Here is a 112066-nt window from a genome sequence, read left to right as displayed (position 1 = left end):
AAACAGCGCGGCCAGTCCGTCCGCCGGCGGGTCCAGGAACACTGACAGCGGCGGCAGTGCCTCCCCGGCCACCCGCGCGACGTGCCGTGCCTGCTGCCAAGCGCGTAACCGCCCGAAGGTGACAACCGCCTCGGCGATCAAACCGCCTGCGGCACCACACGCCGCAGCCTCGAGCCAGGTCATCATCATGTCCCGCCCTCCCCCGCTCCGGCGCACCGCCCACTGCTGAACGCCCATGCCCAGCAAAGGACTTCATCATGCACACAGGAACCCGATCCTGTTCGGCCAACGACCGAACACACCCTCAGGCCGGGGCCACGCGGAAGGGGAGCGCGAAATGGCGGAACATCGACCGGCAGGGCTCCCGAGAACCGGATCACCCGAGGAACATCCCAGCGGTGACCTCGGAGATCCGGGTGGGCACGGCGTGACGGGACAAGACCACTGCACCCGCCCGCCCGCCACTGCCGCGCACGAGACCCCTACACGACCGACCCCCACCTACTCACACCGACCACCGACCAGTCCACCAACCGGTCCACCAACGGCGCGAGCCCCGGCTGTGAGGCCCGAACGTCCGCGCCGTTGTCCGCCCTGGTCGACTCCCCCAGGAATTCGGTCATCGAACCTCGGCGGGTCCAAAACTCCCGGTCCCGGTTCCGGGCGACGCCCCCGGCCGCCCTGCCGTGCGACACCTCCCAGTGGTACGTGTCACCGGAAGAGGACCCGCCCGCGCCGGCGGTGGTCCGGGCGGGTGGGCGCCGGACCAGGGGCGGGTCAGCTGACGGTAACCTCGCCGAGGAGCAGGTAGTAGTCGCCGAACTGATCGGGGCTCAGCCGGGTGGCGACGATCCGGACGTACCGGGCCGTGGCCGGGGTGAAGGTGAAGGTCTGGCCGGCGGCGCCCGGGCGGGGCCGACCGGTCCGGGACGCGACGGTGGTCCAGGCGGCGTTGTCGGCGGAGACCTGCACGGTGAAATCGACCGGGAAACCCAGCCCGGTGTTCGCGCCGTCGGTGCGGGGAACGAGTTGCACCTGACTGATCACGTCGGCGCTCTGCAGGTCGACGGCGAGCCACTCGTTGGCCGTGGCGGTCGGGGACTTGGCGCTGGTCCAGCCCATCGAGTAGCCGAGCGCTGAGTTCAGTACGCCGTCGGTGGCGGCGGCGCGCCGCCAGCCGGCGGACTCCAGGCTGCTGGAGGACCGGACCGGACGATTGACGGCGAGGTTGCCGCCGACGGTCTCGATCTCGGCCAGTTGCATGTGGTGGTTGCCGTGCGGGTCGATGCGCAGCTTGGTGCCGATCACCCTGACGTAGCGGACGTCCACGGCCGGGAAGGCGAAGGACTGCGCGGAGACGGCGGACCTGAGGCAGTCCTTGCGGCCGGCGACGCTGGTCCAGGCGTCGTCGTCGGCGGAGACCTGCACGGTGAAATCGACCGGGAAACCGAGCCCGGTGTTCGCGCCGTCGGCCCACGCACAGCTGCGCACCCAGCCCGACTTCTCCGCCTTGACGAGCTCGACGGCGACCGCGCTGAGAACCCCCCGATCAGGGCCTCCTCGGCACCGACCCCGGGATCGTAACGCCACGGGTCCGTACTGATCACGAGCACCATTGGTGTCGCCGTCGGGTGCCTGCGGGGCGAACCCGTCCTCCACCAGGCGCAGCACCGTGATCTTGTCGCTACCCCACCCTCCCGAAATGCCGACAGTCACCAGGTCGAGCGCCTCATCCAGCACGGCCCGCAGCGCTACGGACCGACACCCGGAACTCCACCGACCGTTGATTCCGGCACCGCTGATGTCGGGTCCGACCCGAAGGCGACGACCACCATCGTGCCCGTGGGCCAGAGGCCGGGCTGCGGCAGGCCCCTGGCGCAAGGAACAGATCGGGACCGACCGCAGGGCCGCGGCCACGCTGTCGTCCGGCGCGGCAACGGATCTGGTGTCGAATCCGCCCGCAAGCCCGGCCTGGGCGCCGCACGGTGCGGTTCGAACCGGCCGGTGCAACGCGGTGCCGGCCTCCACCGCAGGCCGTACAAGCCACACCGGACCTGCCCCGAAGTCCCGACACACGTCGACGTCCGGCCGAGGCGGGTCGGATGCGCCGGTGCGAGTCGGTGAAGATCGGGCTGCGAGGGCCTGCCGGCACCGGGCCACAGCCCGTGCCGGTGCCGGGGCGCCCCGGCCGGGCGGCGCGTGGAAGCAGCCCCTGCTCGGGCGGCGGCGGGCTGTGGCCGCGCCGCCCTGGCGAGGAAGGGTGCACCACCGAAAGCCGCCCGATCAGATGTCCGAAGCGGAATCCTGCCTACGGAGCTGCTCATTGATACGCAGGGCCTCTTCGAGCTGATCCTCGAGAATGATGATGCGGCAAGCCGCCTCGATAGGCGTGCCCTGATCGACAAGGTCACGGGCACGCATCGCGATCCGCAACTGATAGCGAGAGAAACGACGGTGACCACCCCCAGAACGCAGAGGGGTGATGACGCCCTGCTCGCCCAGGGCGCGCAGGAAGCCGGCCGTGGTGCCGGTCATCTCGGCGGCGCGGCCCATGGTGTAGGCGGGGTAGTCGTCATCGTCGAAGGAGTTGACTGTGTCGGGGATGTGGGGCCGGTTGGTTGCCGTTGTCACTGCACCTCTTCCTGCTACCTGGTTCGAGAACGCGTCGAGGGGCCCCGGCGCCGTTACGGCTCCGGGGCCCCGAAGGGGTACCACACCATCCACCGGCCCTGGGCCGGTGTTCTCTACTTCCGCACCCGCCCCGTCGAGGGGGCGTGCGGGATCGCGTATGCGTGACCGGAAACCACCGTCCTTCGTACTCTCAGGGGTCTGCGGTGTCCGCCCGGACGAGCACTGCTGCCTCACCGGCCGGGCGATCCTGATGGCGCTCGTGCCCTCCGTTTCCTCTGCGTGATTCCTGCGAACTACTGATTCCAACTGACTGGGTACTGCCGACTCAACACGCGCGCCCGCAGTCCGGCGCCTTTGCTGAGATCCCGCGTACTGCGACTGCTGCGACTGCCGTACTGCGGCTTCGCTTCACTTCCGACTTCACTGCGGTACTGCCGGTGGCGGCCCCTGATCACCGCGGGCCACCCGGCCCGGCCGCCAGCCCCGTCGCCGCACTGCACCAATCCTGGCGTGGCTTCGAAGCTCCGCGACCGTGCCGACCTGCAAACTTCCGGCACTACCGGTACCGCTCCCGCCAGTTCGTGTCTGGCGGTTCCGTCGACTTCTTCCTCACGAGAGAGACACTAACCCCGCCCCGCGACGATGTCTACCTCGGCCGGCATAGATTTTTCCGTGTCCCGCGAAGAGATAATCTTCGGGGCCGAGCCGACGAGGACAACACCGCCCCGCCACCCGCGCCACCCGCCAGCCGACCAGCAGAAGGGGCCAGCACCCCGTGCCAACGATCCGAACGCCCGAGCCCCACCCCCAGGCATCACTGCTCACCGCCCTCGCCGAAGCCGTCCGCGACCGCGACGAACGGGCCCTGCGCCGACTGCTCGCCCGCCTCGCCGAACAGATCACCCTCACCGACCTGCCGAACCTGCGCAGCGCACTCGAAACCCGCCGCCGCAACAACCGCCCGGAGCCGGACGCCCGACACACCGGCAACCCCTGACACCCACCCCTCCCACAAGACCCGCACAACGACCCGGCGCCGATCAACCCCACCCCGGCACCGCACCTGCACCAAAGCGGCAGAGCGGGAGCCGGTAGACCGGCATGCCAGGGCCCGGTACCACAGCACCGCAAGAAGCGGCCTGCCGCCGAAGCCGGGACGACTCCCCCGACAGCTAGGCCGTGTATCGAAAGTAGATCTTGGGCTGGGGGTGATCTCGGTTCATGGGTCGGGGAGATCTCACGGACGAGCAGTGGGCGGTGGTGGAGCCGTTGTTGCCGAAGGGCGCCAGGGCGGGGTGACCGCCGGTCTGGGCTCGGCGGCAGCTGATCGACGGCATACGGTTCCGTGTCCGGACCGGTGTTCCGTGGCGGGACGTCCCCGCCGAGTACGGACCATGGAGTCGGGTGTACGACCTGTTCCGCCGGTGGCAGCGGAACGGCACCCGGCAACGGATCCTCACCCGGCTCCAGTCCATGGCGGACGCGAAGGGTGCGATCACGTGGGACCTGAGCGTCGGCTCCACGGTCTGCCGCGCGCATCAGCATGCGGCCGGAGCCCGTAGCCACGGCGAGTTGCAGAAGGAACCGCCGGGCGGAATCCTCACCGAGCCCGGTGACCATGGGCTGGGGAGGTCACGCGGCGGGTTCACCACAAGCTCCACCTGGCGGTCGAGCAGGGCCAGAAGCCCATGTCGATCGTGGTGACCGCCGGGCAGCGCGGGGACTCGCCGCAGTTCGAAGCCATACTGGAGAGGGTCCGCGTGCCCCGCCTCGGACCGGGCCAGCCGCGTGGCCGTCCCGATCGCGTGCGGGCGGACCGGGCCTACGCCTCCTGCAAGAACCGCGCCTACCTCCGCCGCCGAGGGATCCGCTGCACCATCCCCGGCAAGGCCGACCAGGCACGCAACCGGCGGAAGCTCGGCTCTCGCGGTGGCCGACCACCGAGGTTCGACAGGACCGACTACCGCGAACGTCACGCGGTCGAGTGCGGGATCAACCGCCTCGAGAGGAACCGCGCCGTCGCCACGCGATACGACAAACTCGCGGTCCGCTACGAGGCGACCGTCCTCGTCGCGGCAATCAACGAGTGGCTGTGACCCCTGGCCCTCACGCGGTGGGATCCACGTTCCACGTCTCCGGTAGATCGCTGCCGCAGAAGACACAGACGAAGTCGTCCTCGCGCACGATGTTGTGCTCCTGGCAGTTGGGGCACCGGCGGAACACCACCTGATGGGTGAAGCCGGAGGGCCGCACAAGTTCTGCGTCGTCCAGAGCATGAGCAACTGCCGACCAGGAGATCACGTCCGGGCAGTATCCGGTGGACTGGTTGCTGACCTCGCCCACGGTCCACCGGTCTGCCTCGCGCGTGAAGCTGATCTCGCCGGCACTCAGAACCATGCCTCCGCCGGCGCAGGCCACGTGCTCGCTTCGCCGCGGCGCCAGCCGGAGCACACCGTCCGTGCCGACCACGAAGGTGAACGGTTCGGTCAGCTCCGCTGCCGATCGCTCGGCGATCCAACCGTTGAAGTCAGCCGCCGAGCTGATCGGGCATCCGCCGCTGCCAGGCCGGACCGCAGCCTTCAGCTCAACCGGTCCGACGTATCGGTAACTCCGCCCCCGCGCACTCACATCAGCCCACCTAAAGCAATTCCGACACACGCCCTAGACCCACCCGGGAGGCGCAGCGTCCAGGAGGTGGACACCGTGGCGCGCTCCACCCCACCGGCCGGCCGACCGGGACGGCGGCCGCGAGCCGGGATGGCGAGCAGCACGGCCGCAGACGTGGCCCCGACCGCGGCGGACAGCTCCTGCGCGCGCTCCACGGCGCCGACGCCCTCGAACACCGCGCACCTCCCGGCGGTACCAGCCGCGCCCCGGCCGCGCCCCGGCCAAGGACACCTCGACGGCGCGGGTGAGGCTCAGCTCCCCTTCTGGGAAGCAGCGGCCTCGGGCTCCAGGTCGGCCAGGGACAGGCGGTGAACCGGCTCGCCCGCCAGGACGGTCCGCCGGGTGACGGTGTGGTCGGCGCCGACGTGCAGCAGTTCCCCCGACTCCATCAGCCTCCAGTGCGGATCGTCGTCCATCCGCTCGCTGGCGATCACCGTCGCCCGGGTGCGGGCGAGGTCGCCGGAGTGGACGTGCATGCGTCCGGCGGTGCCCGCGTGGTCCAGGTGCCGGTCGCCGTGGTGGCCGCCGGGCCGGCGCTCGAGGACGTACAGCTCGTGGGTGTCCGGGTAGCGCAGCGCCCACAGCTCGTCGGCGGTGGTGAGAACGATGTTGAGGGCGTAGACGGGCAGGTTCTCGGCCACCCAGCGGGCCGCCGCCTCGATGCCGGCCGCGACGTCACCGCCACGGGCGGCACTCTCCCGGGTGATCAGGGCGAAGAACCGTTCGGAGTCGGTGTCCCCCTTCACCAGCGACCGGGCCGGCCCGAGACGGACGTCGAGCCGATCGAGGCCCCCGATCACCCCATTGTGTGCGAACAGCCGCCCGTCCTGCTCGAACGGATGGGTGTTGACGCCCTCCAGCCCTCCGGTGGAGGCGAACCGGATGTGCGCCAGGAACGTCATCGACTCCACCACCGCGGCATCCTCGGCGAACGCCCGGTCCCGGAACGCCGCCACGGGAGCCTTGTGCACCTGCGGCGCCCCCTCGGCGGTGAAGTAGCCCAACCCCGTACCGTCCGGCTCACGACGGCTCTGCGCACTAAGATTGTCCGGCGCCTCCAGGAGCCAGAACGTCGCGCGGCTGCGCCTGGGAGCACTGCTCATCCCGAACAGACGACACATGGAAGTCCCACCTCTCCGCCACCACGACCGGACGCCCCCGGGCAGTCCGGCCCGCAACACCCGAGCCGATCCCGACCCACGTCCAGGCCGATCGGGCCCTCCGCCCGTGCCGTGCGCACGAGCGGTCGCACCGCTCCTGCCCCGACCACGCACCCGCATGCCCGGGCACCGGCCATCCGTCCCCGGTCCCCAGGCACCGGGGAAGACACCCTCGCCACCTGTCACCCCCGGCGGACGGCACCTCCCCGCCGACGTCAACCACCCACTCCCCCGGCCTCGATCAGCGAGGAGGAGACCCCACCGGCCCTACACCGTGAAGGGACACGGTCACAGCCGGCCGAACCCGCCGGCAGATGCCGAAACCCACCTACAGCCCACCGGCACAGGCCCGCACCGGCGAAACCGGACCACACCCGGCACCCACCGCCACAGCCTCGACAACAACCTACCGCCCGACCACCCCGGGAACCTGCCCCCGCACGACCCGCACGACCCGCACGACCCGCTCAACCGGCTCGCGGCTCTTGACGACGGCTCCTGCCGGCATGCGCGAGGCACGGCCACCGGGGCAGGAAGAACCTCACCGACGGGCCGGGGCGGAGAACGCCGGGCCGCCCGGCGGCGACCTCCCGGGCGGAGGCGTTCAGCAGAACCAGCCGTCCTGCACCCAGCCGTGCCGGTTGATGTCGCCGTAGGCGAAGCCGTACACCCAGCCGCTCTGGACGCGTTCGACCGTGAACGTCTGACCGGTGTACAGGGTGCCCGTCCAGGCGCCGCCCGGTGCGGTACGGACGTACAGATCCTGGGCACAGACGGTCTCGCGGTGCCCGACGGTGCCGTTGGCCGCCGCGGCGGTGCCGACGGTCGCCGTCACCGCCGTCACGAGGACGCAGGCGCTCGCGGCGACGCGCAGGAGGGTGCGGGATGCGGTCACGAGGGGGTCTCCTTCGTCGAGTACGGGCCGGCGGGATGGCCGGGGGGATGATCGGGTGCGCGGGGGGCGTCACCGGCGTCACCGGCGTCACCAGGAGTCGTACCCGCCCAGGCACTCGTTGCGGACGTAGCCCCAGTCGCCCTTGCCGAAGTCGAACGTCGCCGCCCAGCCGTTGTAGACCGGGTGCACACCCCTGGTGTGGCCGACCTTGTTGCCGTAGCCGAGCACCCGCACCAGCCCCACCGGCCCCGACGCGCTGTCGTAGTTGGCGTAGAAACTCGCGCTCTGGCAGACGATGACGGCGTGTTCGGGCGGCACCACCGCCTCGCCGCTACCGGCCGGCACGACGACGGCCGCCACGGCGGCCACCCCCGTCAGCGCGCGTACGACGGACATCCGCATGATCGGCTCCTCTGATCGGCAGAACTGCCTGGCGGGACGGGCGACGTGCTACGGCGGTACGAACGCAGGGCGGCACACGGACCGGACGTGCCGGTGCGCGGATACGGGAGACCAGGATGACGTGTCCAGACCAGAAAAGGGAAGGGGCACTCCCGGAAGACCCGCCGCACGGCCCCCGCCGCCGACCCGACACGCGCGAGACCACCGCGGTCCGCCCAGAACACCCGCGACACCCCGAACGGCCAAAGCGCTTTATTCCGCGGGCAGTTGGAAACCGAGCCACGCGGCCCCGAGGTCCCAGGAAGCCGGGACCACCCGGTCCTCGGTCGGCAGTCCGATCACCGCGCCCAGCCACTCCGGCATCTCCTCGATGCCCACGCCCACTACCGTCACCCCCGGCACCAGCCGACCCGTAGGTCTCGATGATCTTCTTGAAGTCCTCCGGGAGAATGGTTCCCAGGAGGTCTTCCACCGGCCCCCAGTCGGTCACTGCGGGCCGGCCCGGGCGCCTCGGGTCGATCGCCTCGAACGCTTAGTCGATGCACTCGCCCATGGTCTTACCCCTGCTGGAAGGTGCATTTTTTGGGCTTCGCCGGCGGCCTTGAGGTCGAGGGCGGCCTGGGCTTCGCGGGTCCGGTCGGTCTCGGCACGGTAGGGCTCGCACTCCTCCTCGCCGTCCCAGCTCCCCTGAAGTTCGGTGTCGTAGGTCGCATCGTCCGGACGCCGGCCGCAGGTCGGGCAGTAGTGGCGCTGCATGTCCTGCTCGTGCTCGGCGGCCTGGCCGCCCGGGTGCGGCCAGGCCGGATCGACGGGGAGCGCCCCAGCGCGCGCCCAGAGTCACATCGTGTGCACCTCGACCGAAAAGCCACGGGCGAGGACACCGTTGAGGTGCTCCGCGTGGGCGCCGAGCCACTGCTCGGCAGGGCCGATGGGGGAGCTGATCCCGAGAAGCACATAGTCCCCGGAATCGTCGGTGCTCTGCCCGCAGACGCAGCACAGCAAGCGTTGGATCATGGTCTGTGCGGGACTCGTCTCATTGGACATGGGCGGCAGGTTAACGGGCCCGGGCCGTACGGCGTGAGGATTTACCGCCCCTCACTGGAGTGGCAACCAGGGTGGACAGGCAAGTCTGCAGAGGCCGTCCGGCTGGGACGGCTTCTGGCTGACGCTGCCGTCCCGGCCGGAGCGGCGGCGAGCAGTTCCCCCGGTGCGGCGCGCGGCATCAGCTGCTCCCGCGCCCGCGGGGGTAAGCCGTACCGGAGGCCCGCAGCCGTACCGACGGCAGCGGGCCCCGGAGCGCCACGGGATCAAGGGATCAAGCGATCAGCCGCAGTGGGAGTCGAAGCCGCCGCTGACGTTCTCCCCGATCCCGCCCTCCCAGTCGATGCAGGAGTTGGGTGCGTAGAGGTACACCGGGCCGGCGTACGTCGTGTAGTAGTCCTCGTCCAGGGCCGCCCACTTGGAGGCACCGGCCTTCTTCAGCCCGGCGAGCATCTGCAGGGCGGGGCCCGGGTTGTTGCGGATCGTCACCACGCAGTTCTTGCCGGTGGAGCTGCTGTAGGTCAGCCAGACCGTGCCGCCGGAGTTGAGGTCCCGGTGGTCGATGGTGCTGTAGCCCGATCCACAGACCCCGTTGTACGAGGCCGCCTGGGCGGTCGCCGGTACGGCTGTCGCGATGCCGCCGGCCACCAGGGCCAGCACTCCGGCCCGGGCGACGGTTCGCTTGCTTCGCTGGTGCATGCGGTGCTGCGCTCCACTCTCGTGCGGCCGCCGGGCGGCTGCCCGGACGGGAGTTCGAGAGCGTAGGCGACGGCGGTAGCGGCCGCGTATCGCCCACCGGGCGAAGGCGGGCCACCGGAACAGCCGGTCCCCGCCGGCGGCCGCCCGGTGGGTGCCGCTGTGGCGGTTGACCCAGTCGCGCCGCCGATCCCGCCGAGTCCGCCGGCCACCGCACGGCCGAGCAGCTCCCGCTGCTGCGCGAGGCGCCGGTGCCGGTGCTCACCGCGGCGGTGGAACTGCTCGCCCTGCTGGCCGACAGCGAGGACCCGGTGACCCGGAAGGCGGCGGTGGCGACGGCGGCCCGGCTGCGCGCGGCCGTCGAACAGGGCGGCCCCGACTCGGACGGCGGGTCCTCGCATCGAACAGGGCTGAGATCAAAGGTCGCCGACGAGCCGGGCCGAGGCGGTGAGGAGGAAAAGCCGTCCGGCCTCGGCCGCGGGCCGGAAGTCGAAGACGCTGGCGAAAGGGCCGGTCACCAGCAGCAGGGTACGGCGGTCGCGCAGGCGGCGGCGCCAATGCCGGTCCGCGCCGATCTCACCGTCGAACCAGGCACTCCCCCCAGGCCGGTCAGGCCCAGCAGCACCGAGCAGGCGGTTGCCAGCGAGCGCGAGGAGGCGTAGGAGGCGGGCGAGGACATGCGTACTCCGTCTTCGTACAAGGAGGAAGAGAGCCGCACTCTACCGTCCGCCCACGACCGATATTCACGCAAAATCCCAGCTCAGAGCCACTTTGACCACGTACGAGAGAGAAGATCCCCGCGCCCCACGCCCCCGGCCGGCAGGACGCGCCCGGGCAGGGCTGGGCTGGGCTGGGCTGCGACACCCTGGACGTGGTCCTGGTGGCGGGGTCGGGCGGGGGCGTTGGGCAACGGGCCTGTCAGGTCGGTCAGGTTCCGCAGCACCACCCGCTACCGCTGGCCGGGGGTGGCGGGGCGCTCGGCGAAAGTGAAGCGCAGGAAGCAGTCGTATGACTGAAGCGCCGTGCGTGAGCGGGACGGCACAGTGGGGTGATCGGACGAACAGACAGGCCGGGTCCACAGCATGGGAGTTGCCACCTTGAACACACTGTCGGGCAAACTGGTGAAGACGGCGGGCGTCCTGGGTCTCGCCGTGGCCGCGCTGGCCACCGTGTCGGCCTCCCCAGCCGGGGCGAGCGCCTCGGCCACGGCCAGCTGCACCAAGTACTACAGATTCGACAACGTCCAGGTCCAGGTCGACAACTGCTCCGACGGCTGGGTCTGGATCTACACCGGCGACGGTACCTACTACACGGCCACCGTCGAGATCTCGGTGGGCTTCGGGGGCGGGGAGACGAAGAAGCTGACGGCCGACCGGGGCAAGGCCACGGCGCAGAAGTTCATCCAGGTCGGGAGCATCAAGATCTGCGGCACCAAGTGGCTCGGCATTCCCTACGCCAGTCCGTGGTGGACCTACTGCACCGCCGACATCTCCGTCTGACCCGCCGGTCGTGAGCGCGCAGGCAGCTTGTTGACGGCGTCAGGTCTGTGCCGCCCCTTGATGGGGGGCGGCACAGACCTGACTGCCCGGTCCACACTCGCTCCCGGCGGCTGACCCCGCTTCACGCCGCATGGCCCACCCGCAGTACGGCCCGGCAGGATGCTCTTGGACCACCAGACCACTGCCACCCGGCACCCGGCACCCGGCACCCGGCACCCGGCACCCGGCACCCGAGTAGAGCACCAATTCGGGCACGGCGACGTCCAGATTGAGGAGTCATCCGCGCATCCTGGACGTTTCGTCGCACCCCACGGCCGGCTGCCTACAGCCCGGCTGCGACCGCCGATCCGGTCCGCACTTTCCCTGCCGCCACGGAACCGGCCGCCTTGACGCACCGACCGGAAGAACCCGGCTTTCTTTCAACTCCTCTTGATGGCGATCCAGTTCGCGCTGTACGCGTGGTGGTGCGACGCGGCGGTCAGCGGGCGAGGGTGATGGTAAGTGGCTTGGCCGCGTTGGGCCCGGGCACGCCTTGTGGTGACTGAGAGTACTGACTTCGGACGCCTGTGCGGCGACCCCCGGCGTCGTGCCACTGGGTATGAGGTGTATGCGGGTCCTCTACGACCCAGTTGAACCGGGAATTCGAAATGGAATTTATACAGAATTAACCAGGCCGCAGAAACCGCAGAAAAAATTCCCGCGAGGGCGCGATTTACTATTCTGTGAACTTTTCCGAATCCTTGGTGTCGGCGGCATTCAGCGCGGCACTGCCGTGTCCGGACGGTTACCCGGCCGGACACGGCAGTGATCGGCGGGGGGTGCTCAGCAGGCGCCGTGGAGCTTGACAGTGCCGACCCAGAGGCTGCCGTCATTGTTGATGCTGACGGACGTACCGGCCGCGCCCTGAGTGCCGGAGGCCCACACCGTCATTGCCCGGGGCACCGTGCTGAGCGGTCTCGCCGCTGACCTGCCGAGGGTGGGCGAGCCCCTTGAGCAGGCCCCGGGCATCAGCGCGGCACCGGGCCGCAGGGTGCAGCGGGCCCACTGCTCCGTTCCGGACGACGCCGGGGACGAAGACCAACGCGCAAGGGATGTGGTGGCCGCGGAGCAGATGGGCGCAAGATGCGCTGATCGCCGCTCCCCCGCGCCGACGGGCCGTCGCTCTCGGCGTCGAACCGGACAAGGGGTTCACCGGCTTGAGCCGGATGCCGGTCGGCATCGAGGAGCGGTAGACGTCGCTGGTCGTTCCAACGCCATACCGGATGACAACGGCTCGCGGTCCGGCCGGTGCCCGCCCTCCGGCGGCGGTCGGGGCGGTCGGGGCGGTCGGCGAGACCATCCGGTCCGTGGTCGCGCCCGCCGCCGTCTTGCCTGGGGTCAGCGTTCCCGCGCGTTCGAGCACGGGCCCGGCTCTGGGGCGTCTTCGGCTGCGGGCCGCCGGCGTGTTCCTCGCCTGCGGACGGCGGGTGTCTCCCCGGTGGTCGGCCTCATCTCCCGGCCGGCCGGAAGCCGCCCTGGCCCGCGGCAGGTCGTGCGCCCTACGCCGGTGCCGCGCGGCGGCGGGCACTGGGCACGGACCATCGGTCCGGCCGAAACCCGCCCCGGTGAGAACTCGCGACGGGAGAATGCCCGCGTGCGCCTCGCCACCGAACTCGCCCGCCCCGCCTCGTCCGCTCCGCCTCGTCCGCTCCGCCTCGTCCGTCAGCCGCGGTCGAGGAGCGCGAGCTGCCCGGCGCCGCCGAGCCGTACGCGGGACGGGCGGGGAGGCAGAAGACCCGAGTACGGCCGCGTGCCGACGGCCCCACCGCCCGGTTCCTGGCGGGCCGCACCGCCGACCACCGCCTCCACGCCAGCGAAGCGCGGCCCACGGGCCGCCGTCGCGTCCCCGTTCCGCGCACCGCAGCCGCCCACCCGCCCGTACAGGGGAGGAACCCCGCACCATGAGCATCGTCGTCGCCGGCGCCAACGGCCGGCTCGGCCGCCTGACCGTCGCCGAACTCCTGCGCACCGTACCCGCCCGCGAGATCACCGCCGTGGTCCGCACCCCCGGCAAGGCGGCCGACCTCGCCGGGCGGGGCGTCACTGTCGTACCCGGCGACTACAACGACCCCGCCTCCTTCGACGGTCTCCTCCGGGCCGGTGACAAGGTACTGCTGATCTCCGGCAACGAGTTCCACCGCGACATCGTCGCCCAGCACCAGGTCGTCATCGACGCCGCCGCCCGGGCCGACGTCGCCCTGCTCGCCTACACCAGCCTGCTGGGCACCATCAGCGGCCCCGTCTCCGTCAACCACCGCAGGACCGAGGCCGCACTGCGCGCCCGCGACCTGCCCCACACCCTGCTGCGCAATGGCCTCTACCACGAGATGGCCACCGACGCCCTGGCCCCCGCCCTGCGCACCGGCACGATCGTCCGCGCCGCCGGACAGGGCCGCGTCGCCTCCGCCTCGCGCGCCGACTACGCCGCCGCGGCCGCCGCCGTCCTGACCGGCACCGGCCACGAGGGCGCCGGCTACGAACTCGGCGGCGACACCGCGTGGAGCTTCGCCGAACTCGCCGAAGAAATCTCCCGGCAGTCCGGCACCAGCGTCGTCTACCAGCCGGTGACCGCCGGCCACTACGAGAAACTCCTCACCGACACGGGCCTGCCCCAGCCGATCGCCCACGCCGTCGCCGCCCTCGACCTGAACGTCGCCGACGGCGAATGCGCCACCCGCACCGGCGACCTCTCCCGGCTCACCGGCCGCCCCACCACCCCCCTCGCCCACGCCATCGCCACCGCCCTGCACCCCTGACCCAGACACCTCAGCGGAAGAGCCTCGCAGCGGACGGCCGCACCTTCCCCGGCCGCCTCCCCCGGCCCGACCCGTACCCTCCGGGCGTGATGAGACGTGAACGACCTAGAGCAGGCCGCGCTCGCCCGCGGGCTCGCGGAACTCACCGATCGGTGACCGGCCCGGACGCGAACCGTCCGCGGTGCCCGGTCAGGCACTGCGGGAACGGAGTCGGGACCGGATCGAGCCGGACCGGCACGAGGGGCGCGTCGGCGATGTCCGGGAGGATCGGGCCGTCGAGCGGATGGCCTTCACCCGTGGGTGGGCGCCCCCTCCCCGCGGCCGCAGGGTCCGCCGGGGCTGGTCCGCGGGCGGTCGACGCAGGTGGTCGACGCGGGCGGCCGGACGCCGGGAGTCCTCCGGCGGGGGCGGGCCTGGGGCGCGGTCGGGGTGCGGGCGTCCGGGGTGGGGGGCAGAGTCGGGGGCGATGCCGGGCGGCTGTCGAATCGTCCGGTGCGATGGTGAGGAGCTCAACGTGTTCGCTGGTCCGTCCTTCCGGCCTTCCACCCTGCCGCCCTGGCCCGTCCGGGTGCCTCGGCAGCAGGGCCCCCACCCGTCCGACCGGGCCGGCAGTCCGTGAGCACCACCGTGCACGGCCGCGCCCCGGACGGGTCCGCCGGGGAGGTCTGCGCCACGGCGGGCCACCGCCGGACGATCGCCGAGGCGTTCACCCGGATGGCGGCCGACGGGGAGCTGGACCTTCCGCTGCCGGGTTCCGGGCGGACCGCGGAGCGTTGGGCGGCGCTGACCCGGTGGGCGCAGCGGGACCTGTCCCTGGCCCGGCTCGGCGAGGGCCATGCGGATGCCGTCGCGATCCTCGCCGAACTCGGGGCCCGGAGTTCGGACTTCGCGCTGGACGGCGGAGCGGGGCCGCGCTGGGGGGTGTGGGCGGCCGAGCCGCCGGGGTACCGCCTGGAGGCGCGCCGCGGTTCGGACGGCTGGCGGCTGTCCGGGGTGAAGCCGTCCTGCTCGGGCGCCCGGGTGTGCACCCACGCGCTGGTGACCGCCCGCGACGGGGAGCGGCGGCGGCTGTTCGCCGTCGAGGTGGCGCAGCCGGGCCTCGTCCCGCTGCCGGACAGCTGGCCCGGGCCGGGCATGGCGGGCAGCGACACCCTGGACGTGGTCCTGGAGGACGTCCGGGCCGTCCCCCTCGGTGAGCCGGGCGCGTACCTGGAGCGCCCCGGTTTCCACCACGGCGGGATCGGCGTCGCCGCCTGCTGGCACGGCGGGGCCCGCGCGGTCGCCCGCACGCTGCTGGAGGCCGCGCGCACGTGGGACCTGGGCCCGCACGCGCTGGCCCATCTCGGTGCCGTCGACGCGCACCTCGCCACCGTCGACGCCCTGCTGGAGGGCGCGGCCGCCGCCGTCGACGCCGACCCCCTCGACGCGGCCGGCACCGCGCGCCGCCGCACGATGCGGGTGCGGGCCGCCGTCGAGCACGCCGCCGGGGACGTGCTGGCCAGGGTCGGCCGGTCGCTGGGCGCCGCCCCGCTGGGCCACGACGCCGTGCACGCGCGGGCCGTCGCCGACCTGACCGTCTACCTGCGCCAGCACCATGCGGAGCGCGATCTGGCCGGCCTCGGCGCGGCGGCCCGCGACGCCCGTCCGGAATGGGAGGACGGATGACGGGCCGTCCGGTTCCGACGGCGGCTCCCGGCCCCGGACGGCGGGCCGCGGCCGACCCGATCCAGGCGCCCGGGACGCCGGAGCAGGACTGGCGGGCGTGGGCGCCGCTGCACCGCCTCCCCGCCGTCGACCCGCTCGCCTGCCTGCCCGCCCGCCCGGACGGCCCGCCCGTCGTCCTGGTCGTGGCGGCGCACCCCGACGACGAGGTCCTCGGCTTCGGCGGCACGATCGCCGTCCTCGCCGCGGCCGGTGTCCGGGTGCGCCTGGTGTCCGTCACCGACGGCGAGGCGTCCCATCCGCACAGCACCGCCGCCGCGGCCCGCGACCTGGCAGCCCTGCGTGCCCGGGAACTGCGCCGGGCGACACGCGAGTTGGGGGCGGACGTGCCGGCGGTGCGGCTGGGGCTGCCCGACAGCGGCGTGGCCCGCCACGAGCCGGCGCTGGCCGCCGAGCTGACCGGGCTGCTCGCGGACTGCGACCTGTGCGTGGCGCCGTTCAGCGCGGACCTGCACCCGGACCACGAAGCCGCCGGGCGCGCGGCGCTGGCGGCCGGGGCCGCGCGGGGGGTGCCGGTGTGGGAGTACCCGGTGTGGGCGTGGCACTGGGCGGTGCCGGGCGATCCGCGGCTGCCCTGGAGCCGGGCGGCGCGCATCGCACTGCCCCCGGCCGCCCGGGCCCGCAAGCACGCGGCACTGCGGTGCTTCCGCAGCCAGATCGAGCCGCTCGGCAACGGACCGGGCGACGCGGCGATCCTGCCTCCGGACGAACTCGCCCACTTCCGGCGCGACTTCGAGGTGCTCTGGCGATGACCACACCCCCGCGCCCCGCCGGAGGGCGCCCGACCGGCGCCGCCACCCCGGCCGCCTACTTCGCGGGCATGTACGCCGACCGGGACGACCCCTGGCGGCTGGCCGAGCGCTGGTACGAGCGGCGGAAGTACGCCCTCACCCTCGCGGCGCTCCCCGAGCCGCGCTACCGCAGCGCGTTCGAGCCGGGCTGCTCGGTCGGCGTCCTGTCCGCGCTGCTGGCCGAACGCTGCGACGCCCTGCTCGCGTGCGACCGGGAGGAGCGCGCCGTGGCCCGGGCCCGCCTCGCGCGGGCGCCGCACGTGCGGGTGGAGCACCGCCAACTGCCGGACGACTGGCCCGACGGTGCCTTCGACCTCGTCGTCCTGTCCGAGCTGCTGTACTACTTCACCGCCGACGACGCCGCGGACGTCCTGGAGCGGGCCGTGCACGCGTTGGAGCCGGGCGGCACGCTCCTGCTGGTCCACTGGCGCCGCCCCGTCCCGGACCACGCCCGCAGCGCCGAGGCCGTCCACGGCCAGGCCCGCGCCCACCCGGCCCTGGTGCGGATCGCCGCACACGCCGAACCGGACTTCCTGCTGGACGTCTTCGTCCGCCCGGACCGGCCCGGCACCCCGGCCGCCGACCTGTCCGTCGCCGCCGCCGAGGGCCTGACGTGATCCGCGCGGTGGCCGTCGTCGTCCCCGCCCGCGACGAGGAAGAACTGCTCGGCAGCTGCCTGGCCGCACTCCACCGGGCGCTGCGCCACCCCCGGGTACGGGCGCTGCCGCACCGAGTGGTCGTGGTGGCGGACGCCTGCACGGACGCCACCGCGGACGTCGCCCGCCGGCACGGCGCGCAGGTGCTGGAGCTGACGGCCGGCAACGTCGGGGCGGCCCGCGCGGCGGGCAGCGAACGGGCCGTGGACCTCGCCCTCACCACCGGGCCCGCCCTCACCACCGGGCCCGCCCTCGCCACCGGGCCCGCCCTCGCCCCGGCCGGAGTGTGGCTGGCCCACACCGACGCGGACTCCCGGGTCCCGCCCGAATGGCTCGCCCGCCAGCTCGACCACGCGGCTCTCGGATGGCACGCGGTCGTCGGCACCGTCCGCGTCACGGACTGGACCGGCCACCGGCAGGCCACCGCCGGGGCCTTCCGGCGGCACTACCGGCACCCGGCGGGCGCCGGAGGCCACCGCCACGTCCACGGGGCCAACCTCGCCGTCCGGGCCGACGCCTACCGCGCGGTCGGCGGTTTCCCCCCGCTGGCCGTCGGCGAGGACCGCGCCCTGGTCGCGGCCCTGGAGGCCGCCGGCCACCGCGTCAAACGGACCCCCGACACCCCCGTCACCACCTCCGCCCGGCGCGACCCCCGCGCCCCGGCGGCTTCGGCGACTTCCTGCGCGACCTGGACTCCCTCACCCGCTGACGCACCCCGCCCGGACCGGGCGTCCGCGTGCTCGCGCTGGTGCAGACCGGTGGTGTCGCGGGCCCGTCCGTGTCGCCGCCACCGGCTGCGGGAATCGCTGGGAGAACCGTTCTCACCCCCCACCACCTGGGAGTACCGCATGGCTGGCGACGATTTCGTCATCGACGTGACCCGCATCCGGGACGAAGCCCGGCAGAAGATGTCCGACGGCGCCCTGACGGCCACCTACGGTCTGGACGCCGAGAAGGTGATCGCCGTCCTGAACGACGTGGTCGCCACCGAGGTGGTGTGCTGGCTGCGCTACACCCGGCACGCGATCTCGGCCACCGGCATCGATCGCGCGCAGGTCGCGGCCGAGTTCACCGAACACGCCGCCGAGGAGATGCAGCACGCGCTGCGCGCCGCCGAACGGATCTCCCAGCTCGGCGGCGAGCCCGACTTCGACCCCGCCACCCTCGTCCAGCGCGCCCACACCGACTACACCACTCCCGGCGAGACGGACCTCAAGAAGATGCTGGAGGACAACCTGCTCGCCGAGCGCATCGTCATCTCCACCTACCAGGAGATCGCCCGCTGGCTCGGCGAGCACGACCCCACCACCCGCCGGCTGATCGAATCCATCCTCGAGGAGGAGGAAGAGCACGCCGACGACCTCACCGACCTCCTCGCCGCCTGACCGCACCCCGGGCCCCGCACGGCGGGCGCAAGCCGTGCGGGGCCCGGAGCCCCCGTCCCCGCCCCGCGCGGGGACGGGGGCTCCGGGACGGCCGGGTCGGCCGGGCCGTCGTGGGCGGTGACCGGTCGGCCCCGCCCGTGCCCGCGCGCGGGCACGGCGGAGAATGGGGCCTGCCCGCAGACCGGCTGCCCGATTGGACGCACCCGCCATGGCCTCCCTCCTGCTCTCCCGCCGCGACCTGGACTTCCTGCTGCACGACTGGCTGGACGTCACCGCCCTGACCGCGCGCGAGCGCTACGCCGAGCACGACCGGGACACGATCGACGCGGTGCTCGACCTCAGCGCGCGGATCGCGGCCGAGCACTTCGCCCCGCACAACAAGAAGAACGACGCCCAGGAACCGACCTTCGACGGCGAGCGGGTGCACATCATCCCGGAGGTCGGGCGGGCGCTGCGGGTCTTCGCCGAGTCCGGTCTGGTCGGTGCGGCGATGGACCACGCGGTGGGCGGGCAGCAGCTGCCGCAGGTGGTCGCCCACGCCTGCACGGCCTGGTTCCAGGCGGCCAACGTCGGCACCGCGGCCTACCCGTTCCTGACGGTGGCCAACGCCAACCTGCTGCTGGCCCACGGCAGCGCGGAGCAGGTCGACACCTACGTGCGGCCCATGGTCGAGGGCCGCTTCTTCGGCACCATGTGCCTCTCCGAACCGCAGGCGGGCTCCTCGCTGACCGACATCACCACCCGGGCGGTGCCGCAGCCCGACGGCACGTACCGGATCACCGGCGCCAAGATGTGGATCTCCGGCGGCGACCACGACCTGAGCGAGAACATCGTCCACCTGGTGCTCGCCAAGATCCCCGGCGGCCCGGCGGGGGTGAAGGGCATCTCGCTCTTCGTCGTCCCCAAGTACCTGGTGGCGCCGGACGGTTCGCCGGGCGAGCGCAACGACGTGGTCCTGGCGGGTCTCAACCACAAGATGGGCTACCGAGGCACGGCCAACACGCTCCTCAACTTCGGCGAGGGACGGTACGCCCCGGCGGGTGCGCCGGGCGCGGTCGGCTTCCTGGTCGGCGAGCCGCACCACGGGCTGGCGTACATGTTCCACATGATGAACGAGGCCCGGATCGGCGTCGGCCTGGGCGCCGCCGCGCTCGGCTACACCGGCTACCTGCACGCCCTCGACTACGCCCGCACCCGCACCCAGGGGCGTCCGCCCGGCGCCAAGGACCCCGCCGCCCCGCAGGTGCCGATCATCGAGCACGCCGACGTCAGGCGGATGCTGCTGGCCCAGAAGAGCTACGTCGAGGGCGGCCTCGCGCTGAGCCTGTACTGCAGCCGCCTGCTGGACGAGGAGCGCACCGCCGGGCAGCAGGCCGAACGGGACCGGGCCCGGCTGCTGCTCGACGTGCTGACCCCGATCGCCAAGAGCTGGCCCTCGCAGTGGTGCCTGGCCGCCAACGACCTCGCCATCCAGGTCCACGGCGGCTACGGGTACACCCGCGAGTACGACGTCGAGCAGTTCTACCGCGACAACCGGCTCAACCCCATCCACGAGGGCACCCACGGCATCCAGGCCCTCGACCTGCTCGGCCGCAAGGTCGTCATGGGCGGCGGAGCGGGCCTGCGGCTGCTGCTGGAGACCATCGGTGCCACCGTCCGCCGCGCCGCAGACACCGGCGGCGAAGCCGCCGTCCTGGCCGCCGGGCTGGCCGCCGCCGCCACCCGGGTCGAGCACACCACCGCCGCCCTGTGGGCGGGCGGCGACCCGGACACCGCGCTGGCCAACGCCTCCCTCTACCTGGAGGCGGTCGGACACGTGGTGCTCGCCTGGATCTGGCTGGAGCAGTTCCTCGCCCTCCCCGACGGCGGGGACGCCTTCCACCAGGGCAAGCGGCAGGCCGCCCGCTACTTCTTCCGCGTCGAACTCCCCCGCACCGGGCCGCAGTTCGACCTGCTGACCGGCTTGGACCGGACCGCGGCCGACACCCGCCCCGACTGGTTCTGAGCGCCAGGGCCGTGCGCGGCGCTCAGAAGGCGTAGCGGACCCGCAGCCAGGGGGCGCGGGCGCCGATCAGCTCGCGCAGCGTTTCGAGGGCGGCGGCCTTGACGCCGGTGCGGTAGCGCACGTTCCAGCTGCCGTTCTCGGAGCGCTTCGGCTGCTGGAGGTCCGGGCGCCACAGGACGTCCTCCGCGCGGGGGTGCCAGCCGAGGTTGACCTCGTGCAGGTCCTGGTTGTGGGTGAGCATGATGATCTCCGCGGCGGCCTGGTCCTTGACCCGCTGCGGGAGCGTGTCGTCCATGGCCCGCAGCAGTTCGCCCCAGTCCCGTTCCCAGCCCGGGCGGATGACTACCGGGGAGAGGTTGAAGTGCACTTCGTAGCCGGCGTCGAGGAAGTCGGCGGCGGCCGCGAGGCGTTCGGGGACCGGGCTGGTGCGGATGTCGAGGTGTCGGGAGTCGTCGGGCGGCATGACGGAGAAGCGGATGCGGGTGCGGCCCTGCGGGTCGAGCCGCAGCAGGTCGGGGTTGACGAACTTGGTGGCGAAGGACGCCTTGGCGGTGGGCAGGCGGCGGAAGGCCCGGACCAGGTCGGCGGTGCCGTCGCCGATCAGGTCGTCGACCGAGCAGTCGCCGTTCTCCCCGATGTCGTAGACCCAGGCGTGCTCGTCGCACTGGTTGGGCTCGCGCTTGGGGCTGGTGGCCGCGACGTGCCGTTGCAGGGCGGCCAGGACGCGCTCGGTGTTGGTGAAGACGGTGATCGGGTTGGCGAAGCCCTTGCGGCGCGGGACGTAGCAGTAGGCGCAGGCCATGGCGCAGCCGTTGGAGAGGCCGGGGGCGATCCAGTCGGCCGACCGCCCGTTGGGGCGGATGCCGAAGGACTTGCGCTCGCCGAGGACCAGCGTCCCGCGCTTGGTGCGCACCCAGCGCTCCACGTTGCCCGCGTTGCCGTGCAGGTCGGGGATGCGCCAGTGGGAGTCGGTCTCGACGATCCGGGCGCCGGGGAAGCGGGCGATGATCTGCCGGCCCCGCCAGGACCGCGCGGCGGCGGGTTCGGCGTGGATCTCGGTGATGTCGAGCAGCCTGCGCGCCTGCTCCCCGTCGCGGAACGGCCGTTCGGGGGATTCGCCGTCGGGGGATTGGCCGGGCGGCGCGGCGGCGATGAGCTCGTCCAGGTCGAACAGGCCCTCGGCCCCGTCTCCCGGCCCTCCGGGACGCTGTCGCATGTCACCAGTGTACGGAGAGGAGGGCCGGGGCCGCGGGACGGGACGCCGGCGGGGTGTCAGCCGCGCGGCAGGACCATGGACTGCACCTCGGGCAGGTGGCGCCAGTCGGCGGAGACCAGGGTGGCGTGGGCGCCGGCGAGTTGGACCACGCGGGCGCGGGCCTGGTCCGCGGTCGGGTCGGTGGCGCTGATCGCGGGGGCGACGTTCTGCGCGTCGGTCATGCTGAGCAGGTAGTGGCGGGTGTCGTACCAGGAGGTGTCGACGCCGTTCAGGTAGGCGGCGGCGTCGCCGTCGAAGACCACGAACCAGGGGCGGATGTTCGTCTCCGGGTACCCGGTGCGCGGGTCGCCGGCGGCGGCGCCGTGGACGACGGGGAAGACCCGGGCGTCGCCGATCCGGCCGGCCGCGGCCAGGTCGCGCAGGTGGCGGGCGTACTCGGTGTCGGTGTGCAGGGTGTCGAAGGGGTTGCCCTCCTCCACGGTGCCGGGGATGACGTAGACCAGCGCGCGGCCGGCCAGGCTCGACCGGCCGGGCCAGTTGCCGGCCCTGGCGGCGTCGTCCAGGGTCGGGTAGCTCCCCCCGCCGGGCTTGGCCAGCAGGTCGGCGGGGCGGAAGGCGGCGCTGCCCAGGTGGGCGGCGATCAGCGCGTCGAGCTGGCTGGGGCCCATGCCGCTGTTGGCCGCGAAGCCGCCCTTGAGTTCCAGTTTGACCGTGATCGGGCCTGCGGTGGGGTGCGCGGCCAGCCAGACCCGGACGTCGTCCAGGCAGCTCTCCAGGTTCTTGTTGGTGCCGCCGGTGTACAGCTGCGCCGGGGAGGAGGCGTTGACGCAGTTGTTGGCGTTGCCCAGCGGGTTGGAGTGGCTGACCTTCCACTCCTTGGTGACGGTGTCGGTCCAGGCGTCCAGCTCGATCATCGAGGTGCCGGTGTCCAGCGCCTGGGCCAGGAATCCGAAGGCGGCCGGGTCGTAGGTGTTGTGGATGCCCACGGAGCTGGTGGAGGCGAACGGCAGTTCGGCGGGAGTGGCGGCGCCGGCGGCGGCGCCGAGCTGGGTGGTGGCCGTGAGGGCCGCGGTGAGTGCGGCTGCGGCGGCGGTGCGGCGGAGGTTCATTCGGTCCCCTGGTCAGTCGGGCGGGCGGCGCGGACGGTCGGGCGTTCGGCGGGCCGGCGGTCAGCCAGCAGCCTGGGCCCCCCGAATGACTTTCTCGTGACATGACAACGAACTGCCACGGAAGCTGACGCGGCGTCAAGCCCCTGCGCTGAAAAGGGGCGGATGCGTCCTCGGAACGCGGGTATCGGAGTCGGTGAAACCGCACGTCGGGAACAGAGGAGAGCACCGTGGCCAGAGGGATCTGGGATTACGAGAGCGCCGAGGGGTACGCCTCGGGCGACGATCTGACGGGGTACCGGGTGGAGGCCGCGGACGGCCGGATCGGCAAGGTCGACAAGCACAGCGAGGACGTCGGCCACGCCTATCTCGTGGTGGACACCGGGCCGTGGATCTTCGGGCGCACGGTGCTCGTCCCCGCGGGCACCGTCAACCGGGTCGACCACGACGACAGGTCGGTGTGGCTGGACCGGACCATGGAGGAGATCCGGAACTCGCCCGAGTTCGATCCCGACACCCACGCCGACGGCTCCGACTACCACCAGGCCCTCGGCGCCTACTACCTGGGAACCGTCTGAGCCCCGCGCCGCCCCGTCCGACCGGACGGGGCGGCCGTCCCGGAACCGGGACGGAACCACCCGACCGAAGGGAGCAGGAACCCGCCGTGGACGAGCGAGAAGCCCGGCGCACCGGGGCCGAGGACCTGTTGGCGGGTCTGAGCGTGGACCACCAGCGGCCGGAGCAGCCGGTGCTGCTGGACGCGGCCGGCGCGCCCCTGCAGACCTGGCAGGAGAACCACCCCTACGACCGCAAGATGGGCCGCGGCGAGTACGAGCGGACCAAACGCATCCTGCAGATCGAACTGCTGAAGCTCCAGCGCTGGGTGAAGGCCACCGGGACGCGGCTGGTCGTCGTCTGCGAGGGCCGGGACGCGGCGGGCAAGGGCGGCGCGATCCGGCGCTTCACCGAGCGCCTCAACCCGCGCGGCGCCCGGATCGTCGCCCTCGACAAGCCGACCGACCGGGAGGCCGGGCAGTGGTACTTCCAGCGGTACGTCGCCCAGTTGCCGACCGCGGGTGAGATCGTCTTCTTCGACCGCTCCTGGTACAACCGGGCCGGGGTCGAGCGGGTGATGGGGTTCTGCTCGCCGGAGGAGTACGAGCGGTTCCTGCGGCAGTGCCCCGCCTTCGAGGACATGCTGGTGGCCGACGGGATCGTGCTGGTGAAGTTCTGGTTCTCGGTCTCGCGTTCCGAGCAGCGCACCCGCTTCGCGATACGCCGGATCGACCCGGTGCGCCAGTGGAAGCTCTCCCCCACCGACCTGGCCTCCCTGGACCTGTGGGACGCCTACACGAGCGCCAAGGTCGGCATGTTCCGGGCCACCGACACCCGCTCCGCGCCCTGGACGGTCGTCAAGGGCAACGACAAGCGGCGGGCCCGGGTGGAGGCGATCCGCAGCCTGCTGGACCGGATCGACTACGAGAGCAAGGACCGCGACGCGGTGGGGCGGCCCGACCCGCTGATCGTGGGGGCCGCGGACACGCTGCTGGAGGCCGGCGAGGAGGACACCGCCCTGTCGCCCACGCCGTTGGCCGGGCCGCGCCACCAGCCGGGCCGCCACCCCGCTCCGGGCCGCCACCCGGGGCGGGGCTGAGCCCCGCGCCCCGCCCCGCGGTCAGTCCCGGGCCGCGCCGCGGTCAGTCCCGGGCCGCGCCGGCACCGGTCTGCGCGCCCGGGCCGGCGGACTCCGACGGCCCGTGCGAGTCGTCGTGGCGGCCCAGGCGCTCGGCCGCGCGGGTGATGTTGCGGGCCATCCCGCCGAAGACGAAGGCGTGGAAGGGGGACACGCTCCACCAGTAGGCCTGGCCGGCGAGGCCGCGCGGGTGGAAGAGCGCGCGCTGGAGGTAGACCGTACGCCCCTGCCGGTCCCGGCCGACGCGCAGCTCCAGCCAGGCGAGCCCCGGCAGCAGCATCTCGGCGCGCAGCCGCAGGAGTTCCCCGCGGTCGACGGCCTCCACGCGCCAGAAGTCCACGGCGTCGCCGAGCCGCAGCCGGGTGGCGTCGCGCCGGCCCCGGCGCAGCCCCACGCCCCCCACCAGGCGGTCCAGCCAGCCGCGGACGGCCCAGCCGAGCCCGAAGGAGTACCAGCCGTTCTCGCCGCCGATGCCCTCGATGACCTGCCACAGCTCCTCGGGACGCGCCTCGGTCCGCCGGGCCCGGCGGTCGATGTACAGGCTGCCGCCCGCCCAGTCGGGGTCGGTGGGCAGCGGGTCGCTGGGCGCGTCGGGCAGGGCCGCGGACGACCAGCGGGTGGCGACCTGCGCCTCCTTGACCTGTTGCAGGGCCAGGCTCAGCGCCTCGTCGAAGTCCAGCGGGGACGTCGCGGTGTCGGGGATGTGGTCGGCGATGTCGTGCTCGGTGCAGACCACCTCGTGGCGCAGCGACTCCGCCAGCGGCCGGGCGATGCTGCGCGGGACGGGCGTCACGAGGCCGATCCAGTGGCTGGACAGCCCCGGTGACAGCATCGGCACGGAGACGATGAGGCGGTGCGGCAGTTCCGCCACCCGGGCGTAGCGCTGCATCATCGCGCGGTAGTCCATCACCTCGGGCCCGCCGATGTCGAAGGTGCGGGAGACGGAGGCCGGCAGTGTCGCGCTGCCCACCAGGTAGCGCAGGACGTCCGCGACCGCGATCGGCTGGATGCGGGTGCGCACCCAGCGCGGCGTCACCATGACCGGGAGGCGCTCGACGAGGTAGCGGAGCATCTCGAAGGACGCCGATCCGGAACCGATGACCGTCGCCGCCCGCAGCACCGCCGTGGGCACGCCCGAGTCGAGGAGGATGCGCCCGACCTCGGCCCGGGAGCGCAGGTGCGGCGACAGGTCGCTCTCGGGCACGTCCCTGGGGGTGAGCCCGCCGAGGTAGACCAGCCGGTCCAGCCGGGCGGCGCGGGCCGCGTCCGCGAAGGTGCGGGCGGCGCGGCGGTCGGTCTCCTCGAAGTCGTCGCCCCCGCGCATGGCGTGCACCAGGTAGTAGGCGACGCTCACGCCGTCCAGGGCGCGGGCCACGGAGTCCGCGTCCAGGACGTCGCCGCGCACCACCTCCACCTCGTCGATCCAGGGGAAGTCGCGCAGCTTGTCCGGCGTGCGGACCAGGCAGCGCACCCGGTACCCGGCCGACAGCAGCTCCGGGACGAGGCGGCCGCCGATGTACCCGCTGGCGCCGGTGACCAGGCAGAGCCCGGCGGGCGCGCCGTCCTCGGCCGGCCCGGACGGGGAGGGGGCGGCGGCCTCTTCGGAGGGGTGTCCGTTGCTGTCGTGGGTCATGAGTCGCCTTCGCGGGTGGGAGCGTGCCGTGGGAACCGGCCCGGGGAGCGGCCGGCTGGGATTCCTCCTCTGCTACCCGCTGCGGGGGCGGGCAAGACGGTGCCCGGCGTGTACCGCCCCGATTGGCCGAGGCCCGGACGGGGCGGGGGCGCTGCGGGGTCCGGGCGGCGGTGTCCGGGCGGCGGCCCGCGGGCGCTACCCGGAGGGGGGCGGCTGCGACTCCCGGTAGGAGTTCCAGTCCGCGTGCCCGCCGGCGCCGAGCACTTCGCCCGCGGTGGCGAGCTCGCCGTCCGCCGCGGCCCGCAGCTCGCGGCGGGCGGTCCGGGCCACCAGGGCGGGGAAGACCGGGCGCAGCGGCTGGCACCAGCGCAGCCATGGCGGGGCGTAGATCTGCGGGGCGCGCTCGGTGATGCCCCGGGTGAGCCACCGGGCGACCTGCTGCGGGGAGTGGACGCGGCGGGCGGGCCGTGGCTGGTTGCGGCGCAGCGCCGCCAGGACCGGGTTGTCGTCGATGCCGTCGAGCATCTCGGTCCCGGTCCAGTGGAGGTAGGCGACGCCGACCTGGACGCCGTCGGGTTCGACCTCGCCGCGCAGGGCGAGCGCGAACGACTCGGCTCCCGCCTTGGACGCGCAGTAGGCGCTCATCATCGGGGCCGCACCGAAGGCCGCCGTCGAGGCGATCTGGAGGAAGTAGCCCCGGGTGGAGGTGAGTTGAGGCAGGAAGGCGCGGGCGGTGTTGGCGGACCCGATGAGGTTGACGTCGATGACCCGCTGCCAGAGTTCGGCGCTGGTGCGGCCGAACGACCCGCTCACGGCGATGCCGGCGTTGGCCACCACCACGCTGGCCGGTCCCAGCTCGGCCTCGACCCGGCGGGCGGCCCCGGCCAGGGCCGCCCGGTCGGTGACGTCGCACTCGACGCAGAGGGTCGGTCCGGGAAGGGCCGCGGCGGTCTCCCGGAGGGTCGCCTCCTCCCGCCCGGCGAGGGCCACCCGCATGCCGGCCGCGGACAGGCTCCGCGCGAGGTGCTCCCCGACGCCGCGGGCGGCCCCCGTGACGACGGCCACCCGCCCGCGCAGCGGAGACGCCCCGCCGCGGAGCCCGTCTCCGTCGGACGCAGTGCGCATCGCTCCTCCTCGCTCGCGGTCGGGGCACCGGACGGCCTCCGCGTGCCCCGCCCCACCCTCGGTCCGGCCGCCGGCCGCCGCAACCGCACCGCCGCCGGCGGGCGCGGCGGCACGGGGGCGGGTACGCGGGCGGCCCGGGAGCGCGATCCCTAGAGCGGGACGGTGACGCTCACCCGCTTGCCGCCCCCGGGCAGGGGGAGGACGTCCCCGGTCGCGGCGAGGAGCTGGACCAGTGCCCAGCCGCGCCCGCTCAGGCGGTAGGGGTCCCGCAGGGCGGTCGGGTCGGTTCGCGGGCGGCTGCCGACGGCGTCCTCGACGTCGATCCGCACGCACGTGCCGCCGCCCGGGCGGCCGTCGGTCCCCCCGGCGGCGGCGCCCACCGGCGCGGTCTCGACGCCGACGGCGAAGCCCACCACGCCCCCCGCGTGGCGCACGGCGTTGGTGACGAGTTCGGAGGCCACCAGCAGCGCGTTCCGCCGCCCGGCCGGGGAGACGGCTCCCTCGGCGCACAGCACGTCCGACACCACCCGCCGCGCCTGCGCCGGCGTGCGCACCGGCGTCCCGGTGCACGTCGCCGACCGGTCCCCGTCCGTGCCGACGGCCCCACCCGCGCCACGGGCGGCGTGCGGGGAACGCCGGAGACCGGGCAGGGCGTCCCCGGCGGTCGTGGGGGGAAGGTGGACGGTGAAGCGGCGGTGCGGCATGGCGTGGCCTCTGTTCGATCGGCTCTCGGCATCGGCGGTGGACCGTGCACACGGAACTTTCACCGGTCCTTGTGCCCCCGTTCCCCCTCGCCATCCCCGCTCCCGGTTCCCACGCGTTCCCGTGGGCCCTCCCCCGCCCCGCTAGGCGCGTGCGCCCTCTTCCCCGGTCGGCCCGGTGGCGGTGAGGACGAGGACCGCCTGGTCGTCGTCGATGTCCTGGCCCCCCGTGTGGGCGCGCAGGGCCTCGATGACGGTGTCGATGACGCGCCGGGCGGTGGGCGGGCCCGCCACGGAGGCCACCGCGGCGGTGAGGCGGTGGTCGCCGAACAGGTCGCCGCCCGGGGCGCGGGCTTCGGTGATGCCGTCGGTGTGGAGCAGCAGGCTCTCGCCGGGGCGCAGTCGCAGGCGGCGGGCGGTGACGTCGGTGCGGGCAGTGACGCCGAGCAGGAGGCCGGGCGCGTCGACGGTGCGGACGGTTCCGCCGGGGGTGAGGTGCAGGGGCGGGGGGTGGCCGGCCCGGACGATTTCGACGTCCAACCCGTCCGGGGTGGGGGTGAGTTGGCCGTAGACGAGGGTGACGAAGCCGGTGCCGTGGCCGGCGGGGCGGTTGGTCAGGGCGCGGTTGACGGCGGTGACCACGTCCTCGGGGCCGGGGAGCAGCGGCGCGACGGCGCGGGCGGTGTTGCGCACGAGCGCGGTGGTGGTGGCCGCGCGGGCGCCGCGTCCGCAGACGTCGCCGAGCAGGAAGGCCCAGCGGCCGTCCTCCAGCGGGAAGACGTCGTAGAAGTCGCCGCCGACGTCGAGTCCTTCGCCGGCGGGGTGGTAGTAGGTCGCGACGTCGGTGCCGGGCACCTCGGGCAGCTCGGGCAGCAGCAGGCCGGCCTGGAGGTCGCGGGCCAGGGCGTGGCGGTGGGTGTACTGGAGCGCGTTGCGGGCGGCGGAGGCGGCGCGGCGGGCGAGTTCCTCGGCGAGGGCGACGGTGTGGCCGTCGAAGGCGTGCGTGCCGGTGGACAGCAGCGTCACGGCGCCGAAGGCGCGCCCGCGGTCGAGCAGCGGGATGCACAGGTAGCCGGTGACGCCGAGGTCGTGCCAGGGGCCGGGGCCGGTGGGGGCGCGGCGGGCGACCTCGCTGGTCGCGCCGGCCAGGACCCGGGCGACGGCGTCGTCGGCGGCGCCGTGGACCGGGACGTGGGAGGCGAGCAGGTCGCGCTCGTGCCGGGTGGGGGCGGTCGCGGCGATCCGGCGGAGCCGGCCGTTCTTCACCACGTCGACCGCGCACAGCGGGGCCAGCTTCGGCGTGCAGGCGGCGGCCAGCCGCCGCAGTGCCTGGGTGGCGTCCAGGTCGGCGGTCAGGGAGGTGCCGGCCTCCAGGAGGAAGGCGAGGTCGTCGCGGGCGGCCTTCTCGCGGGCCTCGGCGGCGCGGCGGGCCTGTTCGGCCCGGTGGCGCTCGATGGCCAGGGCGGCGGTGCCCGCGAAGATCTGGGCGAGGGCCAGGTCGACCTCCTGGGGGGCGCGCGGGGTGCGGTGGTACATCGCGAAGGTGCCCAGCAGCGAACCGTTGCGGGCCAGGACGGGGGTGGACCAGCAGGCGGCCAGGCGTGCCTTGCTGGCCAGGTCGCGGAAGTCGTCCCAGAACGGGTCGGTGGCGATGTCGGTGACGATCACGCTGCTGCGGCGGTGGGCGGCGGTGCCGCAGGAGCCGACGCCCTCACCGGTGGCGATCCCGTCGATGGCCTGGTTGTAGAAGTCCGGCAGGCTGGGTGCCGCGCCGTGGCGCAGGTGCCGTCCGTCCGGGTCGGCGAGCAGCACCGACACCAGCACCTCCTCCGGCGCGAGGTTCTCGATCGCGCGGGCCATCCCCTCCAGCACCTCCGTCAGCGGTGCCTGGCGGGCGATCTGCTCCAGCAGCGCCCGGTGCTCCGCGGTCAGCCGCTGGGCCTGCTTGGCCTGGGTGGTCTCCACCCCGATCAGGCGCACGCCCACCGTGTTGCCCCCCGCGTCCAGCCGGGGCTCGTAGGTGAAGTCGAAGAACGCCTCCCGGGCCTGCGCGCCCCGGCCGAGGACGACCCTCGCGTCGCGCCCGGTGTGCGCCTCGCCGGTGCGGTAGACCTGGTCCAGCAGCGCGATGAACCCCTGCTCGGCCAGTTCGGGTACCAACTGTCCGATCGGCACGCCGGTGCGGGCCCGCTCCCCGCCGCCGATGGCCGCGAAGAAGGCCTCGTTGGCCGCCTGCACCATGTGCGCGGGCCCGGCCAGCGAGGCGAACACCGCCGTCGACTGCCCGAACAGCGCCCGCAGGTCCCGTTCCGCCTCGGCGGGGGCGTCGGCGCGCCCGCCCGCCGTGCGGACGGGTTCGGGGGCCCGGCGTCCCGGCACGCGCTTCACGGCGTCCGCCTCTCCTCGACCGGCGCCGCCGCACCTCCGCCGGCGGCCACGGCGTCACGTCCGTGCGCGTCCGCGCCGAGGGCCTGCTCGACGCCGTCGTGCAGGGCGAAGAGCCGGTCCAGGCCCGTCATCGCGAACAGGCGGGCCACCGGGTCCGGGACCGCGGCCAGCCGCAGCACCCGCTCCTGCGCCGTCAGCCGCTGGAAGAGCTCCACCAGGGCCCCGATGCCGGAGGAGTCGCAGAATTCCAGTCGTGCGCAGTCGGCCACCACCGGGCCCGCTCCGCGCCCCCGGGCCAGTTCCCGGCCGGCGGCCTCGTGCAGCTGCACCGCGCTGTCGAAGTCCAGCTCCCCGCACAGGGACAGCACCGTGCCCCGTTCCTCCCGCGTGACCTGGACCGAGAACACCCTCAGCCTCCTCCGTTCGGAGTCCGTAAGCGACGACCCGCCCATCCTACGGACCCGCCCGCCCCGCGGTTCCCGGCGGCCCGGGGGCGGCGGGAACCGCGGGGCGGGCGGGGTCAGCCGTGCGCGGTGTCGATGACGCAGAAGCGGTTGCCGTCCGGGTCGGCGAGCACGACGAAGTCCGGGTCCGGCGGGTAGCTGTCCCAGTCGACCCGCTCGGCGCCCAGCGCCACCAGTCGTTCCACCTCGGCGGCCTGTCCGGCGGCGTCGTCCGCGTAGAGGTCGAGGTGGACCCGCGGGTGTTCCTGGACCGGGCTGGCGCTGCGGTCCAGGGCCAGTTGCACCCCGCCCTCGTGCGGGGGCAGCAGCACCGCCCAGTCCTCGTCGAACTCCCCGCGCGGGACGTACCCGAGCGCCGCCGTCCAGAACGCCACCGCCCGCGGCACGTCCGCCACGCCCAGTACCACCGAACCCATCGTCAACATCCTTCCAGTGTGCCGGACTCCGGGGCCGGAGCGGGCGCGGGGCCCGGCGGACCGGAGCGGGCGCGAGGTCCCGTGCGCCGACGGCGCGGGGCCCCGCGGCGCGGGCGGCGCCCCGTCCTGCGGGGTTGCGGATGCAGGAGTCCGTTCGTGCTCGTAGTGTCGAAAGAGGGGGCGCCACCCGACCGGATGGTGAAATCCAGACGAGGAGGCACATCTGATGCTTACTCAGTTCCGGACCGAAACGGCCCCGACGTCACGCAGCGCGACGTCGACCGAGGCCGCCGCGTTGGCGAGCCTGATGGTGGAGGACGAGGCCGTCGTGTCCGACGCGCCCACGTACTCGCCCGAGGCGCTGGGAGGCGGACTCCTGGTGCTGGGGCTGCTGCTGTCGCCGAAGCCCCCGAAGGAGAAGCCGACCCGGTAGTCGGGGAGGTCTGATGCACTGGGCCGGTCCGCCTGCACGGGCCGGCCCGGTGCGCACCCGCTACGCAACGTACCCGCCGCGGACCAGGAGGGACTTCGCAGATGCCGTTCGCCGAGACACCACTGCGCGACGAGTACGCCGCCGCCGTCGAACAGCTGGCGCGCCGGACGCTCGACGCCCTCCGGGACGGCGCTCCCGTGGCCGCGCTCCCGGAGCCGCCGGACCTGGAGGCGACCGGCTTCGAGGCGACCGCCTCCCGCCCGCTGCTGGCCGCCGTCCGGGTCCTCGGGGCCGACCTGTTCGCCCCGCAGCTGCTGGCCGGGGCCGAGCCCGACGGTCCCACCGCCGCGCTGCTGGCCCGGGCCCGGCGGACGTTCCCGGCCCCGGCCGCCCCGTCGCCGGAGGCGGCCCGGGTGGTCGAGTGGCAGGACTGGGCCGTCGGCCGGTTCCTCGCCCGCACCCCGTACGGGGAGGCCGCACCGGTGCCGCCCGCGCTGCCCGGACCGGAGGAGGTCGGCTGGCAGGTCTGGTCGGTGCGGATGTCCCAGCTGTCCGGGCTGGCGCTGCCCGGGCTCGACGGCCCGGTGCACGCGGGTGCCCGCGCGCACGCCCTGGACCTCGCCCGCGGCACCGTCCGCTCCCTGCTGCGCCACGACCTCGCCACCGCCGCCCGGCTCGTCCGCTGGCTCGCCTGGACCGGCGCCGAGGGCCTGCCGCCGCGCCTGGAGGTCGAACCCGTCCTGGACCGGATTCGGCTGGCCGGCGACGGCAGCGCCCGCACCGGGCTGGGCCTCGCCGTCGCCCGCCGCCTGCTCGACGGCTCCGCCGACGGGAGGCGGGCGGCATGACCGACACCCGCGTCCTCGCCACCGCGCAGCGGCTCGGCTCCCGCGCGCTGTCCTGGCTGCACTCCGCGCACCGGGACGGCCTCGGGCGGATTCCGGACAGCACCCTGATCGACTTCGCCGATCCCGACAACGCCTACAAACCGCTCGGCGAGGTCGCCCTCGCCGCCTCCCTCGTCCTGCGCGACGGCGTCAGCGCGCCCGCCGACGCCCGCGCCGCACGCGACCTGCTCGACGGCTGCTGGGCGCAGTTGCGCGAGGGCGACCTGCTGTACGAGCGCCAGCTGCACCACTTCACCATGACCGACCCGCTGGAGACCTACGGCCACTTCGCCCGGGCCGGCTACCGGCACCCGGCGCTGGAGGAGCTGCTCGACTCGCTCAGCCGGCTGCGGGCCGCGCACGCCGAGGAGATCCGGGCCAACCGGCGCCTGGGCGTCGCCAACGCCCGGCGGGTCGTCGGGCTCGGCCACCGGCCGGACTGGGAGGCGCTCGCCCTGGGCACCTGGCTCGGCGCCAGGCCGGAGCCCTGGGCCGTGAACTGGATGACCGGGTACGACATCACCCACACCGTCTTCCACCTCACCGACTGGGGCGCCCGCCCGGAGGGCCTCCCCCGGCCGATGCACGACTACGTCCGGGACTGGCTCCCCGTCTGGCTCGACGTCTGGGTGGAGGTCGGGCAGTGGGACCTCGTCGCGGAGCTGCTGGTGGTCGACGCCTGCATCGGCGAGCCGGCCACCGGGCGGCAGGGCTGGGACGCGCTGGCCGCCGCCCAGCACGAGGACGGGCTGCTGCCCCGCGACACCGACCCGGTGGACGAGGACCGCGAGCGGGCGTTCCTGGACCACCAGCACACCGCCGTCGTCGCGGTGGTGGCCGGCGACGTCACGCTGGCCCGGGCGCTGCGGGCGACGGCGGCCGTGTGAGCGGGGTGGACGCCGCGGTCGCGGCGGCGGTGCGGGCGGCCGTGTCGTCGTCCGCGACCGCCGTCACGGTGGCCGTGGTGCGCGGCGATCGGGAGGAGGTGCGGTGCGCCGGGCGGACCGGGCGGGGGCGGGCGGGCCCGTGCACCCCGGACACCGTCTTCGAACTCGGCTCCGTCAGCAAGACGTTCACCGCGCTGCTGCTCGCCGCGATGGCCGCGCGCGGGGAGCTCGCCCTGCACGAGGCGGTGGACCGCCTGCTGCCCGCCCACTGGCCCGCGGTGGCCGTCCGCTCCCGCGAGCCGGTCCGGCTGCTGCACCTGGCCACCCACACGGCGGGCCTGCCCCGGCTGCCCCCGGGGCTGCTCGCGGCGGCCCTGCCCGCGTGGAACAGCAATCCGTACGCGTCCTTCGGCGAGGAGGAGCTGCGGGCGGCGCTGGCCAGGACCACCGTGCGCGTCAGTCCGGGCCGTCGGTACCGGTACTCCAACTACGGGGTCGGGCTGCTCGGCCGGGCGATGGCGGAGCGCGCCGGGCTGCCGTACGGCGAACTGCTCGCCGAACGGGTCCTGTCGCCGCTGGGTCTCGGCGCCACGACGTGCGCCCCGGACGCGGCCGGACGCGCGGTCGGGTACCGGCGCGGACGCGCGCTGCCGCCCTGGCGGATTCCGGGCCTGCCGGGGCGGGCGCGGTGCGGGCGAGCGGCGCCGACCTGCTGCGCTACCTGCGGGCCCACCTCGACTCCCGCTCCGCCGCGCTGGCGCCCGCCCTGGCGGACGTCCAGCGGCCGCGGCTGCGGCTGTCGGCCTCCGGCGACGAGCTGTGCCTGGTGTGGAACCGCCGCCGCTCCGGCGGGCGGGACCTGTACTTCCACTCCGGCGGCACCCGGGGGTTCACGGCCTTCGTCGGCTTCTGCCCGCAGGGGCGGGCCGCGGTGGCGGCGCTGGCCAACGCCGGGCCCACCCTGAACGGGCGGTTCGTCCAGGCGGGCTACGAGGTGCTGCGGGCCGCCTCGTAGCCCGCCCGGGCGGTGCCCGGCGGGATCGGCCGGCCCGGGCGGCTTCGCGCGGGCCGGGACGTGCATGCGGTGCGGGCGGCCGGTCGGGCGGCGCACCGGCGGGGAACCGCCCGTGACCCGGCCCTCACCGGCGGTCCGGTGCGGTGAAGCGGTGGGGTCCCAGGACGGCGAGCAGGCGGAGCTTCTCCTCGCTCTCGCTGCGGGGTGCGGCGGTGAGCACGAGCAGCACCTGGGACTGGTCCTCGGTGAACAGGGCCTGGCAGTCGACCTCGATCGGTCCGACTTCGGGGTGGACGAGCGTCTTGTGGTCCTCGAAGCGCCGGGCGACCTCGTGGCGCGCCCACAGGTCGGCGAACTCCTCGCTGGCCCGGCTCAGGGCCCGGACCAGCTCGCCCGCGGTGGATCGCGGGCCGCGGACGCCGTAGGCGGCGCGCAGGCTCGCGACCTGGGCGCGGCTCTGCCGGTCCCGGTCCGGCTCGGGGTAGAGCAGCCGGGCGGAGGGGTCGGTGAACCAGCGGTAGATCGCGCTGCGGGCCGGGCCGGTCAGGTGCGAGGCGTCGCCGAACAGGGCCGCGGCCAGGCCGTTCTGCACCAGTGTCTCGCCCAGGTCGCTGAGGACCAGCGCCGGTGTGTCGGCGAGGCGGTCGAGCACCCGCAGCAGCGCGGGGGCGACGTGGGGCGAGGCCGACCGGGCGGCCGGGGCGTTGTGCCCGGCGATCCGGTACAGGTAGTCGCGTTCGTCCCCGGTCAGCCGCAGGGCGCGGGCGAGCGCGGACAGGATGTGCGCGCTGGGCTGGGGGGCGCGCCGCTGCTCCAGCCTGGTGTAGTAGTCGGTCGACATCACGGCGAGCGAGGCGACCTCCTCCCGGCGCAGGCCGGGGGCCCGGCGACGGGCGCCCAGGGGCAGGCCGACGTCCTCCGGGCGCAGTGCCTCGCGGCGGCGGCGCAGGAAGTCGGCGAGTGCGGCACGGTCCATGGGTCCGATTGTCGTCCCGTCGCCGCCGCTCAGCCAGGGACCGGCGGTCCCCGATGAGGCGTCCCTGCCACCGGCCCCGGCGGCGGACGATAGTCGGAGGCATGAACATCTCCGGAAACACCGTCTTCATCCCCGGCTCCACCAGCGGCATCGGGCTGTCGCTCGCACTGGCGCTGCGCGACCGGGGCAACACCGTCGTCGTGGGCGGCCGGCGCGCCGAGCTGCTGGAGCGCATCGCGGCCGAGCACCCCGGCATCGACACCGTGCTGGTGGACGCCGCCGACCCGGCGAGCATCGACGCGGCGGCGAAGGAGGTCCTCGCCCGCCACCCCGACCTGAACGTCCTGGTGCCGATGGCCGGGGTGATGAGCGCCGAGAACTGGCACAGCCCCGCGTCGTTCCTGGCCACCGCCGAGGCCACGGTCACCACGAACCTGCTCGGCACGATCCGGCTGATCGCGGCGTTCGTCGAACACCTCCAGCGGCAGCCGGACGCCACGATCATGACCGTCTCGTCCGGTCTGGCGTTCGCTCCGCTGAAGGCCACCCCGACGTACAACGCGACGAAGGCCGCCGTCCACATGCTCAGCGAGTCCGTCCGGCTGCAGCTCGCCGACACCTCCGTCAAGGTCGTGGAGCTGGTGCCCCCGGCCGTCCGCACCGCCCTCATGCCCGGGCACGAGGACAACGAGGCGGCCATGCCGCTGGCGGAGTTCACCGCGGAGGTGATCGGACTGATCGAGGCCCGGCCCGACGCGAAGGAGATCCAGGTGGAGCGCGTGAAGTTCCTGCGCTACGGGGAGGCCCGCGGCGACTACGACCGGGTCGTCGCCGCGCTCAACCCCGCCGGGGACCGGGCCGACGGAGGGGACCGGGGGGAGTAGCCCCGGCGGCCGGGGCGGTGCCGGACCGCGGAAGGGGCCGCTCGCGGGGTGAATCGTCCGCCGGGAACGACTGGGCGGCCGAATCCGGGGATAGACGAAGAGAGCCTCCTGCGCCGTCGGCGCGCGGCGCCCGCGCGGCGCCCCGCGCGGGTGTGCGCAGCGTTATCCGACGGGAAAGCGAGCTCGATGTCCTCCGTATCGCTGTCGGCATCCACGGGGAGCGCGGCCGCCCCGTCCGAGCGGGGCGGTCGCTCCGGTGCGGTCCGTCCGCTGGGCGGGCGGGGGCGCTCCCCCGGTGGGCCGGGGCTGCCGGTCGCGGCCCGGGCCTCGCCGGTGGTGCGGGGCGTGGACGGTGACGTGTCGGCCGCGGTCGGCCGGGTGCTCGACGAGTGGCTGGCGGGCCGGGTGGCGCGGGCGGGCGCCGTCGACGGGACGTTCGCGGCCGACCTCGCCCACCGGGTGGCGGACTTCACCGGGCGCGGGGGCAAGCGGGTGCGGGCGCGGCTGCTGTGGTGGGCGGTGCGCGCGTGCGGGGGGCCGGACGTGCCGGTCGGGGCCGCGCTGGCCACGGGGGCCGCGCTGGAGCTGCTGCAGACGTGCGCGCTCGTCCAGGACGACGTGATGGACGGTTCGGCGACGCGCCGCGGCCGTCGGGCCCTGCACGTGGACGTGGCCGCCCAGTACGCGCCGGGGGTGGGCGAGCGGGGGCCGCGGACCTCGGTGCGGCCGCGGGCGTCCTGGCCGGGGACCTGGCGCTGGTCTGGGCCGACGACCTGGCCGCCGCCGCGCGGTCGGAGCTGCGGGAGCCCCAACGGCAGCAGGTGCGGGAGGTCTGGTCGGACCTGCGGATGGAGATGGTGGCCGGCCAGTACCTCGACGTGCACGGCCAGGTGACCGGGTCGCGTGCGCCGGCCCGGGCGATCCGGGTCGCGGAGCTCAAGAGCGCGATGTACTCGGTGGAGCGGCCGGTCCACCTGGGGGCCGTGCTGGCCGGGGCCCGGCCGGAGCAGGTGGAGGCGCTGCGCCGCGCGGGCCGCTGCGCGGGCGTCGCCTTCCAGTTCAAGGACGACCTGGACGGGGTCTTCGGGGACCCGGCGCGGACCGGCAAGCCCTGCGGCGACGACGTCCGGGCCGGCAAGCCCACCTACCTGTTCGCGGTGGCGCGGGCCCGGGCGGTCGCCCGGCGCGACCGCGCCTCCTCGGAGGTGCTGGGCCGGTACCTGGGCGACCCGGAACTGGACGAGGCCGCGTTGGACCGGGTCCGGGAGGCGCTGGTGGCCACCGGGGCGCGGGCCGCCGTCCAGTCCCGCATCGAGCGGCTCTCCGCGCGCAGCACGGAGTACCTGGAGCGGGCCCGTCCGCTGGCTCCCGGTGCCGAGCGGCTGGCCGCCCTGCTGCGGGCGACCGCCGGGCTGCCGCCCGTCGGCGCGGGCGGCGCGGGGGGTGCGCGGTGAGCCGGGCCGTGCCGTCGGCCGATCACGTCGTCGTGGTCGGGGCGGGCCTGGCCGGGCTGTCCGCCGCCTGCCACCTGGTCGGCGCGGGGCGGCGGGTGACCGTCGTCGAACGGGACGGGGAGCCCGGTGGGCGGGCCGGGCGAATCCGGCGCGGCGGGTACCTGTTCGACACCGGGCCGACCGTGCTGACCATGCCCGAGCTCGCCGACGAGGCGTTCGCGGCGGTGGGCACCTCGCTGCGCGCGCACGTCGACCTGCTGCCGCTGCACCCCGCCTACCGGGCCCGGTTCGCGGACGGCAGCGCGCTGGACGTGCACACCGACGCGCAGGCGATGGAGGCCGAGGTGGCGCGGTTCGCCGGCGCGCGGGAGGCGGCGGGCTACCGGGAGCTGCGCCACTGGCTCACCCGGCTCTACCGGGCGCAGATGCGGCGCTTCATCGACACCAACTTCGACTCGCCGTGGCAGCTGCTCAATCCCGACCTGGCGCGGCTGGCCGCCCTGGGCGGGTTCGGCCGGCTCGCCCCGCGGATCGGGCGCCACCTGCGCGACGAGCGGCTGCAACGGGTCTTCTCGTTCCAGTCCCTGTACGCGGGGGTGGCGCCGGCCCGGGCGCTGGCCGCCTACGCGGTGATCGCCTACATGGACACCGTGGCCGGGGTGTGGTTCCCGCGCGGGGGCATGCACGCGCTGCCCCGGGCGATGGCCGACGCCGCCGCCGCGGCGGGCGCCGAGTTCCGGTACGGGAGCACCGTCACCGGCCTGGAACGCCGGGGCGGCCGGGTCACGGCCGTGGTCACGGACCGCGGGCGGATCGCCTGCGACGCGGTCGTGCTGACCCCCGACCTGCCGGTGGCGTACCGGCTGCTGGGGCGGGCTCCGCGGCGGGCGCTGCCGCTGCGGTTCTCGCCCTCGGCGGTCGTGCTGCACCTGGGCACCGACCGGACCTGGCCCGAGCTGGCCCACCACACCCTGTCCTTCGGCCACGCCTGGGAGCGGACCTTCGACGAACTGACCCGCACCGGCAGCCTGATGACGGACCCTTCGCTGCTGATCACCCGGCCGACCGGCACCGATCCGTCGCTGGCCCCGGCCGGCCGGCACACCCACTACGTGCTGGCGCCGGTGCCCAACACCGCCGTCGGCCCGGGTGCCGCGGCCTGGGGCGACCTCGCGCCGGGCTACCGCCGGCACCTGCTCGACACCCTGGAGCGGCGCGGGCTGACCGGGCTCGGCGCGTCCGTCGAGGAGGAGTGCCTGGTGACCCCGGCCGACTGGACCGCCCGGGGGCACGCGGCGGGCACCCCGTTCTCGGCGGCCCACACCTTCGCGCAGACCGGCCCGTTCCGGCCGCGCAACCTGGTGCGTGGCCTGGAGAACGTGGTGCTCGCCGGTTGCGGCACCACGCCCGGGGTCGGCGTGCCGACCGTCCTGATCAGCGGGAAGCTCGCCGCCGCCCGGATCACCGGCCCGGCCCGCCCCGGCCCGGCCCGCCGCCGCCCGCCATCGGCGTCCGCCGCGCCGCCCGGCCCGGACGCGGCGTCGGTCCCGTCCTCGACCCCGTCCTCGACCTCGACCCCGACGGCAGGAGCACCGCATGACGGCCCGTGAACTGGACGCGGCGGGGATCACGGCCCCGCCCTGCGGGCGGCGTACACCGCCTGCCGCGAGCTCAACGCCCGGCACGGCCGCACCTACTTCCTGGCCACCCGGCTGCTGCCGCCCGAGCGCCGGTGCGCGGTCCACGCGCTGTACGGCTTCGCCCGCTGGGCGGACGACATCGTCGACGGGCTGGACCGGCGCGAGACGCCCGCGGAGCGCGACCGGCTGCTGGGCGCGCTGGAGCGGGACCTGGCCGGGGGCCTGCGGCGCGGCGACGCGGCGGAGCCGGTGGTGCGGGCGGTCGCCGACACCGCCGGGCGGTACGGGATCGACCCGGCGCTGTTCACGGACTTCATGGCCTCGATGCGCGCCGACCTCACCGTCACGGACTACCCCACCTACCGGGACCTGTACGGCTACATGCACGGCTCGGCGGCGGTGATCGGCCTGCAGATGCTGCCCGTCCTCGGCACGGTGACGGGCCGCGCCGAGGCCGAGCCGCACGCGGCGGCGCTGGGGGTGGCGTTCCAGCTGACCAACTTCCTGCGCGACGTGGGCGAGGACCTGGACCGCGGCCGGGTGTACCTGCCGGCCGACCTGCTGGCGGCCCACGGGGTGGACCGGCCGCTGCTGGAGTGGAGCCGCCGCACCGGCCGGGACGACGCCCGCATCCGGGCCGCGCTGACGGCCGGCGCCGCGCTCGCCCGCGGGGTCTACCGGGACGCCGAGCCGGGCATCGCGATGCTGGAGCCCCGGGTGCGGCCCTGCATCCGGACGGCCTTCCTGCTCTACGGCGGCATCCTGGACGCGATCGCCGAGGACGGCTACGCCGTGCTGCACCGGCGTTCGGTGGTGCCGCTGCGCCGGCGGGCGGCCGTCGCCGCGTCGGGGCTGACCCGCATCCTGGCCGCCAGGGTGCGGGCTCCGGGGCGCTCCGGCCCGCCGCCGGGCCCGGCGCGCCGCCGTCCGGCGGTCCGGGGGCGGGCCCGGTGAGCGGTCCGTCCGCTGGACTCCCCCGCTGCGGCTGCGCCGGGGCCCGGGCTGGGCGCGGCAGGAGCCGTCGTGGCGGGCGGCGCGGCCCGCGCTGATCGCCGCCGCGCTCGAACGGGCGGCGGCCCGGCCCGCCGGGAACTGGTTCGTCGTCGGCCGCGCCGGGGTCGCCGGCGGCGGTCGGCCGTGCGGGCGGCTGGTCGGCGGCGCGGAGGTGGTGCTGTGGCGGGACGCGGCGGGGGCGCTGCGGGCCGGGGCGGGGAGCTGCCCGCACCTGGGCGCGCCGCTGAAGGACAGCCGGGTGGTGTGCGGCACGCTGGTGTGCCACTGGCACGGCCTGGCCCTGAACGGCGGTCCGGTGGCGGGCTGGGAGCCCTACCCGGTGCACGAGGACGGGGTGCTGGCGTGGGTGCGGCTGGACGCCGTGGGCGGCGGGGAGCCCACCGAGCGGCCGGTGGCGGTGGCGCGGCCGGAGGCGCGGGGGGCGGTCACGGCGGTGTACACGGGGCTGGGCCGGTGCGAGCCCGCGGACGTGGTGGCCAACCGCCTGGACCCGTGGCACGGCTCCTGGTTCCACCCCTACTCGTTCGTGGACCTCGCGGTGGTGGAGACGCCGGAGGGCGCCGGGGAGGACCGGTTCGTGGTCGACGTGTCCTTCCGGGTGGCCGGGCGGCTGGTGGTGCCGGTGCGGGCGGTCTTCACCGCGCCCGGGCCGCGCACCGTCGTCATGCGGATCGTCGAGGGCGAGGGGGAGGGTTCGGTGGTGGAGACCCACGCCACCCCGCTGACCGGCCCCTCCTCCCCCGCGCCGCGCACCGCGGTGGTGGAGGCCGTCATCGCCGCCTCGGGGCGGCGCGGCTTCGCCGCGGCCCGGGCGCTCGCCCCGGCGCTGCGGCCGCTGATGCGCCGGGCCGCGGCCCGGCTGTGGCGGGACGACCTGGCCTACGCGGAGCGCCGCTGGGCGCTGCGCAGCACCGGCCGCTTCCCCGGCTGACGGGGGGCGGCCGACCCGGGCGGCCCGCCCGCCCGGGGATCAGCGGGCCGCCCGGCGGGCCACGGCGCGCAGCAGGCGGGAGCGGCCGGCCCGGGGCACCGTCCACAGGGTCTGGCCGGCCACGCCCCAGCGGGCGAGCAGGGCGTTGGCGGCCTGGAAGCCGGTGGTGGCGGCGCGTTCCATCAGGGCGACGGGCAGGTCGGTGCGGACCAGGTCGCCGGCCAGGACGACGGCGGGGTGCGGGGTGGTGACGCCGGGGCGGCGCGGCCATCCGCCGACCGGGAACACCGGGCAGTCCCGGCGCCATTCGTGGCGGACGTCCACCGTGCGGGCGTCCCGGGTCTCCGGGTAGACCTCGTGCAGCCGGGCCGCCATCCGTTCCTGCACCTCCTTGGGTTCTGCGTCCTCGGGCACGGCGTAGGCGTGCAGCTCGACGACCGATCCGCCGGTGCGGGCGGACCAGCGGGCCGCCTCGCCCTCCCAGTGGTTCAGCACGCTGACGTTGTCCAGTCCGTCGTAGCCGCTGGTGCCGAGGAAGCCGGGCCGGTCGGCGGCGACCGGGCGGTCCAGCCAGAGCCGGGAGACCAGGAAGGGCGGCGCGGTGCGCAGCGCTGCGACGTCGGCGCGCCAGGCCGGGTCGCCCAGCTGCTCGGAGGCCGCGACGAGGCGGCGCAGGCCGGCGGCGTCCAGGGCGAGGACCACGGCCTGGTGGCGTTCGGCCCCCGGTCCGCGGAGAGCACCTCGAGGTCGCCGCCGGGCAGCGGCCGGACGCCCTCGACGGCGGACCCGGTGCGCAGGTCGACGCCGTGGGCGCCCAGGTAGGCGGCCAGCGGCTCCCACAGGGCCTGCGGGTAGGGCTCGGTGGGGACGTCGAACAGCAGCCCTTCGGAGGAGCCGAGGAAGTAGATGTGGAACATCAGCAGCAATTCGGCGGCGGACAGCTCGCGCGGGTCGGTGAAGAAGCTGCGGGAGAACACCTCGAAGGCCAGGTGGTGGGCGGCTTCGGGGAAGTTGATCCGCCGCAGGAAGTCGTGCGCGCTGGTGGTGTCGTGGCGCTCGAAGACCTCCGGGACGCGGACGTCCAGCAGCGGCAGGGCCGCCCGGGCGTCCAGGGCGGCGAGGTCGCGCAGGCCGAAGGTGGGGCTGCGGGCGACGAAGCCGGCGGCGCTGAGCGGCGGGGTGCGCGGCACCCGGGCGAAGCTGTCGGTCGTTCCGGAGCGGTGGCGCAGCGGGTAGTCGGGCAGGCCGGTCAGCCGGGTGAGGCCGGGGTCGGTGCGCCGCAGCAGACCGCGCAGGTTGTAGTACTGGCGGAAGAAGGCGTGGAAGCCGCGGCTCATGGTGGCGGTCGAGCCGTCGGCGAGCCGGGTGGTCCAGCCGGCGACCCGGCCGCCCAGCACGGGCTCCCGTTCGTGCAGGACCACCTCGATGCCGCGTTCGGCGAGCGCGGTCGCGGCGGCCAGGCCGGCGATCCCGCCGCCCACGACGGCCACCCGGGGCGGCCGGGACCCGGGGAAGCGGGCGTGGCCCGGGGCGGCCCGCACCACCTCGGCCCGACGGTCCCGGCCGCGCCGGGCGGCGGGCGGGCGGTGCGCGGCGGGCTGGTCGTACCGGTCGCGGTGGTGCGGGTGCTGGTCGTGCGGGTCGTGGGGGTCGTGCTGGTGCGCTGTCAACGGTCGTCCTCACGGGGGTCCGGGGCGGGTTCGGGGCGGGCGCCGGGCGGAGTCCGGCGCGGCAGCAGGGGCAGTTCGGCGGCCGACCGCAGCATGGGGCCGACGGGGCAGCGCAGGCCGATGCGCAGCTCCTCGACGGGCGTGCTGCCGCCGTCCAGGAAGCGCAGCACCTGCTCGGCGGGGGTGCGGCGGAACAGGTCGGTGAAGAACCGGGGCCCGTCGACGCGGCCGGTGTCCAGGGCGCGCAGCAGGACGGCGTCCATGGCCAGGGCCCGACGTCCGTGGGGCGCGGGTGCCGGCGCGGGGCGGCCCGGTGCCGTCGACCGGCCGAGGGCGGCGGCGATGGCGCGGCTCTGCCGCTGGACGGCGGCGAAGGCGTACCCCGTGGCGGGGCGGGTGGCGCCGCCGGCCGTACCGATCCGCACGTGCGCGGGGCCGACCCGGCGGGGGAAGCGGCCGTCGGTCATCGGGATGACGCCCTGCTCGACCTCCTCGACCGTGAACTCGTCCAGGCCCAGCACCTGCCGGGCGTAGCCGTGCAGGGCGCGCTCGTACCCGGGGACGGTCAGCGGGTGCCGGGAGAACTCGGTGTACTCCACCAGGGCGCGGTCGGGGGCCAGCGGCAGCACGTAGCCGAAGCCGAGGCCGTGGGCGGGCTGCGGGACGCGGAAGTCCATCAGGTGGGCCGTGCCGGGGTCGAAGCTCGGGCGGGCGGTGCGCACGAACCAGCCGCGGAAGTGCTGGAGCAGGGTGGTGCGGGCCGGGGGGAGCCGGGTGGGCGGCCTGGAGTCGAAGACGTGTCCGGCGTCGAGGGTGAGCGGCCGGCCCGCCGCGTCCTCGGCACGCACCCGGGCGCCGGGGCGCCCGTCCGGCCGGGCCCGCACCTGGTGCACCGTGGCCCGCAGGACCCTGGCCCGGGGGTGGGCGGCGAGGCGGGCGTGCACCAGTTCCTCGAAGGCGGTGGAGCGCAGCATCCGGTAGCGCAGCGGGGCGGGCGCCGCCTCGACGGTGCTCCCGTCCGGGCCGGTGATCCGCAGCCGGGACCACTGGGCGAGGACGGCCTCGTCGTACTCCCCCGGGCCGTCGTCCCAGAAGCACCAGGTCCGCGGCGCCGGGCGCAGCGGGCCCTCCGGTGCCTCGATGACGGTCACGTCGAACCGCGGGCCGCCGGGGCGGCCCTCCAGGTCCTGTCTGACCAGCCAGTGGGCCAGGCTGAGTCCGGCGGCTCCGCCGCCGATGACGACCAGCCGGAGCGGCTCGGCCTCCGCGGCTCTTCTCAACTCGCCCCTGCCTTCCGGGTCTGGGCGGGACCGCGGGCCGTCCGCGCGGTACCGGACGGTCCCGCGCGGTGGGCGGCCCGGGGGCCGCCGGGCGGGCACCGCCGCGCGGCGGCCTGCGGGTACCGGCCGCCTCCGCCGCCGGCCGGCGCGTCGCGGGAAGGCCGTGCCCCACTTTGGCACCTGCGCCGGGAGTCGACCGCGTCATCCGCCGGTACACGCCGACGGGTCGGCCGTCCGGCGGACCCGTCGGCGGCCGGGCGGGCCTCGGCGCGGTGCCCCGCTCCCCGGTGGCGGCCGGCGGTCACGGTCGGCGGTCGCGGCGGGCCGCGCGGCGGGCGGTGCGGTGGACGGCCCCCTGGACGGCTTCCTTGGGGACGGCCTTGCCGAGCGAGCGCAGGGCCAGCAGCAGGACGCCGAGGTCGTCGAACAGGATCGGGTCGGGCAGCAGGTCCACCGGGGAGATCAGGTAGACGATCGCTCCCCAGAACAGCACCTTCTTCGACATCGGGATGCCGGTGTCGGCCAACAGCCGCTTGGTGCGCACCAGTTTGACCACCAGCACGACCGCCGCGACCACCGTCGCCGCCACCAGCGCCGCGCCGGCGACCCACACCAGCGTGCTCGTCCCCTCGTCCATCCGTCCACCTCTTCCAGCGTTCCTGCCCGTCCGGTCGGAACACGTCTGCCCCGCTTCGGGCCGAGCGTTCCTCCCCGCCGGGCACGCGTTGGGGAGACGTCAGGAGGTTGACGGGACGTCAGGAGATTGACGGGACGTCAGGACGGAGTCAGGCCGCGGCCAGGTCGGCGCGGCCGAACAGCAGGGCGTAGCCGCGGGGCAGGTGGGCGAGGAGGCGGTCGGTGAGGGGGGCGTCGGTGAGGGTGGTGAGGGCGGCCAGGACGGAGGAGGCGTCCCAGCGGGCGGTGGTGAGGCTGGTGCCCAGGGTGTGGGCGAGCGTTTCGACGAAGGCGGGGGCGGCGACGGGGCGGGGCAGCGGGATCTGGGCGGTGAGGACGGCGCGGGCCCGCTCGGGCAGGACCGCGGCGAGGTCGCGGCGTTCGTCTCCGGTGAGCTGGGAGCCCAGGACGGACAGGACGGCGTCGAGGACGCGTTCGGCTTCCTCGTCGCTGGAGTAGCGGCCGAAGTCGCGGACCTGCTGGAGGAGGTGGCGGTAACGGGTCATGGCCGTGGGACCTTCCGGGGGTTGGCCGCCGACGGCGGCGGCGGTCGGGGCGGAGGGGCGGTCGGGGTGGGGCGGGTCGGGGTGGGGCGTGGTCGGGGCGAGGGAGTCGTCAGGGTCGTTCGCCTGCGGTCGGGCGGCCGAACAACAGGTCGTAGCCGGGCGGCAGTTGGAGCAGGATGCGCCCGGTGAGGTCCTCGCCGGCGGCGTCGGCCACCGTGGACAGGACGGCGCCGACGTCCCACAGGGCCGTGGCCTCGGTGGCGCCCTCGATCCAGGCGGCGGTCGCGCGGACGAAGCGGTCCGGGCCGAGCGGCTCGGCGGCGGGCAGCGGGTTGAGCAGAATCAGGGCCATCGTCTCCGGCAGGCGGGCGGCCAGTTCGGCGCGGACGTCGCCGACCAGGTGGGCGCCCAGCAGGGCCAGGACGACCCGGGCCGCGCGCTCCGCCTCCTGCGGGGTGCCGTACTCGCCGCGCTCCCGGACCTTGTCCAGGAACGCCTCCCATCGAAGAGTCATCGCGGTTCTCCCTCCGTCCCGAGGGCCGACGCGCCCGGTGCCCGGCCGGTCTCGACTGCCGGGTACCGGGGCGGGCCCGTGAGTGTGAGCAGGCGGGCGGCGCGGCGCCGGGACCCGCCCACGGGCAGGCGGGCGACGCGCCGGTCGTTCACGGCGTTGCCCCGCTCCCCCAGCCGGCCGGCCCGCCACCGGGCGGCCGGGGGTCGGAGGGCGTTCCGGCCGCCCCTTCGATCGCGGGGGGAGCGGGACCGGGGGCGGCTCGGAACGGCTTCGGGGAACGGTCTCCGGGAACGGCTTCCGGGAACGGGTCAGGCCCGGATCTGCTTGCGGTCGCCGGTGTGGCCGATGGCGATCTTGCGGGGCTTGGCCCGCTCGGCGACCGGGATCTTCAGGGTCAGTACGCCGGCGTCGTAGTCGGCGCTGATCCCGGCGGGGTCGAGGGTGTCGGAGAGCATGACCTGCCGGGAGAACACGCCGAGCGGGCGCTCGGACAGCTCCCACTTCACGCCCTCGCCCTCCTGGTGCGGGCGGCGCTCGGCCTTGACGGTCACCATGTTCCGCTCGACGTCGATGTCGATCGCCTGCGGGTCCACCCCCGGCAGGTCGAAGCAGATCACGTACTCGTCGCCGGTGCGGTACGCGTCCATCGGCATCGGGGTCGGCCGGGACCAGGTGCCGGCCGTGTTGACGAACTGCTGGGTCAGTCGGTCCAGCTCGCGGAACGGGTCAGTGCGCAGCAGCATCGCGAAACACCTCCATGGATCGAATGGGTTGCCAGTGCGCTTCACCTGACACCTTTGTAGCGCGTCATCCATCCGATGACAAGTCGCCATGTCGCCGATAGGGTGACTGCATGAGTGAGAAGCCCCGCAGCGCCGCCCCGGACGGCCCCCGGCCGCCGGAGCCCGCCTCGTTCCTGGCCACCGCGGCGGCACTGGCCGCCATCGACGACGCCGTCCGCACCGCCCACGACCCCGCGCCCCGGCCCCCCACCACCCCTGACGCGCGGCAAGGGCCTGAACAGGCCCTGGCCGCGCTGCTGCTGCTGCGCGAACTGCGCACCGAACTCGCCGGCTGGGAGGCCGGCCTGGTGGAGACCGCCCGGGAAGCCGGCGCCACCTGGGCCGACCTCGCCCACCCGATGGGCGTGGCCAGCCGCCAGGCCGCCGAGAACCGCTACCTGCGCCTCAAACCCGCCACCGGCCGCGGCGGCGGGACGCGGAGCGCGACCGGCGCCGAACGCGTCAAGGCCGTCCGCGACCGCCGCGCCGCCGACCGTACGGTCACCGCCTGGGCCCGCGACCACGCCGCCGAACTGCGCGTCCTCGCCGCCCAACTCACCGCCGCCCCCTCCCCCGCGACGCCCAACCGGCCCAAGCCGCCCTCACCACCGCCCTCGGCACCACCGACCCCGCCGACCTCCTCCCACCCCTCACCGCCATCCGCCCCCACCTCGACACCGGCCAGCACGACCTCGCCACCCGCCTCGACACGCTCATCCACCACACCACCCGCCTCCGCGACAGCAGCGACCGCCGCCGCGCCTGACCGCGTCGCCGGGGAGGGCGGGCGGCGATCACCCGAGCCACCGGACCCAGTACAGCCGACGGGAGGGAGAACCTCGTGTCCGGTCAACTCGGTGACCTGCTGCGCGGGTTGTGGAAGCCGACCGAGCTCCCAGGAGGAGTTGGCGCGCCGGCCGGGGGTGAGCGAGCGTGCCGTCCGCCGCCTGGAGACCGGCACGGCCACCGACCAACGGCTGGCGACGTTCAACACCCCGACGGGCGGTCGGCTTCGTTCACGCGGAGCAGCGATGCGGTGTGTGACCTCAAGGAGTTCAACGACGCGGAAGTGCAGAGCCGAGCCCGGAGCCGACAGGTCGCCGAAGCAGGCCGCACGAGCCCGTGTCCCGTCGAAGGTGACGGTGGACCAGCGGTTCAACGGACCTGGCGAAGTGACGGCGCCGAGTGGCGCAGGATCTCGAACCCAGTGGTCGTCCCGGCCTGCGGCCACCGGTCGAACCGACGCGGCAGCTGCTCGCTGTCGACGAAGCCGACCGGGAGGCCGTCGAGTTCCACGAGGACTCCGCCCGCGATGTCACCACGTGGCATGAGAGGGGCCCGGACCTTGCCCGGGACGTGCCTCCCGATCGGGAAGCGATGGATGAGCCCGTCACGCCACTGCCGCTCGTACGTCCGCCTTCTCTCCGCAGTGCTCCCGTGGGTCTGCGCGCAGTGCTCCCGTGGGTCTGCGCGCCGGCCCGGGCAGAGGTGGCGACAGGGACCCGGGGGCGGGAACCGGAATCCGTGGTGCCGAACGACGGCCGCAACCACGGCTACTGGGCCCTGGCCGACCACGTCCGCGAAGGACCTCCTCAGCGTGCTGCGGGGAGGCGTCCGGCTTGATTCCTGAAGTCTGGTTCTGTCGCCCCGTCAGAGCACGAAGGGCGGGGCCGAGGTGGTGGCGGGGACAGCCAGGACGGTGCAGAGGGCGAGCCGGATCGGGAGCTCAGACCTGGTGATTGGGCGGGCGGCGGAGTGCCGGCGGGGCGGGCGCGTCCGGGTCCGGCTCGAGGAACGGGGAGCGGTCGACGGACAGGGGGCGCGGGTGTTGGCCTGCCGGGAGGGCCTGGTCGGCCGCGGGTTCGGAGAAGGCCAGCCCCAGGGGGCGGCGGTCGGGACTCATGGGCACAGTCTGCCCTACCGCCGGCGGACAGCCCGCGTCCGGCCGATCCGTTCGCGCGGTGGCGGGCGTGGAAGGGGCGGTGGGTGGCGGTTGTTCTGCCGATCTTGATGGCCGCGAGTTCGACGGCCGGCCCCTCTGTCGGGTGCTCTGCTGGTTCCGCTGAGCTCGACGGCGGTACTTTCCGGCCGTCGTCGGCGCCGGCGCCCCGGGCAGGCCGAGCGCCCGGGGCAGCGATAGGGTCGGGCGCCACGACCGCGCCGCACGGCTAGGGCGCTGCCCCCGTGCGAGGAGGGCTGCTGGACGGTGGTCCGGCTGGTGGTCACCGGGCCGGAGCGGGGCCGAATGCGGCATGACGATCGCATCGGCGGCACGGACCTTCAGCCGGTGCGCGGCACCGACGGCTCTCCCCTGGACTTCGCCGGCTGGTACCTCGGCTGGCTCGCGGACGTCGAGGCTGCCTGCGAACAGGCCCGGCGGCCGGCCCCGGGGTGCGGCGGGTCAGCTGATGGTGAAGCAGCCCGAGATGTCGGCGACCGCGTCGAGTCGGCCGATGTGGCTGCCGCAGAGCGCGCCGTGGCGGCACCGGCGGCGTCCAGGACGGGGTGCTCAGGCGCCGGTGGCCGCGTCGGCGGCGGAGTCGTCGCGGGAGGTCCAGGCCGGGGCGGCGCCGACCAGGGAGTCGAGGCGTTCCAGGCGTTGGGTGGTGGCGGCGTCGGTGGGGGTCATGACGACGATCCGGGCGTCCCGGGCCCGGTCCAGCCACAGGCTCTGGAACTGGACGTCGAGGGTGCCGACGCGCGGGGACTGGTAGCGGCGCAGCTGGGTGCGGTCGCCCACGACCTCGTACGACTCCCAGTGCCGCACGAAGTCCGGCGACTCCTGGCGCAGCCGGGTGATCAGGGCGTTCCAGCGGGGGTCGTCGCGGTGCTCGGGCTGGCGGGTGCGGAGCTTCGCGGTGATCTCGCGCAGGACGGTGTCCTCGTCGACCAGGCTGTTGCGCCAGCTCGGTTCGGTGAACATCAGCCAGGCGCAGTTGCGTTCCTCGACCGGGTACGCGTCCAGGTCGGCGAACAGGTAGCGGTAGGTGCGGTTGGCCGCGACCAGGTCGTAGCAGTCGGTCTGCACGGCGGCCGGGTACGGCAGCAGTTTGGCCAGCAGGGCGGTGTGCTCGGGGCGCAGGTCGATCGGCGGCCCCGGCTGGGCGGCCGTGCCGCGGCCCGCGAGCGCCATCAGGTGCCGGTGTTCGGCGGCATCCAGGCGCAGGACGCGCGCGACCGCGTCCAGGACCTGGTCGGAGGCGTTCTTGGCCCGGCCCTGTTCGAGCCAGGTGTACCAGGTGACCCCGACGCCGGCGAGCTGCGCGACCTCCTCGCGCCGCAGGCCGGGCGTGCGGCGGCGGCCGGCCGCGGGCAGGCCCACGTCGCCGGGGGTGAGGCGGGCGCGGCGGGCGCGCAGGAAGGCGCCGAGGGCGCTGCGGTCGGGCGTCGAGGTGGTCACCGCACCAGTGTCGCGGCTCGCGGCGGGCAGATCCAGGTGGTGCTGGTACCCGTATGACCAGGCTCCTGGTACCAGGATCGGGCGGGGCGCAGGGTCGTGGTCATGACCGCACAGACCGTTCCCCTCACCCGTCCCGTGGTGCCGCGTCCGGCGCGCGCCCTCACCGGCGGCGGCCTCGCCGTCCTGCTGCTCGCCTACCTGCCCGTGAACATGACGTTCGGGTCGGTCAACCTGCTCGAACCCGCGATCACCGCGGACCTCGGGGTGAGCGTGTCGGGCGGGCAGCTGGTGCTGTCCGCGTACACCACCGCGTTCGCCGCGACCCTCGTCGTCGCGGGGCGCCTGGGCGACCGGTTCGGGCGGCGGCGGCTGCTCGCGGCCGGGGTCGGCGCGTTCGGCGCGGCCTCGGTGCTGGCCGCGCTCGCGCCGAACCTGGCCGTCCTGGTGGTGCTGCGCGCCGTGCTGGGCGCCGCCGCCGGGCTCTTCACCCCGCAGGTGCTGTCCACCATCCAGTCCACGGCGCCCGGGCGGCTGCGGGCGCTGGGCGTCACGCTGTTCGCCGCCGTCAGCGGCATCGCCACCGTCACCGGCCAACTCCTGGCGGGCGCGGTGGCGCAGGCGGCCGGCGAGCACTGGGGCTGGCGGCTGGTCCAGGTGCTCACCGGGGCGCTGGGCGCGGCGGCGCTGCTCGCCCTGCGCACCGTGCCCGAGTCGCGCTCGACCGCTCCGCTGGCGCTCGACCTGCGCGGGGCCACGCTGCTCGGCACCGGCCTGCTCCTCGTCGTGGTGCCGCTGACCCTCGGCACCTCCGCGGGCGGCCCGGCCCCGGTGTCCGCGATGCTGGCCGCGGGCGCCGCGGTGCTCGCCGTCTTCGCCCGCTCGCAGCGCGCCGCCGAACGCCGCGGCGAACTGCCCGTCGTGCCGCCGAGCGTGCTGCGCACCCCGGCCGTGCGCCGGGGCCTGGTCATGACGCTGCTGTTCTTCACCGGTTACGGGGCCTTCCTGTACGAGTTCTCGGCGCTCGCCCAGAGCGCGTTCGGCGTGGACGCCTGGGGCACCGTCCTGCTGCTGCTCGGCTTCGGCGCGGCATTCGTCGTCACCGCCCTCGTCCTGCCGGCCGTGGAACGCCGCACCGGGCGCTGGACGATGACCGGCGCGGCCGTCGGGCAGGCGGCCGTGCTGCTGGGCCTCGCCCTCACCGTGGACGGCACCCGCGGCGGGGCCCCGGCGGCCCTGCAACCGCTGCTGGTCCTGCTCGGCGTCACCCAGGCCCTGATGTACGGTCCGGTCCTGCGCACGGTCCTGTCGCGCACCCCCACCTGGGCGGCGGGCGTCGCCGGCGGACTCTTCACCACGCTGCAGCAACTCGGCCTCGGCCTGGGCGTGGCCCTCCTGGGCGGGCTCTTCCACGCCGTGGCCACCGCGACGGCGGGCGGCGGCGGTGCGAGCGGAGGTGCGAGCGACGGTGCCGATGGCGGGCTGTCCCGCGGCTTCGCCGTCACCGTGGCCGTGCAGGCCGTGCTGGCCCTGGCGTTCGCCTTCCTGGCCGCCCGGATCGCCCGGGCCGGGGAGGGGGACGGGGCGGAGGCGGACGCGGGCGCGGGTGAGGGTGAGGGTGAGGCGGACGGTGTGGTCGGTTCCTGACGGGGGGTCTCCCCCGCCCGGGAAGGAGCCGTCGCCGACCGGGGTGGTCGGCCGGGCCGGTGGAACCGTTCCGCGGCTGCCACCGGGCCCGGACCCGAGGCGACCGGGCCAGCCGCCTCGAACGTGGCTGCGGAGACCGCGTCGACCGACCGGGACGGCGGGCAAGCGGCGCAACAGCCCTGGCGGCGGACGGGACAGACCTGAGCGGTAACCGGCCCCCGCGCGGTAGGGCCCGGGTCTCGGTCCGCACCGACCGTCGCCCGGGCAGGAGTTCCACCACGGCGGCCCGCTGGCACGGCGGGGTGCGCGCTGCGCCCGGGGCCGGGCCTGGGGCCGGGCCCGGCGGCCGACCACTACCGCGCCCGGTCTCGTGTCGTTGCGGCGGGGACGTGGACGTCGCGCCGGGGCGGTTCCACGCCGAGGCCCGATCTCCCGCGCCCTGGACAGAGCCGGTCGGCGGACGGGTGGGCGGGTGCGCGGCTTGGTGCCGTCCGGGTCAGCGCCTACCGTGGAGGGCATGGACGCGGAGCGCGGCGGGGTGTCGTCGGGCGGGGTGCAGGAGCGGCTCGGGCTGCGGGAGCGGTTGGGGGCGGCGCTGTTCGCGAGGGTGGCCGGGCCGGACGGGCCGGCGGTGCGGCAGCGCATCCACGGGACTCCGGGGGCGCGCTGGTTCGCTCCGGACCGGCCGATCCGGACGGTGCACGGTGACGCCTCGATGTTCGTCGGCGGGTTGGCCGCGCTGCTGGTCCAGTCGCTGCACCCGTCGGCCATGGCGGCGGTCGCCGCGCACTCCGGCTACCGCAGCGACCCGTGGGGGCGGCTCCAGCGCACCAGCACCTTCCTGGCCGTCACCACCTTCGGCACCGCGGACGACGCCCGGGCCGCGGTGGACCGGGTCCGCGCCGTGCACGCCCGCGTCCGTGGCACCACGGCCGCCGGGCTCCCCTACCGCGCCGACGACCCGCACCTGCTGGCCTGGGTGCACGCGGCGGAGACCGACAGTTTCCTGCGGGCCCACCAGGTGTACGGGGCACGGCCGTTGGACGCCGCGGGCTGTGACGCCTACGTGGCGGACACGGCCGAGGTGGCCGCCGCCCTCGGGGTGCAGGACCCGCCCCGCGACCTCGCGGCCCTCGCCGCCGTCCTGCGCTCCTACCGGCCGGAGCTGGCCAGGACGGCCGAGGCCCGGGCCGCCGCCCGCTTCCTGCTGTTCCGCCCGCCGCTCCCCCTGCCCGTGCGTCCCGCCTACGGCGCGCTGGCCGCGGCCGCCACGGGCCTGCCCGCCCCGGAACACCGCGCCCTGCTGGGCCTGCCGTCCGATCCCCTCAGCGCCGCGGCGGTCCGGCCGCTCGGTCTGGCCGTGGTGCGGGCGATCCGCTGGGCGATGCCCGTGCCCCGCGAACAGGTCTGAGGCGGCGCGGCGGCGCAGCGGTTCCGGCCCGGGTTTTGCGCTCGGGCGCCGTCGGGTGGACCGTGGAGGTGGAAGCACGTCGACGCACCAGACCACTCGGGAAATCGGGAGGACGCCATGTCCGTCAGCAACTCTGTTCCCGCCCCGGTGCAGTTGCCGGGCCACTCCGCACCGACCGAGACGCCCGAGGGCGAAGGCTCCACGACGCACGGCATCTCCACCCCGAGCCGGTGGAACTGCACACGGCCTGGCCCGGCTGGATACCCCTCCTGATCATCGTGGTGATGGTCGTCTGCTGCATCGGCTTCGCCGTCGGGCGGATCTTCGCGTGGTGAACGTGGTGAGCGCGATGAGCGTGGCGAGGCGGCGGCTCCGGCCGCCGCGGCCGTAGGGGTCGATGAACCGGTTGCGCGGGGGCGCTGTCCGCCCTCCGGCTCGAACCTTGCTCCACCTATCGATTTTCGATAGATTTCCATCGCATCTCGATGGAAGGATGGGGCATGGGAGAGCTGGTGGTGCGCGCGCTGCGCGCCGTGCTCGCGGTGGTGTTCGCCGGCAGCGTGCTGGTGCAGGCGCTGATGCTGTGGGTGCTGGTCAGTGGGAGCGACCCGGAGGACGGGTCGCTCCCGCTGACTTCGCTGCGCGTGGTCACGATCCTGGGGATCGGGGCGGCCCAGGCCGCCATGGTCTGCGTGTGGCGGCTGGTCACGATGGTGCGGCGCGGGACGGTGTTCTCCCCCGCCGCCTTCCGGTACGTGGACGGCATCATCGGGGCGATCGTCGCGGCGGCCGTCGTGTGGTTCGCGGTCGCGGCCCTGAACGCGCCCGGCCAGCGGGACGACCCCGGCGTCACCCTCATCATGGGCGGGATCGGCGTGGCGGTCCTGGGAGTCGCGCTCATCGTGTTCGTGCTGCGCACGCTGCTCGCCCAGGCGGTCGCCCGCGACGTCGAAGCGGCCAGGATGCAGGCCGAGTTGGACGAGGTGATCTGATGCCGATCGCGGTCGACATCGACGTGATGCTGGCCCGGCGGAAGATGTCCGTCGGCGAACTCGCGGACCGCGTGGGAATCACGCCCGCCAACCTGGCGGTGCTCAAGAACGGCCGCGCCAAGGCGGTGCGCTTCGCGACGCTCGCCGCGCTCTGCGAGGTGCTGGAGTGCCAGCCGGGCGACCTGCTGCGCTGGGAGGCCGGGGCGGAAGTCGAGACCGGGGCCGGGGCCGAGGTCGTGGTGGGCGACTGAGTCGGAGCCGAAGCGTCCGGCGGACGGCTCCGCCGGGCGCGGAACCGGCCCGCCGTCACCGGTGCGGGTGGCTGTCGGGGGTGGCGTGCTGCCGCGTCGGCAGCCAGGCGCGGTAGCGGCGCAGGGCCCGGCGCTGCTGGAGTTGCTCGGTCAGCAGGGCGAGGGCCGGGTGGAAGCCGGGGCGCGGGCGGCTGCCACGGGCGAGGCGGCGCAGTTGGCGGCGGACCTGGGCCATGGCGGCGGCGGAGGCGAGGGGCTTGTCCTTCCAGGTGACCGGCCGCATCCGCTGGTCGGCTTCGCGGCCGTGGCGCCAGCGGTCCGGGAGGTCGGGGGTGACGGCGAGGGCGGTGCCCATGCCGACGAGTGCGACGCCGCCGGCGAGGACCTGTTCGACGGTGGCGCGGCGGGTGATGCCGCCGGTGAGCATCAGCGGGAGGGGGCTGGTGGTGACCAGGTCCTCGGCCAGTTCCAGGAAGTAGGCTTCGCGGGCCGGGTGCGGGTGTCGGTGGCGCGGCCGGTCATGGCGGGGCTCTCGTAGCTGCCGCCGGAGAGTTCGACCAGGTCGACGCCGAGCGGCGCCAGCCAGGCGATCACCTGGCGGGCGTCGTCGGCGTCGAATCCGCCGCGCTGGAAGTCCGCGGAGTTGATCTTCACGGCGACGGTGAAGGCGGGCGGGACGGCCGCGCGGACGGCGCGGACGGTGTCCAGCAGCATCCTGGCCCGGTTCTCCAGGGGGCCGCCCCAGGCGTCGGTGCGCCTGTTGACGAGCGGGGAGAGGAACTGCGACAGCAGGTAGCCGTGCGCGGCGTGGATCTCCACCCCGTCGAAGCCGGCCTGTTCGGCGCGGGCGGCCGTGCGGGCGAAGCGCTGCACGGTGGCCGCGATCTGCTCGGGGTCATGGCGGTGGGGCGGCCGAAGCGGCCGCTGTGCCGACCGAGGTCGACGCCGAGGTCGGAGGGGCCCCAGACGACGCCGGGCATGTCGGAGGCGACCTGGCGGCCGGGGTGGTTGATCTGCATCCAGACTGCGGCGCCGCCGGACTTGGCGGCCTCCGCCCACGCGGAGCCGGTCCTCCAGGAGCCAGGGGGCCTTGCGTCCGAAGCTGTTCGGCTCCTCCTCGACGTCGGACAGCGCGGTGAGCCGGTAGTCGGCGGAGGGCCGGCCGCCGTCATCGGTCCGGGGCGGGCCCGGGCGGCCGGTCCGGGCCGGTGGGTGGCACGGGCGTCAGTGCCAGTAGCTGGGGGTGTTTCCGCCCGGCTGGTTCCAGGCCCACACGACGAAGGCGGTGAGGGCGGCGGCGAGGAGGAGGACGAGGAGGAGGCAGCCCAGGGCGCCTCGGCGGTTGGGGCGGTTGCGGCGGTTGCGACGGTCGATGTCGTTCACGGGGCCCCGGGTGTCGGATTCGACGTGCAGTCGAGCGTGCCCGCCGACGAGGGCCAGGGGCAAGGGGCGCGGAGGGTGCGGCCGCCCCGACCGGCCCCGTCGACGGCCCCGGCCCCGTCGCCGGTGGTGGTGCGGATCAGGCGCGGCGGGTCGGCGGGCGGAAGCCGGCGGGCGGGGTGAGGCCGAACTCGGTGTGCAGGAGGTCCCGGAGGTCGCCGGGGTTCTCGATCTCCCGGACGGAGCGGGTTCCGTCGGGTGCGGTGCGGACGAAGGTGGTTCCGTCGAGCAGGAGGTGGTGGCCGGTGGCGAGGGTGCGCTGGACGTAGAGCCGGTGGAAGGGTGAGCGCGGGTAGGTGGCGGTGAACCAGTTGCCGAGCACGAGGTCGGCGACGGGTACCCGGTCCATGGTGAAGGCGGTCTGGTCCTGCCAGCCGCCGCTGCCGCGGACCTGCACCACCCAGATCGGGGCCGGGCCGTCGGCCTCCTCCAGGACCAGGCGGTGCCGGCGGCCGGCGGTCTCGTGCTCCTGTCCGGGGACCATCGGCAGCGGTTCCAGCAGTGCGCCGGTGTTGCCGTACCCGACGTCCGCGAGGTACCGGCCGGGGACGCCGGGTATCTCGACGGCCAGCACCATGTGGGTGCGGGGGCGCTCCTCCCACGGGCGGGCCCCGGCCCGGACCCGGCCGGTGAGGCGGCGGACGGCGAAGCCCAGCCGTTCGAGGACGGCGGCGAACAGGCTGTTGTGCTCGAAGCAGTAGCCGCCGCGGGCGGATTCGACCAGCTTGGCCTGGAGGTCGCGGAGGTCCAGCGACGGCACCTCGCCGATCACGACGTCCAGGTTCTCGAACGGGATGCCGAGGACGTGGGCGCGGTGGAGGGAGCGGAGGGTGGCGAGGGTGGGGGCCCGATCGCCGTCCCACGCGATGCGGGTGAAGTACTTGTCGAGATCGACGGTCATCGGGGCGCCTTTCGGGCGGAACGTTTCGGTGGGTCGCCGCGGGCGGGCCCGGGTGCGAAGGTACCGCTCGACGGGGCGGCACCACCGGACATGGCCAAGGTTCTTGACGCACCGAAACGTTCCGGCACCCCGGATCGGACCCGTCCGGCCGGGACGGAGCAGGAGCGGGGCGACAGGCCGTCAGGCACTCAGGCCGTCAGGCACTCAGGCCGTCTCGGGCGGCAGGTCGACGGGGTGGGGCTCGGCGAAGTCGGCCGAGCGGCTCACCTTCTCCCAGGCGCTCGCCTCGGCCAGTTGGCGGCGGGAGTGGTCGAGCGCCATCTCCACGGCGTTGACGCCGAGGAGCAGGTGGCCCGGGACCCGGCCGCGGTGGACGGTGCGCACGATGATCCCGGCCGCCCGCCGCGGGTCGCCCGCGGCGCCGGAAGTGCTCTGGCGCACCCGGCGGTTCATCGCGCCCACGGTCTCCTCGTACGCCTCCGGGACGGGGTGGACGGTCATCGACGAGCCGGCCCAGTCGGTGGCGAAGCCGCTCGGTTCGACGACCATGAAGCGGATGCCGAACGGGGCGGTCTCCGCCGCCAGCGCCCGGGTGAAGCCGTCGACGGCGAACTTGGCCGCCTGGTAGGAGGCGATGCCCGGGGAGCCGCCGACTCGCCCGCCGATCGAGGAGAACTGGACGACGGTGCCCGCCCGCTGCCGTCGCAGGGCGGGCAGCGCGGCCTTGGTGACGTGGTAGACGCCCCAGAAGTTGGTCTCGAACTGGGCGCGGAAGTCGTCGTCGTCCGCGCTCTCCACCGGCGAGACGTTGGCGTACCCCGCGTTGTTGACCAGGACGTCGATGCGGCCGAAGCGGGCGAGTGCGGCGTCGACGGCCGTGCGGGCCGCGTCGGGGCTGGTGACGTCCAGCGGCAGGGCGAGGACCCGGTCGCCGTAGGGGGCCAGCTCCTCGGCGAGGGCTTCGGGGCGGCGGGCGGTGGCGACGACGAGGTCGCCCGCGTCGAGGGCGGCGACGGCCAGGGCGCGGCCGAGCCCGCGGGACGAGCCGGTGATGAACCAGACCTGCCGGGTGCTGTGCGCGTGTTCGCTCATGCAATTAGTACAACACCGTTCTCCTAATAAAGCAACACCGTTCTCTTAACTCCTCCTATGATGGGGCCATGAGTCAGCCAGCCTTCCGACGGGCCCGCAGCGCCGAGGCCAAGCAGGTGCGCGAGACGGCGATCCTGGACGCGGCCCGGACGCTCGGCCGGGAACGCGGCATCCGGGACGTCAGCCTCACCGACATCGCCGCCGAGGTCGGCATGCACAAGTCGGCGCTGCTGCGCTACTTCGAGACGAGGGAGCAGATCTTCCTCGAACTCACCGCCGAGGGCTGGCGGGAGTGGTCCGCGACGCTCCGCGCCGAGCTGGCGGCGCGGACGGCCGCCTCCCCGCGGACGTCGGCGCGCTCCTCGCCTCGACGCTGGCGGACCGCCCGGTGTTCTGCGACCTGCTCGCGCAGGCGCCGCTCAACCTGGAGCGCAACGTGTCGCTGGAGGCGGTGCGCGCGTTCAAGCTCCTCACCCTGCAGGAAGTCGCCCTGATCGGCGAGGAGTTGGCGCGCCTGCTGGGCCTGTCCGAGCAGCAGGTGCTCGACCTGGTCGCCACCGCCACCGGGATGGCCGGCGCCCTGTGGCAGATCGCCAGCCCCGGTCCGCTCCTGCGCGAGCTCTACACCTCCGACCCCCGCCTCGCCCACGCGGTCGTCGAGGTCGAGCCCCGCCTGCGCCGCGTCCTCACCGCCTTCCTGATCGGGACCGGGACGGCCGTCGCCGACTGAGCCGGCCGGGCGCCCGGTCCGGCGCTTGTGCGCGGGGAACCGGGGCAGACGGCGGGCGTGACGAGGGGCGACGAACACGACGACGGGCGCGGCACGGCCGCGGACACGGACCCGGGTGCCGAGGGCAACAAGGGCAACAAGGGCAACGAGCGCGGCGGGCAGGGGGACGGCGAGACCAGGGGCACGGTGCTGATCGCGCTGGTGGCCAACCTGGTGATCGCGCTGGCCAAGGTGGCCGGCGGGCTGATCGCGAGTTCGCCCGCGCTGCTGTCGGAGGCCGCGCACTCGGTGGCGGACAGCCTCAACGAGGTGTTCCTGCTGGCCTCGCTGAGCCGCAGCCGCCGGCGTGCGGACGCGCGGCACCCGTTCGGGTACGGCAAGGAGCGCTTCTTCTGGTCGATGCTGGCGGCCGTCGGGATCTTCGTCACCGGCGGCTGCTTCTCCTTCTACCAGGGCCTGCACACCCTGCTGAACCCGGAGGCCGAGGAGACCGGCGGCTACCTGATCGTCTACGTGGTGCTGGCGGTGTCGCTGCTCGCGGAGGGCGCCTCGCTGGTCAGGGCGACGGTGCAGGTCCGCGGGCAGGCCAAGCAGGCCGGGCGCGGCGTGGTGGCGCAGTTGCGGCGGGGCGACGACCCGACCGTGCGGACGGTGTTCGCGGAGGACGCGGCGGCGGTGCTCGGCGTGCTGCTGGCCCTGGCGGGCGCGGGGCTGCACCAGTGGACCGGGCAGCCGGCGTGGGAGGCAGGCGCGGCGCTGTCCATCGCGGTGCTGCTGATGTACGTCGCCTACCGGCTCGGACGCGACGCCAAGGACCGGCTGGTCGGGCAGGCCGTCGACCCGGTCCTCCAGCAGCGGGCGCTGGAGGTGCTGACCGAGCGGCCCGAGATCGACACCGTGACCCGGCTGCTGACGATGCAGCTCGGCCCGGACTCCGCCCTGCTCGCGGCCCGGATGGACCTGGTGGACGGGCTGGACAGCTCCGGGGTCGAGCGGCTGTGCGTGGAGCTGAGGCAGCGGATCAGGTCGGTGTGCCCGGACTTCGACCAGGTCTTCCTGGACATCACCGCCGCCGACGAGGACGAGCGGCGCCGGGCGACGGAGCGTCGGCGGCGGTTGCGCGAGACGGTGGAGCGTCAGACGGCCGACGGGGGCTGACCGTTCGCGCCGCCGGGCGGCGTTCCGGCGGCGCGGACTCCGGTGCCCCCGGCGATACCGCGCGGACGCCCACGAACTGACGCCGCGACGGGCGCGGGCGGGGCGGTTCGTAGGATGGGGTCGGTCCCTCCGGGGAGGGGGGACCGGGCGGAGGTGTGATGTCGGATCACGCGGTGCAGCGGCTGCTCGGCCGGGAGCGGGAGTCGGGGGCGCTGGAGGAGCTGCTGCGGGAGGTGCGGGAGGGCCGTAGCCGGGTGCTGGTGCTGCGGGGGGAGGCCGGGGTCGGCAAGTCGGCACTGCTGGACCTGGTGGCCGAACGGGCCGAGCGGGCGGGGCGGTTGCGGGTCGTCCGGGCGGCCGGGGTGGAGGCGGAGGCGGAGTTCGCCTACGCGGCGTTGCAGCGGTTGTGCGCTCCGCTGCTGGACGGGCTGGACGGGCTGCCGCCGGTGCAGCGGGAGGCGCTGCGGGTGGCGTTCGGGCTGAGCGCGGGGGCGGCGCCCGAGATGCTGCTGGTCGGGATGGCGGTGCTCGGGCTGTTCGCGGAGGCCGCCGCCGGTGGTCCGCTGGTGTGCCTGGTGGACGACGCCCAGTGGCTGGACCTGATGTCGCAGCGGATTCTGGCGTTCGTCGGCCGACGGCTGGACGCCGAGTCGGTGGCGCTGGTGTTCGCCGAGCGGACCGTCGACGGGGTGGGTGACGCGGGCTTCGCCGGGCTGCCGGACCTCCCGCTGCGCGGGCTGGGCGACGCCGAGGCCAGGGCGCTGCTGGACCGGGTGCTGCCGGGGCCGGTGGACGCCCGGGTGCGGGACCGGGTGGTCGGTGAGACCGGCGGGAATCCGCTCGCGCTGCTGGAGTTGCCGCGCGGCCTGTCGCCCGCGGAGTTGGCGTTCGGGTTCGGCGGGCCGGGGGCCGGTCCGCTGGCGTCCCGGGTGGAGGAGGGGTTCCGGCGGCGGGTGGCGGCGCTGCCGGCCGACACCCGGGCGCTGCTGCTGGTCGCGGCGGTCGAACCGGTCGGCGACGGGCCGCTGCTGTGGCACGCGCTGCGGCTGCTGGGCATCGGGCCGGAGGCGGCGGCCCCGGCCGAGGCGGCCGGGCTGGTCACCCTGGGCGCCCCGGTGCGGTTCCGGCACCCGCTGGTGCGGTCCGCCGTGTGGCGGGGCGCGGACGCCGCCGCCCTGCGGTCCGCCCACCGGGCGCTGGCCGAGGCCACCGACGGCGGGCGCGACCCCGACCGGCGGGCCTGGCACCTGGCGCACGCCGCGGCCGGGCCGGACGAGCAGGTCGCCGCCGCGCTGGAGGACTCCGCCGACCGGGCCCTGGCCCGGGGCGGCCGGGCCGCCGCGGCCGGTTTCCTGGAGCGGGCCGCCGCGCTCTCCCCCGAGCCGAAGGGGCAGGCGCGGCGGGCGCTGGCGGCTGCGGCGGCCTCCCTCGCGGCCGGGTTGACGGCCCGGGTGCCGGACCTGCTGGCCGCCGCCGAGCTGGGGCCGCTGAACCTGGTGCAGCAGGCCGACGTGCACCGGCTGCGGGCCCGGGCGTCCGCCCTGCGGGACCGGGGGGCCGGGGCGGTGGGGCCGCTGCTCGACGCGGCGGAGCGGCTCGGCGGGCTCGATCCGGCCGCCGCGCGGGAGACCTGCCTGACCGCGTTCGGCGCGGCGGTCCGGGCCGGCCGCCACGACCGGGAGGCGCTCCGGCGGGTCGCGGCGGCCGCCCGCGCGCTGCCGCCCGGGGACGAGCAGGCCGCCGTCCTGCTGCGGGCGCTGGCCGCGTGGAGCGCGGACGGGCCGGTCGCCGCCCAGCCGCTGCTGGCGCGGGCGCTGCGGTCGCGGACCGAGGTCGAGGACCCGGCCCTGCTGTGGGCGGTCGTGAACGCCGCCGCCGAGCTGGGCGACCTCGGGGCCTGGCTGGACGTCACCGACCGGGCGGTGCGCTCCGCCCGGGCGACCGGGGCTCTGTCGACCCTCGCGGCGGCGCTGCCGTACCGGGCGGCCTCGCTGGGCTTCGCGGGGCGGTTCGCCGAGGCCGGGGCGCTGCTGGCCGGGGCGGCGGCCGTCGAGGAGACCGCGGGCGCGGCGACCCGGGCGGTCACGGCCGCGCTGATCGGCGCGTACCGGGGGCGGGACGGGTCGGCCCTGGCGGAGATCGAAGGGGCGGAGCGGGAGTGTGAGCAGCGCGGTCTGGGCCGGCTGGCGGCCACCGCGGCGTTGGCGCGGGCGGTGCTGCACAACGGCCTGGGCGCCTACCCGCTCGCGCTGGAGGCCGCGCTGCGGGGCACCGAGCACCGGGATCTCGCCGTGCACCACTGGACGTGCGGGGAGCTGGTCGAGGCGGCGGTCCGGGCCGGGCGGCCGGACGCGGCGGCCGGGGCGCGCGAGCAGCTGGCCGACTGGGCCCGGGCCGGGACGCCCTGGGCGCTGGGGGCCGGGGCGCTGGCGGAGGCCCTGGCCGGGGCGCCGGAGCAGGCCGAGGAGCGCTACCGCGAGGCGGTCGACCACTTCGCCCTGGGTGGGCTGGGCGGGCTGGAGGCCCGGGCCCGGCTGCTGTTCGGCGAGTGGCTGCGCCGCCGGAACCGGCGGGCGCAGGCCCGCGACGAACTGCGCGCCGCGCACGGGGCGGCCGCGGCGATGGGCATGGAGGCGTTCGCGGAGCGGGCTCGGCGGGAGCTGCTGGCCACCGGCGAGACGGTGCGCCGACGCGACACCGGCGGCGAGCCCGTCCTCACCCCGCAGGAGGCCCGGATCGCCCGGCTGGCGGCCACCGGGCACCCGAACGCGGAGATCGGCGCCCAGCTGTTCCTCAGCCCGCGCACCGTCGAGTGGCACCTGCGCAAGGTGTTCACCAAGTTGGGGGTCTCCTCCCGCCGCGAGCTCGACGACGCCCTCGCCGGAGGGTGACGGCGGGCGCGGCGGTGGCGGACGCGGAGACGACGGGCGCGGCGGCGCGATGGCGGATGCTGCCTGCCGACCGGTGACGGCGGGCTCGGTGGCGACGGGCCCGGCGGCGGGCCCGGCGACGGCAACTGCCCCGCCGGTGACGGCGGGCCGTGCCGGGCCCCGGCGTCGTCCGGGGCGCTGCCCGGCCGGTCGAGCGGTCAGTCAGCCGGTCGGCCGTCCGGTCGGCCGTCCGGTCGGCCGCATCCGTCATCTGACTGCACGTCGACTGCTCCCCCGGCGGGGCGTCAGTTGACCGATGTGCCCGGGTCGGTGGGTCGGCGACAGTGGGGTCGCGATTGCCGAATCCGAGGAGAGACACACATGAACCGACGGCTTCCGAGGCTCGCGGCGGCGGGGTTCTCGCTGGCGGCGGCCGTGGCCCTGTGCGCGCCGGCGAGCGCGTCGACCGGTCCGGCGGGTGGTGCGGACCGGGCCGGTCGCGGGTCCGCCGTGGCGGCCTGTGCCGCGTTCCGGCCGGCGGCGCCGGAGGGCGCCGTGGTGGAGTCGGTGGCCGCGGCGGCGGTGCCGGCGGGGACGTTCGAGGTGCCCGGGGTGCTGCCCTTGGGCGGCTACTCGGTGACCGACGTCCCGGCGCACTGCGAGGTGACGGTCACGCTGACCCATCCGGGCGCGGACGACCGGGCGAGGGTGCAGGTCTGGCTGCCGCTGGCGGGGTGGAACGGGCGGTTCCAGGCGGTCGGCGGTACCGGCTACGCCGCCGGTGACATCGGCGCGGTGGCCGTCGCGGTCAAGCAGGGCTACGCGGCGGCCACCACCGACGCGGGCGTGTACACCACCGGCTGGGACGGCAGTTGGGGGCTGGACCCGCAGGGCCGGGTCGACGCCGCGCTGCTGGAGAACTTCGCCTCGCGCTCGGTGCACGAGTTGGCGCTGGTCGCCAAGCAGGTCGTCGGCGACGGGTACGGCGGCAGCGCGTTCCACTCGTACTTCAACGGCTGCTCCACCGGTGGCCGCCAGGGCTACGTGGAGGCGCAGCGGTACCCGACCGACTTCGACGGCATCAACGCCGCCGCCCCGGGCATCAACTGGAACCAGTTCGAAGTGGCCACGCTGTGGCCGCAGGTGGTGATGAAGCAGGAGCACACCTATCCGACCACCTGCGAGTTCGACGCCTTCAACCGGGCCGCGCTGCGGGCCTGCGACCGGCTGGACGGCGTGGCCGACGGGCTGATCGGCGACCCGGACCGCTGCGACTTCGACCCGCGCCGGCTGATCGGCAGCAAGGTGCTGTGCGAGGGCGAGGAGTACACCATCGACGCGGCCGACGCCGAGGTGGTCCGCCGGATCTGGGACGGCCCGCGGGACGGCGGCGGCCGGCGGCTCTGGTACGGGCTGCCGGTCGGCGCCGACTTCTCCGCGCTGGCCGCCAGCGCCCCCGTGGACGGCGTGCCCACCGGCCGACCGTTCACCGTCCCCGCCCAGTGGGTGGCCGACTTCGTGCTGAAGCAGCCCGGGTTCGACTCGGCGGACCTGACGTACCAGCAGTTCGAGCGGATCTTCCGCGCGGCCCGCGCCGAGTACGACACCGTGATCGGCTCCCGGGACGCGGACCTGTCGGCGTTCCGCGACGCCGGCGGCAAGCTGCTCACCTGGCACGGCAGCGCCGACCAGCTGATCCCCACCCGGGGGACGGTGGACTACCGCGAGCGCGTCGAGGCCCGGATGGGCGGCGCGGCCCGGGTCGACGGCTTCTACCGGGTCTTCCTGGCCCCGGGCGTCGCGCACTGCGGCCTGAAGGACGGCGGCGTGGACGACCTGGCGGCGCTGACGGCCTGGGTCGAGCGCGGCCAGGCCCCGGACGTCCTGCACGCCACCCTGACCACCGCGGACGGCCGGAGCGTCGCCCGCGACCTGTGCCGCTACCCGATGGTCTCCCGCTACACCCACGGCGACCCGGCCGCGGCGGACAGCTTCCGCTGCGTCCGGCCCTGACACGCCCTCAAGCGCCCACGAGCACCTTCAAGCGCCCGGGCGGGCCGGCGGCGACGGCACCGGCCCGCCCACCCTCACTGCCCCCTACTGCGGACAAGGAGCGGACATGGACAGCAGTGATCTCTTCAACGGTTCCGCGGACCCCCACCGGAACCTCCCGCCGAACGGACCGAGCGGGCCGAACGGGCCGCGCGCGCTCCTGCGGTCCTCCTCGCCGTTCCGCGACTACGTCCTGCGCGAACTTCCGCAGGACCTGTCCGAGGTCGGCGGCGACGGCCTGACGTACCGCCAACTGGCGGACAAACAGCGCGAGTTGCTGGTCGAGTACGGTCGGCGCTGCCTCGCCGACGACGACCCGCGCGCGGCCCGGGTCACCCAGCTCGACCTGCTCTTCATGCTCAACGGGTTCGCTCCGGCCGGGCCGCACGCCGCTCCGCGCGAGCTGGTGGAGCTGGTCTCCGCGCAGTGCGCGCGCTTCCCCGGTCTGGACCCGCACCTGAGCTACGAGCTGCTGATCGACGTGAACAGCGAGGAGTACGCGCGCTGCGGTGACATCAGGGTGTTCTCGCCCGGGCGGCTGGGCACCCTCGAACGGGACTTCTACCTCGGGCACCACCTCTCCGAGCCGTGGATCAGGTCGGCCGCCTACGGTCTGCGCGCGCTGGTGGCGGCGCCGGACGCCGTGAAGCCGGCCGCGGTGCTGGAGGACGCCGCGCGCTGCGTCGCGGAGTTCACCTCGGACATGGCGGGCTACCGCAGGCTGACCGGGGAGGCGTTCGGCCGCTTCCGGCCGTACCACCTGGGCCACCCCGGCGGTCCGCGCGGGGCGAGCGGGGCCTTCATGCCCAGCGTCCAGCTCCTCGAACTGGTGCTGCTGCCGCCGACCGGGGAGTACGGCGTCTACCTGGACCAGGCGATGTCCTACTTCCCGTCCTGGGCCCGGCCGGTGGTCGCCCGCTGGCGGAGCGCCTCCGGCCTGGGCGCGAACGTGTGGCAGTCGGTGCGGGACGGCCGGCTGGTGCTCGACGACGCCGGGACGGAGCAGCTGGTCCGGCTGATCGACGGGTTCGTCGACTTCCGGATGGTGCACCTGGGGATCACCCGGCGCCTGCTGCCGGAGGCGTTCCCGGACCGGTCGGGGCTGACCCGGCGGGAGATCGGCGCGCAGGACGGCGAGCGGAGCGTCCTGGCCGCCGGGGACGCCCGGCACCCCGGGGACACCGGCACCTCGGGCTTCAGCGTGCGCCACGTGCTGACGAACGCGGTGCACCGGCTGCTCGAACTCCGCCGCGAGGTGCTCGACCTCGCCGCGGCCCCGACCCACACCCGTCCGTAGGAGGCAGACATGGCAGCGTTCCGCGTGGCGGTCGTCGATGCGTTCGGGGCGGCCTTCGGCCACGTCGACGCGTTCGGCGCGGTGGGCGGCGAGGTCGTCCAGGTGCAGAGCACGCCCGAACTCCCGTTCGGCGTGGACCCGGTGGACCCGGGACGGTTCGGCAGCGTGCTGGTCCACGACGGCGGGGTGGACGCCCTGGCCGAGCGGCTGGCGGCGCTGCGGCCGGTCGCGGTGCTGGCGGGCCGCGAAACCGGGGTGGAGCTGGCCGACGCGCTCTCCGAGCGGCTCGGGCTGCCCTCCAACGGCACCGCGGCCAGCGCGGCGCGCCGCGACAAGTACGTGCAGATCGAGACGCTCAAGGCCCGGGGCGTGCCCGGCATGCGCCAGCTGCGCACCGGCGACCCGGACGTGCTGCGCGCCTGGCACCGGCGGCTGGGCGGGGTGGCGGTGGTCAAGCCGCTGCGCAGCTACTGGGGCGACGGCGTGTCGTTCTGCGACGCGCCCGGGGACTCGGTCGCGGCGCTGCGCCGGCTGCGCGCCCGGGGGACGGTCCAGGGCGAGCCGGTCGAGGAGGTGGTGGCCCAGGAGTACCTGGTCGGCACCGAGTACGTCCTCAACACGGTCAGCAGCGGCGGGACGCACCAGCTGACCGACGCCTGGCGCACCGAGCGGATCACCGCCAACGGGGTGCGGGACCTGGTGGTGGCCCAGGTGCTGCTGCGCTGCGACGAGCCGCCGGTGCCCGAACTCGCCGCGTACGGCCGCCGGGTGCTGGACGCGCTGGACATCCGGTACGGCGCCGCCCACCTGGAGGTCAAGCTGACGCCGGACGGCCCGCGGCTGGTCGAGGCGGGCGCCCGGATGTCGGGGCTGCCCTACTACACCGCCCACCTGCTGGGCGAGGGCCAGTTGGAGTGGGTGGTGGACGCCTACGTCCGCCCGGAGCGCTTCCGGGCCCGGGCCGGCCGGGGGTACCGGCGGCGGCACGCGTTCGCCTGGGCCGCGCTGGTCGCCCCGGCGGCCGGGCGGCTGGTCCGCTACCGGGCGCTCGACCGGATCGCGGAGCTGGAGAGCTTCCGCGACCTCACCGTGCTGGTCCGCCCCGGCGACCCGATCAGCCCGACCACGTACGACCGGGGCTACCCGGCCACCCTCACCCTGGAGCACCCGGTGGACGCGGTGCTCCAGCGCGACCTCAACACGGTGCGCCACCTCGACGGCGACGGGATGTACGAGATCGAGTGACGGGGCGCGGGGGGCTCGGGGCGCGGGGCGGACCGACGGGTTCAGAGGCCGAGGTCGGCCGCCAGGCAGGAGAACCGCACCGCCTGGCTGTCGGGGTCGTGGGCGTCGGCCGTCCGGTGCGGCGGCGGGACCGGGCGTTCCTCGACCAGGTCGGCGAGGGCGACCCGCTCGGGGAGCGCGCCGAACCGGGCCCGGCGGACCTCGGCGGCCCGCGCGTCGGCGTCCGGCCCGCGCACGTGCGTGTCGGCGTCCGGACCGCGCACCCGCCCGTTGTCGGCCGGGCCGCTCACGGCCGCGCCGCCAGGTGGTCGGCGTCCACCACGGCCTGGGCGAACGCGGTCGGCGCCTCCTGCGGCGCGTTGTGGCCGATCCCGGCGAGCACCCGGTGCTCGTAGGCGCCGGTGAAGAACTTCCGGTAGGCCGTGCCGTCGGTGGAGGCCAGGAACGGGTCGAGGGCGGGGTCCAGGGTGATGGTCGGCACCGTGACGGGCGGCTGGGCGTCGAGCAGCCGCTCGTAGCGGTCGTAGCGGCGCTCGCCGTCGGCCAGCCCCAGCCGCCAGCGGTAGTTGTGGACCACGACGGCGGCGTAGTCGGGGTTCTCGAACGCGGCGGCGGTGCGCTCGAAGGTGGCCTCGTCGAAGTCCCAGGTCGGGGAGACCTCGTCCCACACCAACCGGCCCAGGTCGTGCCGGTTCTCCTTGGTCTCCATGGCGACCCGGCCGCGGTCGGTGGCGAAGTAGTACTGGTACCACCAGGCCCGCTCGTACTTCGGCGGCAGCGGGGTGCGCTGCGCCGGGAGGTGGGTGACGAGGTAGCCGCTCACCGACACCAGCGCCTTGACCCGCTCCGGCCACAGCGCGGCGATGATGTCGGCGGTCCGCGAGCCCCAGTCGAAGCCGGCCAGCACCGCCCGGCGGATCTTCAGGGCGTCCATCAGGGCGACGATGTCGAGCGCGATCGCGGACTGCTGCCCGTTGCGGGGCGTGGTCGGCGAGAGGAACGCGGTGGTGCCGTGGCCCCGCAGGTACGGCACGATCACCCGGTAGCCGGCGTCCGCGAGCAGCGGGGCCACGTCGACGAAGCTGTGGATGTCGTACGGCCAGCCGTGCAGGCAGATCACCGTCGGGCCGTCCTTCGGGCCGGTCTCCGCGTAGCCGATGTCCAGCACGCCGGCCTGGACCCGCCTCAGGTCGGCGAAGCCGGTGTGGGTGCCGGGGACGACGGCCGGGACGGTCGTGGCGGGGACGGTCGCGACGAGGGTGGTCGGCCGGTCGTCGGCGGTGAGCGCGCCGGCCGCCGGGGCGGTGGCCGGGAGAGCGGTGGCGCCGACGCCGAGACCGACCGCGGTGGTGAAGGTGCGCCTGCTGATCATTTCCGGTCCTTTCCGGAGGCGCGCGGCGCCCCGGGGTGAGAGGGAGGGAGGGGAGGGAGGTGACGGGAGGTCAGCCTGCGTGGCGGGTCAGCGCGTCGCGCAGGGCCGCCCGGCTGGTGACGCTCAGCTTGGGGAAGACGCGGTACAGGTGCGAGCTGACGGTGCGCGGCGACAGGTGCATCCGGGCGCCGATCTGCTTGTTCGTCAGGCCGCTGGCGGCCAGGTCGGCGATGCGGCGTTCCTGCCAGGTCAGTGCGTCCGGCGCCGGGGGCCGGGTGGGGGCGGGGTCCCGGCGAGCCGCAGGTGGCGGGCCGTGGGCTCGTCGGGGAGGGCCGCGACCGGCAGTTCGGGCAGGGCGGCGGCGTCGAACCGGGACGGCAGGCCGGGGCGGACCGCGACCAGCAGCCGCACCGGACGACCCGTCAGGCGGCGGCCGACGAAGCCGCAGACGTCGGCGCTGGCCTCGTCCAGCCACTGCCCGTCGTCGAGGACCAGCAGCAGCGGCCGCTGCTCGGTGGCGAGGGCCAGCAGGCGCAGCACCGCGATGCCGAGCGTCATGACCGAGGGCGGGCCGCAGCCCGGGGCACCGCCCGGGCCGCAGTCCGAGCCGCCGCGCGAGCTACCGCGCGGGCCGCCGAACACGGTGTCGAACGCGGCCCGGGCCGCCTCGTCCAGCCGCGCGGCGTCGGCGAGCAGCGGGTGGAGCAACTGGTGCAGCCCGGCCCAGGGCAGCGCCGACTCCACCTCGACGCCGACCGCCCGGACGACCGTGTGGCCCTCCCGCTCCGCGAGGGCGCCGGCGTGGCCCAGCAGCGCGACCCGGTCGGCGTCCGCCGCCCGCGCAGCACCAGGGCCCGGCCGGCGGCGGACGTCACGAACGCCGCCAGCTGCGCCCGTTCGGCCTCGCGGCCCGCCGCTGCCACCGTTGCCACCGCCGTCACCGGTCCCGCCGCCGTCGCGGTACCGGCGCACCGCCCGCAGCCGCCCGCTCCCGCCCCGCTCATGCCGCTCACGCCGGCCCACTCAGCGGCCGAGCCCGGCCGCGCGCGCCATGTGGGCGGCGTACCAGGCGGGCCAGTCCGGGTCGGCGTGGCCGAGTTCGGCCTCGTGCGCGCCGTGGGCGGTCGCGGCGTCGCGGAGCGCCGATTCGAGTGCGTCGGCGGAGCGGTACACCACGTGGTCGATCCGCCCGGGGCGCCGCTCGGTGACCTCCTGGAGGACGAAGGTGTTGCCGTCCGGGTCGGCGAACGAGGCGAACGAGCCGTACGACTGCCGCTTCGGGTGCGGGCCGGCGACCCGCCCGGCGGTGCCGGCGTGGTGGAAGACCCCGCCCGCGTCGTGGAACACCTCGCTGACCTCGACCCCGGCCGCCGCCAGCTCGGCGCGGGCCGCGACGACGTCGTCCACCACCAGGTGCACGCCGTGCTCGGAGCCCGGTGCCGCGGCGGTCACCCCGCTGCCGACGATCAGCGACGCGGCCGAGCCGGGCGGGGTCAGGTGCACCACCCGGAATCCGCCGGGGCCGGTGTGGTCGACGTCCTCGCGGAACCCGATCCGGGTCCAGAACTCCTTGGCCCGGTCCACGTCCGAAACCGGGACGACCACGACCTCGATCTTGAATTCCACCATCGTCGGCTCCTCTGCGGCCCGGGACGCCGGTCGGCGTCCCACCGACCACGATCCCCGGACCGCGGGCCCGTCGAGCCGGTGCCGGACCCTGGTCCCCGGGTCCCGTACCCGGGCCGGGCACGGGTCGGCCCGGGCCAGGGTCCGGCACCGGCTCGACGGGGTGCGGGCACCGGGCAGTCTGGGGGCCGTCCGGCAGACCGACGCGAGGAGCGCAGGGAGAAACCCCATGGCAACCATCCACTTCACCGAGCGGACCCTGGCCACCCCGGAGCAGTTCGTGGCGTGCCTCACCGACTTCACCCCGGGCCGCCGGGAGCTGTTCCCCAACAGCGCCGACGAGTTCCTCCGGGTCCACACGGAGGGCCCCGACCACGCCGAGGTCACCGAGGGCTCCGGCGGCGTCTGGGAACGGCTGCGCTACGACTGGTCCGACCCGCACCGCGTGGTGATGACCACGGTCGACTCCAACCTCTGGGGCGGCGCCTCGGGCCACACCTACACCTTCACCCCGCTGCCCGACGGCACGACCCGGCTGGACGCGGTGGTGGTCCGCGAGGGCAAGAACCTCAGGGGCCGGATCACCGGCCTGCTGCTGGGCAGCGTCGGCAGGGGCGTCCTGGGCAACGCGCTGAAGAAGACCGTCGCGGCGGTGGAGTCCCGCCACCGGCTGACCCGCACCTGACCCTCACCTGGCCCTCACCTGGCCCGAAGGCCCCGCCGGGCCGGACCGGACGCGCGCGGGTGGTTGCCGCGCCGCGAACCGGCCGGGCGGGTTGCGGCGGAGGTCGGTCAGCCGCAGTGCTCCCAGTCGGAGCCCCAGTTGATGCCCTCCGCGTAGCCGCCCCACGAGATGCAGGTGCCCTTGGCGCTGAGCTTGACCGGGCCGGCGTAGTACTTGTAGTAGCCCCCGTCGGCGGAGCCCACCAGGTCGCTCTCCCGGTCTATGTGTACCCGCAGGTCGTACGTCCTGGTCCCGGTCGGGCTGCGCACCCAGGTGACGGCGCAGTTGCTCGACCCGTTGTAGAACAGGTAGATGTCGGCCACCGAGCCGAGGGCGTGGTGGTCGATCTGGTAGTAGCCGCTGCCGCAGGCCCCGCTCGGGGTGCTGGCGGCCTCGGCCGGAGCGGAGACGGACACCATCCCCGCGGTCATGGCCAGAACGCTGAGCGCGAGGGCGGCCCTCCGCTGTGACGTGCGCATGAATCTCCCCTTGTCTCCGTACTCGCATCGGAACTTCCGCAGGCACGATAGCAGCGACCAAGATCAATTGACTACCGGTCAGTAAGCCGCCAACCGGCCTGTTCCGCAAGGGAACTGACGGTGTCCACCAGCCACGGACGCGGCCGCACCCCGGTCGGCCGACGGCCCGCCGACGGAGCCCCGCCCGGACGGAGAACGGCAACTCGGGGTGGACCGGGCCCGCGCGGCGGAGCTGGAGCGCGAGGACGCGAGGACGCGAGGGCGCGGGGACGCGGAGCCACGGGGACGCGGGGGCGACCGGGGCGGCTCAGACCAGCGGGCTCAGACCAGGCGGGTGAGCAGGATGCGACCGCCCTCGTACACGCCGCCGTCGATGGCGACGACCCGGTCCTCGGCGTAGCGCAGCGCCTCCCGGACGTGCTCCGGGGGGATGCCGAAGTGCTTGGTGAGGGTGCTGTGGCCGTGCACCAGGACGGTGCCGCCCAGGGCGTCCAGTATCCGGGCGACCGGGTCGCCGGGATCGGCGGACCGGGCGTTCCGGAAGGAGCCGCGGGAGCTCATCCGGCGGCTGAACTCCAGCCAGGCGCCGGGGCGTTCGTCGGTCAGGGCGGTGGCGGCGGCGCGGTTGACGTCGTCGATCCCGGTGCCGAGTTCGAGGTACTGGGTGGTGTCGGAGTGCACCAGCAGGTGGTCGTCGACCAGGACGGCGGCGGGGAGTGCGGCGAGCCAGTCCAGGTGGTCGGGGGTCAGTCGGCGCAGGTCGCGCTCCTGTCCGCCGAACCGGGCCCAGCCGCCGTGGAACCCGCCGGGCTGGCTCCACCCGGGTACGGGCGCGGTGCCGAAGCGGTGGGCGGCGAGCAGCTGCACCTCGTGGTTGCCCAGCAGCGCCCCTACCCGGCCGCCGGCGTCCGCGGCCTGCTCGGCGAGCCGCCGGACGTCCTCGATCACCCCGATCCCGTCCGGCCCCCGGTCGACGTAGTCCCCCAGCAGCCACAGCCGGGCCCGCCCGCCGGTCCAGCCCCCGTCCTCGCCGGTCAGCCCCGCCTCCCGCAGTGCGTCGCGGAACTCCGTGCGGTGACCGTGGATGTCGGCGGCGGCGTACAGCGGGGCGGGGGAAGCAGGGGAAGGGGACACGGCCGGGACGCTATCAGGAGGGCGGCGTCCCGGTTCGGCCGGGCCGACGGGCGGCCGCCCGTTTTGGCGCCCTTTTCGACGGTGGGTCCCGCTTTCCCCGGGAGCCTTTCTCCGGGTTCTCGAACCGGCGGGAGAACCGGGGCGACCGGAAGGGCGGGACTCCGGTACGGTACGTCAACCGATCGACTCTTTATGCACACCTTATGTCCAGTTTGGGATTTCTGTGAACATTGACTTCAGCCTCAACCCGGGCTTCTCCTGGTACGTCGTCCTGCTGATGATCAGCGGTCTGATAACGATCTGCACCGCTCTCGTCCCCGCCTCCGGCCTGAGCACCGGTCTGCGAATCTTCAGCGGCCTCGCCGGTGCCGCGTTCTTCGGCTACGGCGTCTACCTCGCTTTCTTCTTCGAGGGCAGCGAGTACCTGATCATCTTCAAGGCGTTCATCGTTCCGATCGTGCTGGTCGCCAACTTCGTCCGGTCGATGATGAACCGCGCCAAGGGCACCCCGGTCCCCCCGCAGGGCCAGGTCCCGTACCCGGGCCAGGCGCCCTTCCAGGGGCAGGCCCCGTACCCGGGCCAGGCTCCGTACCAGGGCCAGGCCCAGCCGCCGTACCCGGGCCAGATCCCGACCCAGCCGCAGGCCCCGGTGCAGCCGCAGGCCCCGCAGCAGCAGATCCCGACCCAGCCGACGGCTCCGGTCCAGCCGGCGGCCGGTGCCGTGGGCACCGACCACAGCGCCTGACGGCTCGGCCACCGCGCCACGAAGCACTGTTCACCGAAGCGCCGTCCCGCCGCCGTGCGGGGCGGCGCTCGCGGTTTCCGGCCGGGGCCGGTGCGGCGCGGGAGGGGCGGTGGCCCTTCAAGAGCCTTGCGCGGAAGGGCTGTTGACGGCCTTTACGTGTTCATGGATAGTCTCACGCGCGGGAGCGCCCCGCCGGTCGGAAGGGGGGTCGGGATGGGAGTCCACGGGGTGGTGGCGGCCGGTGCGCGGGCGGCGCGGGTCGATCCGCTGCTGGCCGACCGGGTCGTCGAAGCGCTGCTGCTCGTCGGTCTGCCCGTCGCACACGGCGGCCACGGGCCCGGCGTCCACCTGTTCGCCACCGGCGGCGCGGCCGGGGACGGGGTCGATCCGGACCGCTGGCCGCTGACGCTGCGCTGGCTCTGCTCCGCCCGGCTGGAGGACGCCGCCGCGGCGGCCGGGGCGGGCAGCCCGTGGCTCCGGACCCGGCAGGTGGTGGCGGCCAGCGTCGAGACCGCGCTCGCCGAACTGCTGCCCGCCCTCGGTCTGGCCGCCGTCCGCGAGACGCCCGACGGCCCGACCCGGGTCGGGCCGGCCGATCCCGCCGATCCCGCCGACCCCGCCCGGCAGACCGTCACCGCCGCAGCGGTCCCGGCGCCGCACCTCCCCGCCGAGACCCTGGCCGCCGTCCGCCGCAGCGCCGCGCTCGCGGGCCTCCCGCTGGCCCGGCACCCCCGCGCGGCCGGCGTCGCACTCACCACCTGCCCGCCCGCACCGGACGCACCGCTCACCACCGACGCCGTGGACGCCGTGGACGTCGTGGACGTCGTGGACGCCGTGGACGTCGCCTGGCGCCCGTCCCCGCGACTGCCCGGCGCCCCGGCGGTGTCCGCCGCCGTCCGGGAGGCCATGCACCACGCGGTCGGCTCTGCGCTCACCGCCTGCGGCCTGCGCACCTCCTGGCACCGTCCCCCGGACAGCCCCCCGCACCTGCACGCCGTCACTCCCGTCACCCCCGCCCCGGCCGCCGCTACCCGCTGAGCCGTCCGCCCCGGGACGCGGTCCGGCCCCGGCCGGGCGGAGTGGTTCCTCCGTCCGACCGGGGCCGTCGCACCGGGTTGCTAGGGGCGCGCGGGGCGCCGGGAGCGGCTACCCGTTGGTGATCGTGAAGCTGGTGCCGGGCTGGCGGACGATGTCGCCGTCCGCGGAGTTGCTGACCTGCACGTTGGTGAGGACGGCGCTGCCGCGGGCGCCGGACATCGCCAGGATGCCCGCGCCGTTGTTCGACTTGTCGATCCGCACGTTGCTGATCTTGACGTCGGGGAGGGCCCCGCCGCCGGTCTTGAACTGGATGCCGTCGTAGGTGCTGTCGTGGATCTCGGTGTCGCGGATGACGACGCCGGGGATGTCCTGGCTGGCGGCGAACAGGGTGAGCGCGCCGAACTCCTGGGCCTCGTTCCAGAACGCGCCGCCGCTGCGGTAGATCGCGTTGTTGGCGATCAGGGTCTGCCCGGAGAAGGGCAGCGGGTCGTGGTCGGTGGCGAGCATGATGCCGGGGTAGTTGGCGGTGTCGTAGACCAGGTTGTTCTCGATCCGGTTGCCGTAGCCGCCGTACACCGCGATGCCGGTGGCGCGCCACGGGAGCTGGACGGTGTTGTTGACGAAGGCGTTGTCGTGGCCGATGTCGACGGCGGTGTTCTTGACGTACTTGTTGGCCCAGACGGCCATCGAGTCGTCACCGGTGGTGCGGAAGGTGGAGTTGAACACCGAGGAGTTGCGGGTGCCGTCGGCGAAGTTGATGCCGTCGGCGTAGGTGTCGCGGATGCGCATGCCGCTGAACTGGAGGCCGTCGGCGGGGTTCCACAGGTCGGGGATGTTGTCGTAGTCGCGGCCGACCCAGACGGCGACGTTGGCGTGCTCGATCCAGACGTTCTCGATCTTGGTGTTCTTGCCGAACCGGCCGTTCAGGCCGACGCCGCCCTCGGCGCCGTCGGAGGCGCCGCGGATTCGGCCGGAGCCGAAGATCGCGATGTCGGAGATCCTGGTGTTGTCGTCGATGTCGAAGCCGAAGTTGCCCTCGTGCGGGTGGTTGATGCTGCCGGTGGCGTTCTGCGGTTCGGTGAGCGTGTAGAACTGCGAGTACCACATGCCCGCGCCGCGGATGGTGACGTCGCGGATGCCGACCTGGTTGTACATGCCCCGGTTGAGCGGGTCGTCGGTGAGGATCTTCTTCTCCTGGCGCCACTGGCCCGACGGTATCCACACGCAGGGGATGGTGCCGTTCTGGTTGGCCGTCACGGCGGCCTGGAGGGCGGCGGTGTCGTCCTGCCCGTCGTCGGGGATGGCCCCGAAGTCGGCGATCGAGGTGCACTCGGCCGGCTTGGCCTTGGGCGGGGCGACCTGCTCCAGGTCGACCAGGTCGATGGTGTAGAAGGACGCGGTGTCGCCGCTGTCGCGCTGCAGGCGCAGCTTGGTGCCGGCCGGGTAGCTCTTGGGGAGCAGCGCGTGGGTCTCGTCGAAGAGCCGGCGGGCGTCGGCCTGCGGGGTCTGGGTGAGGCCCTCGGGCTGGTCGGTGTTGCCGTACAGCCAGCTGTGCTTGGAGGAGAGGGTCAGCTTCTGCACGAACACGTTGTCGGCGTAGAGGCTGAGCGTGGCGTCGATGCCGCCGCCGCCGGGGGCGTCGGGGATCGAGTTGCGCACCACGATGGAGTTGGTCGGGACGGTGGAGGTGATCTCGACGTACTGGCCGGTGGCGGTGAGCTTCACCGACTTTCGGCCGGAGGACTCGGAGGCGTAGTTGGTGTGGCCGAAGGTGCGGGTGGCGTCGGCCTGGAGCAGTTCGCCCTGGTAGGCGCCGTCCTCGGCCTCGTAGCTGGTGAAGGGTGCGGCGGCGCCGCGGCCGACCACGATGGCCTTGCTGAAGGTGTTGTTGTTCTCGTTGGTCTCCTTGGCGGTGCCGGTGGCGTCGGCGGTGACGGTGATCGTCGCGCCGCCGGCGACGGCGGTCCAGGTGCCGGTGACCGGGAGGGTGAGGGTCTGGCCGGCGGGGATCGCCGGGGTGGTGGTGTTCAGCGTCGCGGTGCCGACGGTGAGCCGGGTGACGCCGGCGGGGGCCGGGTCGATGCCGCGGTTGTGGAGCTTGACGGTGAACGAGGTGGCCGCGCCGGCCGCGGGGCTGGCCGGATTGGGGGTGACGTCGAGGACCTCGAGGTCGGGCCCGGGCGCCTGGCGGACGGTGATCGGGCTGCTCGCGGCGAGCAGGTTGTTGTCCTCGTTGCGCTCGCGGACGGTGTTCTTGGGGTCGACCCGGGCGCTGGGCAGGTAGCTGCCCTGCGGGCGGGTGCCGATCTCCTTGCTGACGGTGGCGGAGGCACCGGCGGCCAGCGCGGGGACGGCGACGTTGTCGGCGAGCGCGCCGCCGAGCAGCAGGTCGACGCTGGTGGCGGCGGCGGGCAGGTTGCCGGTGTTCTTGACGGTGGCGCGCAGCGTGATCGCGGTGGCCTCGTCGGGGTCGGCCGGGGACCAGGACACGTCGGTGACGGTGAGGTCGGGGTTGGGCGCGGGCGTGCCGATGGCCTGGAGTTCGGCGACCTGTCCGGCGGGGGCGCCGGTGTTGGAGGTGAACTTCAGCTGGAGGTCGGCGGCCCGGCCGGTGACCGGGACGGTGACGCTGTTGCCGCCGTTCGCGGGGTCGAAGCGGTAGTCGGCGGCGGCCTTCAGGCTGGTGAAGCCGGTGGCGCCGTCGGCCCGTCCGAGCACCTGGATGTTCTGGGTGCGGGCGCCCCACGCCGGGTCGGGGTTGAGCTTGACGACGACGCTCTGCAGGTCGGCGTCGGTGCCCAGGTGGACGGTCAGGGTGTTGGGGAACGCGCCGGAGTTGCCCTCCCAGTAGGTGGACAGGCTGCCGTCGTTGGCGTTGGCCGGGGCGAAGGTCCAGGCCTGCCCGGAGGCCTCGATCGGCTTGCCCGCGGCGAGGTTGCTGCCGGGGGTGCCGGTGCCGCTGCCGGTGCGGGTGGCGGGGGCGCTGGGGTCGGACTGGTTGCCGGCCGCGTCCTTGGCCCGCACGGTGTACGTGACGGTGGCGGTGGCGGGCTGGCTGTCCGTCCAGGTGCGGACGGTGGCGGCGGTGCTGGCCTTCAACTGCCCGTCGGCGTACACGTCGTAGCCGGTGACGCCGACGTTGTCGGTGGCGGCGTCCCAGGTCAGCTTGATCTGTCCGGCGGCGGGCTCGGTGTAGGCGAGGTTGCCTGGCGCGCTGGGCTTGACGGTGTCGCCGGGGGCCTCGCCGGTGCGGGTGACGGGGGCGCTGGGGTTGGACTGGTTGCCCGCGGCGTCCTTGGCCCGCACGGTGTACGTGACCGTCTCGCTCGCCGGGCGGCTGTCCGTCCAGGTCAGCACGTCGCCGGCCACCGAGGCCGCCAACTGCCCGTTGGCGTACACGTCGTAGCCGGTCACCTTGACGTTGTCGGTGGCCGCGGCCCAGACCAGCTTGATCTTCCCGGCCTCGGGCTGGCTGTACGTCAGGCCGGTCGGCGCGGTGGGCGCCTGGGTGTCGCCGGAGGTCGGGCCGTACGCCTCGAACTCCGCCAACTGGGCGGCGGGCCAGGCCGAGTTGGCGGTGAACAGCAGCCGCAGGTAGCGGGTGGTGCTGGTGGGCAAAGAGACGGTGACCTGGTTCCCGGCCGCCGGGTCGAAGCTGTAGGCGGCGGGGGCCAGCAGGTCGGTGAAGGAGCTGCCGTCGGTGGAGCCCTGGACCTTGAAGGTCTCGCTGCGCTGCTCCCAGCCGGGCGGGAGCTTCAGCACCAGCCTGTCGACCTTGACCGCGGAGCCCAGGTCGCCCTGGAGCCACTGCGGGAAGGCGCTGTTGCTGCTCTCCCAGTAGCTGGCCTGGTTGCCGTCGGCGGCGTTGCCCGGGGTGTAGTTCTGCGAGGTGCCGCTGGCGGTGAGGGTGCGTCCGGCCAGCAGGTTGGCGGAGGCGGCGCTCGTCCCGTAGACCTCCAGTTCGGAGAACTGGGCGGCCGTCCAGGCGCTGTTCGCCGAGACCTGGACGCGCACCCAGCGGGCGCTGGCGGCGGGGAAGGTGATCCGGACGGTGTTGCCGGTCGCCGGGTCGAAGGAGTACCCGGCGGAGCCGACCAGCGGCGCGAAGGTGCTGCCGTCGGTGGAGCCGAGCACGGTCAGCGTCTCGGTGCGGGCGCCCCAGCCGGTGGGCAGCTTCAGCGCCACCTGGTCGATCGAGGAGGCGCTGCCCAGGTCGACCTGGACCCACTGCGGGAGGGCGCCGTTGCCGCTCTCCCAGTAGCTGGCCTGGTTGCCGTCGTTGACGTTCGCGGCCGTGTACTGGCCGTTGGCACTGCTCGCGGTGACGGGCTTCCCGGCGGCCAGGTTGGGGCCGCCGGCCGCGTGGGCCGGTAGCACGGGGCCGGTGAGCAGGAGCATTCCCGCCACGACCGACGTCGCCGTCAGGCGTGGCAGTAGGCGCTTGGATCTCATGACGTCCCTCTGTCTGGGGGTGGGTGGGGGGAGGGGAAAGTCGAGAAAACGACAGACATCTGTCTGTTTTTTGCGCGAGGGCACTCAAGAGTTACAGAGGGGTGATGAGAGTGTCAACGGACTCTAAAGAGGCTCCGCATACGGATCGACCGATGGGCGGCAACGGGCGATGGTGCACAGGGGGCGGGGCTGGGCAGCAGGGGCGAGGACCGGGCGCGGGGTCCGCTGCTGCGCCGTTGAACGGCCCGTTTCCCCGAGGTAAACGGGGCGGCAGCAAGAAGTGTAGAGTTCGATGCAAAATCCGAACTGGTGGGGAGTGCCCGCGCCGCCGCACCTCACCGCAGCTCAGCGGCTTTCTGGCGGGGCTCAGGCCGTCCGGGCGCGGGGCGAGAGCGGGCAGGGCGGGGCCCTGCAGCGCTTTCTCGGGTCGATTCCTTCCGCTTGTTTGCGCAAATAGCGCAAGCAGACTGTCACCTTCTTGCGCGACCACTCCCCCGCCCGGCTTCTCAGTGGCCGCTCAGGCGGGGCTCATCGCAGGTCAAGGCGGGCGGCAGAGCATCGTCCGCATGACAGCACCATCGGAACCCCGGACCTCCTCCCGCCGGCAGGAGCGCCGGGCCAGACGCGCCGGGCGGATCAGGCGGGCGGTCGCCGTGGCGGTGGTGCTCTCGTCGCTCGGGACCTGGCTGGTGCTCTCCCGCTCGACCACCGGCGCCCCGGCGAGCGCGGTGACGTCCGCCTCGGTGCCGTCGGCCGACACCGGCGACACCGCCGACGACGCGGCCCAGGACCCGACGGCCGACAGCGGCACCACACCGGACGCGGGCGCGAACACGAACGCGAACACGGACGCGGACTCCGCGCTGGCCGCCGCGCTCGGCGGCCTCGACGGGCACTTCGCCGTCACGGTGACCGACCCCGACTCCGGTGCCACCGCCGGCTGGGGCGGCGACGCGTTCGTCACCGCGTCGATCGTCAAGGTCGACATCCTGGCGGCCCTGCTGCTGGACAACGACGGCGTGCTGACCGGCGACCAGCGGGCCGCGGCGGCGCTGATGATCGAGCAGAGCGACAACGACGCGGCGACCGCCCTGTTCGACGCGGTGGGCGGCGCGCCGGGCCTGGACCGGGCGAACGCGGCCTTCGGCCTGACCGGGACGGTCGCCGGGACGGACGGCTTCTGGGGGCTGACCAGCACCACCGCGGCCGACCAGGCGCGGCTGCTGCGGGTGGTGTTCACCGCGGACTCCCCGCTGGGCTCCGCCTCCCGCGCCTACCTGGCAAAACTGATGGGCCTGGTCGCGGACGACCAGGACTGGGGCGTCTCCGCGGCGGACCAGGGCGGCGCGGTGCAGCTGAAGAACGGTTGGCTGCCCCGGGACAGCACCGGCCTGTGGGTGGTCAACAGCATCGGCCGGATCGAGTACGGCGGCCGGTCCCTGCTGGTGTCCGTGCTGAGCGACGGTTCGGCGAGCGAGGACGCGGGCATCGCGCTGGTCGAGTCCGTGGCGACGGCGGCGGTCCGGGCCTTCGCCGCCGACCCGCAGTAGCCGCGTCCCCGCCCGGCTCCCCGATCGGCGGCCCGGCCGGTGGACCTGGCCGGTGGACCTGGCCGGTGGCCCCGCCCGGTGGCCCCGTTCAGGCCGGCCGGCCGCTCCCCTCCCGGGCCGCCGTGCGGGCGACCACCCGCAGGTAGCGTTCGATCGCGAGGTGCTGGAGCAGCAGGGCAACGGGGCGGCCGAGCCGGGCGTACCAGGCCGCGAGCCGGAAGAACGCGGTGATCTCGAACCACACCTCGCCGTCCGCGTCCCGGCTCACCACGAAGGACTCCTCGCCGCGTTCGGGGTGCCCGGGGAGGGTGCCGTAGGCGAAGCCGATCCGGTCGGGTTCCTCGACCGTCCAGACCACCCGGCACGGGATGACCAGGCGGGGCAGCCGCAGTCCGGGCAGGGCGAGCCGGAGCAGGACGGTGTCGCCGGGGAGCATCCGGCCGGGCGCCGGGTGGATCGCGAAGCCAGAGCCCAACTGGACGCCCCAGCCGAGCACGTACGCCCCGCCCGTTCCAGCACGCCGGGTCCGCGGCCGAGGTGGACCCGGCGGCGCAGCCGGGCGTACCCGGCGGGCGGGGCGGCGGACCGGGTGGCGCCGACCTCGGGGTAGCTGGGCGCGGCGGCGCAGGCGGCGCGGTGGCGCGCGCGGAGGTCGTTCGACGGCACCGGTCAGTTGTACGGCGTCCGGCAGCGGTCGGGCAACCTCGCCGCCGCGGCGGCGTCAGCGATCGCACGGCCGACCGGCCGACCGGCTGACCGGCTGACCGACCGCGCCCGGTCGGCGCGCCGCGCCGCGCGTGCCGCGCCGTGCGCCGACCGGGAAGGGGCCGTCCGCCGTCGGTCGTCAGCCCTGGAGGGAGGCCCAGAACTCCTCGAAGGACAGCTTGCCGTCGCCGTTCGCGTCCTTGGCGTTGATGATCGCCTGGGCGACCGTCTCGGTGACGTGGTAGTCGCCGAGCTGGGCCATGACCGTCTTGTACTCACGCGCGGTGATCCGCCCGTCGCCGTCGACGTCCAAGCGCGCGAATGCCGCCCGTGCCGCTTCGATGTCCGCCACGAACCCACCCCTTTTCTCACTGTTCCACTGCTTACTCGACGCCGTGTTCGACGCGCGGGCCACAATAGCCGCCGTTCCCGACCGGCCGACAAGCCGGTCCCGGTCCGGCGCGTGCCGGGCTCCGCACTCCCCCGGCGCGGAGTCGTGTGCGCGCCGTGCGACCGCGCGCTGCCGTAGGGAGCGCCGGGGTGGAAAGGATCACCTCGCACCCGGACGAGGTGGGAATCCGGGCCGGGCTTCGAGAAAGGCACCGCCATGGCGAGCGAGTTCCAGCGTCACAAGCTCACGAGCATGTTCCACGCCTTCGACACGGACCGGAACGGCTACCTGGACCAGCAGGACTTCCGGGCCCTCGCGGACCGCTGGAAGCAGCTGCCCCGGGTGGCGGCGGAGCCGGAGCTGGCGGCCCGGGTGGAACGGGTGATGCTCGGCTGGTGGGACACCCTGTACGCGGCGGCGGACACCAACGGCGACGGCCTGGTCGACATGGACGAGATCCTGGCCGTGGTGGACCGGCTGCCGGAGATGCGCCCGGCGGTGGCGGAGACCTCGGACACCGTCTTCGACGCGATCGACGAGAACGGCGACGGCCGGATCTCCCGGGAGGAGCACCGCCGCCTGGTCGACGTGTGGAACGGGCAGCCGACGGACACCACCGGCGTCTTCGACCTGGTCGACCTGGACGGCGACGGCTTCCTCTCCCGGGAGGAGTTCACCGAACTGTGGGCCCAGTTCTGGATCAGCGCGGACCCGGCGGACCCGGGCAACCACCTGTGCGGGGCACTCGCTCCGGCGGCGGACAGCGCCGCCGGAGCCTGAGGGCGGCCTCCGAATAAGCGCGGGCGGGGGCGCCGGCTGCTCAGCCCTGCTGGGCGCGCGGGCGCGGGCCTGGACGAGGGCGACGTAGCGGATGGTGAAGACCATCGGGACGACGAAGCCGGCGATCTGGACGATCAGCGAGGCGGTCGAGTGCCCGTGGCCGCCGTGGGCGAGGACGCCCAGCACCACGGCGGTGACCGCGAAGGCGGCCGTCCACACCGCGGTGATGATCACGTTGACCCGGATGAACGGCTTGAGCGTCCAGAACTCCTGCGGGGTGGTGCGCTTGGCAATGCCGAGCGTGAACGGCTTGCCGATCAGCAGCGAGCCGCCGGCGATCACCGCGAGGACGGCGGAGGACAGCGTCGCGGAGTAGTCGCGGACGCCGGAGTGCGGATCGGCGAAGGCGATCGCGGCCAGCACCGCGAAGTACAGGGCGGAGCCGGTCTCGATGATCAGCGCGTCCCATCCGGCGCCCGCGAGACGCTGCTGGACGATGACGGCGGCCGCGACCACCAGGCCGGCCAGCGCGGCCCACTGCCACTGGGACGAAGGGACCACCGCGAAGATGATCCAGGGCAGGAACGTGCGCAGGTAAGACATGGGTGCGATATCCCCCTCGATGGTCGGCCGACACTTCCTCAGGCCGTCTTTCCGCAGGATATCCACTGCGGGAACCGGGCACACCGCCCGTTCGCTGGACGGATCATGACACTTCGTCGGCTGGACGGATCATGCCACCCGGGCGTCCGGACGGGGCGGTGTGCGACGGCGTGCGACGGTGCGCGGCGGGGGCCGACCGCCCCGGGTGGGGGGCGGGTCAGCAGGGGCGGAGCGACGTGAGGGCGTCGTCGGAGGCGTTGCCCCGGGTGGCGGGGGCCATCGCGGTGGCGGTGCCCTGGTAGTCCTTGCCGGGGTACCAGCAGTAGGCGACGGGCGAGTTGTCGACCCAGGCGGAGACGCCCGCGGTGCCGGTGAACCGGGAGCCGTCGGGGAGTCGGAGGCGTTCGGTGTCGGGGAGTTCGGTGCCGGGCAGCAGCGCGACGGCGGCGTGGTCGAAGTGGACGCCGTCGTAGAGGCAGACCCAGCCGGCCGGGCAGTCGACCTGCCGGGCGGTGCGGCTGTCCCCGTTCAGGACGTGCACCCCGGGCGGGTTGCTCACGGCGGCAGGAGCGTCGGGCGGGGCGGTGCCCGGGGCGGCGGCCACCGGGGCGGCGGCGGTGAGCAGCAGGACGGCGGTGGCGGCGGCAGCGAGGGCGCGGCGCGGGCGCGGGGGCGTCAGGAGTTCCACGGCGTCCCCAGCAGTCTGAGGTCGGTGGCCCGGTCGGGGGTGTCGGCGGTCCACCACACCTGGGCGTTGGCGCCCTTCTCGATGGCGAAGTCGGCGGTCGCGGTCCGCCCGGGCTCGATCTGCCGCCAGATGACGTCGCTGGTGCCGCGCAGGGTGGCGGCGCACTTCGCGGCGTCGAGGTCGGGGGCCTTGCCGCCGTCGCAGTCGTGGACGACCAGCGAGAGGTCGGCGGGCGCGTGGCCGGTGTTGGTGAAGGCGAGCCGTCCGCCGCCGGCGGTCTGGCACCAGGTGACGGTGCCTGCGGTGACGGGGAGAGCGGGCCCGGCGGCGCCGGTGCAGACCGGTTCGGTGTCGCGGGCGGCGGGCGGCATCGCGCCACCGGCACCGGGCTCGGGGGCGGGACCGGGTGCGGGACGACGGCGGTCAGTGCGAGGACGCCGACGGGGACGGCGAGGGCTGCGGGGAGGCGGCGGCGCCAGGGGGTGCGGGGCATGTCTCTCCTGCTCGGCTGGAAGCCCGTGGGACGGGACGGCCGCCGATCCGCTCGACGGTCACGCCCAGTCATCACCAGGAGAGAAAGCCCGCCATCCCTTCGTTGACGCACTGTCACCCGATCGGCCAGCCCCGGAGCCACGCCCGGGCGATCCGGCACCGTCGCCCGACCGGTGACGGAGCGTCAACCGCAGCGTCCGGCGCCGGTCAGCGCGGGACGAGCCCGGTCAGCAGCAGGTCGACGACGGCGTCCAGGTCGGCGTCGTCGGTCGGGGAGGTCCAGTCCGCGGCGTGGGCGGGGTGGTGGAAGCGGGCCGTGGCCTGGAAGGCGGCCCGGCCCGCGACGGCCGGGTCGGCCGCGGTGAGGTCGCCCGCGGCGACTCCGGCGGCGACGATCCGGCCGAGCTGCCCGGCCAGCTCGTCCTCGTGCGCGGTGACGACGGCGGTCGACTCGCCGATCAACTCTCGGAAGGTGCGCTGTAGTTCGGGGTCCTGGAGGGCGTACTGCCGTTTGGTCGCGTGGAGGGCGCGCACCCAGTGGCGCAGCCGTTCGGGGGCCGGGAGCGCCGGGTCGTCGGCGATCGCGGCCATCGGCGCGGACGTCCGGCGCAGCCAGCGTTCGGCGACCGCCTCGCGCAGGGCCGCCTTGGTGCCGAAGTGGCGGTAGACGCTGCCGTGGCTGACGCCGAGCGCGCGGGCGACGTCCACCACGGTCGCCTTCGCCGGGCCGTAGCGGCGCAGGACCTCCTCGGCGGTGTCGAGAATCCGCTCGGCGGTCAGCTGTTCGGTCATGGCCTCGAGGTTACCGTTCGCCCACGTCGTCCCCGGTCCGGGCCGGACAGCCGGACCGGGCCGGACAACCGGTCCGGACCCGGCCGGGCTGGGCCCGCTCCGCGTCCGCGCCTACCGCTCGCTGTCGAGCATCGCCATCTGCGCCGGGTCGTAGCGCTCGCCGCGGGCGGCGTCGGCGGGCACGGCGGCCTCGATGGCGGCGAGGTCGGCCGGGGTCAGGGTGACGTCGAGGGCACCGAGCGCCTCGTCCAGGCGGTCGCGGCGGCGCGCGCCGATCAGCGGGACGAGTCCGTCGCCGCGGCCGAGCACCCAGGCGATGGCGAGCTGGGCGACCGTCACCCGCTTCTCCTCGGCGATCGCCCGCAGCGCCTCGACCAGGGCGAGGTTGTGGTCGAGGGCGTCGCCGCTGAAGCGCGGCAGGTGGGCGCGGAAGTCGCCAGCGGCAGCCTGCGGCTTCCAGTGGCCGCTGATCAGGCCGCGCGAGAGCACGCCGTAGGCGGTGACGGCGACGCCGAGTTCCTCGGCGGTGGGCAGGATGTCCTGCTCGATGCCGCGCGAGATCAGCGAGTACTCGATCTGGACGTCGGTGATCGGGTGGACGGCGTGGGCGCGGCGCAGTGTCTCCGCGCTCACCTCGGACAGGCCGATGTGCCGGACCCAGCCCTTCTCGACCAGTTCGGCGAGCGTGCCGACCACGTCCTCGATCGGGAACTCGGGGCTGATCCGGGCCGGCCGGTAGACGTCGATGTGGTCCGTCCCGAGCCGCTGGAGGCTGTAGGCGACGAAGTTCCTGATCGCGGCGGGGCGCAGGTCCACGCCGTGGAAGGCGCCGTCCGGGTCGCGCAGCGCCCCGAACTTGACGCTGATGACGGCCCGCTCGCGGTCGCGTCCGCGCAGTGCCTCCTGGAGCAGCATCTCGTTGTGCCCCATGCCGTAGAAGTCGCCGGTGTCGAGCAGCGTGACGCCCGGTCGAGGGCGGCGTGCACGGTGGCGATGCTCTCGGCCCGGTCGGCCGGGCCGTACATGCCGGACATGCCCATCAGTCCCAGGCCGAGGCGGGAGACGGACGGGCCGGTGGTGCCGAGCGTGGTGTTCTCCATGGCTCCACCGTACGCGCACCGCTGACAGATTTCAAAAACTGTCATTCCAATTCTGTTGGGCTGCGGTGGCGCGCCCGCAGCGACAGTGACAGCGCGCGGCCGAGCCCCCGGCCGGGATCTGGTCGGGGGCTCGGCCGGGGGCGCGGTCGCAGGCGCTGCCGCGTGCGCGGTCGCGTACGCAGTCGCGGTCAGACCGCGAGGAGCTGCTGGAGCAGGTCGCGGTACTCGCGCAGCGAGAGGCGCAGGTCCTCGGTGCGGGAGGAGTCGTCCGCCGCGCCCCGGCGCTCGCCGTTCTTGTCGCCGTCGGCGTGCCACGAGTCGCGCAGCGCGGTGCGGCGCTCGCGCAGGCCCTCGGTCAGCCGCTGCACCGTCTCGTCCAGCGCCTTGTCCGCCTCCTGCACGGCCTGGCGCGGGTCGTCCACGAAGGTGCCTATCGCGTGGTCCATCCGCTGCGTCAGCTGCGAGGTGAGGTCCGACGGGAGGAGCGGCTGGTGGGTGCCGGAGCCGTCCGCCGTGCGCGGCTGCCCGGCGGCGGACCGGGCGCGGTCGCGGTCCTCGTCCTTCGCCGTCGCACCGGTGGCGGTGCCCGCGCCGGTGGTCTCCACGCCGGTGGCAGCGGCCCGGATACGGTCGCGGTCCTCGTCCTTCGCCATCGCACCGGTGGCGGTGCCCGCGCCGGTGGTCTCCACGCCGGTGGCAGCGGCCCGGATACGGTCGCGGTCCTCGTCCTTCGCCATCGCACCGGAGGTGGCACCCGCGCCGGTGGTCTCCACGCCCGTAGCGGCAGCCCGGATACGGTCGCGGTCCTCGTCCTTCGCCGTCACGCCGGAGGTGGCACTCGCACCGGTGGCAGCGGCGGCGGTGTTGCCCGTCGGCGCGGGGCGCTGGGCGCCGCCGGTCGCGGGCCGGGTGTCACCGGTGCCGCGCGGCGTCTCGTCGCTGGTGACGAACCGGCCCGGGGCGCCGTTGCGCGGGAAGCGGTGCGGGTCGGTCGCGTCGGCCGTCTCGCGCCGCACCTCCTCCGCCTGCTCAAGCCGTTCCGGCTGCTCCGGTCGGCCGGCGGCGTCGCGGTTGCGGTCGGCGGCGGGGGTGCGGGCGCCGTCCTGAGCGGTGTCGGTGTCAGTGTCGGCGTCGGCGTTGAGGGCGTCGGTGCGTCGGCCGTGGTCGCTGATGGTCATGCGGTCCTCCTCGAAGAACGGTGGAGCGACGGTGTCGTCGTGGTGGGGGTCCGGGCCCGCGTTCAGGCGTGGTGCTCGCGCTGCGTCGGCACCTGCCGCGTGCGGCGGGCGGTCGGCATGCGGTCCTTGGTGGTGGTGTGGGTCGCGGCGCGCTCCGGCTCGCCGTCCGGGCCGATCAGCGCGAGGAACAGTTCCCGGGCCCGGACCAGGGCCGCGCGCTGCTCCTCGGTGTTCTTGGCCCGCCCGGCGGCGTCCGGCCGGGAGATCGCGTGCAGCACCCGGTAGGACTCGACGTGCTCGCCGTGGTCGACCGAGATGGTGTCGATCTGCGCGTCCACGTCGGAGTCGGGGTAGCCGCGCTCGCGGGCCACCCGGGCCAGCAGCGCTTCGGCGTCGGCCAGTGCCTGCCGGGGGTCGTCGACGAAGCGCGTCTTGACCTGCGCCCACTGCTGCTCGGCCCGGGCGCGCTCGGCGCTGCCCAGCGGGGTGAGCGTCAGTTCCCGGTGGCGTTCGACGCGCTGGGCGAGCTCGCGCTCGGCCGCGGTGGTGTCGCCGCCGTGGCGGGCGACGGTGCGCTCGTACTCGGGCCCGAACCGGCGGCTCAGGCTCGGGTGCTGCTGGCCACGGCGGAGGGCGAACGCACCGAGCGCCGCCACCACCACGACGATCACGACGATCGCCACGATCAGACCGCTGGACATGCTCTGCCTCCTGACGCGGGGGCCGCTCGGGCCGCCCTGTTCGGTTCGCTCGCGGTGTCGGGTGACCCGTATCACGCTCCCCAAACACCGCAGCTCTCCTGACGGCCCGTCAGGAACCCCCGCGTCCGCCGCCCTTCTCCCTCCCGCGCGACCTGGTCGGGTGCGGCGCCGCCAGCAGCGGGGGCGCTACCGCAGGCGGTCCAGGATCTCCCGGTGGTGGCCGCCGACCACCGGCAGTTCGTCCAGCGGGGACCAGCGAGCGTGACGGGGGTGCCGTCGGGGACGACGGCGGTGAAGGCGAACTGGCGGTCCCGGGTGCCCTTGCGGCCGGTGAAGTCGGCGGCGTGCGGGTGGACGAGGCCGAGACCGGTGAGCCCGGTCTCCTCGGCGGGTTCGCGGACCGGACCGACCGCACCGCAGACCGACCGGCCCCTCCCGGACCCTCCCGGAGCGGCCCGGACCCGTCCGGCGGGACAGCGCGGGATGTCACACCCGGCGCCCCGTCCGGCTCTCGGGTTCGAACGGCGGGGCAGCGGCCCCGTCGGCGGAACGCGACGAGGAGCGGACACATGATCATGGTGACGGGTGCGACCGGAACGGTCGGACGCGAGGTGGTGCGGCTGCTGGCCGCCCGGGGCGTCGAGGTGGCCGCCGTGACCCGCGATCCGGCGGCGCGGTTCCCCGCTGGGGTCCGGCGGGTGGTGGGCGACCCGTCCCGGCCCGGGTCGCTGGCGGGGGCGCTGGACGGGGTGGCGGCGCTGCTGCTGAGCCCGCGGGCCGTCGGCGGGGCGGCGGCCGAGCTGCTGGCGCTGGCGGCGGAGCGCGGGGTGCGGCGGGTGGTGGTGCTGTCGGCGGTGACCGTGGAGTACGGCGGCGGGTACCGCCGTTTCGCCGCGGAGTTCGAACGGATCGAGGCCGCGGCCCGGGCCTCCGACCTGACCTGGACGTTCCTGCGCTGCGCCGACTTCGCCGCCAACACCCTCGCCTGGGCCCCGCAGATCCGGGCCACCGGCACCGCCCGCGGCGTGCACGGCGCGGCCGCCACCTCCCCCGTCCACGAACGGGACGTCGCCGAGGCCGCCGTCCTGACCCTGCGGGAGGACGGCCACGCGGGCCGGGCGTACGCCCTCACCGGCCCCCGGTCCCTCACCCAGTACGACCGGGCCCGCCTGCTCGGTGCGGTGCTCGGCCGGGAGGTCACCTTCGAGGAGGTCCCCCCGGAGGTGCTGCGCCGCGCTCTGCTCGCCCAGGGCCTGCCCGCCGACGTCCCCGACCGCCTGATCGGCTACGCCGCCGCCTGCCTGGCCGCCCCGGGCCCCACCACCGACACTCTCCCCCGCCTCCTCTCCCACCCGGCCCGCACCTTCACCACCTGGGCCGCCGACCACGCCCCCGCCTTCACCTGACCGCCTCCGCCCGGCCCGGCGCCGTCCCCGCCTCCGGCTTCCGGCCGGGATCAGGTCAGGCCGATGCGGCCGGCGGTCTCCTCGACGTGCTTCAGGTGCTCGGGGGCCCGCTCTCCGAGCGCGGTGACGAGACCGGCGACGACGGTCTCCACCACGGCGAGGGTCGGCACCAGGCTGTCGTACGGGGACGGTGCGCCGACCTGGCTGGAGAGGACGACCTCGGCCTGGGTGCTGACGGGCGACAGCCAGGCGTCGGTGAACAGGATGACGCGCCCCCCGGCTTCGCGGACGAGTTCGGCGAGGGTGACCTTGTCCGTCTCGTAGCGGCGGTAGTCGAAGACGACCAGCACGTCGCGGCGGCCGAGCGCGGCGAGCAGCGCCGTCCGCTCGACCGGCCGGTCGGGGAGGAAGCGCACGTCGTCGCGGAGCTGCATCAGGTGCAGGCCGAGGTACTGGGCGAGCAGGTGGGTGAAGCGCCCGCCGGCCAGGGTGACGCGGCGTTTGGGGTCGGCGAGCAGCTGCACGGCCCGTTCCAGCTCGTGCGGGCTGACCTCGGCCAGGGTGCGGTCGACGGCCGCGGTGAACACCTCGCGGCCGTGCGCGAGCAGACCCGCCGTGCCCGGCTGCGGGGGGCGCCCGCCGTCCTCGCCCGTGCCGCCGTGGCGCGCGGTGCTGTAGAGGGTCAGCGGTGACGCCTGGCGTTCGTCGAGTTCGGTGCGCAGGGCGGCCTGGAAGTCGGGGAAGCCGCGGTAGCCGAGCCGGTTGACGAACCGGATGACGGTGGGGGCGCTGACGTCGGCGCGTTCGGCGAGGGTGGCGACCGTCTCGAAGCCGGCGGCCGGCCACCCGGCGAGCAGGACGCGCCCGACCTTCCGCTCGGCGGGGCTGCAGTCGCCGAGGCGCTGGCGGATGTCCTCGGCGAGCGTGACGGGTGCCATGGCGCGGTTCCTTTCCCGGGCGTCGGCGGGGTGGACGGTCCGGAGCTGTGGTGGTCCGCAGCCTAGCGAAGGGCCGGGCCGCGGGGATCTTGTTCGGGAATGTCGGCCGGCGGCCTAGGCCCTGTCCGGCCGATCTTGTCGGATCAGCGCGCGGCGTCGGGGGCCCGGCTGGGAGTGCCGGCGGAACTCCCTCGTACTGGGTGTACTTGGGTGTTTCGCCGGTGCTTCCAGCCGGGATGCCCGGCGTCGCGCGCCCGGCAAGATCGGCCGGACAGGGCCTAGTGCGCGGTGGGCGCGATCGCCAGGTCGAGGTCGGTGAACGAGGCGGCGGTGGCGCCGTCGAGCGTCCAGGCCCGGGTGTCGGGTCGGCGCTGGAGGGTGACGGTGAAGGCGGGGCCGGTCTCGTAGGTGGTGGCGGTGGCGGTGCGCCGGGTGCGCTGGGCGGTGAGGGCGCGGGCGGTGCCGGAGAGCGAGTAGGGGGTGCCGTCCGGGTCGTCGACCGAGTAGAACGCGTCGTGGTTGGCGGGGACGGGGGCGGTGTCGGCGGGCTTGAGGCGGTCCTTGGCGGGGGCGGGCCGCACGGTCCAGGTGCGCGGGGCGTACCGGTCGCCGTCGGTGAGGTAGCTGTAGCGGACGCCCTCGACGCTCCAGCGGCCGCCGGTCGTACGGGCGTGGGCGTGGCGCAGGTCGAGGACGGTGACGCCGTGGGTGCCGAGCACCCGGAGGGTCTCGTCGCGGGTGCCGGCGTGCTCGACCTCGATCGCGGTGTCCTCGTCCAGGGCGAACACCCGGTCGTGGCCGGTGTCGGCGGCCAGCCGGACGGCGCGGCCCTCGCGGCCGTAGGTGCCGGTGTGGGTGTCCAGCAGGCCGGCGTCGAAGAAGCCGAAGCCGCCGCGCGGAAGGTAGCCGAGTCGGGTGGGGTCGTCGAAGTAGCCGGGGGCGCTGCCGTCGCGCAGGGCCTGGTAGCTGTCGCCGCCAGTGACCATGTCCGGTCCGGAGGCGATCTGGGCGCCGGCGCTGGAGCCCGCGACGACGGCGCCGGCGGCGAGCTTGCGGCGGATGGCCGCCAGGACCTTGGAGTCGGTGTGGGCGTCGCCGTGCAGCAGGGTGGTGACGTAGCGGTACTGGTCGCCGCCGCCGAAGAAGAAGCCGGTCATGGACTCGACCCGGGCGACCACGGCGTCCGAGTCGGCGGCGTCGAGGTGGTCGAGGTCGACCGGGATCCACTGGGCGTCGGCCGCACCGTGGTGGCGCAGCAAGTCGGCGTAGTAGGCGCCGTTGCAGGCCGAGTTGGAGCACGTGGCGGGGTCGGCGGCGTCGGGGTCCTGGCTCTCGGGGACGGAGGCGGCGGTGAGGACGCCGATCCGGGCCTTCCCGGCGCCGCCGGCCTTGGCGATGATCTCCTGGTAGATCTCGGTGTTGTCGTCCTTGAGCCGCCGCCGACCAGGACCAGCGTGCCGCCGGGGTGGTGCCCGGCGGGGGCCGGGGCGGCGAGGGCGGACGGGGCGGTCGCGGCGACGGTGGCGAGGGCCGCGGCGAGGACGAGGGCGGCCCGGCGGGGGCGGGCGGGGAGGTGGCGGTTCATCCGTGGTCTCCAGGTGCGATCGGGCCGGTGCGGGCGCGGGGTGCGGCGGGCCCGGACCGGCACCCGGCGGTGTCCGGTGCGGGCCCGCCGGGGGTGGGAGCGGCGGTTCGCGGGCGCCCGGGCGGAGCCGGGCCGTTCGGTGGTGCGAGGGGGACGGAGGTGCGGGCTCAGGCCCGCCGGAGGCAATCGACCAGGGTGGCCAGCAGGGCGATCCGGGTCGGCGCGCTGGCGGTGTCGAGCCACTCCTCGGGGGTGTGGTCGGCCCCGCCGACGGGTCCGAGTCCGTCGAGGGTGGGGACGCCGAGGCCGGAGGTGAGGTTGGCGTCGCCGACGCCGCCGGTGGCGGCGCCGCCCACGGTGAGGCCGAGGTCGGCGGCGGCGCTGCGGGCCAGGGCGAGGACGGCACGGGTCGCGGGGCCGAACTCCATCGGCGGGCAGAGGTCGAGCTGGTCGACCCGGGCGGTGGTGCCCGGGACGGCGGTGCGGCTCGCGGTGTCCCGGATCGCGTCGAGGGCGGTGCGCAGGGCGGCGCTGGTGGCGGCCCTGACCTCGACCTGGAGTTCGGCCTCGGGGCAGACGATGTTCGGCCGGGTGCCGGCCCGGACGACGCCGACGTTCAGGGTGACGCTCGGCCAGGTGTCGTTGAGGGCCTGGAGGGCGACCACCAGGTGGGCGGCGGCGAGGGCGGCGTTGGCGCCGCGTTCGGGTTCGATGCCGGCGTGCGCGGCCCGTCCGGTGACGGTGACGAGCAGGTCGGCGACGCCCTTGCGCTGGACGACCAGGTCGCCGTTCTCCCGGGCGCACTCCAGGCCGAGCGCGAAGTCCGCGTCGCGGCAGAGCAGTTCGGTCACCGGGCGGCTGGCGGGCGAGCCGACCTCCTCGTCGGGGGTGGCGATCAGGACGAGTTCGGCGAAGGCGGTCCGCCGGTGGCGGACCAGCAGTTCGGCGGCGGTGACGCCGGCCAGCAGGCCGCCCTTGTCGTCGCTGACTCCCGGCCCGTACGCCCGGGTTCCGACGGCGCGGAACGGCCGGGCGGCGGCGGTGCCGTCCTCGAAGACGGTGTCCATGTGGCCGATCAGGACGATCCGGGCGCCGCCCTCGGCCGCCGGCAGGGTGCCGGGCAGTCGGCCGACCAGGACGTCGCCGAACGCGCGGCCCTCGACGGGGTCGACGGCGAGGCGCTCGGTGGTGAACCCGATGCCGTGCAGCCGGTGCTGGAGCCAGTCCGCGACCCGGTTGACCCCGTCCCGGTGGTGGCTGCCGGAGTCGATGGCGACCAGGTCGGCCAGGTCGGCGAGGTAGCGGGGCAGGGCGGCCCGGGCGGCGTCCAGCAGCGCCGCGGCGCGCGGGTCGGGGACGGCCCGGGTGGGGGCGGCGCTCACAGGACCTTGGACAGGAAGGCGCGGGTGCGCTCCTGCTCCGGTTCGACCAGCACGGTGCGGGGGTGTCCGGCCTCGACGACCACGCCCTCGTCCATGAAGACGGCGGTGTCGCCGACCTCGCGGGCGAAGCCGATCTCGTGGGTGACCACGACCATCGTCATGCCGTCGGCGGCCAGGTCGCGCATCACGTCCAGGACGTCGCCGACGAGTTCGGGGTCGAGGGCGGAGGTCGGCTCGTCGAAGAGCATCAGCTTGGGCTTCATGGCCAGCGCGCGGGCGATCGCGACGCGCTGCTGCTGGCCGCCGGAGAGCTGGGCGGGGTAGTGGTCGGCGCGGTCGGCGAGGCCGACCCGGTCCAGCAGCCGCAGCGCCTCGGCGCGGGCGTCGGCGCGGTTGACGCCGGCGACCCGGACCGGCGCCTCGGTGACGTTCTCCAGCGCGGTCAGGTGCGGGAAGAGGTTGAAGCGCTGGAAGACCATGCCGATCTCGCGGCGGCGTTCGGCGACCTCGGCCTCGCGCAGTTCGTGCAGCCGGTTGCCGGACTGCCGGTAGCCGACCAGGTCGCCGTCGACGGTCAGGCGTCCGCCGTCGACCTTCTCCAGGTGGTTGATGCAGCGCAGGAAGGTGGACTTGCCGGAGCCGGACGGGCCGAGCAGGCAGCAGACCTGTCCGCGCTCCACGGTCAGGTCGATGCCCTTGAGGACGTCCAGCCTGCCGAAGTGCTTGCGCACGCCCTCGGCGTGCACCATGGGCCGGGCCATCGGTTCAGCCCTTCCGTTCGCGGGTGGTGGGGAGCAGGCCGGGGAGGCCGGTGAGCATCCGCCGCAGCGGGGGACGTGCCCGGCGCGGGCGGTGCCGCGGCCGTAGCGGCGCTCCAGCCAGGCCTGCGGCACGGAGAGCACGGTGACCAGCGCCAGGTACCACAGGGCGGCGACCACCAGCATCGGGATGACCTGGTAGTTCTGGGCGTAGACGTCCTGGATGTTGGACATCAGGTCGTGCGCGGCGATCACCGAGACGTACGCGGTGGTCTTGAGCATGTTGATGGTCTCGTTGCCCATCGGCGGGATGATGACCCGCATGGCCTGCGGCAGCACGATCCGGCGCATCGTCAGGACGGGCTTCATGCCCAGCGAGTGGGCGGCCTCGGTCTGGCCGGGGTCGACGGACTGGATGCCGGCCCGGATGATCTCGGAGGCGTAGGCGGCCTCGTTCAGGCCCAGCGCGAGCAGCGCGGCGACGGACGCCGGGAGCAGGTCGTTGGTGTCGAACCGGACGAAGGTGACGGTGGTGAACGGGATGCCGATCATCAGGTGCTTGTAGAGCGCGGCCGCGTAGCCCCAGAAGAGGATCTGGACCAGCAGCGGGGTGCCGCGGAACAGCCAGACGAAGCCGGTGGACAGCCCGTACAGGACGGGGTTGTCGGACAGCCGCAGGACGGCGACCAGGGTGCCCAGGCCGAGGCCGACCGCCATCGCGGCGGCGGTCAGCCACAGGGTGGTGGCCAGGCCGTCGAAGATCAGGTCGGCGAACAGGTAGTGGCCGACGACGTCCCAGTGCAGGTTGGGGTTCTTGGCGAGCGAGCCGACCAGGCCGACGAGGCCGACCAGGGCCGCGACGGCGGCGATCCACCGCCCCCAGTGCCGGACCGGGACGGCCACCAGGTCGTCCGGCCGGGCGGGGGCCGCCTCGGCGGGGCGTGCGGTGACGGGCATGTCAGTCCACCGCGCTGTTCTTGGTGGCCTGCTGCACGGCGATCGAGGCGACGCCGTACTTGTCGTAGATCTTGGCGAGCGAGCCGTCGTCGATCAGCGACTGGAGGGCCTTCTGCACGGCGTCGGTCAGCTGCGGCAGGTTCTTGGCGACGGCGATGCCGTTCGGGGAGGCGTTGTAGCCGCCGAGCGCGGCCGGGTCGTCGGCGAGCTCGAAGGCGGCGCCGCTGTCGGCGGTCTTGGCGGTCCAGCCGGCGGCGGGCTTGGTGAGGACGTCGGCGACCACCTTGCCGGAGCGCAGGGCAAGTTGGGCGTCGGAGTCCTTGGGGAAGGTCTGCACGTCGACGGCGCCCTTGCCCAGCTCGCGGCACTTGTCCTGGTGCTTCTCCAGCAGCTTCTGCTGGTTGGTGGCGGTCTGCACGGCGACGGGGTGGCCGCACAGGTCGTCGAGGGTGGCGATCTTCTGCGGGTTGCCCTTGGCGACCAGGATGCCGCTGCCGGAGACCGAGTAGTCGACGAAGTCGACGACCTGCTCGCGCTCCTTGTTGTCGGTGATGGCGCTGATCGCGGCGTCGTACTTGCCGGCCTGGAGGGCGGGGACGATGCCGTCGAACTTCTGCGCCTGGAACTCGAAGCGGACGCCGAGCTTGGCGCCGATGGCCTGCCCGAGGTCGTAGTCGAGTCCGGTCATCTCCTGGCTGCCCTCGGAGACGTACATCTCGAACGGGGGTAGGGGACGTCGGTGGCGACCCGGACCTTGCCGGACTTCTTGACCGCGTCGGGGAGCGCGTCGTGCAGGGCCTGGTCCGGGGTGATGCTGACGCCCGCGACGGTCACGGGGGCCGCGGCGGAGGCGCCGGTGGCGGCCGGGGCGGTGGAGCTGCCGCACGCGGTGGCGGCGAGGGCGGCGGTGAGCAGGACGGCGGGCAGGGCGGTTCTGCGCAGGGCGGAGCGAAGCATGGGGGACCTTTCAGGGGTGCCGAAGCAGGCTCCGCAGACGTTACAGATCAGTCAGTTGCAGCGCTAGATGTAATGGCGGATACGAATGGATAACGGCGGCCTTACGGGCAGTGGACCAGACCACAATGGCACGTCCGTGTAAAACCTCCGGCGAACCGTCCATTACATCTATCCGTCTCCGTCGAGCTTCTGTATGTTCCGTTTCATCGCTCGCCGGGCCCCACCCCCCGTCGGCCGAGCATCCGCCCGCGCGCATCCGACGCCCGGGCCCCGCTGCCCGGAGCCCCACCGCGTCCGGGCCCTCCCCCACGGAGCAGCCAGTGCCCTCCACCGCTCGCCGCACCTCCACCGCTCGCCGCACCTCCGCCCTCGCCGTCGCCACCGCCCTCACCGCGGCGCTCGGCGCCCTCACGCCCGTCGGCGCGGCGCACGCCGCCACCGGCCCCGGCGCGCTGATCCTGGGCGGCGGCGCCATCGCCGACACCAACAGCGCCGTCTACGGCACCTTCGTCGCCAAGTCCGGCGGCTCCGCGGCGCGGATCGGCGTGATCACCGCCGCCTCCGTCGTCCCCGCCGACGACCCGGACGCCAACGACCCGGCCACCTGCTCCAACTCCGTCTGCAACGGCGCCTACTACACCGGCCTGCTGAAGAACAGCTACGGCGCGGCCGACGCCCAGTGGATTCCGATCGACCTGGACCACATCTCCAACAACGCCAGCCAGAGCGTCATCAACCAGATCAACTCGATGACCGGCTTCTTCTTCGGCGGCGGCGACCAGAGCCGCCTGGTCACCACCCTGATGAAGAGCGACAACAGCGACTCCCCCGCGCTGGCCGCGATCCGCGCCAAGTTCGCCGCCGGCGCGGCGATCATGGGCACCAGCGCCGGCACCGCCATCGCCAACGGCCGCGACATGGTCACCGGCGGCGAGAGCTGGGACGCCCTGCGCTACGGCCCGTACACCACCATCAGCGACAGCCACCCCGACGACCTCACCTACCGGCCCGAGGGCGGCTTCAACTTCTTCACCTCCGGCCTGATCGACACCCACTTCGCCGCCCGCGGCCGCGAGGGCCGCATCGTGCGCCTCGCCGCCGCCACCGGCCACACCCGCGCCTTCGGCATCGACGAGGACACCGCCCTGGTCGTCACCAACCCCGGCACCGCGAACGAGTCGGACGCCGTGGTCGGCACCAACGGCGTCTCGGTCCTCGACCTGCGCGGCGACACCGTCGGCACCCACAGCGGCTACTGGTCGGTCGACGGCGTCAAGTGGAGCTACCTGACCAGCGGCGACACCTACAACCCCGCCACCTGGACCGCCACCTCCACCAAGCCCGCCTACGCCCCCACCAGCGGGACGGTCGGCAGCCGCTGGAGCGACGTCTTCTCCTCCCCGAACTCCTCCACCGACCACGCCTACCAGATGGTCAAGATGGCCAAGGAACTGGTCGGCGCCGGCCGCAGCACCACCCAGTACGGCATCAGCTACGAGAGCGGCCCGACCTTCGAGGCCGACCTCACCAAGGGCACCGGCTACAAGGCGTGGAAGAGCGGCAGCGCGATCTCCTTCGTCAACCTGACCACCCACCTGTACGTCTACTGACCCCCACCGCCGACCCCACCGCTGACCCCCACCGCACCGGGCGGGCGGCGCACCCAGGCGCCGCCCGCCCGTCCGCCCGCCCGTCCGCCCGTCCGCCCGTCTTCCCCGCCGCCCGACCCCGGAGGAACGTCCGCCATGCCCCTCTCCCCGACCCGCCGGGTGCTCCCGGCCGCCACCGCGGCGACCGTCTGCGCGCTGGCGCTGACCGCCTGTTCGAGCTCCGGTCCGGCACCGGCCCCGACGACGACGGCGGCCGCCGTCACGGTCAAGGGCGTCACGATCAACGCCGACGCGAAGCTGGCCGGGGCGCTGCCCGAGGCGGTCCGGAAGGCCGGGAAGGTCCGGGTCGCCACCGACGTCCCCTACCCGCCGTTCGAGATGTACGTCTCCGAGGGCAGCCAGGAGATGACCGGCATCGACTACGACCTCGGACAGGCCGTCGGTGCCCGGCTCGGCGTCCGCTTCGAGTTCACCGCGCAGAAGTTCGACGGCCTGCTGCCGGCGGTCCAGGCCGGCAAGTTCGACGCGGTGATGTCGGCGATGACCGACAAGAAGGAGCGCCAGCAGGCCGTCGACTTCGTCGACTACGTCAACGCGGGGCCCGGCTGGCTGGTGAAGAAGGGCAACCCCGAGCACATCGCGGCCGTCACCGACGTCTGCGGCAAGAGCGTCTCCGTCCAGTCCGGCACCAACCACCAGAAGCTCCTGGAGCAGCGCCAGGAGCTGTGCCGGCAGAAGGGCCTGCCCGCCATCGCCGTGCTGGCCTTCGGGAAGGACTCCGAGGCCCAACTCGCCCTGCGCTCGGGGAAGGTGAGCGCCGACTTCCTGGACGAGGTGACCGCCGCGTACGTGGCCGACACCGCGGACGGCGGCGCCGTCTTCGACACCGTGGCCGGCACCGCGGCCGTCGGCCCGGTCAGCGCCTCGCCGATCGGCATCGGGGTGGCGAAGTCCGTGCCCGGCCTGAAGGAGGCGATCCAGGGCGCGCTGCAGTCCCTGATGGACGACGGCTCCTACCAGAAGATCCTCCAGGCGTACCACGTCCCGGACATCGCGATCGCGAAGGCGACCGTCAACGGCGCGGTCGACTGACGTTCCCCGCTCCCGCAACGGCCGTGGCCGGTACCGACGTTCGGTCGGTACCGGCCACGGCCGTCGGGGCGGGGTCGTGTCAGGGGGCCAGGGTGGCCGCGTACGGGTCCCAGTCCTCGGGAGGGCCTGCGGCGACGGAGCGCCCCCCGCCACCTCGACGGGTGCGCCGGCGGCCGCGGCGGCCTCGATCGCCTCCATGACGGCGAGGACGTGCAGGGCGAGTTCGCCGGTCGCCCGGTGCGGCTCGCCGGAGCGGATCGCGCGGGCCAGGTCCAGGACGCCGATGCCGCGGCCCGCCGTGGTGCCGGTGGCCGCGACCTCGCGGGTGGGGCCGCCGTCCTCGATCCGCGCGGGGCCGTCGAAGTGGTTGGGGTCGGGCAGGACGAGGGTGGCGTCGGTGCCGGTGACCTCGACGAACCCGAGCCGCAGCTGCGGGGACTCGAAGCTGAAGACCGCGGTGGCCGAGCCGCCGCCCGCGAACTCCAGCAGCGCCGAGACGTGGGTCGGCACGGTGACCTCGAACTCGGTGCCCGCCCGGGGGCCGGAGCCGATCGTGCGGCGGTCGCGGGAGCGGGAGCCGACGGCGCTGACCCGGCGGACCGGGCCGAGGGCCGCGACCAGGGCGGTCAGGTAGTAGGGGCCCATGTCGAACAGCGGCCCGCCGCCCGCGCGGTAGAGGAACTCGGGGCCCGGGTGCCAGGACTCGGGGCCGGGGATCTGCATCAGGCTGAGCGCGGTCAGCGGCGTGCCGATCGCGCCGGAGCGGATCAGCCGCAGCGCGCTCTGCAGGCCCGCGCCGAGGAAGGTGTCCGGTGCCCCGCCGACCCGCACGCCCGCGGCCTCGGCCGCCTTGAGCAGTTCCCGGGCGCCGGCCGCGTCCGCGGTCAGCGGCTTCTCGTTCCACACGTGCTTGCCCGCCGCGACGGCGGCCAGGCCGACCTCGGCGTGCGCGGCGGGGACGGTCAGGTTGACGACCAGTTCGACGTCCGGGTGGGCGAGCGCCTCGGCGGGGCCGCCCCACCCGGGGACGCCGTACGCCTCGGCCTGGGCGCGGGCGCGTTCCGGGTCGAGGTCCGCGCAGACCAGCACCCGCAGGTCGGGGAAGGCGGTCAGGTTGGTCAGGTACTGGTCGCTGATGGTGCCGCAGCCGATGACGGCGACGCCCATCGGACCGGTGCGGTGCCGGTGCGCCGGGGTCATCGCACGCCCTCCGTGGTGAGGTAGTCGTGGCTCTGCGCCATGGCGTCGAACGGGTCGCCGGCGCACTGGTCGAGTTCGACGATGTGCCATTCGGCGGCGGGGCGGCCGCGAGGACCGCCGGGACGGGCATCCGGCCGGCGCCGACCGCGGTGTTGGGCTGCTCGCGGTCGACGGTGATCGGGCCGTCCTTGACGTGCAGCAGGCGGACCCGGTCGCCGAGCCGGCCCAGCAGCGCGGGGACGTCCTGCCCGCCGGCGGCCGCCCAGTAGGTGTCGACCTCCAGGACGGCGGCCGGGTCCAGCAGGTCGGCCAGCACCTCCAGGGCGGGGACGCCGTCGAGGAGCGTGGCGAGTTCGAACTCGTGGTTGTGGTAGCCGACCCGGATGCCGTGCTCGGCGGCGGCCCGGACGGCGGCGTTGAGTTCGTCCGCGAGGGCGGCGACCGCGTCGCGGTCGGCCAGCCGCTCGGGGCGGCGTAGGGCAGGACCACGGTGTCGGTTCCGACCACGGCCAGCGCCGCCAGGATCTCGGCCTGCTGCTCGCCGGTGATCCAGGCGTGCGCGCTGCACGCCCGCAGGCCGAACTCGTCCAGGTCGGCGCGGAGTCCGTGCGGGTCGGTGAGCACGTCGTACGGTTCGACGCCGGTGTAGCCCATGGCGGCGAGCCGCCGCAGGGTGTCGCGCCGGTCGGCGGTCATGGCCCGGTCCAGGCCGTAGAGCTGGACGGCCAGCGGGGTGGTTGCGGTCACGGTGGTCGGTTCCTCCGGTGCGGGGGCGGGGGTGCGGCCGTCCCGCCGGCCTGGGGAGCGGTCGGCGGGACGGCGGAACGGGGCGGGTCAGCGCGGGGCGTCGCCGTGGTCGGGGACCTCCAGCTGGACGCCGCCGGCCAGCGCGGAGCGGTGGGCGACCAGCCCGGGCAGGGTGTAGCGAGCGGCGGTCCAGGCGTTGACCGGCGGCAGGTCGCCGGTCAGGCAGGCGGTGACGAAGTCGTCGGCGAGGAACTGGTGCGAGCCCTCGTGACCGTTGGGCTGCCCGGTGAACTCGGCGGGCAGCCGGCTCAGGTCGTGCACCGGGGCGAAGCCGCTGACGAAGGCGTCGCGCAGCGAGGGGTCGATGTCGGCCAGCGCCTCGTCGTCGAGCCGGGCGGTGGGGACGGTGCGCATCAGCTCCTCGACGTCCTCGGCCTTCTCGCGGTCCTGCCACAGGGTGGTGGTGGCGAGCTGCTCGAAGCTGCCCTCGGTGCCGAAGAACCGGAACCTGGACTCGCGCAGCGGCGACGGGTAGCCGACGCGGCGCATCTCGTTGGTGCGCACCGCGCCGCCGTCGGCGGTGCGGAACAGCGCGGTGGCGTTGGAGAAGTCGTTGCCCCAGCGGCTGACCGCGCGGTCGAAGACCCCGTCGCCGCGGGTGTCGGTGACGCCCAGGCAGGAGACGTGGGTGACGTGCGAGCCGGTGACGGCGAGCACCCCGCCGAGGGCGTGGGTGGGGTAGTGCATGGGCGGGAAGCTGGCGTCCGCCTTCCACCCGTCGCCGCCGCTGAACTTGTAGGCGTCGTAGAAGCCCAGGTCCATGTCGTGGACGTAGTCGCCCTCGGCGTAGAAGATCTCGCCGAACGCGCCCTCCGCGTGCCGCGCGCGGCAGTACACGGCGGCCGGGTTGTAGTAGCTGGTCTCGCCCATCATGTAGGTGAGGCCGGTGCGGGCGACCGCCTCGACGATGGCGGCGATCTCCTCCTCGGAGACGGCCATCGGGACGGACGAGTAGACGTGCTTGCCGGCTTCCAGGGCCTGGACCACGAGCGGGCCGTGGGTCCAGCGCTGGGTGAAGATCGCGACGGCGTCGACGTCGGAGGCGAGCATCTCCTCGAAGGAGGCGTAGGTGGTGGCGATGCCGTGCCGGGCCGCCTCGCGCTCCAGCCGCTCGGGGACGGCCTCGGTCAGGCGGACGTCGTGGACGCCGGGATGGGCCTGGAAGAGCGGGATGAACGCGCGGGCGAACTGCCCGGCTCCGACGACGCCGATGCTGATGGTCACGGTGACTCCATGGGGGGTTGTGCGGACGGGCCGGGCGGTCAGTTCTTCTTCGCCAGTGCCTTCTCGTACTCGGCGCGCATCTGGTCGCCGCCCTGGCTCTTCCAGGACTGGCGGGCCTCGGCGAGGGCGCTGATCGGCTTGCGGCCGGTGACGACGGCGACCATCAGGTCGTCGATGAGCTGCTTGAGCACCGGCGTCTTGGAGATCGCGGTCTCCGAGTACAGGTTGACGACCGGGTTGGGCGCGCTGACGGGCATCGCGTCGTGCAGGAAGGTCTGGGCGCCCTGGGCGACCTGGGCGGGCTGTCCGGCGAAGAAGAAGTTCAGCTCGGACGGCTGGCACATGTACGCCATGCTGAGTTCGGAGAGCCGGGCGGCGTTGGTGGTGGGTACCGGGGAGCCGTCCTGGCCGTAGGTGAAGTGGTGGTCGGCGATGCCGTAGTTGACGAAGGTGTACTCGCTGCTGCCGAACGGCGCGGCGAAGTAGTCGCAGACCCGCAGGACCTCGCGGACCTTGTCCTTGTTGCCGCGCAGCTTGGCGGGGATGCTGTAGTACCCCCAGTAGCCGGTGTCCTGGGCGATGAGCGGCTTGCCGCCGTCGAAGCCGGGCGGCAGCATCGGCTGGAGGTCGGCGCCGGGGCTGTTGCGCTGGATGACGCCGAGGTCGCCGCCGACGGCGACCATGCCGTTGAAGCCCTCGGCGTGCATGCCGATCGAGCCGTTGAGGAAGAGCTGGCGCTGCTGGTCCCAGGGCATGGTGGGGGCGTCGGGGTGGAAGGCGCCGCCGACCCACAGCTTGCGCATGTAGGCGAGCATCGCCTCCCACTCGTCGGTCTCGTGGTCCTTGGTCAGCGTGCCGTCCGGGTTGAGGCGCCAGGTGGACGGGACGCGGTGCATGGCGGCGAAGAAGCCGCTGTTGAGGTCGGACAGGCCCCAGGTCTTGACGCCGTCGCCGGCCGGGGCGGACTTGGTGAACGCGGTGAGCAGGGCGTACACCTCGTCGGCGTTGCGCGGCATGCCGAGGCCGAGCTTCTTGCGCCAGTCCTCGCGGTAGAACGCCACGTTGTTGACCAGTGGGGTGGGCCGGGGCACGCCGAAGATGCCGCCGTCGATGGAGCTGTTGCGCCACGCCCAGTCGGGCAGCCGGGCCAGGTTCGGGTAGTCGAGGATCGCCGATCCGCCGACGTAGTCGGAGAGTTCGGTGAAGGCGCCCTGCTTGACGCTGCGGTCGATGGCCGGGGAGAAGTAGTGGTTGACGTTGAACAGGTCGGGCATGTCGCCGCTGGCGATGATGGTCTGGGCGCGGTCGCCGATGTCGGAGCCGCCGACCAGGGTGGGCTGCCAGGTGAGGTTGAGGCGCTTCTCCAGCTCCTGCCACCAGCGGTTGTCGCCGCGGCCGGGGGCCGGCGTGGTGGCCAGCTGCATCAGGGCGGTCATGGTGCCGCCGCTGCCGGGCGCCTTGGCGACGGAGGCGAACTGCTCGGCGGCGGACGGGTAGCGGTCGTAGGCGGCGGGACGCCGTGGATCGGGTCGCGGTGCTCGCCGGGCAGCGGGGAGGGGACCGGGCCGGCCTGGGGGGTGCGGAAGGCCGCGCCGGGGGTGTGGCTCCCGCCCCCGCCGCCCCCGCTGCCGCAGGCGGCGAGGGTGAGTCCGGCGCCGAGGCCGAGGGCGCCGGTGAGCAGGGTGCGGCGGGAGGCCAGGGCGTTCAGGGGGAGGTGTTCGGCTGTCTCATGGCGGGGCCTTTCCGGGGTCCGGCTGAGGGTGGGGTGGGGCGCCCGGGCGCGGTCGGCGCACGGCTGACCGCGCCGCGGCGGGCGGCGTCCGGGGTGGAAGGGGTGCGCGGGAGGGGTGCGCGGGGGGCGGGTCGGCGGGGCTCAGCCCTTGATCGCGCCGACCAGGATGCCCTTGGTGAAGAACCGCTGCACGAAGGGGTAGACGATCAGGATCGGCAGGGTCGCCGCCACGGTGACGGCCATCTGCAGGGTCTGCGGCTGCGGCATCGGGCGGTTGGGGTTCGGGGCGAGCTGGGCCATCGACTGCCCCTCCAGCACGTACTGCCGCAGGACCAGTTGGATCGGCCACTTCGTGGTGTCGTTGAGGTAGATCATCGCGCTGAAGAAGTCGCTCCACAGGGCGACCGCGTAGAACAGCGCGACCACGGCGAGCACGGCCTTGGAGAGTGGCAGCACGACCCGCCAGAGGATCTGCCACTCGCCGGCGCCGTCGATCCGCGCCGAGTCGAGGAGTTCGGCGGGCAGTTCCATGAAGGCGTTGCGGACGACCACCAGGTTGAAGGCGTTGATCGCGCCCGGGACGATCAGCGCCCAGTAGCTGTTCAGCAGCCCGACCTGCTTGACCATCAGGAAGTTGGGGATGATCCCGGCGCTGAACAGCATGGTGCCGAGCACCAGCCACAGGACGAAGCGCGATCCGGGCACCTCGCGGGTGCGGGTGAGCGAGTACGCGGTGAGGACGGTCAGCACCATGGACAGCGCGGTGCCGACGACGGTGACCAGGACGCTGACCACCAGCGCCCGGGTGACCAGGCCGCCCTCCAGGATGGTCCGGTAGGACTCCAGCGACCAGTGCTTGGGCCACAGCAGCAGGCCGCTGCCGGCCAGGTCGTTCTGGTCGCTGAGGCTGACGGCCAGGATGTAGACCATCGGGTAGAGGACGACCAGGCAGATCAGTGCGAGGACGACGCCCTTGGCCGCCGTGCCGGCCCGGGAGGGGCGTTCGGCCCACACCGGCCGGGCGGAGCGGGGCCGGGCCGGACGCGGGCGGCCGGCGTCGGCCGGGAGGGTCACGGTGCGGGGTCGCGGCCGGGTGGTGGTGTCGGCCATCAGAATGCCCCTTCCGAACCGGTGCGCTTGACGAGCTTGTTGGCGGTGACGACCAGGGCCGTGGCGATCACGCCCTTCAACAGGCCGGCCGCGGTGGCCAGCCCCCAGTCCCCGCCGACCACGCCGCGGGTGTAGACGAAGGTGTCCAGGACCTGCGCGGTCTCCATGCCGACGGTGTGCTGCTGGAGCAGGATCTGCTCGAAGCCGACGGTCAGCACGTTGCCCAGCCGCAGGATCAGCATCAGCACCAGCACGCCGCGCATGCCGGGCAGGGTCACGTGCCAGATCCGCCGCCACGGTCCGGCGCCGTCCACCGCGGCCGACTCGTAGAGCTGGGAGTCGATCCGGGTGATGGCGGCCAGGAAGATGATGGTGTTCCAGCCGGTGTCCTTCCAGATCACCTGGGCGGTGATCAGGGACTTGAACCAGTGCGGGTCGCTCATGATCGCCACCGACTGGGTGCCGTGGTCGGAGACCAGGTTGGTGAGCAGTCCGTCGCCGCCGAGCAGTTGCTGCCAGATGGCGATGACGATCACCCAGCTGACGAAGTGCGGCAGGTAGACCACGGCCTGCACCCAGCGCTTGATCCGGTCGCTCATCACGCTGTTCAGCAGGATCGCCAGCGCGATCGGCGCCGGGAAGGCGAAGACGATCTGGAGGAAGCTCAGCACCACGGTGTTCTTCGCGGCGGTGACCAGCTGGGGGTCGTCGAACATCACGGCGAAGTTGTGGAGGCCGACCCACTCGCTGCCCGAGAAGCCGAGGTAGGGCGAGTAGTCCTGGAAGGCGGCGACGTTGCCCAGCAGCGGCACGTAGCAGAAGACCACGAAGAAGAGCAGGCCGGGCAGCATCATCAGGTACATCGAGCGGGCCCGCCACATGCGGGTGCGCAGCGATCCGGCCGGGCGGGCCTTCGGGGCGGGGCGGGCGGGGGGGCGTTCCCTCGCGACCGGTTCTACGGACATCGTCGTTCCTTCCCTGCCGGTGGCGACGGGCGCTGCCGTGGCTCGGCGTGGGTGCGCAGGACCGGTGCCCGGCGGTGCGGGACGGGCCGGACCGGTGCCTGCGGCGGGCACCGGCCCGGTTTCGGCTCCAGGCCGAAAGCGGTCTGCGGGTGGGTGGGGGCGTGGCGGGTGCCGGGGGAGCCTGGGCTCCGTCGACCGTCCGCCGGTCAGGGCGGTGATCCCGACCGCAGTGAGGCTCCGCCCCAGCACCCCCGCCTGTCAAGGTGTTCCACAGAATTTTCGGCGGGTTTCCGAAAACTCGGGTCCGGGGCGGGCCCCGAGGGTGGTGAATCGTGCCGGGGAGGGCACGAACGTCCATGCCGGGGAGGGCTCCCGCAGCAGTGCCGCGGCGGCCCTCCCCTGGTCGGGGGCGGTCAGCGGACGGGCGGCGCGGTGCTCCCCGGACGATCAGGGTGGTCGCCATCTCCAGGCGCTGCGGCTCCTCGGGCCCCCGGTCGCGCTGCTGCATCAGGATGCGCACCGCCGTGCTGGCCATCGCGGCCAGCGGCTGGCGCACCGTGGTCAGCGGCGGGCCGTCCACTGCGTGAACGGCACGTCGTCGAAGCCGACCACGCTGAGCCCTCCGGGCACCGCGAGTCCGTGCTCGGCGGCGGCCTTGATGGCGCCCATGGCGAGCACGTCGTCGCAGGCGAACACCGCGGTCGGGGGGTCGGGCAGCTCCAGCAGCTCGCCCATCAGGCGGTACCCGGACTCCTCCTGGAAGAGCCCGGTGCGCACCAGTTCGGGCCGGACGGGCAGGCCGTTGCGGGCCAGCGCCGCGTAGTACCCGTCGAGCCGGGCCCGGGCGCACCAGTGCTCCGGCGGACCGCCGAGGCAGGCGATGCGGCGGTGCCCGAGCTCGACCAGGTGCAGCGTGGCGTCGAGGCCGCCCTGCCAGTTGGTCGCCCCCACCATGTGGAAGCCCGGCTGCGGCTCGCCGACCGGGTCGAGCAGGACGCACGGCACGCCCGCGTCGAGCAGTTCGCGCTCGGCGGCCGTCAGCGAGTCGAGCACCACGATCAGGCCGTCGGTGCCGCGGCGCAGCACCTGGTCGATCCAGCGCGATTCGGGCGCGCCGCGCAGTTGGCGGGTGGTGATGGCCACGCTGACCTCGTGCTCGCCGCGGCCTCGACGGCGCCGCGGGCCAGCTCCGCCGACCAGGAGCTGGACATGTTGTCGATCAGCATGTCCACCACGCCCACCCGGCGGCGCCCGGCCGGCAGTTGGTACCCGTGGCTGACCAGCAGGCTCTGCACCTTGCTCCGGGTCTGCGCCGAGATGTCCCCCGGCCGTTGAGCACCTTGGAGACCGTCGCCACCGATACCCCGGCGTCCGCCGCGACGGACGCCAGGGTGACCCGTCCGCCTCTGCCGCCTCCGGTCGTGTCCTCTGTCATGTGATCCGCGGTTCCTCTCCTGTGGCCCGCGCCGGACGCGTCCGCCGCCGTCGGCGTGGGGGCGGCCCGCGGCCCTGCGGGGGCTGCCAGGGTAGCGAGGCGCGACCGGGACGGCGGTCGGTGCGGCGCGGATGTTGACCGCCGCAAACGGCGCTCCTAGACTTCCGGACGGTAAATCTTACCGAAACTTTTCCGTGGTGATCAGGCCGGGACGGCCCTAGGATCCGCCCACGGTCCGCCGTTCCGGCCGCGCCGGGCCCGTCCGGGCACCAGCGCCGGGACGCGGTTCCCGAACGCAGCCGCGCGGCCCGGTCACGGGCCCCTGGGAGGTACCGCGTGTTCACGACCCCCGCAGCGACCCCCGCCGCGACCCTCGCCGCCACCCCGGCCCGCTACGCCGCCGCCGTGCAGGCGGTGGCGCTGCCGGTGCTCCGCTCCGCCCCCACCGTCCGGCCCGCCCGGGGCCGCGGAACGGTCCCCGGCCAGCTCCGCCCCGGTCGGACCGGCCGGGCCGGGGCGCACCCGTACCCCGGCCGCGGACGCGCCGAACCGCGCGAACTCCGGCCGCCCGGCGCGCTCCAGGCCCGGGTGGCGGACGACGGCCGGGCGGGCCCGGGGGCCGCCCAGCGCCACCCGGGCGCCGAACGGGTCTGGCGGCTGGTCTGGTCGCTCGGCGCCCCGCCCCCGCCGCGGGCCGGCGGGGAGCGGCGGGCGGCGGTGCCGGGCTGGCGGCCGCTGCTGCCGCCGGGCGCGATCGCCCTGGTGCCGCCGCACCGGTCCGACTGGATCGAGGCGGCGGCGGCGTCCACCGCGCTCGGCGAGGCGGAGTTCTGCTGGCCCGGCAGCCCGCCGGAGCAGGCCCAGCCGTGGGTGCGGGTGCCGCGCTCCCCCGACCCGTCGCCGGTGCTGCTGGAGTACCTGCTGTGGCTGGGGACCGCGCGCCCGGAGCGCTGGCGGGAGCTGGCCGCGCAGTCCCTGTGGATGGTGCTGTCCGTGCTGCTGGAGGGCTGTCCGCCGAACCGGCTGCCGGCCGAGTCCGGCGGCGGTGCGCCCGCACCGCGCCCCGCGGGCGGGCCGGCCGCCGGCTCCGGCCCGCTCCTCCGGAAGGAGCCCGCCGAACCCGCCAGACCGGAGCTGGCGGCCGCGCTGCGGTACGTCCGGGACGTCTGGCGGGAGGGGCCGCGCCCGCTGACCCTGGTGGAGCTGGCCGATGCCGCCGCCGTCTCGCGGGGCACTTCGCCCGGATGTTCCAGGCGCACTTCGGCGTCGGCGCGGTCACGGCGCTCGAACAGGTGCGGCTGGCGCACGCCGAACGGCTGCTCGCCGCGGGCGAGTTGAACGTCTCGCAGGTCGCCCGCGCCTGCGGCTTCGCCGATCCGCTGCACTTCTCGCGCCGCTTCCGGGCCACCCACGGCCTGGCGCCGCAGGTCTTCCGCCGCACCCCGGAGGCCGCCGCGCGGCGCTGCGACAGCCCGGCGGTGCGGGCGCTGGTCCGGCTGACCGGCATCTGAGCGCCGGGCGCACCGCGGACGGCACGAGGCCGCCGTCCCTCCCGGAGACCCGGGAGGGACGGCGGCCGACGGCGGTCGCGCGTCAGGAGACGTCGACGCTGTAGTTCCAGGTGTGCGTGGTGCCCGAGCCGTGCCAGATCTCGTGGCCGGCCTGGACGCTGACCAGGTAGAGGTTGGGGTCGAGCCAGCCGGCGCCCTGGGAGTGGTCCAGGAAGTCGCGCAGGTTCAGGCCGGACACGCTCCAGGTCTGGTCGGTGCGCACGTAGCTGATGACCTGCCAGGAGCCGTAGCTGCGGTAGACGTCCCAGTTGGCGCCGTTGACCAGACGTTGCCGACCTTGTCCGCGGAGCTCGGGATGGCGCCGTCGCTGTAGTTGAGGAAGACCATCACCTCGTTCTGCGGCTGGCTGCTCGGGTTCTGCGAGGGGTCGACCCACAGGTCGTAGATCGAGTCGCCCTTCCAGTTGTCGGCGTGGACCTCGAAGTCCCAGTTGGTGACGACCGAGTGCTCGTCGCCGAGGCGCACCGGGAAGCCGCCGTGGTCGGGGTTGGCGTAGCCCCACTGCCAGCCGCTGACCACGGACGGCCACGCCTTGATGTGCCACTCGTCGTCGGAGATGTTGCCGTTGTTGGACCAGGTGAAGCTGGAGTACCAGTTGTTGCCGAGCTCGGTGTCCGAGTGCGACACGCACTGGCTGCCGTAGCCCCAGCCGTTGTAGGTGTTGCCCCACTGGCTGTTGTGCGCGTAGTACTTGCCGTACATGATCGCGCCCTCGACGTTGCAGTTCTGCACGGTGGCGGCCTGGGCGGGGGCGGCGGCCACGCCGGTCAGCAGGGCGGCGGCCAGGACGGCGGTGGCGGCGCCGCGGCGGGTGCGGGCGAAGCGGTGCAGGAGGTTCACGGTGGCTCCATGGGTCCGTGGGGTGGGGGTGACGCGGGCGGGGCGGCGGCGGTGGTGGTGGGGCACCGCGACCGGGCCTGCCCGCTCGGTCGACCACCAGGATGGCCCGGTCCCGCACGCGTTCCCATGACGAATGGGCACGGCCGCATGGACGATGGTGTGCTCCTGGCGCCGCCTCAGCGGGTGCCGGCCTCCAGCAGCCAGGTGACGGCGGTGACGCCGCGCGGGTAGTAGCGGCTGCCCGCGGCGACGCCGCTGATCATCTGGTCGCTCCAGGACCAGCGGGACTCGGTGGGGTGGCGCAGCCAGTCGGCGTGCGCGCGGTCGGCGGCGGCCATCTCGGCGTCGTCGGGGACGGCCAGCAGCTCGCGGGCGACGTACTGGCAGAGGTACGTCTTCGACAGCCAGGAGTTGTCGCTGGTCTCGGAGAGCTTCCAGCCGCCGTCCGGGAACCGGCACCGGCCGGAGCCGAGCACGGCCAGCAGGTGGCCGCGGAGCGCGGCGGTGAGCTCCGGTTCGCCGTGCACGTCGGTGCCGGTGAGGTGGGCCAGCGCGAGTCCTTCGACGACCGGGATGATCCGGGCGCCGTCCGGTTCGTCGAGCAGGGCCGGCACCGTGCCGTCCGGGCCGACGGACTCCAGCAGGGCCTTGACGGCGCGTCCGGCGCGCAGGTCCGCCTCCGCCGCCGCGTCCGGGTCGCCGAGGTCGTGCAGGGCGCGCTCCAGCCAGCGGTAGGCGGCCCAGCCCTTGACGGCCAGGTAGCTGCTGGAGCGGGCCTGGCCGAGCGAGGTGTCGAGGCTGTCGTAGTGGTGATCTCCGCGCCGCCGGCCACCAGGTCGGAGTCCACGGTCTGGACGCCGTCCGCGCCCGGTCGCGGGCCAGCATGCTGTCCAGGCAGGCGCGCAGCGTGGGGGCGTGGGCGGCGCGCCAGGCGGTGTCGCGCGGTGGCGGCGGTGTAGACGGCGGCGGCCAGCACCCAGTTGAGCAGTTGCTCGCCCGTCATGTACGAGAAGCAGTCGGACAGGCCGGGCCGCTCGTAGGAGGAGTGGCCGTGCGGGGACCAGACGTTGGCGACTCCCATGTCGTGGGTGAAGCTGATCCCGTAGCGGTCGGTGTAGCTGTAGGGCGAGGTGGCGCTCCAGCACGTTGCGCAGCGTCCAGGGTGCTGGCGGGCCTCGAAGAAGGAGTGGTCGACGGTGAGGTCGAGGGTGTTCATCATCCGGAACTCGCCCTCGTTGACGACCCAGACGGGGCGGCCGTCGGCGTCCTCCAGCAGTTCGGTGCTGCCGTAGTAGCTGCGGATCGCGAGCGCCAGCATGAACGCGCGGTCCTCGCTCAGCGCGGCCGTGCCGAGTTCGTCGCGGGCCCGCCGCCAGTCGGCGAGCAGCGGGTCGAACTCCGCCAGGGCGGTGGTGGCGACCGCCTCCAGGTCGGGTAGTAGCGGTTGTAGAGGTAGCGGCAGCGCTCGGGGGCGGTCAGGTACTCGGCGGTGTGGAAGCACAGGGCGAGCCGGTGGGTGCGGCGTTCGCCCGGCGGCACCTCGAAGACCAGCAGGCCGGTCTGGCCGAGGCCGAAGCCGTCGCCCGGGCGGCGGTCGTCGCCGAGGATGAACGGGATGTCGAAGCCGATCGCGGTGCGGGCCCCGGGGGCGTCGGTGACGATCGCGGTCCTGGTGCCCTCGCCGATCCCGGTGAAGCCGGGGCCCTCGATGACGCGCATGCCCGCGTACGGGTCGGAGCCCGCGTAGCCGACGAAGGCGCGCAGCGGGCCGGTGCCGCCGGTGTTGTCGACGGTGAACTCGGCCAGCACGGCGGGCAGGACGGCGCGGCGCAGTGCCTCGTCCGGGGCCGCCCGGGTTCCGGGGCGGTGCCCGGTTCGGGCAGCGCGCCGAGCGGCGAGTGGACGGCGAAGTCCAGCGGTCCGGCCGTCCAGCGGTCGGTCACCGGGTCGAAGGTCCGCCGGACCTGGTCGGCGGCCAGCGCGGTCAGCGGCCCGGCGGGTGCCGGGGGGCGGCCCTCCTCGCCGCCCTGGAAGCGGGCGAGCTGGTCGTCCTGGTCGACGGCGAAGAACGGCAGCCCGCGGTAGGTGCCGCTGCGGGGGCCTCCTCGACGGCGATGTAGACGTTCTGCCCGGCCGGTCCGGCCAGGCCGAGGCCGAGGCCGCCGTGCGGGCCGGGGTGTCCGAGGGTGAAGGAGGCGTGTGCGCCCATCGGACTGTGCTGGACGTTGGTGATGTCCACGGTGGTGCGCTCCTGGGGAGGCGGGCCGGCCGGTGCGGGCAGGGGGCGGCGCGCACCGGCCGGCGGCGGGGTGGGGGTGGTTTTCCGTGCGGGGCGGGCGGTTCAGCCGACCAGCAGCGGGGCGAGGGTGCGGTGGGCGATCTTCAGGCCGTTCTCGGTGCGGTGGCGGTCGCCGGACCAGACGGGGTCCTCGTGCTCGACGGAGAGCACGCCGTCGAAGCCGCCCTCGTACAGGGTGTCGACGACGCGGCGCCAGTCGACCTGGCCGAGGCCGGGCACCCGGTAGCGCCACCAGCCGGGTGTCCCAGGGGTCGGTGCGGGCGACGGCCCGGCCGGCCAGCCGTAGCGGTCGCGGGCGGCCGGGTCGAGCTGGACGTCCTTGGCCTGGGCGTGGGCGACCCGGTCGACGTACGGCCGCAGGGCGGCGATCGGTCGATGCCCAGCCAGACCAGGTGCGAGGGGTCGTAGTTGAGGTAGAGGCCGAGGGAGAACATCCACTCCCACAGCTCGGGCGAGTAGGCGAGTTGCCGGGGTAGCCGTCGGGGTGCCAGCCCTCCATCACGCAGTTCTCGATCACGATCTTGACGCCG

At 74.6% G+C, this 112066-nt stretch carries 97 protein-coding genes and 16 pseudogenes; 47 read left to right on the top strand and 66 right to left on the bottom strand.

The window, feature by feature from the left end; translation table 11 throughout:
• Positions 1–777: 777 nt before the first annotated feature.
• Together QMQ26_RS36745 and QMQ26_RS36740 are read right to left on the bottom strand one after the other, a co-directional pair.
• Positions 778–1491, bottom strand: coding sequence for a discoidin domain-containing protein (locus QMQ26_RS36745; protein WP_282206764.1), 714 nt, complete (start codon positions 1489–1491; stop codon positions 778–780).
• 792 nt (positions 1492–2283) lie between these two features.
• Positions 2284–2553 (bottom strand): helix-turn-helix domain-containing protein, encoded by a 270-nt coding sequence (locus QMQ26_RS36740; protein WP_282206690.1) that lies wholly within the window; start codon positions 2551–2553, stop codon positions 2284–2286.
• An 853-nt stretch (positions 2554–3406) separates the two neighbouring features.
• Between QMQ26_RS36740 and QMQ26_RS36735 the strand changes: the two genes are divergently transcribed.
• Together QMQ26_RS36735 and QMQ26_RS36730 are read left to right on the top strand one after the other, a co-directional pair.
• Positions 3407–3628, top strand: a complete 222-nt coding sequence (locus tag QMQ26_RS36735; RefSeq protein WP_282204276.1) for a hypothetical protein — start codon at positions 3407–3409, stop codon at positions 3626–3628.
• Between the two features lie 224 nt (positions 3629–3852).
• Positions 3853–4727, top strand: a pseudogene (locus QMQ26_RS36730) (IS5 family transposase).
• 10 nt (positions 4728–4737) lie between these two features.
• On the opposite strand, the gene QMQ26_RS36725 reads toward QMQ26_RS36730, so the two are convergent.
• The 7 genes from QMQ26_RS36725 to QMQ26_RS36695 all read right to left on the bottom strand — a co-directional run bounded on the left by QMQ26_RS36725 (position 4738) and on the right by QMQ26_RS36695 (position 9495).
• Positions 4738–5259, bottom strand: coding sequence for a hypothetical protein (locus QMQ26_RS36725; protein WP_282204275.1), 522 nt, complete (start codon positions 5257–5259; stop codon positions 4738–4740).
• A gap of 290 nt (positions 5260–5549) precedes the next feature.
• The gene (locus QMQ26_RS36720; RefSeq protein ID WP_282206763.1) at positions 5550–6419 is read right to left on the bottom strand and encodes a class II glutamine amidotransferase; all 870 of its coding nucleotides are present in this window, start codon (positions 6417–6419) and stop codon (positions 5550–5552) included.
• A 643-nt stretch (positions 6420–7062) separates the two neighbouring features.
• A complete protein-coding gene (locus QMQ26_RS36715) occupies positions 7063–7353 on the bottom strand; it encodes a hypothetical protein (protein ID WP_199846877.1) in 291 nt (96 codons plus the stop codon).
• 87 nt (positions 7354–7440) lie between these two features.
• On the bottom strand, positions 7441–7749 hold the full coding sequence (locus tag QMQ26_RS36710) for a hypothetical protein (protein ID WP_282206762.1): 309 nt from the start codon (positions 7747–7749) through the stop codon (positions 7441–7443).
• A gap of 258 nt (positions 7750–8007) precedes the next feature.
• Positions 8008–8133, bottom strand: coding sequence for a hypothetical protein (locus QMQ26_RS36705; protein ID WP_282206761.1), 126 nt, complete (start codon positions 8131–8133; stop codon positions 8008–8010).
• A 459-nt stretch (positions 8134–8592) separates the two neighbouring features.
• Entirely contained in the window at positions 8593–8799 is a 207-nt protein-coding gene (locus QMQ26_RS36700; protein ID WP_282206760.1) for a hypothetical protein, read from the bottom strand.
• 279 nt (positions 8800–9078) lie between these two features.
• Positions 9079–9495, bottom strand: a complete 417-nt coding sequence (locus QMQ26_RS36695) for a spore-associated protein A (protein ID WP_100834333.1) — start codon at positions 9493–9495, stop codon at positions 9079–9081.
• A gap of 248 nt (positions 9496–9743) precedes the next feature.
• Between QMQ26_RS36695 and QMQ26_RS36690 the strand changes: the two genes are divergently transcribed.
• From QMQ26_RS36690 to QMQ26_RS36650, 9 genes and pseudogenes are all read left to right on the top strand, one after another.
• Complete coding sequence (locus tag QMQ26_RS36690) at positions 9744–10154, top strand: hypothetical protein (protein WP_282206759.1); 411 nt, start codon at positions 9744–9746, stop codon at positions 10152–10154.
• 435 nt (positions 10155–10589) lie between these two features.
• Positions 10590–10991 carry a hypothetical protein gene (locus QMQ26_RS36685; RefSeq protein ID WP_282206758.1) on the top strand — a complete coding sequence of 134 codons (402 nt, stop codon included), beginning with the start codon at positions 10590–10592 and terminating at the stop codon, positions 10989–10991.
• Positions 10992–12931: 1940 nt separating this feature from the next.
• Positions 12932–13786 carry an NAD(P)H-binding protein gene (locus QMQ26_RS36680; protein ID WP_282206757.1) on the top strand — a complete coding sequence of 285 codons (855 nt, stop codon included), beginning with the start codon at positions 12932–12934 and terminating at the stop codon, positions 13784–13786.
• A gap of 714 nt (positions 13787–14500) precedes the next feature.
• On the top strand, positions 14501–15451 hold the full coding sequence (locus QMQ26_RS36675; protein WP_404814263.1) for an acyl-CoA dehydrogenase: 951 nt from the start codon (positions 14501–14503) through the stop codon (positions 15449–15451).
• Positions 15448–16260 (top strand): PIG-L deacetylase family protein, encoded by an 813-nt coding sequence (locus QMQ26_RS36670; protein WP_282206755.1) that lies wholly within the window; start codon positions 15448–15450, stop codon positions 16258–16260. Before QMQ26_RS36675 ends, QMQ26_RS36670 begins: the two co-directional genes overlap by 4 nt.
• Positions 16257–16916 (top strand): methyltransferase domain-containing protein, encoded by a 660-nt coding sequence (locus QMQ26_RS36665; protein WP_282206754.1) that lies wholly within the window; start codon positions 16257–16259, stop codon positions 16914–16916. The genes QMQ26_RS36670 and QMQ26_RS36665 overlap by 4 nt, the downstream gene beginning before the upstream one ends.
• Positions 16913–17590, top strand: a pseudogene (locus QMQ26_RS36660) (glycosyltransferase); the annotation flags it as partial. The gene QMQ26_RS36665 and the pseudogene QMQ26_RS36660, both read left to right, overlap by 4 nt.
• A gap of 213 nt (positions 17591–17803) precedes the next feature.
• A complete protein-coding gene (locus tag QMQ26_RS36655) occupies positions 17804–18340 on the top strand; it encodes a ferritin-like domain-containing protein (protein WP_111554528.1) in 537 nt (178 codons plus the stop codon).
• 208 nt (positions 18341–18548) lie between these two features.
• Positions 18549–20345: an acyl-CoA dehydrogenase gene (locus QMQ26_RS36650; RefSeq protein WP_282206753.1), complete on the top strand. Its 1797-nt coding sequence runs from the start codon at positions 18549–18551 to the stop codon at positions 20343–20345.
• A 22-nt stretch (positions 20346–20367) separates the two neighbouring features.
• Here QMQ26_RS36650 and QMQ26_RS36645 read toward each other — a convergent pair whose 3' ends face one another.
• The gene (locus QMQ26_RS36645) at positions 20368–21561 is read right to left on the bottom strand and encodes a spore photoproduct lyase family protein (RefSeq protein ID WP_282206752.1); all 1194 of its coding nucleotides are present in this window, start codon (positions 21559–21561) and stop codon (positions 20368–20370) included.
• A gap of 56 nt (positions 21562–21617) precedes the next feature.
• The gene (locus QMQ26_RS36640) at positions 21618–22670 is read right to left on the bottom strand and encodes a phosphatidylinositol-specific phospholipase C domain-containing protein (protein WP_282206751.1); all 1053 of its coding nucleotides are present in this window, start codon (positions 22668–22670) and stop codon (positions 21618–21620) included.
• Positions 22671–22897: 227 nt separating this feature from the next.
• Between QMQ26_RS36640 and QMQ26_RS36635 the strand changes: the two genes are divergently transcribed.
• The gene (locus QMQ26_RS36635) at positions 22898–23245 is read left to right on the top strand and encodes a PRC-barrel domain-containing protein (protein WP_100834344.1); all 348 of its coding nucleotides are present in this window, start codon (positions 22898–22900) and stop codon (positions 23243–23245) included.
• A gap of 86 nt (positions 23246–23331) precedes the next feature.
• Positions 23332–24321, top strand: a complete 990-nt coding sequence (ppk2, locus tag QMQ26_RS36630) for a polyphosphate kinase 2 (RefSeq protein WP_282206750.1) — start codon at positions 23332–23334, stop codon at positions 24319–24321.
• A 43-nt stretch (positions 24322–24364) separates the two neighbouring features.
• Here ppk2 and QMQ26_RS36625 read toward each other — a convergent pair whose 3' ends face one another.
• The 6 genes from QMQ26_RS36625 to QMQ26_RS36600 all read right to left on the bottom strand — a co-directional run bounded on the left by QMQ26_RS36625 (position 24365) and on the right by QMQ26_RS36600 (position 31096).
• Positions 24365–25993, bottom strand: a complete 1629-nt coding sequence (locus QMQ26_RS36625; protein WP_282206749.1) for an SDR family oxidoreductase — start codon at positions 25991–25993, stop codon at positions 24365–24367.
• A gap of 195 nt (positions 25994–26188) precedes the next feature.
• A complete protein-coding gene (locus QMQ26_RS36620; protein ID WP_100834347.1) occupies positions 26189–27118 on the bottom strand; it encodes an SDR family oxidoreductase in 930 nt (309 codons plus the stop codon).
• Positions 27119–27267: 149 nt separating this feature from the next.
• Entirely contained in the window at positions 27268–27672 is a 405-nt protein-coding gene (locus QMQ26_RS36615; protein WP_282206748.1) for an ATP-binding protein, read from the bottom strand.
• 291 nt (positions 27673–27963) lie between these two features.
• A complete protein-coding gene (locus tag QMQ26_RS36610) occupies positions 27964–30207 on the bottom strand; it encodes a GAF domain-containing SpoIIE family protein phosphatase (protein WP_282206747.1) in 2244 nt (747 codons plus the stop codon).
• Positions 30204–30614, bottom strand: a complete 411-nt coding sequence (locus QMQ26_RS36605) for an STAS domain-containing protein (RefSeq protein WP_282206746.1) — start codon at positions 30612–30614, stop codon at positions 30204–30206. The genes QMQ26_RS36610 and QMQ26_RS36605 overlap by 4 nt, the downstream gene beginning before the upstream one ends.
• Before the next feature lie 113 nt (positions 30615–30727).
• Positions 30728–31096 carry a VOC family protein gene (locus tag QMQ26_RS36600; protein WP_100834350.1) on the bottom strand — a complete coding sequence of 123 codons (369 nt, stop codon included), beginning with the start codon at positions 31094–31096 and terminating at the stop codon, positions 30728–30730.
• A 217-nt stretch (positions 31097–31313) separates the two neighbouring features.
• Here QMQ26_RS36600 and QMQ26_RS36595 point away from each other — a divergent pair, with 217 nt between their 5' ends.
• From QMQ26_RS36595 to QMQ26_RS36575, 5 genes and pseudogenes are all read left to right on the top strand, one after another.
• Positions 31314–31520: a hypothetical protein gene (locus QMQ26_RS36595; RefSeq protein ID WP_100834351.1), complete on the top strand. Its 207-nt coding sequence runs from the start codon at positions 31314–31316 to the stop codon at positions 31518–31520.
• A gap of 101 nt (positions 31521–31621) precedes the next feature.
• Positions 31622–32368 (top strand): hypothetical protein, encoded by a 747-nt coding sequence (locus tag QMQ26_RS36590; protein WP_282206745.1) that lies wholly within the window; start codon positions 31622–31624, stop codon positions 32366–32368.
• Positions 32365–33294: a DUF6895 family protein gene (locus tag QMQ26_RS36585; RefSeq protein WP_100834353.1), complete on the top strand. Its 930-nt coding sequence runs from the start codon at positions 32365–32367 to the stop codon at positions 33292–33294. Before QMQ26_RS36590 ends, QMQ26_RS36585 begins: the two co-directional genes overlap by 4 nt.
• Positions 33291–33902: pseudogene (locus tag QMQ26_RS36580) on the top strand (serine hydrolase domain-containing protein); the annotation flags it as partial. The gene QMQ26_RS36585 and the pseudogene QMQ26_RS36580, both read left to right, overlap by 4 nt.
• A gap of 80 nt (positions 33903–33982) precedes the next feature.
• Positions 33983–34309 (top strand): serine hydrolase, encoded by a 327-nt coding sequence (locus tag QMQ26_RS36575; protein WP_282206805.1) that lies wholly within the window; start codon positions 33983–33985, stop codon positions 34307–34309.
• A 124-nt stretch (positions 34310–34433) separates the two neighbouring features.
• Here the strand turns inward: QMQ26_RS36575 and QMQ26_RS36570 are convergent, their stop codons facing one another.
• Complete coding sequence (locus QMQ26_RS36570; protein WP_282206744.1) at positions 34434–35285, bottom strand: helix-turn-helix transcriptional regulator; 852 nt, start codon at positions 35283–35285, stop codon at positions 34434–34436.
• 101 nt (positions 35286–35386) lie between these two features.
• Here QMQ26_RS36570 and QMQ26_RS36565 point away from each other — a divergent pair, with 101 nt between their 5' ends.
• From QMQ26_RS36565 to QMQ26_RS36540, 6 genes and pseudogenes are all read left to right on the top strand, one after another.
• Positions 35387–36169 (top strand): SDR family oxidoreductase, encoded by a 783-nt coding sequence (locus QMQ26_RS36565; RefSeq protein WP_282206743.1) that lies wholly within the window; start codon positions 35387–35389, stop codon positions 36167–36169.
• A gap of 186 nt (positions 36170–36355) precedes the next feature.
• Positions 36356–36784, top strand: a pseudogene (locus QMQ26_RS36560) (polyprenyl synthetase family protein); the annotation flags it as partial.
• Complete coding sequence (locus tag QMQ26_RS36555) at positions 36679–37623, top strand: polyprenyl synthetase family protein (protein WP_318552301.1); 945 nt, start codon at positions 36679–36681, stop codon at positions 37621–37623. The pseudogene QMQ26_RS36560 and the gene QMQ26_RS36555, both read left to right, overlap by 106 nt.
• Positions 37620–39233, top strand: coding sequence for a phytoene desaturase family protein (gene crtI / locus QMQ26_RS36550; RefSeq protein ID WP_282206741.1), 1614 nt, complete (start codon positions 37620–37622; stop codon positions 39231–39233). The genes QMQ26_RS36555 and crtI overlap by 4 nt, the downstream gene beginning before the upstream one ends.
• A pseudogene (locus QMQ26_RS36545) lies at positions 39220–40217 on the top strand (phytoene/squalene synthase family protein). The gene crtI and the pseudogene QMQ26_RS36545 overlap by 14 nt, the downstream one beginning before the upstream one ends.
• Positions 40218–40242: 25 nt before the next feature.
• Positions 40243–41208, top strand: a complete 966-nt coding sequence (locus QMQ26_RS36540; RefSeq protein ID WP_282206803.1) for a DUF5914 domain-containing protein — start codon at positions 40243–40245, stop codon at positions 41206–41208.
• Between the two features lie 39 nt (positions 41209–41247).
• Here QMQ26_RS36540 and QMQ26_RS36535 read toward each other — a convergent pair.
• The 6 genes and pseudogenes from QMQ26_RS36535 to QMQ26_RS36510 all read right to left on the bottom strand — a co-directional run bounded on the left by QMQ26_RS36535 (position 41248) and on the right by QMQ26_RS36510 (position 46596).
• A pseudogene (locus tag QMQ26_RS36535) lies at positions 41248–42749 on the bottom strand (FAD-dependent oxidoreductase).
• A gap of 125 nt (positions 42750–42874) precedes the next feature.
• On the bottom strand, positions 42875–44158 hold the full coding sequence (locus tag QMQ26_RS36530) for a lycopene cyclase family protein (protein WP_282206740.1): 1284 nt from the start codon (positions 44156–44158) through the stop codon (positions 42875–42877).
• A gap of 301 nt (positions 44159–44459) precedes the next feature.
• Positions 44460–44795, bottom strand: a complete 336-nt coding sequence (locus QMQ26_RS36525; protein ID WP_282206739.1) for a YkvA family protein — start codon at positions 44793–44795, stop codon at positions 44460–44462.
• A gap of 148 nt (positions 44796–44943) precedes the next feature.
• Positions 44944–45339: a DUF2267 domain-containing protein gene (locus QMQ26_RS36520; protein WP_199846879.1), complete on the bottom strand. Its 396-nt coding sequence runs from the start codon at positions 45337–45339 to the stop codon at positions 44944–44946.
• 109 nt (positions 45340–45448) lie between these two features.
• Positions 45449–45853 carry a DUF2267 domain-containing protein gene (locus QMQ26_RS36515; protein WP_282206738.1) on the bottom strand — a complete coding sequence of 135 codons (405 nt, stop codon included), beginning with the start codon at positions 45851–45853 and terminating at the stop codon, positions 45449–45451.
• Between the two features lie 308 nt (positions 45854–46161).
• Complete coding sequence (locus QMQ26_RS36510) at positions 46162–46596, bottom strand: Hsp20/alpha crystallin family protein (RefSeq protein ID WP_100834365.1); 435 nt, start codon at positions 46594–46596, stop codon at positions 46162–46164.
• A 110-nt stretch (positions 46597–46706) separates the two neighbouring features.
• On the opposite strand from QMQ26_RS36510, the pseudogene QMQ26_RS36505 reads away from it, so the two are divergent.
• Positions 46707–47401: pseudogene (locus QMQ26_RS36505) on the top strand (type III effector protein).
• Between the two features lie 389 nt (positions 47402–47790).
• On the opposite strand, the gene QMQ26_RS36500 reads toward QMQ26_RS36505, so the two are convergent.
• Complete coding sequence (locus QMQ26_RS36500) at positions 47791–47931, bottom strand: hypothetical protein (RefSeq protein ID WP_282206737.1); 141 nt, start codon at positions 47929–47931, stop codon at positions 47791–47793.
• A 1213-nt stretch (positions 47932–49144) separates the two neighbouring features.
• Positions 49145–50035 carry a helix-turn-helix transcriptional regulator gene (locus tag QMQ26_RS36495; protein WP_100834369.1) on the bottom strand — a complete coding sequence of 297 codons (891 nt, stop codon included), beginning with the start codon at positions 50033–50035 and terminating at the stop codon, positions 49145–49147.
• Positions 50036–50137: 102 nt separating this feature from the next.
• Between QMQ26_RS36495 and QMQ26_RS36490 the strand changes: the two genes are divergently transcribed.
• The 4 genes from QMQ26_RS36490 to QMQ26_RS36475 all read left to right on the top strand — a co-directional run bounded on the left by QMQ26_RS36490 (position 50138) and on the right by QMQ26_RS36475 (position 54333).
• A complete protein-coding gene (locus QMQ26_RS36490; RefSeq protein ID WP_282206736.1) occupies positions 50138–51679 on the top strand; it encodes an MFS transporter in 1542 nt (513 codons plus the stop codon).
• A gap of 517 nt (positions 51680–52196) precedes the next feature.
• A complete protein-coding gene (locus QMQ26_RS36485) occupies positions 52197–53090 on the top strand; it encodes an oxygenase MpaB family protein (protein ID WP_282206735.1) in 894 nt (297 codons plus the stop codon).
• Between the two features lie 500 nt (positions 53091–53590).
• The gene (locus QMQ26_RS36480) at positions 53591–54082 is read left to right on the top strand and encodes a DUF2975 domain-containing protein (protein ID WP_282206734.1); all 492 of its coding nucleotides are present in this window, start codon (positions 53591–53593) and stop codon (positions 54080–54082) included.
• Complete coding sequence (locus QMQ26_RS36475) at positions 54082–54333, top strand: helix-turn-helix domain-containing protein (protein ID WP_282206733.1); 252 nt, start codon at positions 54082–54084, stop codon at positions 54331–54333. The genes QMQ26_RS36480 and QMQ26_RS36475 overlap by 1 nt, the downstream gene beginning before the upstream one ends.
• A gap of 55 nt (positions 54334–54388) precedes the next feature.
• Here the strand turns inward: QMQ26_RS36475 and QMQ26_RS36470 are convergent.
• The 4 genes and pseudogenes from QMQ26_RS36470 to QMQ26_RS36455 form a co-directional block, all read right to left on the bottom strand.
• A pseudogene (locus QMQ26_RS36470) lies at positions 54389–55391 on the bottom strand (oxidoreductase); the annotation flags it as partial.
• A 166-nt stretch (positions 55392–55557) separates the two neighbouring features.
• On the bottom strand, positions 55558–55716 hold the full coding sequence (locus QMQ26_RS36465; protein ID WP_282206732.1) for a hypothetical protein: 159 nt from the start codon (positions 55714–55716) through the stop codon (positions 55558–55560).
• Positions 55717–55852: 136 nt separating this feature from the next.
• Positions 55853–56674, bottom strand: a complete 822-nt coding sequence (locus QMQ26_RS36460; RefSeq protein WP_282206799.1) for an arylamine N-acetyltransferase family protein — start codon at positions 56672–56674, stop codon at positions 55853–55855.
• Between the two features lie 204 nt (positions 56675–56878).
• Entirely contained in the window at positions 56879–57766 is an 888-nt protein-coding gene (locus tag QMQ26_RS36455; protein WP_282206798.1) for an SDR family NAD(P)-dependent oxidoreductase, read from the bottom strand.
• A gap of 68 nt (positions 57767–57834) precedes the next feature.
• Here QMQ26_RS36455 and QMQ26_RS36450 point away from each other — a divergent pair.
• The 6 genes and pseudogenes from QMQ26_RS36450 (at position 57835) to QMQ26_RS36425 (ending at position 67118) form a co-directional block, all read left to right on the top strand.
• A pseudogene (locus tag QMQ26_RS36450) lies at positions 57835–58496 on the top strand (TetR family transcriptional regulator).
• A 57-nt stretch (positions 58497–58553) separates the two neighbouring features.
• On the top strand, positions 58554–59654 hold the full coding sequence (locus QMQ26_RS36445) for a cation diffusion facilitator family transporter (protein ID WP_404814260.1): 1101 nt from the start codon (positions 58554–58556) through the stop codon (positions 59652–59654).
• 158 nt (positions 59655–59812) lie between these two features.
• A complete protein-coding gene (locus QMQ26_RS36440; RefSeq protein ID WP_282206797.1) occupies positions 59813–62545 on the top strand; it encodes an ATP-binding protein in 2733 nt (910 codons plus the stop codon).
• Positions 62546–62905: 360 nt separating this feature from the next.
• A complete protein-coding gene (locus QMQ26_RS36435; RefSeq protein ID WP_282206796.1) occupies positions 62906–64537 on the top strand; it encodes a tannase/feruloyl esterase family alpha/beta hydrolase in 1632 nt (543 codons plus the stop codon).
• Between the two features lie 106 nt (positions 64538–64643).
• Positions 64644–65873 (top strand): hypothetical protein, encoded by a 1230-nt coding sequence (locus QMQ26_RS36430; RefSeq protein ID WP_282206795.1) that lies wholly within the window; start codon positions 64644–64646, stop codon positions 65871–65873.
• A gap of 9 nt (positions 65874–65882) precedes the next feature.
• On the top strand, positions 65883–67118 hold the full coding sequence (locus tag QMQ26_RS36425) for a biotin carboxylase (RefSeq protein ID WP_100834381.1): 1236 nt from the start codon (positions 65883–65885) through the stop codon (positions 67116–67118).
• Positions 67119–67159: 41 nt separating this feature from the next.
• Here the strand turns inward: QMQ26_RS36425 and QMQ26_RS36420 are convergent, their stop codons facing one another.
• From QMQ26_RS36420 to QMQ26_RS36400, 5 genes and pseudogenes are all read right to left on the bottom strand, one after another.
• Positions 67160–67408: a hypothetical protein gene (locus QMQ26_RS36420; RefSeq protein ID WP_282206794.1), complete on the bottom strand. Its 249-nt coding sequence runs from the start codon at positions 67406–67408 to the stop codon at positions 67160–67162.
• Complete coding sequence (locus QMQ26_RS36415; protein WP_282206793.1) at positions 67405–68490, bottom strand: alpha/beta fold hydrolase; 1086 nt, start codon at positions 68488–68490, stop codon at positions 67405–67407. Before QMQ26_RS36415 ends, QMQ26_RS36420 begins: the two co-directional genes overlap by 4 nt.
• Positions 68491–68560: 70 nt before the next feature.
• Positions 68561–68746 (bottom strand): annotated as a pseudogene (locus QMQ26_RS36410) (response regulator transcription factor); the annotation flags it as partial.
• Entirely contained in the window at positions 68740–69234 is a 495-nt protein-coding gene (locus QMQ26_RS36405; protein WP_404814262.1) for an AAA family ATPase, read from the bottom strand. The pseudogene QMQ26_RS36410 and the gene QMQ26_RS36405, both read right to left, overlap by 7 nt.
• A gap of 279 nt (positions 69235–69513) precedes the next feature.
• Positions 69514–70119: a VOC family protein gene (locus tag QMQ26_RS36400; protein ID WP_282206791.1), complete on the bottom strand. Its 606-nt coding sequence runs from the start codon at positions 70117–70119 to the stop codon at positions 69514–69516.
• 226 nt (positions 70120–70345) lie between these two features.
• Here QMQ26_RS36400 and QMQ26_RS36395 point away from each other — a divergent pair, with 226 nt between their 5' ends.
• Positions 70346–70801 carry an SRPBCC family protein gene (locus QMQ26_RS36395; protein ID WP_100834385.1) on the top strand — a complete coding sequence of 152 codons (456 nt, stop codon included), beginning with the start codon at positions 70346–70348 and terminating at the stop codon, positions 70799–70801.
• Positions 70802–70908: 107 nt separating this feature from the next.
• Here the strand turns inward: QMQ26_RS36395 and QMQ26_RS36390 are convergent, their stop codons facing one another.
• Positions 70909–71271 (bottom strand): serine/threonine protein kinase, encoded by a 363-nt coding sequence (locus QMQ26_RS36390; RefSeq protein WP_100834386.1) that lies wholly within the window; start codon positions 71269–71271, stop codon positions 70909–70911.
• Positions 71272–71640: 369 nt separating this feature from the next.
• Positions 71641–72453 (bottom strand): metallophosphoesterase, encoded by an 813-nt coding sequence (locus QMQ26_RS36385; RefSeq protein ID WP_282206790.1) that lies wholly within the window; start codon positions 72451–72453, stop codon positions 71641–71643.
• Positions 72454–72676: 223 nt separating this feature from the next.
• Between QMQ26_RS36385 and QMQ26_RS36380 the strand changes: the two genes are divergently transcribed.
• Positions 72677–73198 carry a hypothetical protein gene (locus QMQ26_RS36380; RefSeq protein ID WP_282206789.1) on the top strand — a complete coding sequence of 174 codons (522 nt, stop codon included), beginning with the start codon at positions 72677–72679 and terminating at the stop codon, positions 73196–73198.
• 213 nt (positions 73199–73411) lie between these two features.
• The gene (locus QMQ26_RS36375; RefSeq protein WP_282206788.1) at positions 73412–74236 is read left to right on the top strand and encodes a hypothetical protein; all 825 of its coding nucleotides are present in this window, start codon (positions 73412–73414) and stop codon (positions 74234–74236) included.
• A 108-nt stretch (positions 74237–74344) separates the two neighbouring features.
• Here the strand turns inward: QMQ26_RS36375 and QMQ26_RS36370 are convergent, their stop codons facing one another.
• The gene (locus QMQ26_RS36370; protein ID WP_282206800.1) at positions 74345–78634 is read right to left on the bottom strand and encodes a discoidin domain-containing protein; all 4290 of its coding nucleotides are present in this window, start codon (positions 78632–78634) and stop codon (positions 74345–74347) included.
• Between the two features lie 620 nt (positions 78635–79254).
• On the opposite strand from QMQ26_RS36370, the gene QMQ26_RS36365 reads away from it, so the two are divergent.
• Positions 79255–80238 (top strand): serine hydrolase, encoded by a 984-nt coding sequence (locus tag QMQ26_RS36365; RefSeq protein ID WP_282206787.1) that lies wholly within the window; start codon positions 79255–79257, stop codon positions 80236–80238.
• Positions 80239–80326: 88 nt separating this feature from the next.
• On the opposite strand, the gene QMQ26_RS36360 is transcribed toward QMQ26_RS36365, so the two are convergent.
• Entirely contained in the window at positions 80327–80866 is a 540-nt protein-coding gene (locus QMQ26_RS36360; RefSeq protein ID WP_404814261.1) for a DUF1990 family protein, read from the bottom strand.
• A gap of 216 nt (positions 80867–81082) precedes the next feature.
• The gene (locus QMQ26_RS36355; RefSeq protein ID WP_100834392.1) at positions 81083–81295 is read right to left on the bottom strand and encodes an EF-hand domain-containing protein; all 213 of its coding nucleotides are present in this window, start codon (positions 81293–81295) and stop codon (positions 81083–81085) included.
• Positions 81296–81550: 255 nt separating this feature from the next.
• Between QMQ26_RS36355 and QMQ26_RS36350 the strand changes: the two genes are divergently transcribed.
• Both QMQ26_RS36350 and QMQ26_RS36345 read left to right on the top strand, forming a co-directional pair.
• A complete protein-coding gene (locus QMQ26_RS36350) occupies positions 81551–82114 on the top strand; it encodes an EF-hand domain-containing protein (RefSeq protein ID WP_282206786.1) in 564 nt (187 codons plus the stop codon).
• Positions 82115–82205: 91 nt separating this feature from the next.
• Positions 82206–82490 carry a hypothetical protein gene (locus QMQ26_RS36345; protein WP_282206785.1) on the top strand — a complete coding sequence of 95 codons (285 nt, stop codon included), beginning with the start codon at positions 82206–82208 and terminating at the stop codon, positions 82488–82490.
• Between the two features lie 444 nt (positions 82491–82934).
• On the opposite strand, the gene QMQ26_RS36340 is transcribed toward QMQ26_RS36345, so the two are convergent.
• The 6 genes and pseudogenes from QMQ26_RS36340 to QMQ26_RS36315 form a co-directional block, all read right to left on the bottom strand.
• Positions 82935–83405, bottom strand: a complete 471-nt coding sequence (locus QMQ26_RS36340; RefSeq protein WP_282206784.1) for a hypothetical protein — start codon at positions 83403–83405, stop codon at positions 82935–82937.
• Positions 83393–83776 (bottom strand): hypothetical protein, encoded by a 384-nt coding sequence (locus QMQ26_RS36335; RefSeq protein WP_282206783.1) that lies wholly within the window; start codon positions 83774–83776, stop codon positions 83393–83395. Before QMQ26_RS36335 ends, QMQ26_RS36340 begins: the two co-directional genes overlap by 13 nt.
• A gap of 328 nt (positions 83777–84104) precedes the next feature.
• Positions 84105–84689 carry a TetR family transcriptional regulator gene (locus QMQ26_RS36330; protein ID WP_282206782.1) on the bottom strand — a complete coding sequence of 195 codons (585 nt, stop codon included), beginning with the start codon at positions 84687–84689 and terminating at the stop codon, positions 84105–84107.
• Positions 84690–84800: 111 nt separating this feature from the next.
• Positions 84801–85789, bottom strand: a pseudogene (locus QMQ26_RS36325) (aldo/keto reductase).
• A 188-nt stretch (positions 85790–85977) separates the two neighbouring features.
• Positions 85978–86967: a hypothetical protein gene (locus tag QMQ26_RS36320; RefSeq protein WP_282206781.1), complete on the bottom strand. Its 990-nt coding sequence runs from the start codon at positions 86965–86967 to the stop codon at positions 85978–85980.
• A 62-nt stretch (positions 86968–87029) separates the two neighbouring features.
• A complete protein-coding gene (locus QMQ26_RS36315) occupies positions 87030–87668 on the bottom strand; it encodes a hypothetical protein (protein ID WP_100834399.1) in 639 nt (212 codons plus the stop codon).
• A gap of 569 nt (positions 87669–88237) precedes the next feature.
• Here QMQ26_RS36315 and QMQ26_RS36310 point away from each other — a divergent pair.
• Positions 88238–89074, top strand: a complete 837-nt coding sequence (locus QMQ26_RS36310; protein WP_100834401.1) for an NAD(P)H-binding protein — start codon at positions 88238–88240, stop codon at positions 89072–89074.
• A 50-nt stretch (positions 89075–89124) separates the two neighbouring features.
• Here QMQ26_RS36310 and QMQ26_RS36305 read toward each other — a convergent pair whose 3' ends face one another.
• The 6 genes from QMQ26_RS36305 to QMQ26_RS36280 all read right to left on the bottom strand — a co-directional run bounded on the left by QMQ26_RS36305 (position 89125) and on the right by QMQ26_RS36280 (position 95651).
• Positions 89125–90012 (bottom strand): MurR/RpiR family transcriptional regulator, encoded by an 888-nt coding sequence (locus QMQ26_RS36305; protein WP_282206780.1) that lies wholly within the window; start codon positions 90010–90012, stop codon positions 89125–89127.
• 278 nt (positions 90013–90290) lie between these two features.
• Positions 90291–91271: a cyanophycinase gene (locus QMQ26_RS36300; RefSeq protein ID WP_282206779.1), complete on the bottom strand. Its 981-nt coding sequence runs from the start codon at positions 91269–91271 to the stop codon at positions 90291–90293.
• A gap of 493 nt (positions 91272–91764) precedes the next feature.
• Positions 91765–92979: a M20/M25/M40 family metallo-hydrolase gene (locus QMQ26_RS36295; RefSeq protein ID WP_282206778.1), complete on the bottom strand. Its 1215-nt coding sequence runs from the start codon at positions 92977–92979 to the stop codon at positions 91765–91767.
• Positions 92976–94694 (bottom strand): amino acid ABC transporter permease/ATP-binding protein, encoded by a 1719-nt coding sequence (locus QMQ26_RS36290; RefSeq protein WP_282206777.1) that lies wholly within the window; start codon positions 94692–94694, stop codon positions 92976–92978. The genes QMQ26_RS36295 and QMQ26_RS36290 overlap by 4 nt, the downstream gene beginning before the upstream one ends.
• Position 94695: 1 nt before the next feature.
• Positions 94696–95409 (bottom strand): ABC transporter substrate-binding protein, encoded by a 714-nt coding sequence (locus QMQ26_RS36285; RefSeq protein ID WP_282206776.1) that lies wholly within the window; start codon positions 95407–95409, stop codon positions 94696–94698.
• Entirely contained in the window at positions 95379–95651 is a 273-nt protein-coding gene (locus QMQ26_RS36280; RefSeq protein WP_282206775.1) for a hypothetical protein, read from the bottom strand. The genes QMQ26_RS36285 and QMQ26_RS36280 overlap by 31 nt, the downstream gene beginning before the upstream one ends.
• A 320-nt stretch (positions 95652–95971) precedes the next feature.
• Here QMQ26_RS36280 and QMQ26_RS36275 point away from each other — a divergent pair, with 320 nt between their 5' ends.
• Both QMQ26_RS36275 and QMQ26_RS36270 read left to right on the top strand, forming a co-directional pair.
• On the top strand, positions 95972–97261 hold the full coding sequence (locus QMQ26_RS36275) for a cyanophycinase (RefSeq protein WP_282206774.1): 1290 nt from the start codon (positions 95972–95974) through the stop codon (positions 97259–97261).
• Between the two features lie 135 nt (positions 97262–97396).
• The gene (locus QMQ26_RS36270; RefSeq protein ID WP_282206773.1) at positions 97397–98353 is read left to right on the top strand and encodes an ABC transporter substrate-binding protein; all 957 of its coding nucleotides are present in this window, start codon (positions 97397–97399) and stop codon (positions 98351–98353) included.
• A gap of 79 nt (positions 98354–98432) precedes the next feature.
• On the opposite strand, the pseudogene QMQ26_RS36265 reads toward QMQ26_RS36270, so the two are convergent.
• From QMQ26_RS36265 to QMQ26_RS36235, 7 genes and pseudogenes are all read right to left on the bottom strand, one after another.
• Positions 98433–99553 (bottom strand): annotated as a pseudogene (locus QMQ26_RS36265) (Gfo/Idh/MocA family protein).
• A gap of 169 nt (positions 99554–99722) precedes the next feature.
• Positions 99723–100121 (bottom strand): annotated as a pseudogene (locus tag QMQ26_RS36260) (sugar phosphate isomerase/epimerase family protein); the annotation flags it as partial.
• Positions 100122–100387: 266 nt separating this feature from the next.
• Positions 100388–101584 (bottom strand): Gfo/Idh/MocA family protein, encoded by a 1197-nt coding sequence (locus QMQ26_RS36255; RefSeq protein WP_282206772.1) that lies wholly within the window; start codon positions 101582–101584, stop codon positions 100388–100390.
• 38 nt (positions 101585–101622) lie between these two features.
• On the bottom strand, positions 101623–103020 hold the full coding sequence (locus QMQ26_RS36250) for an extracellular solute-binding protein (protein ID WP_282206771.1): 1398 nt from the start codon (positions 103018–103020) through the stop codon (positions 101623–101625).
• A gap of 437 nt (positions 103021–103457) precedes the next feature.
• Positions 103458–104426, bottom strand: a complete 969-nt coding sequence (locus QMQ26_RS36245; protein ID WP_282206770.1) for a carbohydrate ABC transporter permease — start codon at positions 104424–104426, stop codon at positions 103458–103460.
• Positions 104426–105391 (bottom strand): ABC transporter permease, encoded by a 966-nt coding sequence (locus tag QMQ26_RS36240; RefSeq protein ID WP_282206769.1) that lies wholly within the window; start codon positions 105389–105391, stop codon positions 104426–104428. The genes QMQ26_RS36245 and QMQ26_RS36240 overlap by 1 nt, the downstream gene beginning before the upstream one ends.
• A gap of 561 nt (positions 105392–105952) precedes the next feature.
• A complete protein-coding gene (locus QMQ26_RS36235; RefSeq protein ID WP_282206768.1) occupies positions 105953–106534 on the bottom strand; it encodes a substrate-binding domain-containing protein in 582 nt (193 codons plus the stop codon).
• Positions 106535–106543: 9 nt separating this feature from the next.
• On the opposite strand from QMQ26_RS36235, the gene QMQ26_RS36230 reads away from it, so the two are divergent.
• Entirely contained in the window at positions 106544–106726 is a 183-nt protein-coding gene (locus QMQ26_RS36230; RefSeq protein WP_282206807.1) for a hypothetical protein, read from the top strand.
• A gap of 19 nt (positions 106727–106745) precedes the next feature.
• Here the strand turns inward: QMQ26_RS36230 and QMQ26_RS36225 are convergent.
• Positions 106746–106826: pseudogene (locus tag QMQ26_RS36225) on the bottom strand (hypothetical protein); the annotation flags it as partial.
• Positions 106827–107162: 336 nt separating this feature from the next.
• Between QMQ26_RS36225 and QMQ26_RS36220 the strand changes: the two are divergent.
• Positions 107163–108164, top strand: coding sequence for a hypothetical protein (locus tag QMQ26_RS36220; RefSeq protein WP_282206767.1), 1002 nt, complete (start codon positions 107163–107165; stop codon positions 108162–108164).
• Positions 108119–108337 carry a helix-turn-helix domain-containing protein gene (locus tag QMQ26_RS36215; protein WP_282206766.1) on the top strand — a complete coding sequence of 73 codons (219 nt, stop codon included), beginning with the start codon at positions 108119–108121 and terminating at the stop codon, positions 108335–108337. The genes QMQ26_RS36220 and QMQ26_RS36215 overlap by 46 nt, the downstream gene beginning before the upstream one ends.
• 82 nt (positions 108338–108419) lie before the next feature.
• Here the strand turns inward: QMQ26_RS36215 and QMQ26_RS36210 are convergent, their stop codons facing one another.
• The 6 genes and pseudogenes from QMQ26_RS36210 to QMQ26_RS36185 form a co-directional block, all read right to left on the bottom strand.
• Positions 108420–108608, bottom strand: coding sequence for a hypothetical protein (locus QMQ26_RS36210; protein WP_282206804.1), 189 nt, complete (start codon positions 108606–108608; stop codon positions 108420–108422).
• Positions 108563–109237, bottom strand: a complete 675-nt coding sequence (locus QMQ26_RS36205) for a hypothetical protein (protein WP_282206765.1) — start codon at positions 109235–109237, stop codon at positions 108563–108565. The genes QMQ26_RS36210 and QMQ26_RS36205 overlap by 46 nt, the downstream gene beginning before the upstream one ends.
• Positions 109238–109413: 176 nt before the next feature.
• A complete protein-coding gene (locus tag QMQ26_RS36200; protein ID WP_282206806.1) occupies positions 109414–109851 on the bottom strand; it encodes a hypothetical protein in 438 nt (145 codons plus the stop codon).
• 401 nt (positions 109852–110252) lie between these two features.
• Positions 110253–111046 (bottom strand): annotated as a pseudogene (locus QMQ26_RS36195) (glycoside hydrolase family 52 protein); the annotation flags it as partial.
• A 122-nt stretch (positions 111047–111168) separates the two neighbouring features.
• Positions 111169–111312, bottom strand: a pseudogene (locus tag QMQ26_RS36190) (hypothetical protein); the annotation flags it as partial.
• Between the two features lie 266 nt (positions 111313–111578).
• A complete protein-coding gene (locus QMQ26_RS36185; RefSeq protein ID WP_404814257.1) occupies positions 111579–111974 on the bottom strand; it encodes a sugar phosphate isomerase/epimerase family protein in 396 nt (131 codons plus the stop codon).
• Positions 111975–112066: the final 92 nt, after the last annotated feature.

Source organism: Kitasatospora fiedleri (assembly GCF_948472415.1).
GTDB classification, from domain to species: Bacteria; Actinomycetota; Actinomycetes; order Streptomycetales; family Streptomycetaceae; genus Kitasatospora; species Kitasatospora fiedleri.
The sequence above is the reverse complement of the archived record's forward strand: the minus strand, read 5'-3'. Positions and strand labels throughout refer to the sequence as shown.

Coding starts and splice junctions, on each gene's coding strand:
- QMQ26_RS36740 (WP_282206690.1), bottom strand. CDS start 2,553: ATGGGCCGCGCCGCCGAGATGACCGGCACCACGGCCGGCTTCCTGCGC.
- QMQ26_RS36720 (WP_282206763.1), bottom strand. CDS start 6,419: ATGTGTCGTCTGTTCGGGATGAGCAGTGCTCCCAGGCGCAGCCGCGCG.
- QMQ26_RS36710 (WP_282206762.1), bottom strand. CDS start 7,749: ATGTCCGTCGTACGCGCGCTGACGGGGGTGGCCGCCGTGGCGGCCGTC.
- QMQ26_RS36700 (WP_282206760.1), bottom strand. CDS start 8,799: ATGTCCAATGAGACGAGTCCCGCACAGACCATGATCCAACGCTTGCTG.
- QMQ26_RS36695 (WP_100834333.1), bottom strand. CDS start 9,495: ATGCACCAGCGAAGCAAGCGAACCGTCGCCCGGGCCGGAGTGCTGGCC.
- QMQ26_RS36680 (WP_282206757.1), top strand. CDS start 12,932: ATGAGCATCGTCGTCGCCGGCGCCAACGGCCGGCTCGGCCGCCTGACC.
- QMQ26_RS36675 (WP_404814263.1), top strand. CDS start 14,501: ATGGCGGCCGACGGGGAGCTGGACCTTCCGCTGCCGGGTTCCGGGCGG.
- QMQ26_RS36670 (WP_282206755.1), top strand. CDS start 15,448: ATGACGGGCCGTCCGGTTCCGACGGCGGCTCCCGGCCCCGGACGGCGG.
- QMQ26_RS36665 (WP_282206754.1), top strand. CDS start 16,257: ATGACCACACCCCCGCGCCCCGCCGGAGGGCGCCCGACCGGCGCCGCC.
- QMQ26_RS36655 (WP_111554528.1), top strand. CDS start 17,804: ATGGCTGGCGACGATTTCGTCATCGACGTGACCCGCATCCGGGACGAA.
- QMQ26_RS36650 (WP_282206753.1), top strand. CDS start 18,549: ATGGCCTCCCTCCTGCTCTCCCGCCGCGACCTGGACTTCCTGCTGCAC.
- QMQ26_RS36645 (WP_282206752.1), bottom strand. CDS start 21,561: ATGCGACAGCGTCCCGGAGGGCCGGGAGACGGGGCCGAGGGCCTGTTC.
- QMQ26_RS36640 (WP_282206751.1), bottom strand. CDS start 22,670: ATGAACCTCCGCCGCACCGCCGCCGCAGCCGCACTCACCGCGGCCCTC.
- QMQ26_RS36625 (WP_282206749.1), bottom strand. CDS start 25,993: ATGACCCACGACAGCAACGGACACCCCTCCGAAGAGGCCGCCGCCCCC.
- QMQ26_RS36620 (WP_100834347.1), bottom strand. CDS start 27,118: ATGCGCACTGCGTCCGACGGAGACGGGCTCCGCGGCGGGGCGTCTCCG.
- QMQ26_RS36600 (WP_100834350.1), bottom strand. CDS start 31,096: ATGTTGACGATGGGTTCGGTGGTACTGGGCGTGGCGGACGTGCCGCGG.
- QMQ26_RS36595 (WP_100834351.1), top strand. CDS start 31,314: ATGCTTACTCAGTTCCGGACCGAAACGGCCCCGACGTCACGCAGCGCG.
- QMQ26_RS36590 (WP_282206745.1), top strand. CDS start 31,622: ATGCCGTTCGCCGAGACACCACTGCGCGACGAGTACGCCGCCGCCGTC.
- QMQ26_RS36585 (WP_100834353.1), top strand. CDS start 32,365: ATGACCGACACCCGCGTCCTCGCCACCGCGCAGCGGCTCGGCTCCCGC.
- QMQ26_RS36570 (WP_282206744.1), bottom strand. CDS start 35,285: ATGGACCGTGCCGCACTCGCCGACTTCCTGCGCCGCCGCCGCGAGGCA.
- QMQ26_RS36565 (WP_282206743.1), top strand. CDS start 35,387: ATGAACATCTCCGGAAACACCGTCTTCATCCCCGGCTCCACCAGCGGC.
- QMQ26_RS36525 (WP_282206739.1), bottom strand. CDS start 44,795: ATGGACGAGGGGACGAGCACGCTGGTGTGGGTCGCCGGCGCGGCGCTG.
- QMQ26_RS36520 (WP_199846879.1), bottom strand. CDS start 45,339: ATGACCCGTTACCGCCACCTCCTCCAGCAGGTCCGCGACTTCGGCCGC.
- QMQ26_RS36515 (WP_282206738.1), bottom strand. CDS start 45,853: ATGACTCTTCGATGGGAGGCGTTCCTGGACAAGGTCCGGGAGCGCGGC.
- QMQ26_RS36510 (WP_100834365.1), bottom strand. CDS start 46,596: ATGCTGCTGCGCACTGACCCGTTCCGCGAGCTGGACCGACTGACCCAG.
- QMQ26_RS36490 (WP_282206736.1), top strand. CDS start 50,138: ATGACCGCACAGACCGTTCCCCTCACCCGTCCCGTGGTGCCGCGTCCG.
- QMQ26_RS36485 (WP_282206735.1), top strand. CDS start 52,197: ATGGACGCGGAGCGCGGCGGGGTGTCGTCGGGCGGGGTGCAGGAGCGG.
- QMQ26_RS36480 (WP_282206734.1), top strand. CDS start 53,591: ATGGGAGAGCTGGTGGTGCGCGCGCTGCGCGCCGTGCTCGCGGTGGTG.
- QMQ26_RS36475 (WP_282206733.1), top strand. CDS start 54,082: ATGCCGATCGCGGTCGACATCGACGTGATGCTGGCCCGGCGGAAGATG.
- QMQ26_RS36460 (WP_282206799.1), bottom strand. CDS start 56,674: ATGACCGTCGATCTCGACAAGTACTTCACCCGCATCGCGTGGGACGGC.
- QMQ26_RS36455 (WP_282206798.1), bottom strand. CDS start 57,766: ATGAGCGAACACGCGCACAGCACCCGGCAGGTCTGGTTCATCACCGGC.
- QMQ26_RS36440 (WP_282206797.1), top strand. CDS start 59,813: ATGTCGGATCACGCGGTGCAGCGGCTGCTCGGCCGGGAGCGGGAGTCG.
- QMQ26_RS36435 (WP_282206796.1), top strand. CDS start 62,906: ATGAACCGACGGCTTCCGAGGCTCGCGGCGGCGGGGTTCTCGCTGGCG.
- QMQ26_RS36430 (WP_282206795.1), top strand. CDS start 64,644: ATGGACAGCAGTGATCTCTTCAACGGTTCCGCGGACCCCCACCGGAAC.
- QMQ26_RS36425 (WP_100834381.1), top strand. CDS start 65,883: ATGGCAGCGTTCCGCGTGGCGGTCGTCGATGCGTTCGGGGCGGCCTTC.
- QMQ26_RS36415 (WP_282206793.1), bottom strand. CDS start 68,490: ATGATCAGCAGGCGCACCTTCACCACCGCGGTCGGTCTCGGCGTCGGC.
- QMQ26_RS36400 (WP_282206791.1), bottom strand. CDS start 70,119: ATGGTGGAATTCAAGATCGAGGTCGTGGTCGTCCCGGTTTCGGACGTG.
- QMQ26_RS36395 (WP_100834385.1), top strand. CDS start 70,346: ATGGCAACCATCCACTTCACCGAGCGGACCCTGGCCACCCCGGAGCAG.
- QMQ26_RS36390 (WP_100834386.1), bottom strand. CDS start 71,271: ATGACCGCGGGGATGGTGTCCGTCTCCGCTCCGGCCGAGGCCGCCAGC.
- QMQ26_RS36375 (WP_282206788.1), top strand. CDS start 73,412: ATGGGAGTCCACGGGGTGGTGGCGGCCGGTGCGCGGGCGGCGCGGGTC.
- QMQ26_RS36370 (WP_282206800.1), bottom strand. CDS start 78,634: ATGCTCCTGCTCACCGGCCCCGTGCTACCGGCCCACGCGGCCGGCGGC.
- QMQ26_RS36365 (WP_282206787.1), top strand. CDS start 79,255: ATGACAGCACCATCGGAACCCCGGACCTCCTCCCGCCGGCAGGAGCGC.
- QMQ26_RS36350 (WP_282206786.1), top strand. CDS start 81,551: ATGGCGAGCGAGTTCCAGCGTCACAAGCTCACGAGCATGTTCCACGCC.
- QMQ26_RS36345 (WP_282206785.1), top strand. CDS start 82,206: ATGGTGAAGACCATCGGGACGACGAAGCCGGCGATCTGGACGATCAGC.
- QMQ26_RS36335 (WP_282206783.1), bottom strand. CDS start 83,776: ATGCCGCCCGCCGCCCGCGACACCGAACCGGTCTGCACCGGCGCCGCC.
- QMQ26_RS36330 (WP_282206782.1), bottom strand. CDS start 84,689: ATGACCGAACAGCTGACCGCCGAGCGGATTCTCGACACCGCCGAGGAG.
- QMQ26_RS36320 (WP_282206781.1), bottom strand. CDS start 86,967: ATGACCATCAGCGACCACGGCCGACGCACCGACGCCCTCAACGCCGAC.
- QMQ26_RS36315 (WP_100834399.1), bottom strand. CDS start 87,668: ATGTCCAGCGGTCTGATCGTGGCGATCGTCGTGATCGTCGTGGTGGTG.
- QMQ26_RS36310 (WP_100834401.1), top strand. CDS start 88,238: ATGATCATGGTGACGGGTGCGACCGGAACGGTCGGACGCGAGGTGGTG.
- QMQ26_RS36305 (WP_282206780.1), bottom strand. CDS start 90,012: ATGGCACCCGTCACGCTCGCCGAGGACATCCGCCAGCGCCTCGGCGAC.
- QMQ26_RS36290 (WP_282206777.1), bottom strand. CDS start 94,694: ATGCCCGTCACCGCACGCCCCGCCGAGGCGGCCCCCGCCCGGCCGGAC.
- QMQ26_RS36285 (WP_282206776.1), bottom strand. CDS start 95,409: ATGTACGTCTCCGAGGGCAGCCAGGAGATGACCGGACTCGACTACGAC.
- QMQ26_RS36280 (WP_282206775.1), bottom strand. CDS start 95,651: ATGCTTCGCTCCGCCCTGCGCAGAACCGCCCTGCCCGCCGTCCTGCTC.
- QMQ26_RS36270 (WP_282206773.1), top strand. CDS start 97,397: ATGCCCCTCTCCCCGACCCGCCGGGTGCTCCCGGCCGCCACCGCGGCG.
- QMQ26_RS36250 (WP_282206771.1), bottom strand. CDS start 103,020: ATGACCGCCCTGATGCAGCTGGCCACCACGCCGGCCCCCGGCCGCGGC.
- QMQ26_RS36245 (WP_282206770.1), bottom strand. CDS start 104,426: ATGGCCGACACCACCACCCGGCCGCGACCCCGCACCGTGACCCTCCCG.
- QMQ26_RS36240 (WP_282206769.1), bottom strand. CDS start 105,391: ATGTCCGTAGAACCGGTCGCGAGGGAACGCCCCCCCGCCCGCCCCGCC.